Consider the following 107,004-nt stretch of genomic DNA (forward strand, 5'->3'; position numbering starts at 1 on the left):
CCGCCCCCGAAGTGCCCGACGTCAGCAGGATGGCCTGGCCCGGCCGGTGCCGGCGCCGGTGCCCCGCGCGGAGCACGACGTCCAGGTCGCCGGCCCGGCGGGAGCCCGCGGGGTCCGCGCTCGCTCCGGCCCGGGTGCCGAGGATCGCCGCGGCGCCCAGCCGGGCCGCGGTCTCGGCGATCCTCGGCCCTGGCGCCGACGGCGCCATGAGCAGCGGGACATAGTCCGCGAGCAGGCAGCCGAAGAAGGCGCGCAGCAGGCGGGCGCTGTTCGGCAGCGCGATCACGACGACGCCGCCCGGGGAGATCGGCAGCTCGGCCAGCTCGGCGGCCAGCGCGGTCAGCGGCCGCGGTGGCCCGCCGGCCACCGGGGGCCGGAGTGTCCGCAGCCGCCCGAGGAACTCTTCGAGCACGCCCGGGTCGATGGCGGCGCCGGAGGTCACGCCGAAGCCCCGGTTCCGGCGGCCGTGATCCAGTGGCAGGTCGCGCGGTGCGCCTCCGGCGCGTCGACGGTGTACGAAACGATCGCCACCCGGCAGGCGGCGGGCGGTTCGCTCATGAGCCAGTCCTCGGCGAGCACACCGGCCAGCTCGCGACCGGGCGCCTCGGGCATGGTGAGCAGGAGGCTCGGCCCGGTGTACCCGAACTCGACACAGCCGAGGCCGATCAGCGTGCCCGGCCCGGCGGCGACGAACCGGCGCGGCGAGCTGTGTCCCCGCGCGGCGTCCGCGGCCACGGCCAGCAGGGTCTGCCGGGTGGCGACCTCGCTGATCCCGATCACTCCGACCGTGCCGCCGGCGGCCGGCGCCGGCCGGGCGCGCTCCAGCGCGGACCGGACCAGCCACGCGGCGGGATCGGCGAACTTGCGCGGGCCGCGCCGCTCGACCTCGGCGAGGTCGGCCACGACCACGCTCACCGGATCGCCCGCGACGAGGCGGGACGTGCGGGGGCGGGAGTCCGGGGATCGCGTCGGCATGCGCCGTCTCCTCGTTGCAGCAGCAGGCAGGTGGTGAAGCCGCCGATGCCCAGGGTGAGGTTCAGCGCGAACTCGCCCGAGACGGCCATCGGCGCGCCGATCGGCAGGGGCAGCGGGAAGTCCGGCGGCGCGGACCGCAGGTGCGCGATCGGCGGGGCCGTGGCGTCCCGGAGGGCGAGCAGCGCGAGCACGGTCTCGATCACCCCGCTCGCGCCGAGCGTGTGCCCGAAGGCGCCCTTGGCGGCCAGCACGACCGGACCGGGTGCGCCGGCGCCGAAGACCCGGCGCACGATCTCCGCCTCGGCGTCGTCGTTGGCGGCCGTCGCGGTGCCGTGCAAGCTGATCACCGCGACGTCGGCCGGGTCGCAGCCGCCCGTGACGAGACTCCGCAGCACGGCCTGTGCCCCGCTGACCCCGGAGGTGTCGGGCTCGTTGAGCGACGTTCCGGCGTTGGCCGCGCCCCACCCGCGGAGGAACCCGCGCACCGGGGCCCCTCGCGCCCGCGCGGCGCTCAGCCGTTCCACGACGAGGACCGCGGCCCCTTCACCGGGCAGGGTGCCGTCCCGGCCGGTGTCGAAGGGCCGCAGCACCGTTGGGGACATCACGCCCATCGCCGAATGCCCCAGGAGCTTCGCGGGGGAAAGCAGGTCCACGCCGCCGGCCAGGCAACGGTCGGCCCGGCCGGCCCGGATCAGGGTGGCCGCGACGGCGAGCGCGTCCGACCCCGCCGAGCACGCCGTCGAAACGGCGACGGGTGTCGTCGCCACGGCCAGCCGTCGCCCCGTCTCTTCGGCCCAGGCGTGGAGCGAGCCTGCCGCCGGCGCGTCCGCGTGCGGGCCGAGGCTGGTCCCGAGCACCAGCCGGCAGCCGATCGCGTCGGCGAGCCCGGCGTCCGCCAGTGCCCGGCGGGCGGTGCCGGCGGCGACGGCGGCGTACTGCTCGTGGCTGCCGCCCGGCCGCGGTCCGGTGGCGAGCCGGGCGGCCGATTCGTTGCGCACCGGGACGGGCGACGGGAACGCCCGGAAGCCGTCGTCCCCGGCCAGCACCCGTTGCCAGACTTCCTCGATCCCGGAACCGAGCGCCGTGTCCCACGCCATCCCGGTGATGGCGATCGAGTCGTCGCGCGGTGGCGCCACCGGTCCGGCCATCGTCAGCGGCACAGTTCGAGGATCAGGTCGCGCACCGAACCGACGGAGTGGAACCGGACGGAGTTGAACTGCTCGTCGGGAATCTTCGTCGCGAATTGCCGCTCGCACTGCACCCGCAGTTCGGTGAAACCGAGCGAGTCGAGACCGAGATCGACGGCGAGCCCGTCGGACGCGCTGATGGAATCCACCGGCAGATCGAGATAGGCGTCCTCCACCAGTATTCGCTTGATCCTCGATTCGACCTCGTCTGCCGAAAGGGAAAACATGGCTCGACGGTACACGAGTCCGCTCGCCACGACCATCACGAAACCGTTGGCGGACAATCGATGCCTCTTCCAGTCCCCGATCGGGCAGGCCCGATCGGGCACCGGATGTTGACACCCCGACAGCTCCCTGGAACATTCCGTGGTCGATGCGAAACTGGGGAATCCTGTGAACGAAGCGGACGGCAGAATTCGATTGACCGTCGTCGGTGCCGGGGTAATGGGAATCGGCATCGCCACACTCGGTGTTTCCCGCGGGCTCGACGTCGTCCTCGTCGACGTCGACCCGGCGAAGGCCGAGTCCGCCCCGGGGAAGGTGGCCAGGGAGCTCCGGCTGGCCACGCTGACCGGCGCGCTCGACCGCGACGCCCCGCTGGGCGCGGTGCACGCGACCACCTCGTTCGACGGCGCCGTGCCCGCCGACGCCGTGATCGAGGCCGTCGTCGAGAACGCCGCCGTGAAGCTCCGGGTGCTCGGCGCCGTCTCCCGCGCCGTCGGCCCGCACGTGCCGGTCGTGACCAACACTTCGTCGATCCCGGTCGACGAACTGGCGGCCGGCGTCCCGCACCCGGAAACCGTGCTCGGCATCCACTTCATGAACCCCGCCTACCTCGTCCCCACCGTCGAGGTGGTCCCCGGTTCACGCACTTCGGACGCGATCGAAGCGAGCGCGTCGGCGCTGCTCGCGCGGCTCGGGCGCACCGGCGTCGTGGTCGGCGACGGTCCCGGGTTCGTCACCAGCCGGGTCTCGCACCGCATGATCAACGACGCCATCAAGATCGTCGAAGAGGGCCGGGCCTCGGCCGCGGACGTGGACCTGCTCATGCAGAACTGTCTCGGGCACCCGCTCGGTCCGTTGCGGACCGCGGACCTGATCGGCCTCGACAACCTCGCCGACTCGCTCGCCGTGCTCTTCGACCGGACCGGCGACGACAGCTTCCGGCCGGCCGGGCTGCTCCTGGCCAAGGTGGCGGCCGGCGACCACGGGCGGAAGTCCGGCCGGGGCTTCTACCCGTACTGACGGACGCCGCGCGAACCCGGGGAGGCACGAAGTGGCCGGACAGCTGTCCATCGACGCGGATCTCGCCGCCTACGTCCGGCGCGTGTCGCTCGACGAAGACGAGGTCCTGGCGGACCTGCGCCGGGAAACCGCGCGGTTCCCCGCGCTCGAAACGATGCTGGCCATGCCCGAGGAAGCGCAGTTCCTGGGCCTGCTCGCCGCGACCACCGGCGCCCGCTCGATCCTGGAGATCGGGACGTTCACCGGTTACACGACCCTCCGGCTCGCCCGCGCACTTCCCCCTGGCGGCCGCGTGGTGACGTGTGAGATCAGCGAAACCTGGGCCGGCATCGCGACCCGGTACTGGCAGCGCGCCGGGGTCGCCGAGCGCGTCGACCTCCGGCTCGGCGACGCGCTCGGGACGCTCGAAGACCTGGCCCGGCGGGACGGCCCGGAGAGCTTCGACTTCGTCTTCGTCGACGCCGACAAGGAAAATTCGGTGCCGTACTACGAACACGCGCTCACCCTGGTCCGCCCCGGCGGTCTCGTCGTCCTGGACAACACGCTCCTGTTCGGCCGGGTCGTCGATCCGGCCGCCACCGACCCCGCGACCCTGGCCGTCGCCGAGCTGAACGCGCGGCTGCGGGACGACCACCGCGTGGACATTTCCCTGCTCACCATCGCCGACGGCGTGACCATCGCGCGGAAACGTCCCGGCTGACCTCGCCGGCCCACCAGCCCGCACCGACCGGAAAGAGTTAGCCATGACAGACATCGCCGATGCCGGGAACGCCACCGCGCAGTCCGCCCGGGCGGAGCTGACAGGGTTCCTGGAGACGAGGACGCGGCAGTCCTGGGCCCCTGCGACCGACCTTTTCGCGTCCGGCGCCGTCACCTCCATCTTCGCCATGGAACTGGTCGTCCACATCGAACAGACCTACGGCATCACCATCGAGGGCGACGACCTGAGCATGCAGAACTTCCGCACCGTCGACACCATGGTCGCGCTGATCACCCGGATCACCGCCGCCACCCGCCGTGGCTGACCCGGCCGCGCTCCTGACGGAATCGGTCGGGCCGCACGCCGCCGCCTGGGACGTGGCCGGCGCACTCCCCCGGGAGCTGCTGCGCCGGCTGGGCCGCGAAGGCGTCCTCTGCGCGGCCGTCCCCGCCGAGTTCGGCGGCCTCGGCCTGTCCGGACTGGCCGACGGCAGGCTGACCGCCCACGCCGGCAGCCTGTGCGGCTCGCTTCGGAGCGTCATGACGTCCCAAGGCATGGCCGCCTGGACCATCCGGCGGTTGGGCGACCGCGAACAGCGCGCCGCCCTGCTCGGCCGGCTCAGCGGCGGAGACCTCGCGGCCGTCTGCTTCAGCGAGGCGGAGGCCGGCAGCGACCTTTCGGCCGTCGCGACCCGGATCACCGACGACGCGGACGGGATCGTCGTGACCGGCGAGAAGGTCTGGGTGACCGCGGCCGCTTATGCGGACCTGCTGCTCGTCGCCGGCACGTACGGAGCCGGCGCGGCGATCGCCGCGGTCCCGGCCACCGCTGCCGGCGTCACGGTCGAGAAGATCCCCGACCCGCTCGGCTGCCGCGCCGCCGGGCACTCGAACGTCCGGCTGGATTCCGTGCGGCTGCCCCGGTCCGCCCTGCTCGCCGGGTCCCGGCTGCCGGTGACCATGCTCGTCACCATCCCGCTGACCCACGGCAGGTTGTCGGTCGCCTGGGGCTGCGTCGGCATGCTGCGGGCCTGCCTGGCCGCCGTGGTCCGCCACGCCGGCGCCCGTCACCAGTTCGGGACGCCGCTCGCCGCGCACCAGCTCGTGGCCCGGCACGTCGCCGACCTCCACGTCGCCGTCCGCACCGCGACGCTCGCGTGCGAACGGGCCAGCGACAGCTGGGACCGGAACTCGCCGGAGCTGGTGACCGACGCGGTCCTCGCCAAGTACGTGGCGGCGGGCAACGCCGCCGCGGGCGCCACCCGGGCCGTGCAGGTCCTGGCCTCGGCCGGGGCACAGGACGGGCACGTCGTCGCCCGCGCCTACCGCGACGCGAAGCTGATGGAGCTCATCGAAGGCACGTCCGAGATCTGCCAGCTGGTCCTCGCCCGCCGAGCCATCGAGGAGAATTCGTGACCATCGGCATCGGCGCCATCGCGTGCCTGCTCCCCGGCGACCTGGTGGACGTGGCCGAGCTGCCGGAAACACGGCGCCTGGGTGCGCAGGAGGGGGAGTTCGTGGCGCACAGCGGGGTCCGGACCGTCGGGGTCTTCGACGGGAAGACGCCCGTCGACCTGGCCGCGCAGGCCTGCCGGGACCTGCTCGCCGAAGACCCGCGGATCCCGGACCAGCTGATCACGATCGGCTCCCGCGCGCCGGAGGTGCTGATCGGCTCGGACGCCTGCCACATCCAGTTCGAGAGCGGCCTGCGCGGCACGTTCCCGTTCACCCTCGACGGCCTCGGCTGCGCCGGCTCGGCCGCCGCGTGGTCGCTCGCGAAGGACCTGCTCGTCGCCGACCCGGCCCGCCGCAGCGTCATGATCACCTATGCGAGCCGGCCGACCGGCGTCGACCGGATCCGCTTCCCCGTCACGGTGATCGGCGACGGCGCCTTCGCCATGACCCTGGTCCGGGACGGGCGCCCGGTGCTGAAGGCCCACCGGATGGCGGCGGACCCCCGGTTCCACGGCCTGTTCCGGGTGGACTACAAGGACACGCCCGTGGCGCAGTGGCGAGAGGAGTGCCGCGACCTCGACCAGTACCGGTTCGACCTGGCGATGCAGAGCCGCACCCGGCTCGGCCGCCTCGTCGAGGAGGTCCTCGCCGAGGCCGGCGCCGCCAAGGGGGACGTCGCCACCACCCTCCTGCCCAACGTGACCGCAAGCGCGTACACGTTCTACGAACGGTCGCTCGGGCTGCGTGTCCACCCGGTGTGCGGCGAACACCTGGCCCGCTTCGGCCACCTCGGTGCGATGGACGTCGTCCTCAACCTCCACCGGGTGCGGGCCGGTGGCGGCCTCCGGCCCGGCGATCTCGTGCTCGTCCTGAGCAACAGCCCGGTGGCGGCGTGGACCGCCACCCTTTGGGAGTTCTAGCGGAGGTGATCCATGCACCAGCAAGAAGCTCTCGTCAAGTGCCTGATCTGGGACCTCGACAACACGCTGTGGCGGGGCACGCTCCTGGAGGACCCCGAGGTCCACCTCGCGGACGAGATCCGCCGCGTGGTCGTGGAGCTGGACCGGCGGGGCGTGCTGCAGTCCGTCGTGAGCCGCAACGACCACGAGCACGCCTGGCAGTGCCTGGAAGAGCTGGCCGTGGCCGAGTACTTCGTCCTGCCGCGCATCGGCTGGGGCCGCAAGTCCGACGCCGTGCGGGAGATCGTGGCCGAACTGGGTTTCGCCGAAAGCGCGGTCGCCTTCGTCGACGATCAGCCCTCCGAGCGCGCCGAGGTTTCCCGGTCCCTGCCCCGGATCCGCTGCTACCCGGCCGAGCGGGCCGCCTCGCTGACCGGGCTGCCCGAGTTCAGTCCGGCCACGGTCACCGCCGACGCGACCCGGCGGCGGGCGATGTACCAGGCGCGGGTCCGGCGCGAGGCGGACCGGGCCGCCTTCCGCGGCCCCGACGAGGAGTTCCTGAAAAGCCTCCGCATGGAACTCGTCGTCGCCCGGGCCGGCCCGGGCGACCTCGCCCGCGTCGAAGAGCTGACACGGCGGACCAGCCAGCTCAACGCCACCGGCATCCCCTACTCGCGGGAGACGCTCGACGCACTCGTCGCCGATCCGGCCCACGAAGTGCTCGTCGCCACCCTCGCCGACCGGTTCGGCCCGCACGGGGCCGTGGGCGTCATCCTCCTCGAACGGCTCCCCGCCGCCTGGCGGATCAAGCTGCTCGCGACCTCCTGCCGGGTCGTGGCCTGCGGTGTCGGGTCGGTCCTGCTCCGCCGGATCGTCGACGCGGCGGCGCGCGCGAACGTGCACCTGCTGGCCGACTTCCGGCGCACCGAACGGAACCGCATGATGGAGATCGCGTACCGCTTCGCCGGTCTCGAGCACGCGGAATGCGCCTGTGACGCCGCCGGAGCCGGATCGCCCGGCGAGGTGCAGCGGCTCCACCTGGTTCCCGCGCCGCAGCCACCCGAGACGACGATGCGGATCACCGCGGCCGGCTTCACGCCGAGGGCGAACGGCTGACCGGCCCCGCGGCCGCGTGCGGCCGATACGATCGGTCTTCACCGGCTGTCCGGCGTCTAGGGACACACCGTAACGGAGGGGGCGCGATGACCGCGGACGGCGGGGCCCGGCGAGGGTCCGAACCACTGTCCCCCGCCTTGCGGCGCATGATCGTGGTGGTCGTCGTCGGCTCATTCATGACGCTGCTGGACTCCACGGTCGTCAACGTGGCGCTGCGGCGGCTCTCGACGGACCTCGGCTCGCCGCTCACCACCGTCGAGTGGCTGGTGACGGCGTACCTGCTCGCCATGGCCGCTGTGCTGCCGGTGACCGGCTGGGCGGCGGCTCGCTTCGGCGCCCGGTCGGTGTACGTGAGCGCCATCGCGCTCTTCACGCTCACCTCGCTGGCGTGCGGGTTCGCCGGTTCCGCCGGGATGCTGATCGCGCTGCGCGCGGCACAGGGTCTGGCCGGCGGCCTGTCGATGCCCGTCGGGCAGATGATCCTGGCCCGGGAGGCCGGCCCGGAGCGGATGGGCCGGGTGATGAGCCTGACCTCGGCGTCGTCGATCCTGGCGCCCACGCTCGGGCCGACGATCGGCGGCCTGCTGCTCGCCCACGGCGGCTGGCCGTGGATCTTCTTCGTGAACGTCCCGATCGGCGTGCTCGCCGTGGTGCTCGCGCTCCGGCTGCTGCCCGCGGACGGCACCACCGAGGTGCCCACCCCGGATCTGCCCGGGCTCCTGGCGATCACCCTCGGCAGCGTGGCGCTGACGTACGGCCTGGCCAACCTCGGGGTCGCGGGCGGCGGCGGGCCGTGGGTCGTCGCTGTCGCGCTGCTGGCGGCCGTCGTGTTGTTCGGGGCGTTCGTCGTGCGCGCCCGCACCGCCGCGCACCCCGTCGCGGACCTCCGCCTGTTCCGGGACCTGCGCTACCGAACGGCGGCCACCAGCAACTTCTTCGTCGGGGTGTCGATCTTCGGCGCGGTCATCCTGATGCCGCTGTACTTCCAGATCGTGCGCCACGAGGACACCGTCACGACCGGCCTGCTGTTGCTGCCGCAGGGCGCCGGCGTCGCGGCCGCCCTGCTGCTCAGCGGCCGGCTGATCGAACGCATCGGCAGCGGCTCGACGCTGCTGGCCGCGGCCGGCCTGACCGTGGTGGCGACGATCCCGTTCGTGCTGCTGCGGGACGACACGCCGTACTGGTTCCTGCAGCTGGTGATGGTCCTGCGCGGGTTGGGCATCGGGGCGTGCTCGGTGCCCGCCATCGCGGCCTCCTACCGGGCGGTTCCGCCGTCGAAGATCGGGGACGCGACGGTCCAGCTGAACATGGGCCAGCGGTTCGGAGGTTCGGCGGGCACGGCGCTCTTCACGCTGGTGCTGCAGGCCGGGCTGACCGGCGCGATCGCCCCCGCCGGCCAGGCCGCCGCCTTCGCCACCACGTTCTGGTGGGTGCTCGGGGCAGCGGTGTGCACCGCGATCCCGGCCGCGATCCTCCGCGCGGCCGAGCGCCGGACCACCGCACCGGTGCCCTGATCGGTCCGGCGCCGGTCAGCCCCCGAGCTCCGGCACGATCCGCTCGGCGACGTGCGCGATGGTTTCCAACGCCACCTCGGCGGACGTGGCGACCGGCGCCATCCGGAGGTGCACGTCGGTCACACCCCAGTCGCGGTACCGGCGCAGGTGCGCCAGCACGTCGTCGGGGGTACCGACCAGCACCGGCGCCGCGTCGCCGACGGTGTTCTCCGGGGTGGGAGTGGCCGCAGGGTCGTAGACCACGGGGAGGTTCCACGCTCCCAGCGCGCCGTAGAAGTCGTACACCTCGCGGAAGTGGTGCGCGGCGCGCGCCCGGGCGGTGGCGCGGTCGGCGGCGATCAAGCACAACCGGTTCGCCGCGACGAGCGGCTCGCGGCCCGCCGGCAGCCGCTCGAGGTAGCGAGCGGTCTGGGTGCGCACCAGGTCGTCGGAGTAGCCGGTCGCCGCGTACCAGCCGTCGCCGGCGGTGGCGGCGCGGACCGTGGCTGCCTCGCTGAACCCGCCGACGAGGATCGGCGGCCCGCCGGGCTGCACCGGCCCCGGCCGGAGCCCGTCACCCACGGCGTCGCGCCACTCCCGGCGCACCCCGTCGAGGAGCGAGTCGAACGCGGCCCCGCCGGGCAGGTCCGGGCCACCGAGGTCGCCGCGCAGCGCGTCCTCGCCGAGCCCGATGCCCAGCGTCAGCCGCCCCTCGCTGATCTGGTCCACCATCGCCGCTTCCAGCGCGAGGCGGCGCGGGTGGTGGGCGCGGGCCAGCAGCACCCCGGTCCCCAGCCGGAGCGGGGTGACCCCGGCCAGGTGGGCCAGCGTCAGCAACGGCGCCGGGAGGTGGAACGGCCCGGGCCGGTGGTGGTAGCTCTCGCCGATCCAGACCGATTCGATCCCGGCTTCCCGCGCCCGAGCGAGCAGCGGCACACCGGTCCGCATGCGCTCGGCGAAGGGAAGGGTGGACCCGAAGTCGAGTGCGAAACCGAACCGCATCGACGTCCTTTCCGGAGGTGGTCGTGGTCAGAACTCGCAGGGCAGCCGCTTGACCCCGTTGACGAAGCCGGCGACGAGCCGGTCGGGTGGCCCGGCCGCGCGGATGCCCGGCAGCCGCCGCAGGAGCTCACCGAGCAGCACCGTGATCTCGTGCCGGGCCAGGTGCGCACCGAGGCAGTAGTGCGGCCCCCACCCGCCGAAGGTGACGCTCTGCCGGGTGTCGCGCGTGATGTCGAAGCGCTGCGGGTCGGCGAAAACCGCTTCGTCCCGGTTGGCCGACCAATAGAACAGCAGGAGCTTTTCGCCCGCCTCGAACCGCTGCCCGCCGAGCTCCACCCCGGGCCGGGCCACGGTCCGGCGCATCCAGTTGATCGGCGGCACGTAGCGCAGGATCTCCTCGACCGCGCCGCCGAGGCGGCCGTCGAGATCCGCGGTCAGCGATGCCTTCTGCGCGGGGTGGTCGGTGAGCAGCTGCAGGGCGTGCGCGAGCGCGTTGCGGGTGGTCTCGTTGCCGGCCATGACGAGCAGGATGAAGAAGGAGCCGATCTCGGACGCGGTGAGCCGCTCGCCGTCGACGTTCGCGGTGGACAGCGCCGTCACCACGTCGTCGGCCGGCTGCCGCTGCCGGAGTTCGCACAGCTCCAGCACGAGCTGCTGCAGTGTCCCGCAGGCCTGCAGCACCTCGGCCGCCCAACTCTGCGGGCCGTCGGGCGTGTACTCCGGGTCGGCGGCGCAGACGAAGAGGGTGGACAACCGGTTGACGGTCGCCCGCTCGCTCTCGGGGATGCCGATGAGGTCGCAGATGACGGTCAGCGGCAGCCGCGCGGCGACGTGCTCGACGAAGTCCGACGGGCCGCGCTCGGCGAGTTCGTCGACGATTCCCGCCGCGGTCGCCCGCACGCCGGAGACGAGCCGCTGAACGGCACGGTGGGTGAACGCGCGGTTGACGACGCGGCGCATCTTGGCGTGCCGCGGCCCGTCGAAGTTGATCAGGGAGTCGAAGTAGTGGGCGTAGCCGGGGACGGGGTTCTCGAGGGCGGTGGCGATCGGCGCGGAGGTGAAGTCGGCCGGGCGCCTGCTCACCTCGACGACGTCGGCGTGCCGCACCACGGCGTGGTAGCCGGGTCCCATCGGCACCACGTGCTGCACGGGCTCGGGGAAGAAGGCCAGGCCCGGCAACGCCCGCAACCGGGCGAACGCGGCGTCCCGCTCGGTCACGGGCGTCTGCCAGAAGCTCATGTCGGACAGGAGGATGTCGTCGATCGCGGTGCTTTCCCGGGGCAGCGCCACGGCTTGCCGCCTTTCGTCGGTGGGGATGGCTACGCCCTCAGCCGGGCACGTGCAGCACCAGCCGGGCGTCGCCCAGGTCGTCTTGCCACGCGTCGAGGACGCGCGTGGTCATCTGCTCGCCGCTGCGGGCGTGCCGGATCGTGACGATCCGATCGCCCGGGGCGTACACGGCGTGCTTGTCCCACCACGCCCGGAACGAGTCGCTCGCCGCGGCGAGGGCGCCGACCAGCGCGTCCAGCCGGGGGTGGCCGTACCAGCCCGCCGCCGCCCAGCGCAGCCGCGCGACCTGGGCGCGGGCCTCGGCTTCCCAGTCGACGATCCGTTCACGGGCCGCGTCGGCGGTGAACATCCACCAGAGCAGGTTCCGCTCGGCGTCGGGCATCCGGCCGAAGTCGCCGTACTGGTCGACGGCCGCGTCGTTCCACCCCAGTACGTCACCGAAGCGCGAAGTGGCGAGGGCGGGCAGTGGGTTCAGCGCCTTGGTCAGCTCCCACAGCCGGGCGCTGTCCTGTTCGGTGGCAGGCCGGTGCATCGGGTCCCGTTGCGCCAGCCGGCTCAGGTACACGCGCTCCCCGTCCGAGAGCCGGAGCACGTCCGCGATGCCGTCGAGGTTCTTCGCCGACGGTGAGACCGAACGCGCCTGCTCGAGGTAGGTGTACCAAGTCGGGCTCATCCCGGCGAGCACCGCGATCTCCTCGCGGCGCAGCCCGGGGGTCCGCCGCCGGGCGCCGCGGTGCAGCCCCAGCTCGGCCGGGTCGGTGCTCTCGCGGCGCTTGCGCAGGAAGTCGGCGAGTTCCCGCCGCCGGATCTTGTCGCTCTCCGGCGCGCACCCCACCGGCCGGTGGTTCTGGCTCGGGATCGGGAACGGCTGGACGCCGCCGGCGTCGTCCGGCGCCGGTGCCTCCTCCGCGTGCAGCCGGACATGGCTCGACACGGGACTGGTCACACGATCCCCTCCTGGGTGTGGCCGGCCCGGGGGCGCGGCCGGTCGGAAACGGCGGCCGCCGCGCCGAGCTCGGCGACCAGGCGGCCGGTCAGGTCGTCGGCCGTGGGGTGCTCGAACACGACGGTGCCGGGCAGGGCGAGGCCGGTGGCGGCGTTGAGCCGGTCGCGTAGTTCGAGCGAGGTGAGCGAGTCCAACCCGAGGTCGCGCAGCTCCACGCCGCTCAGCGGCTCCGGCGGCTCGTGGGCGAGCACCGCCGCGACGGTGGTGCGCACCAGCTCGAAGACCAGCTCGTACCGCTGCCGCGGCGGCTGTCCCGCGAGCTTGGCCGCGAAGTCCTCCGCCCGCACCGGAGCGCGTCCGGCCTTCGCGCGCAGGCCGGTGCGAGCCCGCAGGGTGGCGAGGTCGAGCCGGGCCGCGACGAGCGCCGGCGCTGCGGCGGTGAGCGCCTCGTCGAACAACGCCAGCGCGTCGGCGACCGGCATCGGCAGCACCCCGGCCCCGGCCAGGCGGGCTCGGCCGGCGACGCCCAGCTGCCCGGCCATGCCGTCCTCCGGTGCCCAGAGCCCCCACGCCAGCGATGTCGCCGGCAGACCGAGCCGGGCGCGGTGCGCCGCGAGCCCGTCCAGGAAGGCGTTGGCTGCGGCGTAGCCGGCCTGCCCGGCGCTGCCGAGCACCCCGGCCAGCGACGAGAACAGCACGAAGGCCGCCAAGTCGAGCTGCTCGGTCTGCCGGTGCAGCTGCCAGGCCGCACCGGCCTTCGGCCGCAGCACCGCCGCCAGCCGCGCGGGGGTCATCGTCACCAGCGGACCGTCGTCGAGCACCCCGGCCGCGTGCACCACGGCCCGCAGCGGACGCTCGCCGGGGAGGTCGCCGAGCACGCCGGCCAGCGCGGCCGCGTCGGCGGCGTCACACGCGACCAGGTTCGCCCGAGCGCCCAGCGCGGCCAGCTCCTCGAGCAACCGGGCCGCGCCGGGCGCCGCCCGCCCGCGCCGGTTGAGCAGCAGCAGGTGCCGGACTCCGTGCCCGGTGACGAGGTGCCGCGCCAGCAGCCCGCCCAGCACGCCGGTCGCGCCGGTGAGGAGAACCGTCCCGTCGGCCAGTGCGGCGCCGGCGCGCGCCGCGCCGCGGTGCACCACGAGCCGTGGCGTGGTGGCCTGCCCGGACCGGATCGCGAGCTCCGGCGCACCGGTGGCGAGCGCCGCGGGAACCGCGCGCCACGACGCCGCGGTGTCGTCGGTGTCCAGCAGCACGAACCGGCCGGGCAGTTCGGCCTGTGCCGCCCGCAGCAGGCCCCAGACGGCGGCCGCCGCGGGGTCGACGTCGTCCGCCGGCCGGGTGTCGACCGCGGCCGTCGTCGCCACGACGAGCCGGGCCGCGGCGAACCGCGGGTCGGCCTGCCACTCCCGGACGTCGGCGAGCACCCGTTCGCACCGCTGCCCGGCGCGGACCGCCGGGTCGGCCTCGCCGTCTTCTGCGGTCGCTTCGAGCAGCACCAGGTCCGGTGGCCTCGCCCCGGCGTCGAGCGCGGCGCGCAGCTCGCGCACGGTGGCGTGCCGCTCGACGTCCGGGCCGCCCTCGCCCACCACGACGAGCCGGGCCGCGGGCCGCTCGTCCCCCGTCACGAGCGGTGACCACGCCTGGCGGCGCAGCACGGGACGCCCGGCGCCGAGGTCGGCCACCGGCACCGCCCGGGTGTGTAGTTCCGCCACTTCCAGCACGGGCACCCCGCGCTCGTCCGTGACCGTCACCGACACCGAACCGGCACCGGTGCGGGTGAGGCGCGCCCGGACGGCCGCCGGGTGCCCGCCGCGGAACCGGACCCCGGCCCACGCGTGGGGCAGCCGGACCGATCCGGGTTCCGTCCCGCCGGACTCCAGCGCGAGGGGGTGCAGGACCGCGTCGAAGAGGGCCGGGTGCAGCCGCCAGCCTTCGACGTCGAGTGCGTCGGTGGCCGCCTCGACGTGCAGTTCCCCGTCCTGTCGCCGGGCCGCGCGCACGGCCCGGAAAGCCGGTCCGTAGCCGAGGCCCGACGCGGCCAGCCGCGGATAGGCGCCGTCGAGGTCGATCTCCTCCCCTGCACCGGGTGCCCGGGCGGGCAGGGCACCGGCCGGGGTCCCGTCGTCGGCGACGAGCGCTCCGGTCGCGTGCTCGGTCCAGGCGCCCGGCGGCGCGTCCGTGCACGGTCGTCCGTGCACGGTGACCGCGGCCGCGCCGGTGCCGTCGGCGGCCACGACCCGCACCTGGAGCTCGACCGCCCCCGTCTCGGGCACCGGCAGGGGCACCTGGACGACCAGATCGCGCACCACCGGCCGGCCGGCCAGCTCGCCCGCGTGCAGCGCGAGGTCGACGAACGCGGTGCCGGGCAGCAAGACCACGCCCGAGACGGTGTGGTCGGCGAGCCAGGGGTGGCGCCGGAGCGAGACCCGTCCGGTGAGCACGACACCGCCGTCGGCCAGCTCGACCGCCGCGTCCAGCAGCGGATGGCCCGCCGCGGCGGGTGCGGTCCCCGCCTCGGCGGGCTCCGGCGCAAGCCAGAACCGCTGGTGCCGGAAGGGATACGTGGGCAGCTCGGCGGCCCGGGCGCCGGCCGGGAACACCGCGGTGAAGTCCGGCCGCGGGCCCGCGGCGAACAGCCGCGCCAGCATCGTGACGGCCGACTGGCGCTCCGGTGCGTCCTTGTCGAGCACCGCGACGACCGCGGGTTCGGGCGTGGTCCCGGCGACCGTGGCGGTGACGTCCGGCAGCAGCACCGGGGTCGGGGAAAGCTCCAGGTACGCGGTCACCCCGCGGTCCCGCATGGTCCGGACGCAGTCGGCGAACCGCACGCCACGGCGCAGCTGCCCCGCCCAGTAACCGGCGGAGCGCAGCTGCTCGCCGGTCGCCTGCGCACCCGTGACGGTGGAGATCAGCGGAATGGTCGCGGGGTGCAGCGTCAGCCCGCCGACCACGGCGCGGAACTCCTCGGCGGCCCGGTCCATGTGCGGCGAGTGGAACGCGTGGCTGACCCGCAGCCGGGTGGTGCGCCGTCCGCGCGAGCGCCAGTGCGCCACCAGGTCGAGCACGGCTCCCGCGTCCCCGGACACGACGACCGACCCGGGCGCGTTCACCGCGGCGACGGACACGCCCTCGCCCACGTCGCCCAGTTCCGCCTCGTCCGCCTCCATCGCCGCCATCGCGCCGCCGGTGCGGGCGGCCTGCATCAGCCTCCCGCGGGCGGCGACCATGGTGCACGCGTCGGCGAGCGACAGCACCCCGGCGACGTGCGCGGCGGTCAGTTCGCCCAGCGAGTGGCCCGCCACGCAGCCTGGCACCAGTCCCCAGCTCTCCACCAGCCGGTACAGCGCGACCTCGACGGCGAACAGCGCGGGCTGGGTCCAGGCGGTCTCGTGCAACGCCGGGTCTTCGCTGCCGTCCAGGCCGATGACCGCCCGCAGGGGCCGGTCCAGGTGGCGATCCAGTTCGGCGCACACGGCGTCGAACGCGGCGGCGTACACCGGGAACGCCGCCGCCAGCTCGCGGCCCATCCGGCGGCGCTGGCTGCCTTGGCCGCCGAACAGCACGGCGAGCTCGCCGCCGCCCGCCGTGCCGGTGACGACGGCGGCGGACGAGCCCCCGTCGGCGAGCACCCGCAAGCCCTCCAGCAGCTCCGCCCGGGTCCGTCCGACGATCCCCCCGCGTGCGGGGAACGCGCTCCGCCGCGCGAGGGCCGCTCCGGTCGCGGTGATCGAGTGCTCCGGGTGGGCGAGCAGGAACTCATGCAGCTGCCCGGCGTACCGCTGCACGCCCGCCGCCGTGGGCGCCGACACCACCCACGGCACCACGGTGCCGTCGGGGACCTGGGGCGCCGTGGGCTCGCCGGGGCCCTGCTCCAGAACGACGTGCGCGTTGGTGCCGCTGATGCCGAACGAGGAAACGCCCACCCGCCGCAGCGCGCCGCGGTCCGGCCACGGCGTCGTCTCGCGCAGCAGGCGCACCGGCCCGCGGGTCCAGTCGACGTGCGGCGTCGGCCGGTCGACGTGCAGCGTGGGCGGCAGCACGCCGTGCCGCATCGCCTGCACCATCTTGATGATCCCCGCGACACCCGCGGCGGCCTGCGCGTGCCCGATGTTGGACTTCACCGAGCCGAGCCAGAGCGGCCGTTCGCGCCCCGGTCCATAGGTCGCCAGCAGTGCCTCGGCCTCGACGGGGTCACCGAGCGGGGTTCCGGTGCCGTGCGCCTCGACGGCGTCCACGTCCCCCGGGGCGAGCCCGGCGTCGGCCAGTGCCCGCCGCACCACCCGCTCCTGCGCGGGCCCGCTCGGCGCGGTGAGCCCGTTGCTCGTGCCGTCGGAGTTGACCGCCGACCCCCGCAGCACGGCCAGCACCCGGTGGCCGTTGCGCCGGGCATCGCCGAGCCGTTCGAGCAGGAGCAGCCCGGCGCCCTCGGAGAGCGCGGTGCCGTCGGCGGCCGCGGCGAACGGCTTGCAGCGGCCGTCGGCGGCGAGCCCGCGCCGGCGGCTGAACTCCAGCAGGGCGGCTTCGGTGGCCATCACCGTGACCCCGCCGGCCAGTGCGAGCCGGCATTCGCCGGCCCGCAGGGCCTGGGCGGCCAGGTGCACCGCCACGAGCGAAGACGAGCAGGCGGTGTCCACCGTGATCGCCGGGCCGGCGAAGCCGAGGTGGTAGGCCACCCGCCCGGACGCGACGCTGCCCGCGCTGCCGGTGACGAGGTAGCCCTCGGTTTCCGCGGTGGGCCGCGTCGCCCGGGTCCGGTAGTCGCCGTACATGACGCCGGTGAACACGCCGACCGGCTCGCCGCGCAACGAGTGCGGGTCGAGTGCCGCGTGCTCCAGCGTCGCCCACGCCGTTTCGAGGAGCAGCCGCTGCTGCGGATCGGTGGCGGTCGCTTCCCGGGGTGTCATGCCGAAGAACTCCGCGTCGAAGCCCGCCGCGTTGGCGAGGAACCCCGCCTCCCGGGTGTAGACCGTGCCCGCGCGGGCGGGGTCGGGATCGTAGAGCGCGTCGAGGTCCCAGCCCCGGTCGGTGGGGAACGGCCCGATCGCGTCCCCGCCTTCGGCGACCAGCCGCCACAGCTCGTCGGGGCCGTGCACGCCGCCCGGGAAGCTGCACCCCATGCCGACGATCGCGATCGGCTCGGCGGACGGCCCGCGGACCACCTCGGCGGGCCCGGCCGGTTCGCCGGACAGCTCGCTCAGCACGTGGCGGGCCAGCGCGTCCACGTCGGGGTGGTCGAACACGACGGAGGTGCGCAGGCGAAGCCCGGTGGCCGCGGCGAGCCGGTTGCGCAGTTCGACGGCGGTGAGCGACTCCATGCCCAGCCGGCTGAACGTGCGGTCCGCCGGCAACTTGCCGCGATAGCCGAGGACGGCGGCGGTGAGCCCGGCGACGAGTTCACGCACTTCGCGATCCTGCTCGGGAGGCGGCAGGCGGCGCAGCCGCTCCCCCGGCCGCGACGACGGCGCCGAGGCCGCAGTGCTTTCGCGCGGTGTCGCGGCCGGGTCGAGCCGGGCCGCGACAACCACCGGGTGCGCTCCGGCGAGCGCGGCGTCGAGCATCGCGAGCGCCTGCTCCGTGGCCATCGGCGCCAGACCCGAACGACGCAGCCGCTCGCGGTCGACGTCGGTGAGCGAGCCGGTCAACCCGCTCTCGACCGCCCAGAGCCCCCAGGCGAGCGACCGGACCGGGAGGCCGAGCGCCGCCCGGTGCCCGGCCAGCGCGTCGAGGAACGCGTTCGCCGCCGCGTAGCCGCCCTGCCCCGCGGTGCCGATCGTCCCGGCGACCGAAGAGAACAGCACGAACTCGGCCAGGTCGAGGTCGCGGGTCTGTTCGTGCAGGTGCCAAGCCCCCGCTGCTTTCGCGTGGAACACCGGCCCGAGCCGGGCCGGGGTGAGCGCTTCGACGGTGCCGTCGTCGAGCACCCCCGCCAGGTGGAACACGGCGGTCAGCGGGTGCTCGGCGGGTATCTCGCGCAGCAGGGCCGCCACCGCGTCCGCGTCACCGACGTCGCAGGCGGCCACGGTGACGTCGGCGCCCAGCTCCCGCAGGTGCGCGGCCAGCTCGGCGGCACCGCCGGTGTCCGGGCCCCGACGGCCGGCCAGCACGAGGTGCCGCACGCCGTGCCGGGTCACCAGGTGCCGCGCGACCACGGAGCCGAGCGTGCCGAGCCCACCCGTAACGAGCACGGTGCCGTCCCGGTCGAGGGGCCGGGCCGTGGTGAAACCCGCGGCCGGCACGGGCACCAGGCGTGGGGCGGTGAACCCGCCCGCGCGCAGGGCGAGCTGCGGTTCACCGGTGGCGAGCGCCTCGGCCAGCTGCCGGGCCGACGGCGGCGCGAGCGCGTCCAGCAGGACGATCCGGCCAGGGTGCTCGGTCTGCGCCGAGCGGACCAGCCCCCACGCGGCGGCGGCCGCCGGGTCCGCGGGACGGGGGTCACCGGCCGCGCCCGAGGTGAGCAGCACGAGCGGTGGCCCCACCGGTCCGGCGAGGTGCCGCTGGACGGCCGCGAGCGCGCGCGCCGTCACTTCGCGCGCCGACGAGGCCAAGTCTTCGCCACCGCCCAGGCGCACCGCCTCCGGGGTGACCGCGAGCGCATCCGCCGCCCCACCACGCGCCGACCTGGCCGAGCCGGCACCGCCCAGCCGCACCACCTCCGGCGTGACCGCGAGCGCCGGGGCGCCGGGCCGCACCGCCCGCCAGTCCACCTGCCACAGCCGGACCGCGGGCCGCAGCACGAGTGAACCGGCGCGCAGCAGCGGCGCGCCGGAGGCGTCGTCGACCGCGATCGACACGTGGCCCGGCTCGAGCGGCCGGATCCGGACCCGCGCCCGCGTCGCGCCGGTGGCCGACAACGACACCGAGGACCACTCGAACGGCAGCAGCGGCGTGGTGTCTTCGCCCACCAGCAGCGCCGGGTGCAGGGCCGCGTCCAGCAGCGCCGGGTGCACCCCGAAGCCACCCGGTTCGATCCCGTCCGGCAGCTCGACCTCGGCCAGCACGTCCGTGCCCGACCGCCACGCCGCTGTCAGGCCGCGGAACGCGGGCCCGTAGCCGTACCCCAGCCCAGCGAGCCGCTCGTAGCCGGCGGCGACGTCGATCGGGACCGCGCCGTCCGGTGGCCACTGGGCAGGCGGCCCCGGCACGTCCTCGACGACCGGGTCGGCACACAGCAGGCCGCCGGCGTGCCGGATCAGGTCCGCGCCGTCCACCCGGGAGTGCATCGAGAACGCGCGCGTCCCGTCCGCGCCCGGTTCGGCCACGACGACCTGCAGGTGCGTGACGCCGTTCTCGGGCAGCACCAGCGGAGCGTGCAAGGTCAGCTCGGCGAGCGCCGGGGTGCCGAGCTGCCGCCCGGCCCGTGCCGCGAGCTCCAGCACCGCCGTCCCGGGCAGCAGCGGTGTGCCCAGTACCGCGTGGTCGGCGAGCCACGAGTGGGTGCGCGAGGAAACCGAGCCGGTGAACAGCACCCCCCGGCCGTCGCCCAGCTCGGTCGACGCGGACAGGAGGGGGTGGTCCCCGGCCACCGGGCCCGGCGCGTCCGGGACGGCGTCCAGCCAGTAGCGCGCGTGCTGGAACGGGTAGGTGGGCAGGTCGACCGGGCGGCCGGGCCCGCCGCCGAGCGCCGCGGGCCAGTCCACGGCGAGGCCACGCACGTACCCCTCGGCCAGCGACGTCCGGAAGCGGTCCAGACCGCCCTGGTCCCGGCGGAGGGACCCCAGCACCACCGCGCTCCGGCCGGTCCCGTCGTCGGCCGTCTCCTCGATCGCCGAGGTCAGCACCGGGTGCGGGCTCGCCTCGACGAACCACGTGTGCCCCGCGGCGAGCAGCGCCCGGGTGGTCTCCTCGAACCGCACCGGCTGCCGGAGGTTGCGGAACCAGTACCCGGCGTCGAGGCCGGTGGTGTCCAGTGCCCCCGCGGTCACCGTCGAGTAGAACGGGATCGCCGCCGCACGCGGCGCGATCGGCGCGAGCAACTCCTGTACCCGCGCGCGGATCGGCTCGACCCGCGGCGAGTGCGATGCGTAGTCGACCGGCACCCGGCGCGCCCGGATCCCGGCGGCGGCGCACGCCTCGAGCAGCGCGCCGAGCGCCTCCGGCGCACCGGAGACCACAGTCGCCGACGGGCCGTTGAGCGCGGCCACGTCCAGCGCGTCGCCCCACGGCTCGAGCAACTCCGCCACGCGAGCCGCGGGCAGCGCCACCGACACCATCCCGCCCGTGCCGGTCAGCTCGGCGAGCGCCCGGCTGCGCAACGCGACCACCCGCGCGGCGTCCTCCACCGTCAGCGCGCCGGCGACGCAGGCGGCCGCGATCTCACCCTGCGAGTGGCCGGCCACCGCGTCGGGCACCACTCCGGCCGACCGCCACAGCTCGGCGATCGACACCAGCACCGCCCAGAGCACCGGCTGCACGACGTCGACCCGGTCGTGGCCGGGCGCGCCCCGCAGCATCTCCGGCAGCGACCAGCCCACGTGGGCGCTCAGCGCGGCCGAGCACTCGGCGAGCCGCTCGGCGAACACCGGCGAGGTGTCGAGCAGCTCCAGCGCCATGCCCGGCCACTGCGAGCCCTGGCCCGGGAAGACGAACACCGTCTTCCCGGACGGCGACGGCGTTCCGGTGACGAGGCCGGGCAGCGGCCGTCCGGCGGCGAGCGCGTCGAGCCCGGCCAGGAACCCGGCCCGGTCGGCGGCGAGCACCACGGCGCGATGCTCGAACGGCGTCCGCGCGGTCGCGAGGGCGTGCCCGACGTCCGCCGGGTCCGGCGCGTCCGGCCCGGCGACCCGCGCGCGCAGCCGGCCGGCGAGTTCGCGCAGCGGCCGTTCCTCTCGAGCCGAGAGCACCCACGCCGACGCGGTGCCGGACGCGGCCGGGCGGCCGGGCGGCCGCGGCGCCTGCTCGAGGATCACGTGCGCGTTGGTCCCGCTGATCCCGAAGGCGGACACGCCCGCGCGGCGGGGACGGCCGGCGTCCGGCCAGTCCACCGGCTCGGTGAGCAGTTCGGCCCGCCCCGCCGACCAGTCGACGTGCCCGGTCGGCTCGTCCACGTGGAGGCTTCGCGGCAGCCGGCCCGCACGCATCGCCTGCACCATCTTGATCACCCCGGCCACCCCGGCGGCGGCCTGCGTGTGCCCGATGTTCGACTTCACCGAGCCGATCCGGACCGGCGGGCCGTCCAGCCGGTCCTGCCCGTAGGTGGCGAGGATCGCCTGGGCCTCGATCGGGTCGCCGAGCGGTGTGCCGGTGCCGTGTGCCTCCACGACGTCCACGTCCGCCGCCCCCAGCCCGGCGTCGGCCAGCGCCTGCCGGATCACGCGTTGCTGGGACGGTCCGCTCGGTGCCGTGAGCCCGTTGCTCGCGCCGTCGGAGTTGACCGCGGACGAACGGACCGTGGCCAGCACGGGGTGCCCGTTGCGCAGCGCGTCGGTCAGCCGTTCGACCAGCAGCACGCCCACGCCCTCGCCCCAGCCGGTGCCGTCGGCCGCGGCGGCGAAGGGCTTGCACCGGCCGTCGGGGGCGAGCCCGCGCTGCCTGCTGAACGCGACGAAGAGCCCGGGGGTCGCCATCACGGTGACGCCGCCCGCGAGGGCCAGGTCGCAGTCCCCCGCGCGCAGCGCCTGGCACGCCAGGTGCAGCGCGACCAGCGACGACGAGCAGGCCGTGTCGACGGTGACGGCCGGCCCCTCGAGGCCGAGCGCGTAGGCCACCCGGCCGGACGCGACGCTGCTGGTGATCGCGGTCGCGAGGTAGCCCTCGTAGCCCGCCGGCGCCCGCTTCAACCGCTCGGCGTAGTCGTCGTACATCACGCCCGCGAAGACACCGGTGCGGCTGCCGCGCAGTGTCCGCGGGTCGATGCCCGCTCGCTCCAGCGTCTCCCAGCTGGTCTCCAGCAGGACGCGCTGCTGCGGGTCGGTCGCGAGGGCTTCGCGGGGGCTCATTCCGAAGAAGGCGGCGTCGAATCCGGCGGCGTCGTCGAGGAAACCGCCGTGCCGGGTGTAACTGTGCCCGGCGGCGTCGGCGTCGGGGTCGTAGAGCGCGTCGACGGCCCAGCCCCGGTCGGCCGGGAACTCGCCGATGGCGTCGCGCCCATCGTCGACCAGCCGCCACAGGTCCTCCGGGGAGCGGATCCCGCCCGGGTACCGGCAGCCCATGGCGACGACGGCGATCGGTTCGCCGCTGACGGTGCGGGCCCGCGGCGTGGCTTCCCGCGCGGAGCCGAGCACCTCGGCCCGGATGTGGGCGGCCAGGGCCGCCGGTGTCGGCCGGTCGAACAGCACGGTCACGGGCAGCTTGAGCCCGGTGGCCGCGTTGAGCCGGCCGCGCAGCTCGACGGACATGAGCGAATCGACGCCCACGGCGGTGAACGCCGTGCCCGGGGCGACGGCCTCGGCCGAGTCCAGGCCGAGGACCGCGGCCGCCTGCTCGCGCACCAGCGCCAACGCCAGCGCCTCCTGCTCGGCCGCGGGGGCCGCCGCGAGCCGCGCGGACCACGACGGCCCGGCCGCCCGGTCCGCCGTGACCGGACCGGGCACCAGCTCGCGGAACACCGGCGCCTGCCGTCCGGCGCGGGCCTGGGCACGCAACGCCGCCAGGTCCAGCCGGGCGGCCACCAGCGCCGCCTCGGACGCGCCGAGGGCGACGTCGAACAGCGCCAGCGCGGCTTCCTCGGGGAGCGCCGCGACGCCGGCGCGGCCCAGCCGCGCGAGGTCGGCGTCGGTGAGGTGCGCGGTCATCCCGCTCGGCCGTGCCCACAGCCCCCACGCCAGCGACGTGGCGGGCAGCCCGCCGGCCCGGCGGCGCTGGGCGAGGGCGTCCAGCGCCGCGTTCGCCGCGGTGTACCCCGCCTGGCCGGGGCTGCCGAGGGTGCCGGTGATGGAAGAAAACAGCACGAAAGCGGCCAGGTCGTGGTCAAGGGTCAGCTCGTGCAGGGCGACGGCGGCGTCCACTTTGGGCCCGAGCGCGGCATCGAGCCGGGCCGGGGTGAGCGCGGTGAGCACGCCGTCGTCGAGCGTCCCCGCGGCGTGCACGACCGCGCGCAGGGGACGGTCCGCCGGGATTCCGGCGACCACCGCGGCGAGTGCTTCGCGGTCGGTCACGTCACAAGCGGCGAAGGTGACGTCCGCACCCAAGGCGGTGAGCTCGGCCGCGCCCTCCGCGTGCTCGCCGCGTCTGCTGACGAGGAGCAGGTGCCGCACGCCGTGCTCGGCGACCAGGTGCCGGGCGAGCCGAAGGCCCAGCGTGCCGGTGCCGCCGGTGACGAGCACCGTGCCGCCGCCGATCGGCACCGGCGCCGCCACCGCGGTAGTGCGGACGAGCCGGGGCGCGTGGCCCGTCCCCGCGCGCACCGCGAACTCCGGCTCACCGGCGCGGAGCAGCGCGGGCAGTGCCTGCGAGGACTCCACTTCGCCGCCACGCTCCACGTCGGCCACCACGAACCGGCCCGGGTGCTCGGCGACGGCGGTGCGCAGCAACCCGTGCACCGCGGCGCCGGCGAGGCCGGGCACCGTGCCGCCCGCCGGCACCGCACCCGAGGTCACCACCAGCAAAGTCGTGCGTTCGAGCACCTCGTGCGCCAGCCAGTCCCGCAGCAGCGCGTGCGCGCGGTGCACGGCCTGGTGCACGGAACCGGCGTCGTCGCCGTCGAGGTCGGTCAAGTCCGCCACAACGACGTCCGGACCGGCGCCGCTCCGCCCGAGCGCGGTCACGAGCGCGGCGATGTCATCGTGCGCGTCGGCCGCGAGCCCGAACCGGCGGGCAGTGCCGAGCGCCGCCCACCGGCGGCCCGCCGACGGCGGCGCCGCCGGGATCGTGGTGGTCCAGGAGACCCGCAGCAGGGGGTCGGCAGCCCCGCGGACCACGTCCGGCGCGGCCCGCAGCGTCAGCGAGCCGACCGTCGCCACCGGCTCGCCCGCAGCGTCCGCGAGCACCACGGACACCGCGTCCGGGCCCGCGGGCCGCATCCGCACCCGCAGTTCGGTGGCCCCGGTCGCGTGGAGCCGGACGTCCCGCCAGGCGAACGGCAGCAGCCGGCGGCCCGGGTCGTGGAGCAGGCCGACCGCCGCGTGCAGGGCGCCGTCGAGCAGCGCCGGGTGCACGGCCGCCCGGTCGGCGTCCGGCCGCTCGGCGGCGGCCAGCGCGACCTCCGCGAAAACGGCGTCGCCCTGTCGCCAGGCGGCCTTCAGCCCCCGGAACGCCGGGCCGTAGTGGTACCCCTCGTCGGCGAGCCGCGCGTACAGCTCGTCGACGTCCACCGCCGCCGCGGCCGGAGGCGGCCACGCCCCGGTGAGTGCGACGCCGTCACCGCCGTCACCGAACGATCCCGACGCGTGCAACGTCCATGGCTCGTCTTCGACCCGGGCGTACACCCGCACCGTGCGCCGGTCTTCCGGCGGCCCGACCGCGACCTGAACCTGCACCGCACCCCGGGCGGGCAGCCTGAGCGGCGCGGCGATCACCAGCTCCGCCAGCCCCCGGCACCCCGCCCGCAGCCCGGCGGTCAGCGCGAGTTCGGCGAACGCGGCTCCCGGCAGCAGCACCGCGCCGCCCACCGCGTGCTCGGCGAGCCACGGCTGGGTGCGCGCGGAAACCGAGCCGGTGAACAGCACACCCCCGCCGTCGCCCAGCTCCGTCGACGCGCCCAGCAGGAGGTGCTCCGCGGCGGCGAGCCCCAACGCCGTGACGTCCTGGGTGGCCCGGCTCGTGATCCAGTACCGGCGTCGCTGGAAGGGGTAGGTGGGCAGGTCGGCGTGCCGGACGTCGAGACCGGCGAACGCGGCCCGCCAGTCGACGGTCACGCCCGCGGCGAACGCCTCCCCCAGCGACCCGAGCAGCCGCCGCGCGCCCCCGTCGTCGCGGCGCAGCGAACCGGCCACGGTGACGTCGTCGCCTGCCGTGGTCCGCAGGGCCGCGCTCAGCACCGGGTGCGGGCTCATCTCCAGAAAGGCGTCGTGGCCGTCGTCCACGAGCCCGCGCACCGCCTGCTCGAACCGGACCGTCCCGCGAAGGTTGCGGTACCAGTAGCCGGCGTCCAGCGCCTCGGCACCGAGCGGGCCACCCGTCACCGTGGAGTGGAAGGCGACGTCGGCCGGGCACGGGGTGAGCCCCGCGAGCAGCCGCTTCAGCTCGTCCTCGAGGTCCTCGACGTGCGGCGAGTGCGAGGCGTAGTCCACCGGCACCCGGTGCACCCGCACGTTCTCGGCTTCGCACCGGCGCTGCAGGTCGTCCAGCGCGTCGTGGTCGCCGGCCACGACCGTCGCGGCCGGGCCGTTGACCGCGGCGACCGACAACCGGCCCGGGCCCGCTCCGGCGAGCCGGTCCCGCACCCGGTCCGCCGGCAGCTCGACCGCCAGCATCCCGCCACGCCCGGCGATCGCCGTCAAGGCCTTGCTCCGCAACGCCACCACGGCGGCGGCATCGGAAAGCGACAGAGCGCCGGCCACGCAGGCGGCGGCGATCTCCCCCTGCGAATGACCGACGACGGCGGCGGGCGCCACCCCGAAGGACCGCCACACCTCGGCGAGCGACACCATCAGCGCCCACAGCGCGGGCTGCACCACGTCGACCCGCTCGAGCAGGCCGGCCTCGGCCGGTGCGCGCACCACGTCGGCGAGCGTCCAGTCCACGTGCGGCCTCAGCGCGTCCGCGCACGCCGCCATGGACCGGGCGAAAACCGGCGACGACTCGAGCAGCTCGGCGCCCATCCCGGCCCACTGCGCGCCCTGGCCGGGGAAGACGAACACGGGTCTGCGTGCCACCGCCGGGCCGGGCAGCTCCTCGCGCGCCACCCGCGCCAGGCCGCGCCGCAGCTCGCCGGTGGTCGCACCCACGACGACCGCGCGGTGCGCGAACACGGCTCGTCCGGTGGCGAGCGTGTGCCCGGCGTCGGCCGGGTCGAGGTCGCCGGCGTCGATCAGCGCCCGGGCCCGCGCACGCAGCGCGTCCGCCGAGCGTGCGGTCAGCACCCAGGGCACGGGCACCTCCGGCCGGGGGACCCGGTCACCCCGCGCCGGTGCCTGCTCGACGATCAGGTGGGCGTTGGTGCCGCTGATGCCGAACGACGAGACGCCCGCCCGTCGTGGCCGGCCTCCGTCCGGCCACGGCGCGGCCTCCGTGAGCAGCGACACCGCACCCGCGGACCAGTCGACCCGCGACGAGGGCGTGGTCGCGTGCAGCGTGCGCGGCAGCCGGCCGTGCCGCATCGCGAGCAGCACCTTGATCAGCCCGCCGACCCCGGCGGCCGCCTGGGTGTGCCCGATGTTGGACTTCAGCGACCCCAGTCTCAGCGGGCGGTGCGTCGGGCGGTCGCGCCCGTAGGTGGCGATCAGCGCCTGTGCCTCGATCGGGTCGCCGAGCGCGGTGCCCGTGCCGTGCGCCTCCACCGCGTCGACCTCGTCGCCGCGGAGCCCGGCGTCGGCGAGGGCCTGCCGGATCACCAGTTCCTGCGCGCGGCCGCTGGGCGCGGTGAGGCCGTTGCTCGCCCCGTCCTGGTTGATCGCCGAGCCGCGGACGACGCCGAGCACCGGGTGCCCGGCTCGGCGCGCGTCGGAAAGCCGTTCCAGCACGACCATCCCGGCGCCCTCGGCCCAGCCGGTGCCGTCGGCGTCCTCGGCGAACGCCTTGCACCGCCCGTCGGGGGCGAGGCCGTGCTGCCTGCTGAACTCCACGAACATGCCGGGACCGGCCATCACGCAGACGCCGCCGGCGAGCGCGAGCGCCGACTCCCCTTGCCGCAGCGACCGGCAGGCGAGGTGCAGGGCCACCAGCGACGACGAGCACGCCGTGTCGACCGTGACCGCCGGCCCGGCGAGGCCGAGGGCGTAGGCGATCCGGCCCGAAACGACGCTCGGCGTGCGTCCGGTGAGCAGGTAGCCCTCGGCCTCACCGGCGGTTTCGTCCGGCCGCGGCCCGTACTCCTGCGCGGTCGCGCCGACGAACACCCCGGTGGCGCTCGCGCGCAGCGTGCCGGGGTCGAGGTTCGCGTGCTCCAGCGCCTCCCAAGCCGTTTCGAGGAGGACGCGCTGCTGCGGGTCCATCGCGGCCGCCTCGCGCGCGCTGATGCCGAAGAACGCCGGGTCGAACAAGTCGGCGTCGTACAGGAACCCGCCGGACCGCGTGGCCGAGCCGCCGGGCCGCCTCGGATCGCGCAGCCGGTCGAGGTCCCAGCCGCGGTTGCCCGGGAACTCGCCGATCGCGTCGACCCCGCCGTCGACCAGCCGCCACAGGTCCTCGGGACCCCGGACCCCGCCCGGGTAGCGGCACGCCATGCCGACGACGGCGATCGGCTCACCGGCCGCCTCGGCGCGGGCCGCGGTGACTTCCGCGGCCGGGTCCGGGAGCCGGTGCGCGAGGTGCTCGGCCAGCTCGGCGGGGGTGGGGAAGTCGTAGAGCAGCGTGTCCGGCAGCCGGGTTCCGGTCGCCTCGCCGAGCAGGGCGGCCAGCTCCACCGCGGCGAGCGAAGCGAACCCCTGCTCGCGGAAGCCCCGGCCGGGATCGACGGCGTCCGGCCCGGCGTGCCCGAGCGCGGCCGCGGCGGTGGCGCGGACGAGCTCGAGGAGATCGGGGCCAGCACCGGCCGGGGCGGCGGCGGGGCGCGCCGGCGGGGCGGTGTCGGTGAGCCAGTGCCGGGTGCGGTCGAAGGCATAGGTGGGCAGGGGGACACGCCGCGGTCGCGCCGGAGCCAGCACGGCGGCCCAGTCGACGGGAACGCCCAGGACGTGGGCTTCGGCGAGCGCGGCGAGGACGGTGTACGGCTCGTCGCGCTCCGCCCGCAGAGCCGGGACCACGACGGTGCCGGGCGACGGTGAACCTGCCAGGCACGCGCGTGCCATCGGGCTGAGCGCCGCGTCCGGTCCCAGCTCGACGAAGACGCCGGCGCCCCGGTCACGAGCCCGGCGCACACCGTCGGCGAAGCGCACGGTGCCCCGCAGCTGGCGGGCCCAGTAGTCGGCGGAGCCCAGCTCGGCGGCGGTCAACTGCTCGCCGGTGAGGGTGGAGACGACGGGGATCGCCGGTTCGGCCGCGGTCAGCCCGCGCACGGCGGCGCGGAACTCGTCGAGCACGCCGTCCATGTGCGGCGAGTGGAAGGCGTGGCTCACGCGAAGCCCGCTGCTCCGGCGGCCTTGGGCACGCGCCCGCGCGACCAGCTCGGCCACCGCGTCCGCATCCCCGGACACGACCACCGCCGACGGTCCGTTGACCGCCGCCAGCGCGACGCGTTCTTCCTTGCCGCGCAACCATTCGGTCAGCTCGGCCGGTTCGGCTTCGACCGCGGCCATCGCCCCGGACGCGGGAGCGGTCTCCATCAGCGCGCCGCGCACCACGACCAGCTCGGCGGCGGCGGTCAGCGTGAGCCCACCGCCGACGTGGGCGGCGGCCAGCTCGCCGATGGAATGGCCGACGAGGTACCCCGGGATCAGGTTCCAGGCCGTGAACAGCCGGAACAGCGCCACTTCCAGTGCGAACAGCGCCGGCTGCGTGTACCGGGTGCGATCGAGCCGTTCGGCGGCCGGGGAGCCGGGCTCGGCGAACACCAGGTCCCGCACCCGGACGTCGAGGTGGGTGTCGAGCCGCGCGCAGACCTCGTCGAACGCGTCGGCGAACACCCGGTGGGCACGGTACAGCTGCCTGCCCATCCCGGGACGCTGGCTGCCTTGCCCGGCGAACAGGAACGCCACCCCCGGCGCCCGCGGTCCGGCCGTCCCGCGCACGACCCCCGCCGCGGGCGCGCCGCTCGCCAGCCCGCCCAGCCCGGCGAGCAGTTCGCCTTCGTCGCGGCCGAGCACCACGGCGCGCTGTTCGAACGCCGACCTGGTGCGGACGAGCGAGAACGCGGTGTCCACCGCGGACCGGGCGGGTTCGACGGCTCCGGTCACCGCCGCGCGCAGTCGCTCGGCCTGCCCGCACAGGGCCGGCCCGCTACGTGCCGACAGCACCCACGGGACCACGGCGGGCGCCGGCCCGCCGGACCGGGCCGTCTCGGGCGCCGGCCCGTCGGCCAGCACCACGTGGCAGTTCGTGCCGCCCATGCCGAACGAGCTGACGCCGGCCAGCAGCCGCCGCCGAGGGTGCGGCCACGGTCCGTCCTCGGTGTGCACCTGCAGCTTCAGCTCGGCCAGGGGGATGCCGGGGTTCGGCGTGGCGAAGTTCAGGCTCCTCGGCAGCCACCGGTGGCGGATACCGAGCACCGCCTTGAGCAGCCCGGTGGCCCCGGCCGCGCCCTCGAGGTGCCCGACATTGGTCTTCACCGAACCGACCAGCAGGCTTTCGGTGCGGCCCACGCCGTACACCGCACCCAGTGCGGCGGCTTCGGCCCGGTCGCCGCGCACGGTGCCGGTGCCGTGCAGCTCGACGTACTGCAGGTCGGCCGGGCGCACGCCGGCCCGCTCGCACGCGGCGCGCAGCACCAGTTCCTGGCCGTACGGGTCCGGTGCGGTCAGCCCGTCGGTGGCCCCGTCGCCGGTGACGGCGCTGCCCAGCACCACGCAGTACACGGGATCGCCGTCCGCGAGGGCGGCGGCCAGCGGCTTCAGGACGACAACGGCGCCCCCTTCTCCACGCACGTAGCCGTTGGCGCGCGCGTCGAAGGTGAAGCAGCGCCCGTCGGGCGACAACCCACCGAACTCGTCGGCGCCGAGCATGCTGTCGGGCGCCGCGATCACGTTCACGCCACCGGCGATCGCGAGATCGGACTCGCCGCTGCGCAGGCTCTCGCACGCCAGGTGCACCGCCACGAGCGACGACGACTGTCCACTGTCGACGGTGAAGCTCGGCCCGTGCGCGCCGAGCAGGTAGGACAGCCGGTTGGCGATGAGACCGCGGTTCCGCCCGGTGAGCGTGTGCCTGCCGACGCCGTCGATCCCGAGCCTCGCGCCCAACGTCGTGTAGTCGTCGCCGATCGCCCCGGCGAACACGCCGGTCCGGGTGCCGCGCAACGTGGCGGGCACGATCGCCGCGTCCTCGACGGCCTCCCACCCCAGCTCCAGCAGAAGCCGCTGCTGGGGGTCCATCGCCGCGGCCTCGCGCGGTGAGATACCGAAGAACGCGGCGTCGAAGGTGTCGATCCCGTCGAGGAACGCGCCGCGGCGGAGCGCGGGTGACAGGTGGCCGGCGAAGACAGCCGGGTCCCACCGGTCCTCGGGCACCTCCCCGACAGCGCTTACTCCCTCGCGCAGCAACCTCCAGAACGCGCGGGGATCCGGCGCCATCGGCAGCCGGCAAGCGACGCCGATGACCGCGATCGGCCCGGTTCTCTCTGATGCGCCCACAGCATGCTCGTCGCCCTTGCGCATGGTTTCGCTCCCTCCCTCCCCAGGGTGCCGGTCGCCACGCCGGCGCTCACCACATGAACTGACCGCCATCGACGATGAGCTTCTGACCGGTGATGTAGCGCCCGCCTTCGCCGATGAGGAACGCGAGCGCGGCGGCCATCTCCGCGGGCGTGCCGATGCGGTCGAGGGGAATGCCGGTGACCATGCTGGTCCGGTGTTCGGGCGCGGCCGCCGCCACCCGCGTCCGCATGTCCTCGGTGTCGATCATCCCGGGGATCAGGCAGTTGACCCGGATCGTGGGCGCGAGCTCCAGCGCGAGACATTTGGTCAGGTGCAGCAGACCGGCCTTGCTGGCGCAGTAGTTCACGCCGTGGAACCGCGGCCGGATGCCGGTGGTGGCGCCGATGTTGACCACCGACCCGCCGCCGGCCTCGAGCATCGCCGGCGCCAGCGCGCGAGTCAGGTAGAACGGCCCGGACAGGTTGGATCGGATCACCACGTCCCACTCCTCGTCGGTCATCGCGAGGAAGGGCTGGTCGATGTTGCGGCCGGCGTTGTTGACCAGCACCGACGGGGTGCCGTGCTCGGCCAGGACGGTGTCGGCGGCCCGGCGCACCTGATCCGGATTCGATACGTCGGCCCTGATCGCGACGTGGTGTTCGCCGAGTTGCCGCGTGGCGGCTTCGGCCGACTTCTCATCGTGGCGGTAAAGAGAGACGACGCGATATCCCGACTTCACCAACATCGCACTCAACTCGAAGCCGATTCCCTTGGTGCCACCAGTGACGACAGCCAGGTTCACGAATGGAGCAACGGACGAGTTTTCCGAGGCGCGAACATGCATCGGATGCGACACTACCCCCCCTGCCGGTCACACCAGTCCGGACACTTACTTCACTCATATTCGCTCGTGCGTTCGGTGCTGTCAAGGCGTAGACTCACCCAAGCGGGCCATCCGACATGGGCGAACCCGCCAGGGGCGGGACTGGGAATACTGCCGACCAGACCTGAAACAGGGCGCAGCGAAGGCATAATTCGCTACCATTCAACCGCTTCTTCTTCCCACGTTCTCCGAATTTTGCGACACCTCACGGCGAGTACCGCCGGAAACCGACACAACGAACTCGAGGAGCTCATGAGCGAGCCGCAACCAACCGCCGAGGACGTCGATTTCGAGGAAATGTACCAAGGAAAGTCGCCGCTCGGCACACGGATACCGTGGGACACCAAAGAACCCCAGCCGGGTGTCATCGCACTCGAAGAGAGCGGGCAGTTCGCCGGCGAGGTGGCAGACCTGGGGTGCGGCCCCGGCGACAACGCGATCTTCCTCGCGTCCCGCGGGCACCGCGTCACCGGACTCGACGGCGCGCCGTCGGCGATCGAGCAGGCCCGCACCCGGGCGTCGGCGAAGGGCGTCGAGGTCGACTTCGCGGTCGCGGACGCCACAAAGCTCGACGGGTACGAAGATCGCTTCGACACAGTTCTCGACAGCGCGCTCTACCACTGCTTCACCGAGGAAGTCCGCCACACCTACGTCGAAGCACTCACTCGGGCGACCAGGCCCGGAGCACGGCTGCACATGTTCTGCTTCACGGACGCAATACCGGCCGGCGTCCCCGTCCCTTTCTTGATCAGCGAACGCAACCTCCGCGAGACCGTCGGGCGGAGCTGGGAGATCACCCGGCTCGAGCAGACGCGTTATCGGACGGCGTTCACAGTGGACATGCTGCACGAGGCGTCGCGAGCGGTGCTGGACACCGACGTCGACCCGGCCACGATCGCCGCCCTGGACGTCGACGAGCGCGGCAACCTCGTCCTCCCGGTCTGGCAGCTCACCGCTCGCCGCCCCTGAGCAACCGGGGCTTCGGAAAGATGTCGGAAGACCGCCGGCACAGGTCGACCGTTTGGTGACACCACCCCTCGCCGCAAGGAGGACATGGCCGGCTGAATCGTGTACAAGTCTTCCAGGGTCGGATGTTCGCGTGACCAGCGGGGAACCCGGTTACACGTGGCAAGAAGCGCGCGAAACCATGCTGCTGCGCGTCGAACGCGCTGTCCGCCGTCATCCCCGGAACCGGCGCTGAGCAGTGGCTCGCACACCTTGACGTATGCCGGGCTGTGGCGGGAATCCGCGGCACTGGCCGCCCGCTTGTCGGCCGCCGGGGTGCGGGCCGGCCAGCCGGTCGGCCTGTATGGCTCGCGCAGCGGCGAAAGCGTCTTGACCATGATTGCGCTGCTTCGCATCGGCGCCGTCTGCGTTCCCTTGGACTGCTCGTACCCGGCCGGCCGGCCGGGGATGATGGCCGACGACGGCGCGGTCGGGCTGGTGGTGACTGATGGCACCTCCGCAATTCCCGGACAGCTTGCGCATCTCCCGGCGTTGAGCGCCCTCGATGTAGGCGGGTCACCGGCAGCGGTATTCGTAACGGCTCCCGGCAGGCCGGCGCGCCCGGACCTCGCGTACCTGGTCTACACCTCGGGCTCGACCGGCCGCCCGAAGGCCGTCGCCCTGCCGTACTGGTCTCTGGAGAACCTGGTGTCCTGGCAGATCACCGACAGCCGCACCGGCCTCGGAACGCGGACCGCGCATTTCGCGCCGCTCTCGGTCGATGTCTCGTACCAGGAACTGCTGTCGACCTCAGGCACGGGTGGGCACCTCGTCGTCGTCCCGGAGGCGGTGAAGTCCGATCCCGAACGGATGTGGCGGCTCATCGTCGAGTCGTCGATCGAGCGTCTGTTCATTCCGTTCGTCGCCTTGCAGATCCTGGCCCTGTTCTCGCCCCCGCCCGCGCAACTGGCCGGGGCGCGGCTGCGCGAGGTGATCGTCTGCGGGGAACCGCTGCAGTGCTCCCCGGACATCCGCGAGATGTTCGCCCGCCTGCCGGGCTGCGCGCTGGTCAACCAGTACGGCACCACGGAGACGCATGTCGTCACTGCGCACCACGTCGGTCCGTCGCCGGAAAAGTGGCCGGACCTGCCGCCCATCGGGCGGCCGATCGACTCGGTGCACGTGGACCTCCTCCACACCGGCACCACGGAAAGCGATCCCGCCTCGGACACTGGCGAGCTGCTGATCGGTGGGATGGCCGCGGGCGCCACGTAGTTCCGGCGCCCCGGATTGACCGCGGAAAGGTTCGTGCCGGACCCGGTGGTGCCCGGTGGCCGCAGCTATCGGACGGGTGACCTCGTGACACGTGACCCGGACGGGACGCTCCATTGTCTGGGCCGCAACGACGACCAGGTGAACATCCGGGGATACCGGGTGGAGCTCGGTGAAGTGGAAGTGGCACTCAGCCGGCTGCCGGGCGTACGTCAGGCGACCGTGGTGGCCGCGGCCCGCCAGTCGATGTCCCGGTTCCTGATCGCCTTCGTGGTCGGCACGGTCGACACCGACCAGCTCGCCGGCCTCCTGCGGCGGCAGCTGCCCGATTACCTGGTGCCGTCGATGATCAGGCGCGTCGACGCGTTCCCCACCACGGGTTACGGCAAAGTCGACCGTCAGCGGTTGCTGGATGCTGCGGGACTGTCGTCGCGGTGACCGTCCACGGTGGACACAACGCCGCTCCCCCGGTGCCGCTGCACCGCAACGGCAACTTCGTCCTTCTCTGGGTCGGACAGGCCGTCTCGCATCTGGGCGTGATGATCTCCCAGACCGCGTTGCCGCTGCTGGTCTTGGCCGTCACCGGCTCCGCGGCGCAGGCAGGCCTGATCGCCACGGTCCGCTTCGTCGTGGTCTTTTCTCTGCAGCTGTTCGCGGGGGTCCTGGTGAACCGCTGGAGCAACCGTGCCGTAATGCTGATCTGCGACGCCGGCCGGGCGGTCGCCCTCGGCACCGTCGCCCTCGCAATCGTCGCGGGCCATCTCACGTACGCGCATCTTGTGGCGGTCGCCGTCTGCGAGGCGGTGCTGGGCGTCTTCTTCGGCCCGGCGGAGACGCCTTCGGTCCGGCAGGTCGTGCCGGCCGCCCAGCTGAAGGAGGCCGTCGCCCGCAACCAGCTGCGCGGCCAGGTCGCCACGCTGATCGGCTTCCCGCTGGGTGGTTTCCTGTTCGCCTGGCACCACGTGGCCCCCTTCGCGGTCGACGCTGCCTCGTACGTGATTTCCTTCGCTGCCATCGCGTTGATCACGGTGGGGCTCGACCCGCTGACCCGCGATCTGCGGCCGCGTCAACAGGGTCTGATCCGGGAGGTCCGGCGAGGACTGGCCTGGGTGTGGCACGAGTCCTTCTTGCGTTCCTTCACGCTCTGGCTGGCCGCGGCGGGCGTATTGTTCAGCTCGGTGAACCTGGCGGCCACGGTGCTGGCGCTGTGGCGTGGGGCATCCGCCACCGAGCTGGGCTTCATGTACGCCATCATCGGCGCCGGAGGGCTGGCCGGGGCCCTGCTCATTCCACGGATCCAGCGCATCCTGTCGTCGCGGGCGATCGTGCGGGCCTTCGCCGTGACAGCCACCGTCGCTTTCGGGGCGATGCTGGTTTCGCCGTCGGCCTACCTGATCGGCGTCGCCAACGCGGCGGCGTTACTGCTGGCACCGTCGTTGAACGCGATCCTGTCCGGGCACGTCCTCACCCACGCCCCGGACGACATGCAGGGCCGGGTCACGAGCGCGACCCTCCAGATCGCCAACGCCGGAGCGTTCCTCGGCCCCGTCCTCACCGGTGTGCTGCTGGACTCGCTCGGTGCCCTGACCACGGTCGGCTGTTTCGCCATCGTCATGGCGATCCTGTCCGCGGTAGCGTTCCTTCCCGGTTTCGCCCGGGAGCCGGGCACCGGGTCGCCAGCTGCAGGTCCACAGCGTGGTAGAACCTGCCATTCCAGGTGACCGGCTCGCCGTCCAGGAGGCGCAGCAGCAACCCGACGTAGTCCTGAAGCCGGGCGTAGCGGTCCTCGTGCCGAAGGGTGTCGCCGACCGAACGCAGCTCGTTGAGTGCCGCACCGGTGATCAGGTTCAGCGCCACCCGCCTGCCGTGCAGTTGGGCGATCGACATGATCGACCGAGCCGCCGCATTGGAAGCCAGCCCCGCAAGCAGTTCTCGGCTCGAGCCCCGGCCGGGTGAAGATCACCTGCGTCGAATCGGTCGGCATGAGACCGGGCCGGATCCCGGTCACCTTCCCGTCCGGCGCCGCCGCCTCCGCGACGGCGGCCTGCTGCGCCAGCGGCACGACTCCGGGCGAGGGCGCACCGAGTTCCCGGCAGTTCGGTGCCGCAGCCGACCCTGTGCGATTCCGGGCCGTCCGGAACTTCCGGCGGCCACCCCAGCCACGAAAGTAGGCTCCTCCTGTGGGGAATGGAGAAGGAGCGGCTCGGCGGATGGTGATCGTCGCCTACGACGACGTGCAGATCCTCGACGTCGCCTGTCCGAGTGGGGCGCTGGAGATCGCGAACTCGCACGGGGCCGAGCCGCCGTACACCATCGAGCTCGCGACGGTGTCGGGGAAGGCCGCGCGCAGCTCATCCGGGATCGTGCTGGCCGGGGCGAGGCCGCTGGCCACCGTGACCGGGCGGATCGACACGACCCTGGTCGTCGGCGGAGCCGGAACTCCCGAAGCGGCCGTCGACGACCGGCTGCTGACGCAGGTGCGGCGGCTGGCCCGGCGCAGCCGCCGGATCGCCTCGGTGTGCACGGGCACGTTCGTGCTCGCCGCTGCCGGGCTGCTCGCCGAACGCCGGGTCACCACACACTGGGGGTACGCGCAGCTGCTGGCGGCCAAGTTCCCTGCGGTGACCGTGGACGCGGCGCCGCTGTACATCCGGGACGGCGACGTCTACACCTCGGCCGGGGTGACCAGCGCGCTCGACCTCACGCTGGCTCTGATCGAGGACGACCACGGCCCGTCCCTGGCCCGCGAGGTCGCCCGCGAGCTGGTGACCTATCTGCACCGCCCGGCCGACCAGGCGCAGATCAGCGTGTTTCTGTCCGCCCCGCCGCCCGCCAACCGGCTGGTGCGCGACCTGCTCGGTCACATCGTTTCGCACCTGGCCGAGGACCTCAGCCCGCCGTCGCTGGCGGCGCGGGCCGGGATCAGCACCAGGCACCTCGGCCGGCTGTTCGCCAGGCACGTGGGCCGGACCCCGGCCCACGTGGTGCGGGCCGTCCGGACCGAGGCCGCCGCGCACCTGGCGCGGGGCAGCGAGCTGCCGCTGGCCACGGTCGCCCGCCGCTGCGGATTCACCTCGCCGTCGACCCTGCGCCAGGCGTTCCTCGACCACTACGGCGTGAGCGGGGACACGATTCGCCGGATGCCGGACATGCCCCGCCCACCCGACCCGGGAGCCGCCCAGACTTCCGGGGCATGACGAGTGCACAGACCACCCGCAGGACGGTGCTGACCGGCATGGCGGCGACCGCGGCGCTGGGGCTCACGACCGGCACGGCAAGCGCCGGAACGCCGGGCCCGCGGATCGGGATCCTCCTCTACGACGGCTTCAGCCTCCTGGATCCGACCGGCCCCGCCGAGCTGCTGTCCCGGCTGCCGGGCGCGACCGTGACGATGATCGCCGAACACCGCGGCCCGGTCCGCACCGACACCCGGCAGGTCTCGGTGCTCGCCGAACGCTCGGTGGCCGAGGTCGGCCGGCTCGACGTGCTCCTCGTGCCCGGCGCAGGCAACCGCGGCACGGTCGCCGCGATGCAGAACCCGGTCCTGCTCGACTGGATCCGCCGCATCGACCGGCACACGACCTGGACGACCTCGGTCTGCACCGGCGCGCTGATCCTCGGCGCGGCCGGCCTGCTCCGCGACCGGGCGACCACGTACTGGGCGTCGGCGAACTACCTGGAGAGCACGTTCGGCGTGAAGTACGTACCCCGGCGGTACGTCCGGGTCGGCAAGGTCATCACCGCGGCCGGCGTGTCTGCCGGCATCGACCTGGCCCTCTACCTCGCCTTCCTGATCGCCGGCGAGGAAACCGCCCGGGGCATCCAGCTCGCCGTCGAATACGACCCGCACCCACCCTTCGACTCCGGCGACGCCGCGACCGCGAGCCCGCAACTCAAAGCCTTGGCCCTGCGGCTGCTGGCCGAATCGCAGGAATAGCCTCGAACAGTGATACTGGTCGCGGGGAAGTCGCCGGTGAGCTGCCACCCGACGTGTGGAGGTGCCCACCGCTGCGGATCCCAGCGCGGCCAGCGTTGCAGGCAACCCTCGAGTCGCGCCACGTACTGACGCAACACCGTTTCCCGGGCCCCTGTCCATCCGCCGAACTGGACCACTCCACCCACTCCGCAGTACACACCACCGCGACCGGAAAACCGAACGCCGTCAACGAGCCAAAGAATCGCTGACCCGAGATCCAAGGTCCCGTGGTACCGGCCGGTCCGCTACCGTTCACACGGTCTCTGCGTGTGCTTGAACAACCTCGCGAAAGGCCTTGACCCAGGCACGTACGCCAAATGGGCTCAGCTGCCACTCCGAGCCGGGCTGATTCGGGTCGGGTGCCCGCCGTTCCTCGCCGAGGTCCTCAGCGCGATGTCCGCGTTCGGCGTCAAAGAAATCCCCGGCACCCTCCCGCATGCCCAGCTCTACATAACACTGCGAGTCTTGATACCGCTGGTGTGCCCCGACTTGGACGTCTGCCCGGCTCGGACGGACGTGGTAAAACATATGCCTCACCCGCACTGGGCCAAGAACTGAAAGCGTTCGTCGCCGACCTCCGCCGAGCAGGAGGGACCTTCGCCGTAATCGACGTGTCGTTCGTTGTCCCGGGCGGTGAAGTACTCGGCTCTCACGGATGAGCAACCGGGTCGTGAGCCCCAGTGTTTGATCCCGCCGCACCGGCCGGGTCGTGCTCTACGAACGCACCCCGCGCGGCGCCGGCCTGGTGCACGGCGATTCGGTCCTGCCCTGATCGTCGCGCCGCGGCGGCCGGCTGACGACGATCGACTCATGCCGGAAGAATTGCCCGCAGCGGAATTGCTTCGCTCGGTGTCGATGCGGCGTGGCGGGCGATCGTGCGTCAATGCACCCCGCTCGTCCTCGCGACCTGCCGCCGCCTCGGCGTCGGGAACGCGGACGCCGACGACGTTTGCGGCTCAGTGTGGCTGTTCCGCGAGGTGGTGACGCCCGAGTTCGACGCCGGCCGAGACCGGCGGCTGCTCTCGCTGTTGTTCGGCGAGCCCGCCATGACCTACCGGGAAACCAGCGAGATCCTGGGCATTCCGCTCGGCTCGATCGGGCCGTCCAGGGCCCGGTGCCTGGTCAGAGCCCGGCGCATCCCGGCCCCCGCAGCCGACGCTTTCGATCCGGTCGAGGTCGCGTTCGAGCACGTGCGCGCCAAGCCGAGCCCGACGAGGGAACCGAGCGAGTCGGGGTGCCCGTCGCCCAGGATGCGCCGGCGGCGGGTGGTGGTGGCGGCCGTGCGGGGCCGCCGCGAGCAGACAGGCCGGGCAGCAGGCGCGCGCTGCCGGCCGGGGCGTACCCGGCCGGGTGACGCAGTACCGCTCCGGCCGGTGCACTGCCCGGCGGTGATCACGAGGGTGCCGGAAGAGACCCGGGTGAGCACGGCCCGGCGTCGGCGAGCGTGGTCAGGTGCTCGACGGCGGAACCGGTGCCGGAGCGGGAAATCCCCGGAACGGCCCACACCTTTCGGAGGGTTTTGCCCTGCGGACATCGGCCGAAAGCACTAAGAGCAGCAATTCCGGACTGGTCTCGGGCGCTGTTGCGGCGGCGGCGAATCCGCTGGTCAACGGGCAACGTTCTTGCCCGTTGGGTCGGCCGAAGTGGCCACTGCCGGAGGGGCGGTGCTACCTTCGGAGACGAATTTTCTCGTGCAAGACAGATCAGTTGAGGCTACTTCGGACGAGTTCGTCGTCCGCTCGGATACCACCACCCGAAACGGCGTCGGCGGGCGAGACTGCGCCTTGTCCCCCGCAAGAGCCACATCCAGGTGTCCACTCAGCGGTGATGTTCTCGCTTCGCCGGATCTCTAGCGTACGACGTAGCCGCGGCGCTTCCGGGACGCGGTTCGCACTCGAACTGCCGAATTCCCGCAGGGGAGCTCATGGGGGTCAGATGTGTCATCACCGCACGTCACCGTCCGGCGCCGGACACGCCGCAACCGCCGGACAGAACGAGGCGGCGGACCGGGGCCACCCGCTCGGGAACCGGTGTTCCCCTGCCTGTGTGGGGGTGGTGCAGCCGATGCGGGAACGCACGGCGCTGACCATGCGCGACGCGTTGGCCGATTTCCTCCGGCGGCGGCGCGACGCGTTGGCACCGCAGGCGGTCGGGCTGGGGGCCGGCCGGCGGCGCCGGACACCGGGTCTGCGCCGGGACGAGGTGGCGCGCCTGGCCAACATGTCGGCGACCTACTACGAGCGGCTGGAGCAGGGGCGCGGCCCACAGCCCTCGGCCGCCATCCTCGCCGGGCTCGCGCACGCACTGCGGCTGGACCGGGACGAACGTGCCTACCTGTACCGCCTGGCGGGCCACGCCGAGCCGGCCGCGGCGACCACGGACGGTGGCGCCGACACCAAGCTGCTGTCGGTCATGCGGGCGGTGGCGGCGACGTCGCCGGCGTTCGCCGCCGACGATCTGGGCACCGTCTTGGCCCAGAACGAGCCGCACGCCACGCTGTTCGGCCGCGCCGCGGGCCTGCCGGGCTGGGAGGGGAACCTGTTCTGGTGCTGGTTCGCCTCGCGCCGGTGGCGGCGCTACGTGCTGAACCCGGCCGACCAGCAGGAGTTCATCGGCCGTGCGTACGCCGCCTACCTGCGCATTATCGTGGCCAAACGCGGCTACGACGCGGCCGCGGTGGCGCTGGTCGGCGATCTCCGCGCCGCAAGTGCCGAGTTCGCGGCGCTGTGGGACGACCACCGAGTGTCCAAGCCCGCTTCCTCACCGGTGCTGATCATCTTGGACGAACGCGTCGGCCGCCTGGACTTCGACCACGCGCTGATGGTCAGTCCGCAGTCACGCCAGTGCCTGTACTCGCTCCACGCGGTCCGCGGCACCCCCACCCAGCAACGTATCACCGAACTCCTCGAGCTCACCAAGTGATAGCGCTATCCACGTATCGAGAGTACGTGGCTAAGCCCGTCTGCCGACCGTAGCGTTCGACAATGAATTCGGCGGAAAACCCGGATCGGGGGATCATTGTGACAGGAATCCGATGCGTGCGGCAAACGGAGCAATGTCTTGCACTGTCCGTTTTTGACAGGACCGGACATCGCTCACCGACCGCGAGCACCCCGCCCGATCCTTGAATTCCTCCCGTTCGCAATCGGCCATCGACTGGCGAGTGCTCGATTCAACGAACGAGGAGAGACGCTGCATGACTGCGCCGAGCCCAGCTCTCGACCGCCGGTCCTTGATAGTGGAAAAGCACGCTTCCGGCGCGAACGGCGACCTCTTGCGCTGTCAACCGTCGAGCAACTGGCTCGCCATCATCGCCCTGCTGCGGGGGGCCTGCCAGATCGAGGGCCAGGACCGGCGGGGCCGGCGGGGTGTCACGCTCCTGACCGGGGAGATCTGCCGGGTGGCGCCGAGCGCCCAGGTACGGCTCCGCCGGACGCCGCCGGATTACCCGCCGTTCGAAGTCGCGTACATCTGGCTGTCGGTCGAGGTGCTCCACGAGGTCGCGGACAAATGTTCCGAAACCCCTTTCCGGGATCCGTCCGAACTGCACACCCTGCAGGAATTCGATTCACACGTCGCCTCCATGGCACCCGTACTGCTGCATGACCAAGATGCCGCCGCCGGTGACTGCCGCGCGGATATCGCAGCCCATTACCTGGCCACCCACCTGCTCTACCCACGACGCATCGTTGCGGCACGGGAGGGAAACCTCACTTCGGAACAGCTGTCCGCGGTGACCGAATACATGCTCGAGCACCTCAGCTCCGGCGTAACCCTCGACCAGCTGGCCGAGCAGGCCGGGGTGAGCCGCTACCACTTCATCCGACAGTTCGCGGCCACCACCGGCAAAACACCGATGAAGTACCTGGCCGAATTGCGCATCGACGCCGCCCGTCACCGCCTGACGGTCGACAGCGAGCCGATCTCCCGGGTCGGCAGACGGTGCGGCTTCCCCAATCCGGACAACTTCGCCCGCACGTTCCGCAAGCACGTGGGCTGCACCCCGTCGCAGTACCGGATGCGGACGCGACCCGCGTGACCGCGCAACAAGGGTCGGGGAACGAGCAACATCCGACACTCCGGGACCGGTGACCGGCCGTACAGTATTCCCTGTTCCTCCAGGCAGTACGTTGCCGGGAAACACCCAGCCCGAAGTCAGGAAGAGTCGTTCACCACGCCGGACGTCATGAACGACTCTTTCCTGGCGTCCGGCGAGCGGTCGGCCCCGCGGGCGCGGGTGAAGGCGGATCCGGGAAAGGGAGGTCATGGCCAGAGCGGATTCCGGGTCGGCTTTGTGCGGTACTTGCGGCGGCATCATCGGCGTGCGGAGCGCCTCGTACTGTTCCAACGCCTGCCGGCAGCGTGCCTACCGGGACCGGCAGAAGACGAGCTGGACCGGAGAGTCGGCGATCGGCGGCATGTTGACGCAGCTCAGCAGCTTCCTGGGCCGCGCCGAGGAGCTGGTCGAGCTGAGAAGGCTGCTCCGCACGGCCCGCCTGCTGACCCTCACCGGCCCGCCCGGGGTCGGCAAGACGCGCCTGGCCGTCGAACTGGCCAAACAGGAGGAGCGCAGCCGCCGCTGCGAGGTCACGCTGGTCGACCTCGCCGCCGCGGAAGGCGACCTGTCGGCGGTGGGCGTCCCTGACGACGACCGCGAACGCCTGCTGGTCGTGGACAACTGCGAGCACCTGCTCGACACGTGCATCCCGGTGCTCGGCGCGTTGCTGCTGCGCCACCCGAAGCTGCGCATCCTCGCCACCAGCCGGGAGGTCCTGCGGGTGCCGGGCGAGGTGGTGCACGCGATGAGCGGCTTGCCGCTGCCGGCCACCGACCGGATCGCCGACCACCTCCGCGCGGACGCGGTGCGGCTGTTCGTGGACCGCGCCCGCGCGGTCGTTCCCGGGCTCCGGCTCACCGAGGACAACGCCCGCGTCATCGGCGCCATCTGCACCGAGCTGGACGGCTTGCCCCTGGCCATCGAGCTGGCGGCCCGCCTGGCGCAGACGTTCCCGCTGACCGAGGTCCGGGACAACCTCAACGCGCACCTGTGCGCGCTGACCAGCGGCTGGCGCACCGCCCACCCGCGGCACCAGAGCTGGCACCAGGCCGTGACCTGGAGCTACGAGCTGCTGACCCCGGCCCAGCGCAGCATGTTCCGCCGCATCTCGGTGCTGCCCGGCGGCGTGCTGGCCGAGGTCGCCGCCGCCGTGGCGACCGACGGTACGGAGACGACGTCCGTGGTGCTGGACCAGCTGATGGCGCTGGAGGCGAAGTCGCTCATCACGGCGCACCGCTCGGGACGGCTGCGGATGCCGGCGCCGATCCGGCACTACGCCCACGAGCGGCTGACCGAGGCGAGTGAGCAGAAACAGACCTACGACCGGCTCGCCGACTGGCTGACGAGGCTCGCCGAGCCGCTGGGCCGCGCCTCCGCCACGCCGCCGCCGGACGTGCTGCACCGGCTCGCCGCCGAGCGCCCGACCATCGAACACGTCCTGACCCGGCTGCACGACGACGACCGTCAGCTGCTGCTGGCCGGCACCGTGTTCCTCGTCGACATGCTGGAGCGCCGGCCGAGCCACCGCACCCGGGCGATGCTGCGGTCCGCGCTGGACAACACCCGCGTCGACTCGCCGTACCGGGAAATCGCTCTGCGTGGCGCCACCGTGCTGGCCGCGTGGTTCTGCGACCTGACGGAGATGCGCCGCCTCGCCGCGCAGTGGACGGCGTCGGACCTGCTCGGCCGCCTGCTGCTCGGCTTGGCCTCGACCCGGCGCGTGGTGCTGTCCCCCACGACCGGTGCCGTCGACGCGGACGCGGTGACCACGGCGGGCTGGCTCGGCGACGTCCCGTGGCACGAGCGGCCCTGGGAGGAACTGACGCTGGCGGCCGAGCTGGCCGACCGGCTGCTTCCCGTGCTTCGCGCCGGCGGCCCGTCCGCCCGGCTGCGCGGGACGATCCGCGCCGCTGCCGTCATCGCGCTGTCCGGCGGCGACCACGAACTCGCCGACCGGCACTGCACGGACATGTTGCGGTCCGACGGGGATCTCACCGACGAGGACTTCGCCCACGCGGTGACCTGTCTGGGGCTCAGCGCCGCGGGCATCGGCCGGCTGAGCCGGGCCGTCCAATTGCTGTCCTACGCGGAGGCGGCCGGCTCGCCGTTGCTGGATCGGCCGTGGTGGCGCGACCGGGTCGAGGCGGTGCGGATGGCGGCGGTCGGCGTGCTGCCGCGGGAGACGCTCGTCAGCGCCGCGGCGGCGGGGCGGGCACTCGACCGCGCACAGGCACTGGCCTTCGCGCTGGAGCACCGGCAGCAGCGCACCCCCGAGACGGCCCGCGACGACGTCCTGAGCCAGCGCGAGCGGGACGTGGTCGCGCTGCTGGCGGAGGGGTTCACCAACCGTCAGATCGCCGCCCGCATGCACCTGTCGGTCCGGACGGTCGAGACGCACGTGCGCAACATCCGCACCGAGCTCGGGTTGCGGTCCCGCGCGCACGTGGCGGCCTGGTCGGCCCAGCACGGTTCCGGCGACGCCTCGACGCCCGTGATGCGGCTGGCTCACTGAAGTTCTCTCGGTAATCCGGCCGGCCGGCGTGGGCAGGTGTGGGCAGGGCCGTGAATGGCCCGTTCACGGCGTTGAGCGGCGTTGAGCGGCCTCGAGCCGGCACCAGCGGGGCGAGGGCGCCGGCTGTGCCCCGGACCCGGGGCAGGTCCGGGGCACGGCCGGCGAGGGCGGTCACCCCCTCAACGACGGGGCGTGAGGGCCGGCCGGCGGGTGGCCGGCACGGCCAGGTGGGCGGCCAGCCCGGCGACCGTCGGGGCGTCGAAGAACGCGCGGAGGGAGCATTCCGCGCCCAGTTCCGCGCGGATCCGCCCGAGCAGGCGGGTGGCGAGCAACGATTGCCCGCCCAGGACGAAGAAGTTGTCGTCCAGGCCGACCTCGTCCCGGCCCAGCACCTCCGCGAAAAGGACGCACAGCCGCTCCTCGCGCTCGTTGCGCGCTCGGCGTGCGGCAGCACCCCTCGGCACCGCGGGCGCGGGCAGCGCCGCCTTGTCGAGCTTGCCGTTGCGGGTGAGCGGCAAGGCGTCCAGTGCCACCACCGCCGAGGGCACCATGTAGGCCGGCAGCCGCTCCCTCAGCGCCTCCAGCACCTCCCGCGGTGCGACGTCCCCCGGTACGACGTAGCCGACGAGGCGCGGCACACCGTCGTCCGTCCGCAGGTCCGCGGCCGCCTGGGCGACACCGGGCTGGTCGAGCAGCGCCGCCACGACCTCGGCCGGTTCGACCCGGTAGCCGCTGATCTTGACCTGGTCGTCGACGCGGCCCACGAACTCGAGTACGCCACCGGGCCGGAACCGCCCGACGTCGCCGGTGCGGTACATGCGGGTGCCGGGCGGCCCGGCCACGTCGGCCACGAACCGTTCGGCGGTCAGGCCCGGGCGGCCGAGGTAGCCGCGGGCGAGTCCCGGCCCGCCGAGGTAGATCTCGCCGGGCACCCCGGCGGGCACCGGCCGCAGTCCTCGGTCCAGCACGTACACCCGGGTGTTGTCCATCGGCTCGCCGACGGGCACGTTGGCCGGGACCGGCTCCCCGGTGGGCAGCGGGAACCAGGTCGAGATGACCGTGGCTTCGGTCGCGCCGTACGCGTTGGCCACCCGCATCTCCGGCGCCTCGTCGCGCAGCCTGCGCACCGCCGCCGGGCTGAGCACGTCGCCGCCCGACCACGCCAGCCCGAGCCGCGCCATCGGCTCGGTCGCTTCCTCCGCCAGGACGTTGAACAGGGCCGCCGCGAAGACCGCCGACGTCACCTGCCCGGCGACGGCCGTCATCGCGGCGCGGTCGAGCGGGCCGGGCGGCAGCACCACCCGGCCGCCCGACAGCAGCGGAAGCCACAGTTCGTAGGTGGACGGGTCGAATGCGTGCGGCGAGTGGTGCAGCACGGCCCGCCGGTCCTCGGGCCGCCACCGCCGGTCCGCCGTGAACGCGACGATGCTGCGGTGGCTGACGCCGACGCCCTTGGGCACCCCGGTGGACCCGGAGGTGTACATGACGTAGGCGAGCTGATCGGGGTGCACCTCCGGCCCGGGACGGGACGCGGGCCGGTCGATCGGGTCGTCGGCGTACACGACGGGCACGCCGGCGGCACCGAGCAGCGGGTGCGCGGCCGAGGCGCGGTCGGTGAGCAGGACCGCTGTCCCGGTGCTCTCGACGACCCAGCGCATGCGCGCGAGCGGGAACGCGTCCGGCAGCGGAACGTAGTAGGCGCCGGCCTTGACCACGGCGAGGATCCCCACCACCACGTCGGCCGACTTCCGCTGGAGCATGACGACCGGCTGCTCGGGCCGGACCCCCGCCGCGATCAGCACCTGCGCGAGGCGGCCGGCCCGCTCGTCCAGTTCGGCGTAGGTCAGCACGCCCCGCGGCCCGGTCACGGCGGGCGCGTGCGGAGTGCGGTCCACCTGCTGCTCGAACAGCTCGGCCAGCGACGCCGCCGGGAACCCGGCGGCCGTGTCGTTGCGGTCGGTCAGCACCCGCCGGCGTTCGGCGGCGTCGAGCACGTCCACGGCGTGCAGCGCCGTCTCCGGATGCCCGGCCAGCGCCGCCACGACGTTCGCCGTGGTGGTGTGCAGCGCGTCGAGCACCACGTCCGCCGGGATCGCGGGCACCGCCTGCACCACGAACGTGAACCCGGTGCCGTCGTCGTCGATGGAGACCACCAGCGGGTAGTTCGTGCGCTCCCGTTCGCCGAGGTCCTCCACCCCGGCCAGGTCGGCGCCACCGGCCGCGGTGTCGTGCCGGTGGTTGAGCACGGTCGTGAACAGCGGCACGGGGAACGGCACGCCGGACGCCCGCTGCGCGTCGGCCAGCGACGCGTGTTCGTGGACCACGAGCTCGGCGAGCTGGGCGTGCATGGTCCCGACGGCCTCCCGGACGCCGGCCCGGTAGGTCCGCGCCCGCACGGGCAGCGTGTTGATGAACAGCCCCGGCACCCGTTCGACGCCGGCGCCGGCCCGCATCCGCCCGAACAGGAGCGTGCCGAAGACGACGTCGTCGCGGCCGGTCAGCCCGGCGAGCACGCGAGCCCAGACGACGTGGAACACCGTGGCGGGGCTGGTGCCGGCGAGCCGCGCGACGGTGCGCAGCCGCACGGCGAGCTCCGGGTCCAGCGGGCTGTGCCGCTCGGCGACGTCGCCGCCGTCGTGGCGCACCTCCAGCACGCCGAAGGGAGCGGTGGGCTCGGTGACGTCGCCGAGCAGCCGGGCGAACCAGGCCCGGTGCTGCTCGGCCGGCACGCCGAGCAGCGCCTGGGCGACGTAGTTCCGGTAGGGCTCGGGCGGCCGCAGCTGCCCGCTCCGGCCGGCCAGCAGCTCCGCCAGCTCTTCGAGGAGGACCTCGCCCGTCGTGTGGTCCTGGGTGACGTGGTGCATGCGCCAGACGAGCAGCCAGTGGCCGGTGCCGGGCTCGGGAGCGACGACCACGTCCATCAGGGGCGCGCGGCGCAGGTCCATGACGGTGTCGCAGGCGGCCAGCAGCTCGCGGACGCCGTCGTCGCCGGCGGCGGCGACGGTCACCTCGGTGACCGGGAGCTCGGCGGTGCGGTGGACGACCTGGACGGGGTGCGGCAGGCCTTCCCAGGCCAGTGACGTGCGCAGGACCTCGTGCCGCTCCAGCAGTGTGCGGCAAGCGGCCAGGAACTCGTCGAGCCGCTTTCGCGACGCGACGCGGAACGGGTGGCGCAGCAGGTAGGGATCCCGGTCGCGGCCCTCGTGCAGCCGGTGGTGGAAGAACAACCCGTCCTGCAGCGGCCCGAGCCGGTAGACGTCGGCGATCGCCGCGGCACCGCCGGGCACGGCCGCCGTCACGAGCGCCAGCTGCTCCGCGGTGAGCCCGGCGAGGGGCACCATCGCGGGGGTGAGCGCGGTGGCGCCCGGTGGGATGACCGTGGGCGGTGCCACGACCGGGCCGGTGACCGTCGCCGCCGCCAGCTCGGCGGGGGTCGGCATGGTGAACAGGCTGCGCACGTCCGCGGGCACGCCTCGCACGCGCAGCAGCTCGGCCAGGCGCACCAGCAGGAGCGAATGCCCGCCCAGCGCGAAGAAGCTGTCGTCCGCGCCGACCCGGGGCACCCCGAGAACCTCCGCGAACGCCGCACACAGCAGTTCCTCACGCGGGTTCGCGGGCGCGCGCCCGGCGGCCACGGCGTAGTCGGGGCGGGGCAGCGCCGCCCGGTCGACCTTGCCGTTGACCGTCGCGGGGATCGCGTCGAGGACGACCACGGCCGCGGGGACCATGTGCTCGGGCAGTTCGGCGGCGGCGTGCGCGCGCAGCGTGGCGGCCAGGCCGGGCGGGGCGCTCGCCGCCGTGACCACGTAGGCCACCAGGCGGCGGTCGCCCGGCTCGTCCTCGCGGACGGTGACAACCGCCTGCGCGACCGCGCCGTGCGCGGCCAGGACCGCCTCGATCTCGCCCGGTTCGATCCGCTGGCCGCGCAGCTTGACCTGGTCGTCGACGCGGCCGGCGAACTCCAGCTGCCCGTCCTCGTTCCACTTCACCAGGTCGCCGGTGCGGTACATGCGTTCGCCGGGCGGGCCGGCCACCTCGGGCACGAACCGCTCGGCGGTCAGGCCCGGCCGGTGGAGGTAGCCGCGGGCCAGCTGGATGCCGGCGATGTAGAGCTCACCGGGCACGCCCACCGGGACGGGGCGCAACCGGTCGTCGAGCACGTGCAGGCGGGTGTGCCAGACCGGCCGGCCGATCGGCACCATCGCGCCGGGCGCGTCCGCGGCGTCGCGGACCAGGTGCTCGGTGGCGGCGTTGGTGGTCTCGGCGGGGCCGTACTGGTTCGACGTGGGCGCGCCGAGAACGGCGCGCACCTGCGCGGCCTGGGTGGTGGTGAGCGCCTCGCCGCCGCTGAACACGACGCGCAGGCTGTCGCAGCGCGCCGCCGCGGGCTCGCGCAGCAGAGGCCCGAGCATCGACGGCACCATTTCGACGACCGTCACCCGGTGCGCCGAGATCAGCTCCACGAGGTACGCGGGGTCGCGGTGCCCGCCCGGCTGGGCCACGACCATGGTCGCGCCGTGCAGCAGGGGCCAGATCAGCTCGATGACCGAGGCGTCGTAGCTGAACGGGGTCTTCAGCAACGTCCGGTCGGCCGGGCCGATCCGGTGCGCGTCCTGGATCCACGCGAGGTGGTTGACGATCGCGCGGTGCGGCACCGGCACGCCCTTGGGGGTGCCGGTCGAGCCGGAGGTGAAGACGATGTACGCCGTGTGCTCGGGGTGCAGCGCCACGTTCCCGACCGGCCGGGCGTCGTACCGCCGCAGCGCGGCGACCGTCGCCGGATCGTCGAGAACCAGGCTGGTCGAGCCCGCCGGCAGCCGGCCGGCCAGGTCCGAGGTGGTCAGCACGAGCGGGGCGCGGGTGGCGGCGAGGATCCGGTCCAGCCGGGCGGCCGGCAGCTCGGGATCCAGCGGTACGTACACCCCGCCGGCGTTCAGCACGCCCTGCAGCACGGCCGGGAGCTCCGGCGAGCGGTGCAGGAACAGGCCGACCGGCACCTCCGGGCCGACACCGAAGCCGGCGAGGTGCCGGGCGAGGCGGTTCGCACGCTCCGCCAGACCCGCGTAGGTCAGGCGCCGCTCCCCCTGCACCACGGCGGTCGAGTCCGGGTACCGCCGCGCCGCGCGGGCGAACAGCTGCGGCAGGGTCTCCCGCGAGACGGGCGGTGCGGCGGCGAGCGTGTCGTTCATGACGGTCGGCCTCTTTCCTCGGAATTCGGTACGGGTGCCGGCCGGCGGCGGAACAGGGCCACGGCGGTGACGAGCGCGCCGAGCACCATCAGCGCGATGACCTGCCGGAAGCTGAGCAGGGCGACCAGACCCGAACCGGCGCCGAGCGCGGCCGCCTGCGGGACGGTCAGGCAGAGGTTCACCGCCGCCTGGGTGCGGCCCATGAGGTGTTCGGGCGTCGCCGCCTGCGCGACCGTGGCCAGTCCGATCACCGCCAGTGGCCCCGCGGCGCCGGCGAGCACCAGCCCGGCGACGACCGCGGGGAAGACCGCCACCGCCTGCAGGGCGGTCCCGAGCGCGAACACCAGCGCCCCGGCCGCCACCAGCCGCTGCGGCCGGAACCGGGCGATCGCCACGCTGCCGCCCACCGCACCGGCCAGGCCCCCGAGCGCCAGCACGCTCTCCAATGCGCCGAGCAGGGTCGGCGGGCGGTGCAGGCCGTGCTCGATCAGCGCCAGCAGCATCGGCGAGGTCATGCCGATCACCGCCGTCATCGTGACCATCGCGACCAGCAGCGGCCGGATCTCGGCGGAGCCGCGCACGTGGTGGAGGCCGGCGGTGAGCTCCGCGGCCCACCCGGTGCGTTCCCGGCGCGCCGGACGCTCGCGGTCCGGCAGCGTGGCGAAGGCCAGTGCCGCGGTCAGCAGGCAGGCCATGGCCACCACGGCGACGCCGTGACCGCCGATCCACCCGTACACGGTGGCGCCGGCGACCGGGGAGAGCAACGTCGTCCCTGACCGGACGCTCTGGCTGAGCCCGGCGGCGGCGCCGAACTCCGCCTCCTCCACCAGCATCGAGCGCAGCAGCGCGCTCTGCGCCGGGCTCAGCACCGCGGAGGCGGCTCCGTAGGCGGCGGCCACGGCGTAGAGGATGCCCAGCTCGCCCGGGCCGTCGACGAGCAGCAACGCCGCCGATGCCAGCGCGACGGCCAGGTTCGTGCCGATCAGCAGCGGCCGGCGCCGCACCCGGTCGGCCAGCACCCCGCCGAGCGGCAGCAGCACCGTCGGCGCCATGTACGTGAACATGACCAGCGCCGCCACTGAGCTGCTGCCGGTCAGCACCTTCGCCCAGACGCCGAGGGCGATGAGGGCGACGCCGTCGCCGAACAGGGACAAGGTCTGCCCGGCCAGGAACAGCCGGATGCCGGGCCGGGTCAGCAGCACCCCGGCCCCCCGGCGGGTGGCGCCGGGCGCGGCCCGGGCCGCTCGGCGGCGGCTTCGATGACGGTCACGACGATCTCCAGCCTGGTTCTCGGGGTCGGCGGATCCGGCGGGCGGGGTGGGATCAGCGCTCCAGCACGTGGCCGTCGCCGGGGCGGTGGTCGCGGGAGCGGCGCAGGTCGCCGAGCACGAACGTGCGCTGCAGCCAGCGGTCCGCCCCGTCGTAGCGGGGACGGAAGGCCGAGCGCCCGTGCAGGGCGACGCGGTTGTCGACGACGGCGAGGTCGCCGGGCTCGAGGTGCAGCGTGCGCGGCACGGCGCCGAGGGCGCGGCTCAGCTCGGCCAAGGCCGCCTGACCGGCCGGGGTGACGGCGGTGGTGGCCGCGAAGTCGACCCGCACGTCCGGGTCCTCGGCGTCTCCGGTCAACACGGCGTGGCCGGGGGTGCCCGCGCTGTCGAAACCGAACGAGGGTGGGGCGGCGGTCCGGAAGACCGGGCGGGCGAGCAGCGCGCGGGTCGGGGCGGGCAGCAGGGCCAGTGCCTCGCGGACCGAGCTGGTGTGCAGGCCCGCGACGCGGTCGTGGTCGGCGCGCAGGCAGAGCAGCAGCACGTAGTCGGGCCGGTGGACGTGGAACGCGTTTTCGTTGTGCAGCATCAGCTCGGTCGAGCCGGCGTTGCCCTGGAACGCCTCCTGGCCGGGCACCGGCACGACGTCCTGGACGAGCGCGCCGCCCTTCTCCTGCCGGTAGGCCGCCGGGTCGCCGAGGCCGCAGGCCGCCAGCAGCAGCACGGCCGCGGCGCGGGTGGTGGTGCGCTGGACCGAGCCGCCGACCGCCGGGGTGGGCGGCAGCCCGGTGTCGAGGGGCAGCCCGTGCACGGCGAGCACACCGGAGACGCCGGAGTCGCGGCGGAACGCCCGGAGCCGGCGCCGGATGCCGGCAGGCAGCTCCTCCCAGGCGGGACGCGCCGCGGCGACCAGCGCGTCGTCGACGTGCGGGTGGGCCGCCACGAGCCGGTCGGCGACCGCCGCGACCACGGCTGCTTCGCCGGGGTCCACCGTGAGGACGTTGCGGCCGGGCGCGAGCCCGACGGTCGCTTCGGTCATGGGAAACTCCTTGTCCGGGGAAAGGGTCAGCGGAGCAGCGGTTCGAGAACGGCCGCGATCCGCGCGGCGTGCTCGGGTGCCAGCAGCTCTCCGTGCGCGCACGCGATTCCGTGCCGGTCCAGGTCACCGGTCAGGTAGGGCCGCCACCGCCCGGCTTCCGCCGCCGCGGCCGTGTGCTCGGCGGTGAAGAAGACCGCGTCGCCCTCGTAGCGAGGCGGCACGTGCGCGCCGGCGAGCCGGGCGTGGCGGACGAAGGTCGCGCACAGCTGCTCGATCAGGTCGGCGCCGAGCCCGGCGAGGGGACCGTCGGCGCTCGCCAGCGCGACGAAGCTGCCGACGTCGGCGGGCCCGGCGGTGCCCGCGGGCACCCGGTGGCCCAGCGAGGCCAGCAGCTGGGCCAGTGCCTCGGCGGCGGTGGGCTCGCCGCCGTCGCCCTCGGCCGGATAGCCGTCGAGCAGGGCCAGCAGCGTGACCTTGTCGCCCGTTTCCTGGAGCCGGGCGGCCATGGCGTGCGCGACGACCGCCCCGAAGGACCAGCCGAGCAGCTGGTACGGCCCGGACGGCTGCACCTCGCGCAGCCGCGCCACGTAGCCGGCGGCCATGTCGGCCACGGTCGCCGGTGACTCGGCCCCGGCCTGCAGGGCGTAGAGGGGCCGGCCGGGGTCGAGGTGCTCCAGCAGGCTGCTGTAGACCCAGCCGATGCCGGCGCCGGGGTGCACGCAGAACAACGGGGCCGGTCCCGCCACGCCCGCACGCAGGCGCAGCAGCCCCTCGGGGGCCCGCCGGCCGCCCTCGCCGAGGAGGGCGGCCAGCCGGCCCACGGTCGGCGCGGCGAACAGGTCGGAGATGCCCACGGTGAGCCCGTACCGCTCCCGGGCCCGGGCGACCACCCGGGCGGCCAGCAGCGAGTGGCCGCCGAGAGCGAAGAAGTCGTCGTCGACGCCCACCCGTACGACGCCCAAGGCCGTTTCGAACAGCTCGCAGAGCGCCGCCTCGGTGGCCGTGCGCGGCCCGCGGCCCGCGGTGGCCGGGGCGGCCGGTTCGGGCAGGGCCGCGCGGTCGATCTTGCCGTTCGAGGTGCGGGGCAACCGGTCCAGCACCACCACGGCGGCGGGCACGGCGTACTGCGGCAGCAGCTCGGCGAGCCGGGTCCGCAGCTCGTCCGGGGTCCAGCGGGCGTCCGGGGCCGGGACGGCGTAGGCCAGCAGCCGCTCACCGCGTACGGTCGCCGCCGCCTCGACCACCTGCGGCCGGGCCGCCAGCACCGCCTCGACCTCCCCCAGCTCGACGCGGAAACCGCGCACCTTGACCTGGTCGTCGTCGCGGGCCACGAAGTCGACGGTGCCGTCGGCGCGGCGGCGCACGAGGTCCCCGGTGCGGTACATGCGCTCGCCGGGCGGGCCGAACGGGTCCGCGACGAACCGCCCCGCCGTGCGGCCGGGCAACGCGAGGTAGCCGCGGGCGAGCAGGTCACCCGCGATGTACAGCTCGCCGGTGACACCGGGCGGGGTGGGGGCCAGGCTGTCGTCGAGGACGTACCAGCGGGTGCCCCACACGGGCCGGCCGATGGTGATGCCGCCGTCGGGCAGCTCGTCGCCGGGCTCGATGCGGAATTCGCCGCAGCCCACGGTGGTCTCGGTCGGGCCGTACTCGTTGATCACGGTGACGCCGGGGTGCCGGGCCCGCCACTCGCGCAGCGCCGAGCCGAGCAGCAGTTCACCGCCGAGGACGAGGTCCCGGGTGGGCGCGTACTCGGGCGGCAGCACGCCGAACAGCCCCAGGTGCGACGGGGTGGCCTTGACGAAGGTGGGTGGCCCGGCCACGGCGGCCGGTGCGCCCGTCGGCTCGGTCGGCTCGGTCAGCTCGGTCAGGTGCACTTCACCACCGGCGGTGAGCGTGCCCCAGAGGCCGGTCACGGTCAGGTCGAACACGACCGGGGAGTGCACGAGGGAGCGGCCGGCCATCCCGGGGTAGGCGTGCCGGGCCCACGCGAGGTAGCTCGCCAGCGAGCGGTGCTCGACCACCACGCCCTTCGGCTCGCCCGTCGAGCCCGAGGTGAAGATCACGTACGCGGCGGCGGCGGGCGGCAGGGGGATCCCGGGGTCGGTGGCGTCCTCCGCACCCGGTGTCGGATCGCCGGTGAGCACCAGCGCGGGGGCCGCGGTCTCCAGGAGGCGGGACTTCCGTCCGGCGGGCTGGGTGGGGTCGAGCGGCAGGTAGGCCGCGCCCGCCTTCAGCACCCCCAGCAGCGCCACGACCAGATCCGCACCGGGCGGCAGTTCGACGCCGACCAGGTCGCCCGGGACGACGCCGCGGCCGATCAGGTGGCGGGCCAGCCGGTTCGCCCGTGCGTCCAGCTCGCCGTACGTCAGGCGGGCGGCCCCGGCCACCACCGCCGTCCGCGACGGCGTTGCGGCGGCCCGGGCGGAGACGAGGGCCGGGACCAGCGCCGGTTCCGGTGCGGCCGGGCCGGCTCCGGCCGCGAGCAGGGCACTGCGCTCGGCGGGGCCGAGGACGTCGACCCGGTCCACCCGGGCGTCCGGGTCGGCCACGACGGCCGCCAGCACCCGGACGAGCCGGTCCGCGATCGCCTGCGCGGTCGCCGGGTCGAACAGGTCGGCCGCGTACTCGAGGACGCCGTCGACACCGGCCGGAGTGCCGTCCGGGGCGTGCTGCTCGGCGAAGCCGAACGAGAGGTCGAAGCGGGCCGTTCCGCCGCCGACGGCCTCTTCGGCCACGGTCACCCCCGGGAGGCGGAGCTCCCCCGCCGCCGTGTTCTGGAAGGTCAGCATCACCTGGACCAGCGGGTGGGTGGCGGACCGGGCCGGGTTGAGTTCCTCGACGAGCCGCTCGAAGGGCACGTCCTGGTGGTCGTAGGCGGCCAGGTCGGTCGCGCGGACCCGGGCCAGGAGCTCGCCGAACGAGGGGGCACCGGACAGGTCGGTGCGCAGGACGAGCGTGTTGACGAAGAAGCCGACCAGGTCGTCGAGGGCGGAGTCGGTGCGCCCGGCGATCGCCGTGCCGAGGGGGATGTCGGTCCCGGCGCCGAGCCGGGACAGCAGCACCGCCACCGCGGCCTGCAGCACCATGAACACGGTGGCCTGCCGCGCCCGGGCCAGCCGGGCGACGCCGGCGTGCAGCTCGGGGTCCAGCCGCAGGCCCACCTCCCCGCCGTCGTACGAGCGGGCCGGGGTGCGCGGCCGGTCCACGGGCAGTTCCAGGCATTCGGGCAAGCCGGCCAGCTGCCGCCGCCAGTAGCCGAGCTGCCCGGCGGCGGTGGTGTCCAGCAGTTCGCGTTGCCAGAGGGTGTAGTCGGCGTACTGAACGGGCAGCGGCGCCCACCCGGGAGCCGTTCCGGCGCGGCGAGCGGCGTAGGCGGTGCCGAGGTCGCGCAGCAGCGGTTCGAGGGACCAGCCGTCGCTGGCGATGTGGTGCAGGGTGAGCACGAGCCGCCCGTCGCCGGTCAGCCAGGCCCGGATCGGGAGGTCGCGGGTCAGGTCGAACGCCGCTTCGGGCGCGGGTGGCAGTGCGCTGAGGCCGGGCCGGGCCTGCGCGCTGTCCAGCACCAGCTGCCGCGGGGTGCCCTCGACAGCGGGGAAGATCGTGCGCAGGGCCTCGTGCCGGGCGATCACGTCGCCGAAGGCCGCTTCCAGGGCGTCCCGGTCGACGTCGCCGGTGAGGCGGAAGGCCAGCGAGCTGTTGTAGGTGGCGCCCGGGCCCTCGAGCTGGGCCAGGAACCAGAGCCGCTGCTGGGCGTACGACAGCGGCAGCGGCTCCGGGCGCTCCCGCACGGTCATCGCCGGGCGGGCCGGGGTGTGCTCGCCGGGCAGGGCGGCCAGCGAAGCCACGTCGGGGTGCTCGAACAGCGTCCGGATCGGAATCTCGACGCCCAGCTCGGCCCGGATCCGGCCGACCAGGCGGGTGGCCAGCAGGGAATGGCCGCCGAGGGCGAAGAAGCCGTCGTCCACGCCGACCCGGGGCACGTCGAGGACCTCGGCGAACAGTGCGCAGAGCAGCTCTTCGCGGGGCGTGCGCGGGGCCCGGCCGCCGGGCCGCGGCGCCGCCGCGGGCTCGGGCAGGGCCCCCCGGTCGACCTTGCCGTTCGCGGTGACCGGGAGCCGGTCGAGCACGACGACGGCGGCCGGGACCAGGTGTTCGGGCAGCCGTTCCGCGGTGTAGGCACGCAGGTCTTCGGCCGCGGCGTCGCCGACGACGTAGGCGACCAGGCGTTTGTCGGTCGTGCCGCGCACCACGACCGCGACCTGGCGGACGGCGGGGTGGGCGGCCAGCGCGGCCTCGATCTCGCCCGGCTCGACCCGGAAACCGCGGATCTTCACCTGCCCGTCGTCGCGGCCGGCGAACTCGAGCACCCCGCCGGGCCCCCAGCGGCCCAGGTCACCCGTGCGGTACATCCGCTCTCCCGGCGCGCCGTGGGGGTCGGCGACGAACCGGCAGGCGGTCAGTCCCGGCCGGCCGAGGTAGCCCCGCGTCACCCCCGGCCCGGCCAGGTAGAGCTCGCCGGTCACGCCCTCGGGCACCGGCTGCAGGCAGTCGTCGAGCACGAGCACCCGGGCGTTGTCGAGCGGACGGCCCAGCGGCACGGTCGCGCCGACCTCGGCCGGATCGGACATCCGGTGCCAGGTCTTGATCGCGGTGACCTCGGTCGGGGCGTACACCGCGACGACTTCGGTGCCGGGGCAGGCGCGGAGCAGCGTCCGGACGGCGGCGGCCGAGACGATGTCGCCGCCGGTCCAGACCTCGCGGACCGTGCGGAACGTCTCCGCGTGCTCGCCGGCGAGGATTTGGAACAGCCCCGAGGGCGCCTGCACGAGCGTCGTCCGGCGCTCGGTGACCGTGCGGGTGAGCACGGCGGGGTCGAGCGGGCCGGCCGGGGCGAGCACGATGCGGCCGCCGGTGACAAGCGGCGCCCAGATCTCCGTGGTCGACGCGTCGAACGCGATCGGCGAGTGCAGCAGGACGGCCTCGTGGGCACCGGAGCGGAACCCGCCGTTGGCGAGCAGGTCGGCCAGGTTGCGGTGGGTGGTGCCGACCCCCTTCGGCGTGCCGGTCGAGCCCGAGGTGTAGACGAGGTAGGCCAGCTGGTCCGGGTGCACGGCCGGCAGCGGGAGCCGGCTCCCGCCGGGGGGCTCCTCGCCGGGGACGAGCACCGGGCAGCGGGCCTCGACGGCGATCGGGTGGTCGCGGTGCTCGTCGTCCACCAGCAGCACGGTGGCGCCGGCGTCACCGAGGATCGTGCGCAGGCGCGGGAGCGGGTAGCGGTCGTCGAGCGGCACGTAGGTGCCGCCCGCCCGCGCCGCCGCGACGATCGCCACGACGAGGTCCATGCCGCGCCCGGCCAGGATCGCGACGCGTTCTTCCGGCCGGAGCCCGCGCGCGACGAGGTGCCGGGCCAGCCGGTCCGCCCGCGCCGACAGCGCGCGGTACGTGAGGCTCGCACCGCCCTCGGCCACCGCGACGGCGTCCGGCGTCGCGGTGGCCTGCAGCGCGAAGAGCTCAGGCAGGGTTTGCCGGGGCAGCGGGGTGCCCGCGGCACCGCGGCCCAGCCGCAGCAGCCGGGCCCGCTCCCCCGCGCCGAGCAGGTCGATCGAGCTCAAGCGCAGGTCCGGCCGGACGGCGACCGCCCGCAGCAACGCGGTGAGCCGCGCCGCGATGGCCTCGGCGCTGCGGTGCTCGAAGAGATCGGCGGCGTAGACCAGCTCGCCGTGCAGACCGGCCGGGCGGCCGCCGGGGCCGTGCCGCTCGTCGACGACGACGTTGAGGTCGAACTGGGCGTGGTGGCCCTCGACCGGTTCGAAGCGGGCGGCCAGGCCCGGGACGTCCAGGGTCGGCTCGGCCCGGTTGTCGTGCGTGACGACGGTTTGGAACAGCGGGTGGCGCCCGGGCACGCGAGCCGGGTTGAGCCGCTCGACCAGCGTCTCGAACGGCACGTCCCGGTGGTCGTACGCGGCGAGCGCGGTCGTGCGGACCCGGTCGAGCAGCTCGGCGAAGGTCGGGTTGCCGCCGGTGCGCGTGCGGAGCACGAGGGTGTTGACGAAGAAGCCGACGAGGTCGTGCAGTTCCTCGTCGTCCCGGCCGGCCACCGGGGTGCCGAGCGGGATGTCGTGGCCGGCGCCGAGCCGCGTCCACAGGGCCGCGACCGCCGCCTGCAGCACCATGAACATGCTGGCCCGGTGCTCCGCGGCGAGCGCGGCGAGCGCGGTGTGGACGCCGGCGTCCAGCGTGAACGGCACGTGCCCGCCCCGGTGGGTGGGGGTCGCGGGGCGGGGCCGGTCGTAGGGCAGCGGCAGTTCGTCCGGCAGGTCGCGCAGTACTTCGCTCCAGACCTGCACGGACGCGTCGTCGAGGCGCTGACGCAGGGCGTAGTCGGCGTACTGGACGCGCAACGGCGCCCAGCCGGGTGCCTCTCCGGCGCGCCGGGCGACGTAGGCGGTGCCGAGGTCGCGCAGCAGCGGCGCGAGGGAGCCGCCGTCGCTGGCGATGTGGTGCAGGAGCAGCAGCAGGACGTGCTCGCCCTCGCTGCGGAAGAGCCACGCGCGGAGCGGGATCTCGGCGGCGAGGTCGAAGACGGTCGCCGAGGCGCCGGCCAGCGCCGCGGCGAGCTCCTCGCGCGTCGCGCAGTCGACGGCCGGCAGGTCCGGGAGGAAGGCGGGCAGGATGCGCTGCTCGGGCCGGCCATCGGTCGCGGGGAAGACCGTCCGCAGGCTCTCGTGCCGGGCCAGGACGTCGCCGATCGCGCGGCGCAGGGCCCCGGCGTCCAGCTCGCCGGTCAGGCGCAGGGCGACCGGGGTGTTGTAGAGCGAGCTGGCGCCTTCCAGCTGCTCGACGAACCAGAGGCGCTGCTGGGCGTACGACAGCGGCAGCCGGCCGGGACGCACGGCGGCGCTCAGCGGGGTGCGGCCGGGGCCGGCGGCCCGCAGGCGGTGTGCGGCCCCGGCGACCGTGGGCGCCTCGAAGAGCGCGCGGATCGGCAGGTCGAGGCCGAGCTCGGCGGCGATGCGGCCGGTCAGGCGGGTGGCCAGGAGCGAGTGGCCGCCGAGGTCGAAGAAGCTGTCGTCGACGCCGACGCGGTCGAGCCCCAGCACGGCGGCGAAGATTTCGCCGAGCCGCGCTTCCAGCTCGGTCGGCGGGCGGTCCGGCGCGCCGCTCCCGGCCGAGAAGTCGGGCGCGGGCAGGGCGGCCCGGTCGAGCTTGCCGTTGACGGTGAGCGGCAGGGCGTCCAGCGGCACCACGGCGGCCGGCACCATGTACTCGGGCAGCTGCCGGGCGACGTGCGCGCGCAGCGCTGCGGGCAGGCCGTCCGGGGCGTCCGCCGCGGGCACGACGTACGCCACCAGCCGCGGGCCGCCGGGCTCGTCGGTGCGGGCCACGACGGCCACCCGGGCCACGGCGGGGTGGGCGCCCAGCACGGTCTCGATCTCGCCCGGCTCGATCCGGAAGCCGCGGATCTTGATCTGCTGGTCGGCCCGGCGGACGAACTCGAGCATGCCGTCCGCCGCCCAGCGGCAGACGTCGCCCGAGCGGTACATGCGCTCACCGGGTGCGCCGAACGGGTCCGGCACGAACCGCTCGGCGGTCAGGTCGGGGCGGTTGAGGTAGCCGCGGGCCAGCTGCACGCCCGCGATGTACGCCTCCCCCGGGATCCCCGGCGGCACCGGCTGCAGGCGGTCGTCGAGCAGGTGGACGCGGGAGTTGCGGATGGGGCGGCCGATGGGGGCGATCGCGGCGCCGTCCGGGACCGTCGCCGGCCCGTAGGCCGGCTGCGAGGTCATGACGATCGTGGTCTCGCTGGGGCCGTACTCGTTGACCAGGGGCCAGCCCAGCTCGCGGGCGACCCGGGCGGCCACGCGGCCGGAGAGCGCCTCGCCCCCGCTGCGGACCAGGCGCAGGCCCGTGATCGCCTCGGCGAGGGGCTCCTGCGCGAACGCGGCGAGCGCCGAAGGGACGAAGTGGAGCACGTTCACGCCGTGCCGCCGGACCTGCGCGGCGAGGTAGGGCAGGTCACGCTGGGCGCCCGGGCGGGGCACCACGATCGCCGCGCCGGCCAGCAGCGGCCAGATCAGCTCGTTGATCGAGATGTCGAAGCCGTACGCGGTCTTCTGCAGCACCCGGTCGGCGGAACCGAGCCGGAAGCGCTCCTGGGCCCAGGCGAAGTGGTTGACGAGCCCCTCGTGGGAGAGGACGACGCCCTTGGGCATCCCCGTCGAACCCGACGTGAAGATGACGTACGCGGGGTGCGCGGGACGGAGCCGCGGAGCCGGTACCGGGTCGGGCAGCTGACCGGCGATCCGCGTGGCCGTACCGGGGTCGTCGAGCGCGATCCGGCGTACCGGGAACTCGGTGTCGTGCTGCTCACCGGAGGTCACGAGCAGGGCGGGACGGCTCACCCGCAGGACGTTCTCCGCCCGCGCGGGGGGCAGGTCCGGGTCGAGCGGCACCAGCGCCGCCCCCGCCTTGAGCACCGCCCAGATCGCGACGACCTGCTCCGGTGAACGTTCCATCGCCACCGCGACCGGGGTCTCCGGGCCCGCACCCGCCGCCGCCAGGTACCGGGCCAGGCGGTTCGCCCGCGCGTCGAACTCGGCGTAGGTCCACCGCACATCGTCGCTCAGCAGGGCCGTGGCCTGCGGATCCCCGGCCACGCGGGACGCGAGCAGTTCCGGCAGGGTCGCGCTCTCGACCGGCGCGGCGGTGTCGTTCCAGGTCGACCGGACCCGGCGGTGTTCGTCGGCGCTGAGCAGGTCGAGGGCGCCGATGGGCCGGTGCGGGTCGTCCGCGACGGCCTCGAGCAGCCGGACCAGCCGGGTGAGCAGGCTCCGCGCGGTGTCCTCGTCGAACAGGTCGGCGGCGTAGTCGACGGTGATGCCGCCGTCCTCGGCGAAGTCGAAGACGAGGTCGAACCGGGCGACGGGGAGGTCGAAATCCTCCTCGCGGCAGTCCAGGTCCCCGAGGCGGCCGGGCACCGGGGTCTGGCTGCCGGACGTGACCAGCGTCTGGAAGAGCGGGTGGCGGCCGGGCACCCTGGCGGGGCCCAGCTGCTCGACGACCGCCTCGAACGGCGCGTCCTGGTGGTCGAAGGCGGCCAGGTCCGTCGCGCGGACGCGGGCGAGCAGCTCGGCGAAGGTGGGGTTGCCGCCGGTGCCGGTGCGCAGCACGAGTGTGTTCACGAAGAAGCCGATCAGCGGGGTCAGCGCCTCGTCGGCCCGGCCGGCCACCGGGGTGCCCAGCGCGATGTCCTCCCCCGCGCCCAGCCGGGTGAACAGCGCGGCGACCGCCGCCTGCCGCAGCATGAACGGGCTGACCCGTTCGGCCGTGGCCAGCGCCGCCAGGCGTTCGTGTGCGTGCTGCCCGACGCTCGCGGACACCCGGCCGCCCCGCAGCGACGGGTGGGCCGGGCGGGGCCGGTCGTACGGCAGCGGCAGTTCCTCGGGCAGCCCGTCGAGAGCGGATCGCCAGTAGCCGAGCTGAGTGGCGAGCACGCTGCCCGGCTCGTCGGCGGCACCGAGCAGCTCACGCTGCCAGAGGGCGTAATCGGCGTATTGGACCGGCAGCGGCTCCCGGACCGGCTCCCGCCCGGCGGCCCGCTGCGTGTACGCGTGTCCGAGATCCTCGAACAACGGCCCCAGCGAGGCGCCGTCGCAGGCGATGTGGTGCAGGACCAGGAGCAGGACGTGTTCCTCGCCGACCCGGAACAGCCAAGCGCGCAACGGGATCTCGGTGACGATGTCGAACCCGTGCCCGGCCGCGGCCGCCAGTGCCGCCCGCAGCTCGGCCTCCCCGGCGCACTCCCGGACGACCAGCTCGGGCCGGACCTGACCGGCCGGCAGGATCCGCTGCTCGGGCTGCCCGTCGACGGCGGGGTAGACGGTCCGCAGGCTCTCGTGCCGTCCGGCCAGGTCGCCGAGCGCGGCCCGCAGCGCCGCCGCGTCGATCCGGCCGGACAGCCGCACCGCGATCGGCGTGTTGTACAGCGCGGTCGCCGGCTCGAACTGCTCGAGGAACCAGAGCCGTTGCTGCGCGTGGGACAGGGGAATCATGCCGGGCCTCCGGTCTCGATGGCGGTCGCCGCGACGAGCCGGCCCGTCGCCCGGTCCCGCATGACCAGGTCGGCGATCTCGCGCCCCGGGTCCCGTTCGTCGCGCCACAGCCGCAGGGTCACGGCGAACACCGTCCCCGGGTCCGCGTTGCCGAAATAGCCGATCCGCTGGTCGATCACCCGGCGCCGCAGGAACAGCTCGTCCGTGCGCCCGAGGGAGCGCCACGCGGCCAGCAGTGCCGTGTCGAACACCGAGAAGTACGACGCGAAGTACATGAGCCCGGCGCCGTTGAGGTCCCGCACCACGTCGAGCGCGTGCTCGCTGGTGCGCGCCCGCCCGACCTCGGCGAAGCCCTCCGGGCCGTCCGGGTGGAACCCGCCCGCGGCCCGTGCTCGGCCCACTTCGGCGCGCGGCGAGTACTCGGTGGGCAGCACCGGCAGGTGCTCGTAGGCGAAGTCCGGCGGCGCCAGGCGGGTCAGCCCTTCGTTGCTGCCGGCCGTGCGACGGGCGACCCAGCGGTTGAAGTTCTCGACGTACATGCAGTCGGGGTGCGGGCGCTCGTGGAACTCGTCCGCCGCCAAGGGCTCGCCGGGGGCGAACAGGCCCGCGGGCGCCAGCCGGTGCAGGGTGATGACCGACTGGCTGCCGAGCTGGAAGACCCGGGACGTCACCGTCAGCTCGTCGCCGAACGTCAGCCCGTGCGGGTGCACGACGGCTCCGCCGCGCACCCGGTAGTAGTAGAAGGACAGGTACGCGGGATCGCCGGCGGCCGTCCGGGCAGCGTGGACGTTCACGCCGCACGACTGCGCCACCGCTTCCCAGGTCCAGTCGCCGATGCGGCCGAAGATCAGGGAACCCCCGCTGCACATGCCCGGCGCCACCACGACGTCGCGGCCGAGCGTTCCGCCCGGGACGACGGTGGTCGCGGTCATGCCGGCACCCCTTCCCGGGATCGCGCCGCGCCGCGCCACGCGGCCGCTGCGGCGAGGAAGTCGTCGTTGTCCTCCGAGGTGCCGACGGTCACGCGGACGCCTTGGCCCGCGAAGCACCGCACCGCGACCCGGCGGCCGGCGCACCAGCCGGCGAAGCGCTCGGCGGCCTCGCCCAGCCGCAGCCACAGGAAGTTCGCCTCGCTCGGCGGCACGTCCCAGCCCGCGCGCAGCAGCACAGCGCGTACCCGGGCGCGCTCGGCGACGGTGGCGTCGGTGACCGCGCGCATCCGGGCCGGCTCGCGCAGCGCCGCCACCGCGGCGGCCTGCGCCACCGAGCCGACCGAATACGCCGGCACGCCCTTGCGCAGCTGCTCGGCGACCCGCGCGTCGGCCACGAGGTAGCCCACCCGCAGCCCCGCCAGCCCGTACGCCTTGGAGAACGTCCGCAGCACCACGACGTTGGGCCGGTCGCTCGCCAGGCGCGGGAAGGCGGCGAGGTCGCGAACGTATTCGGCGTAGGCCTGGTCGATCGCGACCAGGCAGGTGGGCGGCACCCGGTCCAGGAACGCCGCCAGCTCGGCCGCCGGCACCGCCGTCCCCGTCGGGTTGTTGGGGTCGCAGACCACCACGAGCCCGGTCCGCGCGGTGACCCGTTCCGCCATGGCCGGCAGGTCGTGGACGTGCCCGGTCAGCGGCACCTGGACCGGACGCACGCCGGCCAGCTCGGCCAGGGGCCGGTACAGCTCGAAGGAGGGCCGCGCCAGCACCGCCTCCGCCCCCGGCTCGGCAACGGCCTGGAAGAGCAGCTGCAGCAACGCCACCGATCCGGCACCGGCCACGAACCGCTCCGGTCCGATCCGGTGCGTCCGGGCCAGCTCGGCCACCAGCTCCGTGCACCCCGGGTCGGGATAGCGGTGCACCGCCGCCGCGGCCCGGGCGGCCGCGTCCACCGCCGGGCGCGGCGGCGCCTCCGGCGATTCGTTCGCCGACAGCAGCCGGGGCGGCGGCACCTCGTGGACGCCCTCCGTGGGCCGGTAGCCGGGCAGGTCGTACAGGGCGCGGCGCAGGTGCGGCAGCGGCTTCGGGTTCACGACGCCGCCTTGCGCTCGGCCACCAGCCGCGCGACGTCCCCGACCGTCACCGTGTCCAGCAGCTCCCAGTCGTGGACCACGATGCCGAGCCGCGCGTCGAGCAGCTCGGCCAGCTCCACCACCGCGAGGGAGTCCAGGCCGACCTCCTCGCGGGTCGCGGCCGGGCGGATGTCGTCGGCCCGGACTCGCATGGAGCGGACCAGGATGTCCTTGACCACCTCGTACACGTCCCCACCCCCTCTCAACTGGTCGTGCGCCGGCCCGCCAGGGCCAGCGCCACGTCGACGATGAGGTCCTCCTGACCGGCGACCGCTTGCCGGCGGCCCAGTTCGAAGAAGACGTCGCGGGGGTCGACGCCCTCGCGCCGCGCGACGTCGAGGACCCGGCCCTTGAAGCCGGAGAACACCCCGGCCAGCCCGCTGACCACGCCGACCGAGTCGATCGTGGGCGGTGCGGGCATGAGCACCCGGCCGGCGACATCCGCCGCGTCCAGCAGGCCGTACAGGTCGATGCCGGTCGGGTGGCCGAGCCGCTCCAGCACCGGGACCAGGACTTCGAGCTGCGCGTTGCCGGCCCCCGCACCGAAACCGCGGGCACAGGCGTCGATGATGGCCGCCCCGGCCCGCACCGCGGCGACCGAGTTGGCGATCGCCATGCCCAGGTTGTTGTGGCCGTGGAACAGGACCGGCACCCCGGTCGCCTCGCGGATGGCGGTGATCCGCTCGGTCACGTCCTCCGGCAGGTAGTGCCCGGCCGAGTCCATGATCCCGACCGCCAGCGCGCCGGAGGAGACCAGCTTCGCCGCCTCGCCCGCCAGCCGGGCCGGGGTCGCCATGTGGCTCATCATCAGCACGCCCTGCGCTTCGACACCCTGCTCGCGCAGCCAGCCCAGGTGCCGCTCCGCGAGGTCGGCCTCGGTGCAGTGGGTGCCGATCCGCACGATGTCCGCGCCCCGGGTCACCGCCATCCGCAGGTCCGCGGTCGTGCCCCAGCCCGGCAGCATGAAGGCGGCCATCCGGCTGTTCGGCAGCGCCGCCCGGACGGTCTCCAGCATCTCCTCGTCGGAGAGCTTCGCCCGGCCCGCCTGCAGCGAGGAGGCCCCGAGGCCGTTGCCGTGCCCGACTTCCACGACGGGGACGCCGGCGGCGTCGGCCGCTCGCGCGTACGCCCGCAGCTGCTCCGCGTCGAGCTGGTGGCCGACCGCGTGGTGGCCGTCGCGCAGCGTCGGGTCGTGGATGACGACGGTCATGCCTGCCCCGCATAGAGTTCGGCCACGCGCACGGCGGCGGAGTTGATGATCTCGAGGTTCCCGGCGTACGCCGGGATGCGGCCGCCGGTCGCGCTCACTTCGACGGCGACGAACGCGCGGCCGGCGCCGGCCACGCACGCGGCCACGCGGTAGCCGGGCACGTAGGTCCGCATCCGCTGCTCGGTGGCGAGGACGGCTTCGGAAACGCACGCCTCGTCCAGGTCCGCGCCGAGCAGCGTCACCGCCACCCGGAACGTCGCGGGCGGGCGGGCCGGGCTGATGTTGAGCAGCGCCTTGACCTGCTTCACCCCGGTGAACCGGGTGACCGCCTCCTGCGTAGTGGCGACGTACTCGTCCAGGTTCAGCCGGGTCGCGCGGCCCACCCCGGGGCCGGCCGCCGTGGTCACGACCTCGATGTACTCGGCGTCGTCCGCCCGGGTGATCGCGTGCAGCAGCGGCAGCACGGCCTGGCCGCCGCAGCTGATCATGCTCAGGTCCGGGTGCGCCAGCGCGTCGGCGTCGTTCACCCCCGGCACCACCATGTGCCCGGCGTTGCTCGGCGTCAGGTCGACCAGCAGCGTGCCCGTGCCCCGCAGCAGCTCGGCGTGCTCCGCGTGCGCGGTGGCGTCCGTCGCGTCGAACACGATCCGCGGCGGACGGCCGCGCTCCAGCAGCGCCCGGATCCCGCCGCCGGTCGTGGCGATGCCCGAGTCCGCCACCTTGCGCAGCCCGGCCGCGCCGGGGTCGCGGGCCACGACCAGCGCGCAGTCGAGCAGCGGCGAGCGGTGCACCAGGTCGGCCAGGCCCGCACCGATCAGGCCGGCGCCGAGCACCGCCGCGGGCATCGGAGCGGTCACGGCTTCCCCGCCCCGGCCGCGACGTCCAGGCGAACCGTGCCGAGCCGGTCGAACTCCGCGACGAAGCGGTCGCCGGGCGCGAGCGGCACGGCCGCGTGCAGCGCCCCCGTCATGACCAGCTGGCCGGCGTCCAGGGTGACGCCGTGCTCTCCGAGGGTGTTCGCCAGCCAGGCGACGACGGCCACGGGATCACCCAGCGCCGCCGCACCCGCGCCCGTCGCGACCAGCTCGCCGTTGCGGGAGAACGCCATGCCCAGCAGCCGGTAGTCGTCGTCCGGCCCGGAGGGCACCGGGTCCGCCAGCACGACCGCACCGTTGGAGGCCAGGTCCGCGACGGTGTCGGCGAGCCGGATCCGCCAGTCCGCGATGCGCGAGTCGACGATCTCCAGACCGGCGATGACCTCGCCGAGCGCCGCGCGGACCTGCTCGGCCGTGACCCCGGGGCCGCGCAGCGGGGCGGCCAGCCGGAACACGATCTCCGCCTCGACCCGGGGCGCGATGAAGTCGCCCAGGTCGACCCGCGCGCCGTCGGGGTGGATCGTCGACGCCAGCACCGGTCCGTAGTCCGGTGTGCCGACCCCGAGCACGGCCTGCATCGGCTTCGAGGTCAGGCCGGCCTTGTAGCCCACCGTCCGGTCGCCGTCGGCGAGCAGCAGGGCGAGCAGTTCCTGCTGGATCTCGTAGCCGTCCCGCAGGCCCAGTTCCGGGTCCTCGTCGGTGAAGGGCGCGATGGCGGTGCGGGTCGCCCTGGCGGTGTAAAGCGCCTTCGCCCGGGTTCGCGCGACGGTCTCCGCGGTCATCGGGACGCGACCATCATGCGGCTGCCCGGCATGCCCAGCGGTGTCGAGGTCACTTTCGCGAAACCCGCCCGGCGGAACAGAGCGCGCCATTGCTCCCCCGACGGCAGCTCGACGTTCATCGAGCTCGCGTGCAGGTAGGTGAAGAGAGCGCTGAACGCCCGCTCCGCGCCGCTGGCGTAGGGCACCGCGTCGGTGACGATCACGGTGCCGCCGGGGGCGAGGGACTCCCGGCAGGCCCGCAGCACCCCCTCGGCCACCTCCGGCCGGGCCAAGGTGTCGTGGAGGACGAACCCGGCGTGCACGACGTCGGCGTCCCGCACCGGCGAGGCGTCCTCGACGAGCGACTCGATCGGCCGGTGCACGACGTCGAGCCGGTCACCCACCCCGGCTCGCCCGGCCGCCGCGGTGGCCTCCGCGCAGGCGCCGGCGCTCAGGTCCAGCGCGACACCGGTGCTGTTCGGCAGTTCGGTCAGCAACCGCACCAGCAGCGCGCCCGCGCCGGCACCCAGGTCGACGATCCGCTGCGGCTTGCGGCTGAGGATCTCCTCCACCACCCCGGGGTAGAAGCCGTACGTCCCGATCCAGCGCGACGACACCGCCACCTTGCGCCCGTCGCGGCTGTGGCCGGCCGCGGTCGCGGGGTCGCGCAGGATCTCCGCGGCGTGGTCCAGGTAGGGCCGGTTGGCCGTCAGCGACCACGAGACGTAGCCGGCCCGGTAGCGGCGGCCCGCCATGTCCGCGCCCGGCACGAACTCCCGGGGGTGCGAGCCCGGCTCCAGCAGCCCCGCGGCCAGCAGCGCGCCGGTGAAGGCCACGGCTCCCCGGCCGTCCACCCGGCCGTGCTCGGTCACTTCGTCCAAAGTGAACGGACGGCCGCCGTCCAGCAGCCCGGAGAGACCGAGCGCCTCCGCCATCTCGAAAAACGCCGCGTACGCAGCCAAGTCGGCCGCTGATTCCCGGTCGTCGATCAGGTTCATGCCCTACTCCCGCGTCCACGCGTCTTCCGGTCTTCGCCATCATGGGTGGCCGCAATCCCCGCGCACGACCGTAATTCCCGCCGTTACGGCGCCGCAGGCGGATTCGGTGCGCGCCCGGCCTCGGAACGTCCCGGCACCACCGTGGTGATCTGCGCTTTTCGCGGCTGCCTTAAAAAGGTGGCTCCGGCGGCCGATGTCGGTGAGGCTGGGCCGACCGCCCGGCGATGTCCGGTCGCGGGCCCCCGGTGTGTCGGCAGGATCGTCTGCTCCTCGCCGATTGAAGGAGCACACCGGGCGGAACTGATTCCGATGGAGGTAGTCGTGCCCAGACAGGTGGTAATCGTCGGAGGCGGAACATCCGGGTGGATGACGGCCTCGTACCTCAAGGCGGCGTTCGGGGACCGGATTTCCGTGACCGTCGTCGAATCCGCCCGGATCTCCACCATCGGTGTCGGTGAGGCCACGTTCAGCACGATCCGGCACTTCTTCGACTACCTCGGGCTCGACGAGCGGGAATGGATGCCCGAGTGCAACGCCAGTTACAAGCTCGGCATCAGGTTCGAGAACTGGCGCGCGCCGGGGCACGCCTTCTACCACCCGTTCGAACGGGTGCGGGTGGTCGACGGGTTCGGCCTGACCGACTGGTGGCTGCAGCTGCGCCCCGGCGACCGGTTCGACCAGGACAGCTTCCTGATGGCCGCGCTGTGCGACGCCGAGCGGTCTCCGCGGTACCTGGACGGCACGTTGTTCGAGCAGGACTTCGTGGAGCGGGACGGGCAACGCGGGTATCGCACCACGCTGACCGAGCAGCACACCCAGTTCCCCTACGCCTACCACTTCGACGCCGCGCTGCTGGCCCGGTACCTCACCGGGTACGCCACCCGGCGGGGTGTGCGGCACGTCCTCGACGACGTGGTGGACGTGGCACTGGACGAGCGCGGGTGGATCGACCACGTGGTGACCCGGGGCTCCGGTGCCCTCCACGGCGACCTGTTCATCGACTGCAGCGGCTTCACCGGCCTGCTGCTCAACCGGGCACTCGGCACGCCGTTCCAGTCCTATCAGGACACTCTGCCCAACGACAGCGCGGTGGCGCTGCGCGTGCCCGTGGACGTGGCACGCCGGGGCATGCGCCCCTGCACGACCGCCACCGCGATGGACACCGGCTGGATCTGGACGATCCCGCTGTACGAGCGCATCGGCACCGGGTACGTCTACGCGTCCGACTACTGCTCCCCCGACGAAGCCGAGCGCACCCTGCGCGAGTTCGTCGGGCCGGCGGCCGACGATCTGGAGGCCAACCACCTGCGGATGCGGGTCGGCCGCAGCCGGGAGTCCTGGGTGCGCAACTGTGTCGCGATCGGACTGTCCAGTGGCTTCGTGGAGCCCCTGGAATCGACCGGGATCTTCTTCATCCAGCACGGTGTCGAGCAACTGGTCAAGCACTTCCCCGGCGACGACTGGGACCCGCGGCTGCGCGACTCCTACAACCGGCGGATCGCCGGCTGCATGGACGGGGTCCGCGAATTCCTCTGCCTGCACTACCGCGGCGCGGCCCGGAGCGACAACGCCTACTGGCGGGACACCAAGACCAGGCCGATCCCGGATTCCCTCGCCGGGCGGCTGGAGCAGTGGACGACCAAGCTGCCCGACAGCGAAACGATCTGGCCGCAGTACCACGGTTTCGAGCCCTACTCCTACGTCTGCATGCTGCTGGGTCTCGGCGGGCTGCCGGTGCGCCCGCCCGCCGCGCTCGGGCTGTTCGACGAAACGGGGGCGATCAAGGAGTTCGAGCTGGTCCGCGCCCAGGTGAAGGACCTGGTCGAGCGGCTGCCCAGCCAGCGCGACTACCTCGCGTCGATGCGGTGACCGCCGTGGAGCCGGACGTCGACCGGGACACCTTCCGCACGCTGATGGCGGGCTTCCCCGCCGGGGTCGCCGTGGTCACCGTCCCGGACGGCGACGGGCGGCCGCGGGGCATGACGTGCTCGTCGCTGTGCAGCGTGTCGCTCGAACCACCGACCCTGCTGGTCTGCCTGCGCCTGGGCAGCCCGACGCTGGCCGCGGTCCGCGAGCGGGGCCGGTTCGCGGTCAACCTGCTGCACCACCGGGCGCGCGCCACCGCGGAGCTGTTCGCCTCCGGCGCCGCCGACCGGTTCGACCGGGTGCCGTGGCGGGCCGGAGACGGCCGGGCCGGGCCGCACCTGAGCGGCGACGCGCACTCCGTCGCCGACTGCGTGGTCACCGGCACCGAACGGATCGGCGACCACGAGGTGGTGTTCGGCCGGGTACGGCGGATCGACCGGTTCGCCGGCCCGGCGCCCCTGCTCTACGGACTGCGCGGATACGCCGGCTGGCCGGATCGATCCGCTACCGGAGAGGCGCCCGGCACGGGCCGGGCGCCGGAAAGGTCTGTCATGACAACCGAAATCCCGGCGCCCGGCTCTCGGCGGGCGGCCGCCGCCATCTTCAACGCGGCGGTCGCCGCGCCGGCCATCGCGACCGCCTGGGAGCTGGGTGCGCTCGACGAGCTCAAGGAGTTCGGCCGGCTCGAGATCCCGGCCTTCGCGGCGCGGCACGACCTGCACCCGGGCTCCACCCGCGGCATGTTCGTGGCGCTCGCCGGCGTCGAGGTGGTCCGGCGGGACGGCGACACCGTCGTCGCCGGCCCGGTTTTCGACGAGGTCTACCAGGCCAAGCCGTTGTTCCACTGGCTGGCGGTGGGCTCGGCGCCGCTGTTCGCCCGGATGCCCTTCGTGCTGCGCAACGCCAACCGGGTCGGGGACTACTACACGCGGGACGCCCGGGCGATCAGCTTCGCGTCCCGGCAGGCCAACACCACGTTCTTCGATCCGGTGTTCTGGTCGGTGGTCGAGGGGCTGGGCTTCCCGGTCACGTCGGTGGCCGACCTGGGATCGGGCAGTGGCGAGCGGCTGCTCCAGCTGGCCAAGCGCTACCCGGCGGCCAGGGGGATCGGCGTCGAAATCGCCGCCGCCGCGCTGGAGCTGTCGACCGGCGAGGCCGCGCAGGCCGGCCTGGCCGATCGGGTCCGGTTCGTCGAGGCCGATGCGCGGCACCTGACGCCGCGCCCGGAGTTCGCCGACGTCGAGCTGCTCACCTGTTTCATGATGGGCCACGACTTCTGGCCGCGGGAGCAGTGCGTCGCCGCCCTGCGCCGGCTGCGCGAGGCGTTTCCCGCCGCCCGCAAACTGGTGCTCGGGGACAACGTGCGCACCGTCGGCGTGCCCGACGACGACATCCCGGTGTTCACGCTGGCGTTCGAACTCGGCCACGCCATGATGGGCGCCTTCCTGCCGACCGAGCAGGAGTGGCTGGACGCCTTCGACGAGGGCGGCTGGCAGTGCTCCGCCGTCCACCACGTCGAAGGACTGGCGGGCGCGGTCGTGTTCGAGCTGTCGTGAAGGACGAGGAGGGGGTCATGACCAGGTTCGTCCGGCCCGAGGTCGGCCGGTTGCCGGGGTATCCGGCGCCGCCGGCGCGCCCCGCGGTCCAGCTGGCCGGCAACGAGCTGCCGTGGCCGCCGCTGCCCGAGGCGGCGGCGGCCGCGGCCGCCGCGGCCGCCGCGGCACACCGCTACCCGGCGATGCGCCCCGGGGAGCTGATCACCCGGCTGGCCCGCCTGACCGGCCTGCCGGCCGGGCAGGTCGCCGTGGGCCCCGGCTCCGGCGCGCTCCTGCAGCACCTCATGCAGGTGGTGTTCGGCGGCAGCGGCAGTGTGGTGTTCGGCTGGCCTTCGTTCGAGGCGTATCCCGTCCTGGCCACCGTGGCCGGAGCGCGGCCGGTGCCGGTGCCGCTGACCGCCGGCCACGGGCACGACCTCGACGCGATCGCGGCGGCTGTCGGCGACGACACCCGGATGGTGCTGCTGTGCAACCCGAACAACCCCACCGGCGCGGTGCTGCACCGGGAGGCTCTGCTGGATTTCCTGCGGCGGCTGCCTCCGCACGTGCTCGTGGTGCTGGACGAGGCGTACCGGGAGTTCGTCAGCGACCCGGACAGTCCCGACGGGATCGACCTCGTCCGCGAACTCGGGGAAGGCGGCAGCCTGGTCGGCCTGCGCACGTTCTCGAAGGCGCACGGCCTGGCCGGGCTGCGGGTCGGCTACTGCGCGGGCCCGCCCGCGGTGATCGCCGCGCTCGACCGGGCCCAGCTGCCGTTCACCGTCACCGCGTCGGCCGAAGCGGCGGCGCTGGCCAGCTTGGCCGGTCGTGACCAGGTGGCCGCCCGCTGCCGCGACGTCCGCGTCGAGCGCGGCCGGGTGCGCGAAACCCTGCGGGCGCACGGGTTCGGCGTACCCGAGTCGCACGGCAATTTCCTGTGGCTGCCACTGGGCGGCCGGGCGGGCGCGTTCGCCGCGCACTGCCTGGCCCACGGGGTGCTCGTGCGCCCGTTCCCCGGGGAAGGAGTCCGGATCACCGTCGGCAGCCGCGCCGACAACGACGTCTTCCTCACCGCCGCCCGGTCCTTTTCCCCCACCGGGAAGTGACCTCGACGCCAGCACCCGGTCCCCAGGTCCGCGGCCCGTGGCCCGGTCGTGGGGAGAGGCGCCGGCGTCCCCCTCACGACGTCCGGCACCGCACGTCGAGGGCGGTCCCGTCGAGCAGGGCTTTGCCCAGCCGGGTGACGTCGTGCTGCACGGTGTTGCGGTTCCGCCGGGTGGTGATCAGGCCGGCTTCGCGCAGGATCGAGGTGTGCTGGCTGATGCCGGCCGAGGACATGCGCAGCCGCTCGGCCAGCTCGCCCGTGGACCGGCTGTCGGTGAGTTCCTGCAGCACGGCGGCCCGGGTGCGGCCGACCAGGGCCGCCAAGGCCCGGTGCCCGATCTCCGGCGCGTTCCACATCTCCTTCGCGTCGGTGTGGCTCGGCGGGGCGGCGGAGAACACCAGGACCGGGGTTTCGCCGTCCTGGCCGTCCATGAGCAGCGCGGCCCGGCCCTCGTGCAGGAACAGTGACGGAACGAGCACCAGCCCCCGGCCGTCGAGGTGGATTTCGCCGGTGCGCTCGCCGGGAATCTCCAGTACCGGCGGTCGCCACCGCACCAAGGGGTGCAGCGTGTCGAGCAGGCGTTCCACCCCGCCGGTCATCGCGAGGCGGCTCCGGGCGTCGCGTTCGCTTTCCAGGTGGCCGTGGACCCGCGGCCAGAACGGCGATATCGCGACCGAGCAGAAGGACCGGACCGCCGCCACCACCTCGTCACGGCCGGCGTCGGCCCCGTCGACCGGAGCGCGGCCGGGCAGCGTCGTTTCGTGCACCAGCCACAGCAGATCGGGCACCGGGCGGACGGACCGCCCGAGCGCGCGGACCGGGCTCCGGTGGGCGAACCGGCGCCGCCACACCGCGAAAATACCCGTTCGCGCTTTCGCGAACGAGTCCATCGCGAAAACGGCTTCCCCGGTGATGCCGACCGTGGTCGCCATTCTGATCCGCCCGAGGTCCGCCATGGTGAAATGGATCGTCTGCACCCGCTCCCCCAGGAGAAGAAAGAAAAACCGGGTCATGGCCGCCGCCGGCGGCACCGGGACGTCAGCCTTGCTCTTGCTGTTGTTCCATGGCGAGAACGAGGCTGCGGGGCCGCATGTCGGTCCAGGTGCGCTCGATGTGGGCCAGGCAGGCGTCGCGGCGATCCGGGCCGAAGTCGGTCGTCCAGCCGGCGGGTACCGGGCTGAAAGTGGGCCACAGCGAATACTGGCCCTCGTCGTTCACCAACGCCACGAACTCGCCGTCGGGGTCGTCGAAGGGATTCATGTCATCGCTCCTTTTCTTCCGGGCACAACGCCGACGCTAATGGGTGCGGTCCGCGCCGCCATCGGCGTTCACCACAGTTACGGTCTCCGGCGCGGGTCCGGAACCGGCGACCGGCCGCGCGGGCGCCCGGGCACCGCCGAGATCGAGCCGCCGGAGCAACGGGCCGGTCATCGCCGTGGTCACCAGCGTCATCACCACGAACACGACGAACAGGTCCGGGCCGATGATGCCGAGCGCCAGTCCCGCGGAGACCACCACCAGCTCGGTCAGGCCCCGGCAGTTGACCATGACGCCCAGCCCGGCCGACTCCCGCCACGTCAACCCGGTCAGCCGGCCGACGAGCGTGGTCGTGCCCAGCTTGCCCGTGACGGCCACCACGATCACGAGCCCGCACACCAGCACGTCCTGGAGGTTCCGCAGGAACCCGACGTGCATGCCGAACCCGATCACGGCGAAGAAGAGCGGGAGCACCGCGGTCACCCCGCGCCCGACCGTGCGGCCGAGGTCGCGCACCACGCGGTTTTCGCGCGGCATGATCACGCCGGCCAGCAACGCCCCGAAGATGGCGTGGACGCCGATCCAGTCGGTGACGGCGGCGGCGGAAAGCGCCCAGAGCACCAGCACCACGGTCAGGGCGCGCCGCCGGCCGGCGTGGTCCTCCGCGATCGCCGAGAGGCGGCGCAGCGCCGGGCGGACGACGGTGAGCGTTCCCGCGGTGAACAGGACGAGCCACCCCACGGTCGGCGCGACCGCGGCCGCCGAGTCACCACGGGCCAGCGCGACGACCACGACCAGCAGGCACCACGAGAGGACGTCGCCCACCCCGGCGGTGGCCAGGCCGAGCGTGCCGATCCGGGTCCGGATCAGGTCGAGCCCGGCGAGGATCCGGACCAGCACGGGGAACGCGGTGATGCTCATCGAGGTGCCCACGAAGAGGAGGAAGGGGATGAGCCCGGTCCCCGCCGGCCGGTACGCCGCGGCCAGGCCGGCGGCGAGCAGCAGCCCGCCGGCGAGCGGGACGGCCACCATGGCCGTCCCGAGTGCGGCCACCCGGCGCCCCGCCCCGCGCAGCAGGTCCAGCGGGAGGTCGGCGCCGAGGAGGAAGACGAAGCAGCTGATCGCCAGCTGCGCGACCAGGCCGAGGTGGGGCACCAGGGCCGTCGGGAACAGGGCGTGCTGGACTTCCGGCGCCACCTGGCCCAGCAAGGTCGGGCCCAGCGCGATGCCCGCGGCCATCTCGCCGACGACCGGTGGCTGGCGGCACTGTGTCGCGACCCAGCCGCCCAGCCGTCCCACCGCGATGATCAGGACGACCGCGAGGAGGAACCGCAGGACGAGCGGCCGGCCGCCGTCGCCCAGGTCCGCCAGCCGTCCGAACGTCGGAACGGCGTGGAGCAGGCCCACGGACACGGCCGCCAGGACGACGAGGACGGCCCCGGCGTCGCGTGCGTGTCCGACGCGCTTTTCCGGTGCTGTCATGGTTTCCGCTCTCCGGAGACGAAGTCGTGGGGCAGGGCCGGGCCCTCTCTCCGGCCGAACTGGGCGGCCTGGATCTCGTACAGTCCGCGGAACCGCCCTCCGGGCCGCTCCAGCAGCTCCTCCGGTGAACCGGATTCGACGAGCCGGCCGCGGTGGAGCACGTACACCAGGTCCGCGTGCCGGACGGACGCCATCCGGTGGGTGATGAGGACGACGGTCTGCCCGCCTTCGGCCAGTCCGCGGATCCGGTCGAACACCCGCTGCTCTTCACGGGCGTCGAGCGCGGCGGTGGGTTCGTCGACGATCAGGACCGGTGCGTCGCGGTAGTGGGCCCGGGCGACCCCCACGCGCTGCCACTGGCCGCCACTGAGCTGGTGGCCGCCCTCGTACCCCCGGGCCAGCAACGTGGCCCAGCCGCGCGGCAGGTCCTCGATCACCGCGGTGGCGCCCGCTTGGTCGGCGGCGGCGCTCAGCCGGCCGTCGTCGTCGGGAGCGCGGGAGTCACCGATGGTGACGTTGACCCGCGCGGTGAAGGGCCAGCGCTTGAAGTCCTGCGCGACCATGGCGATCCGGCCGAACACCTGCTGGCGGTCGGCCCGGCAGGTGGGGACGTCGTCCCACCCGACCCGGCCGCTGTCCGGGAGGTAGAGCCCGGCGAGCAGCTTGACCAGCGTGGACTTGCCCGAGCCGTTTTCCCCGACGAGCGCGGTGATCCGCCCCCTCGGGATGGTGAGCGAGACGTCGTCGATCGCCGGTGGTGCGGCCCGGTCGGTGCCGGGGTAGCGGAAGGTGACCCGGTCGAACGTGATCCGGCGGGGGTGTTCCGGCACGGCCAGGCCACCGCCCGGGATGGCCTGCTCGGCCGCCCGGACCCGCAGCCGCTCGAGGTCGGCGACGAACAGGCTCTCGTCGTACAGGCTGGTGACCGCCTGGACCAGGCCGCCGAGGCGGCCCGTGCCGGTGCGGATGGCGAGCACCGCGGTTCCCGCGACGGACACGGCCACGGTGCCGCCCCAGGCCAAGAGGCCCAGAGTGAGGTAGGTGGCGGCGGTGGCGAGCCCGGTCCAGGCGGCGACCCACAGGCCGGTGCGGGCGTCCAGCCCAGCCAGCCGGGTCTGTTCGGCCTCGGAGGCGGCGGACATGGTGCGGAAGTGCCGGAGCAGGAACGGGCCCACCTGGTGGACCCGGATCTCCGGGGCGGCTTCGACGGCGGTGAGTTCCGTACTGAGCACCCGGCCCGCGCGCAGGTGCTGCACCCAGGTGCGGAAACTCTCGTAACGGCGGCGCGCGGTCACGACGGTCCCCCACAGGTGCGGGACGATCATCAGGGTGAGCAACGGCAGCAGCACCGGATGCAGCACGGTGAGCACGCTCCCGGCGGCCGCCAGGGAGAGCAACGCGGTGATCACGCGCGTGCAGTGCTCGACCATCCGGCGGGCGGCCGTCGCCCCGAACTGGGCGGTGTCGAGCAGCCGGCGGAACCGGTCGTCCTCGAGCGCGGCCAGTTCCACGCGCGAGGCACAGGCCAGGTACTGCTCGGTGGCGGCTCGTTCGACCTTCGGCTGCAGCCGCCCCGAACCGTAGGTGGAGACGGCGGTGAGCACCGCGCCCAGCACCGCGGTGACCGCCACCAGCACGAGCGACGGCACGGCCCGGTGCAGCCAGCCGGCCGGGTCGCCACCGGCCAGCACGGCGGCCAGCGCGGCGTTGACGGCGACCAGCCCGACGGCCTGCGCGACACCACGTCCGACTTCGGCGCCGGCGACCAGCCACACCGCCGGAGCGTCGGTTTCGCGGGCGAGCCGGACGGTGGTGCGGACGAGTGGCGGCAGCGCCCGGACCACCGGCCACAGGCCGAGCCGGGTCAGGGCGCCGTCCTGGGTGCTCGTGTCGTTGACGTAGAGGAGGCGACCGCCGAAGAGCAGCTGTTCCGAGGAGGATGTGCCGGACGCCGGGCGGGTCTTCACGGGGCCGTCACGAGTTCCGCACCATGATGTCGACGAAGGCCTGCATGAGGCGCAGTTCCGGGACCCATTCCTGGACGAACAGCCACTGGCCGTTCGCGTTGACCTCCAGGAAGATGTGCTCGTCCTCGGGCGTCACGATGAAGTCGAAAGCCCCGAAGCGCAGCCCGAAATCGTTCACCATGGCGAGACAGGCCTTCGCCACGGAGCCGGGGAGCTCACCGATGGTGGCGTGGGGCAGCGAGTCCTGCCGGCGCCAGTCGTGCCGGGTGAGGTCGTTCTTCTGCGATTCGATCTTGCAGGTGAAGATCTGGTCCTCGAAGAGCGTGACGCGCAGTTCGTGCTTCTTCTCGACGAGTTCCTGGAACATGCAGGCGCAGTGCCGCACGCTGTCGACGTGCGCCATGTCCTCGTCGGTGAACGGCCGGACCAGTGGCATGCCGGGCACGAAGGTTTCGGAGGTGTACTCCTCCTCCACTTCGCCCGGAAGCAGGAACGGTCCCGTCATGGACTTGAAGACCATCTTCCCGGAGCACTCGTCGTAGAACTTGCGCACGTCTTCGGGATCGTTGGTGATGATGGTCTTCGGCGAAGTGAGGCCGAGGGCCGCCCCCTTGGTCATCTGGATCATCTTGTTGGCGGCTTTGCGGATGTTGTGCGGATCGCTCATCCAGTAGACGTCCGGATCGTTGAGCAGCAGATCCCACAACCCGCGCATGGCGTACTCGCTCTCCCGCTTGGCGTAGGGCATTTGCACCCGGGAGAGCTCCTTCGAGGGGCGGGCCACATAGGGCTTCCGCCACCAGACGGCCTTGATGTCGCCGAGGTCGATCACCCCGTCCCGAGTGTGCAGCCGGTTGGACCACCTCCCCTGCCGGAAAACCGCGTCGATCTGCGCGGTCAGCGGCACGTCCTCGGGGTAGAAGAAGACCGGCTCCCGGCCGTTCCGGCGCAGGATCTCGGCCGCGGCGTACGCGGTCGTGTCCCACCTGGATGTGACAATCAGAATCGTGGCGTTGCCCATGCCGTCACCCTCGTCTCGTCGATCTGGAATGCTTCACTGCCGCGTCGGCGAGCCGGGGCGGGCCGCCGCTTTCCGCCCGGACCCGCCCCGGTTCGTCCGGATCCGATGGTCACGGACCCCAAGGAATCAGCGAACGGGCCGGGCCACCTCCGCCGGTTCCCCGGACGAGTACGTCACTCGTCGTCCCACCGCCACTCGGTGTCGCTGTCGGCGTCGGGAATCGTGTTGGTGTTCGACGGACCCGTGTCGGTTTCGGTGTTCGTCTGGGTGGACATGCCGGCCGCCACGAAGGGTTCGCCCGGCTCCGGGTCCACGAGGTAGTCGACCAGCCGGTCGAGCTGCTGACGGGCTTCCTCGTCGGCCAGGACGTCGAGGGTGCCGCGGATCGGTTCCACTTCGGTCAGCAGGTGGCCGGCCATGACTTGCGGTGTGAACTGCATTCAAGCCTCTTCCTGTACGTCGGATTTCGGCGATCTGATTCGTTCTGTGCTCGCTCGGCGTTAGGCAGTCCCCCTTCGTCGGGTGCTTCAGCCGCCGGCGACGGCGGCCAGGACCATCACCGTGGTGCCGGGCGCAACGGCGGAATCCGCCGAGCCCAGGTCGCGTACGTCGGCATCGCCGACGTAGACGCGGACGAAAGGCAGGGGCTGCAGGCTGTCGTCGACGATGCGCCCGGTGAGGCGGGGGTACTCGTCCTGCATTTTCTCCAGCACCTGACGCACTGTGCCCGCCGGCACGGAAAAGCGCCGGACACCTCCGGTGAACTGCGCCAACGACGATGAGAGGGAAATACTTACGTCACCCATGGGACCACCTCGGACGGGATGCGGAGCTGATGTGGCCGGAAACCCCTGGCGCGATTCAGGGGGCCGCCGGAGAGGGCATGGCTCTCGGAATGCTGTTGCCACCCTTACCGGGATAGTCGAGGCCGGGGCAGACCACCCTGACCACCGATAAGCTGTCGGGCCGGGTCGACATGTCGGCCACGACCGGTGCCATCCCGGTGAGCTTCTCGACCCGCTCGGCGACCTCCCGCAGTTCCGCGTCGAGGTCGTCGTGGGCGGCGCCGTACCCTTCGACCACGTCGGCGAGGGGCTCCCCCGCGGCCGCGGACAACAGGGGATCGTCGGCGTGAGGCGGCCGGTAGCCGGACGGCAGGTTGTCGCGGGTGGTGCAGATCCTCGTGAGCCGGGTCTGGACCGCTTCGGTGATCGCCCGGCTCATGGCCACGGTGACGTCCATGTGGGCGCCGGAGCCCGCCGCGACGAGCGGGTAGAGCGGGGACCAGACGAACGCCACGAACACGGGAACCGCCAGGTCGTTCCGGACCATGGCCACCTCGCACCGGACGCCCGCGGCGGCCAGCCGGTCGAGCAGCGACCCGAGGTGTTCGTCGTCCACTGTGGACAGGTCGACCTGCACGCGGGAGTCCGTGCCGGAGTCGTCCAGGCCGGCCAGTGCGTGGCGTTCGATCACCTCGTAGATCCCGTGGAGACACGCCTCCGCCGCGGAGTTCCCCGACGCCAGCCCGGTGGACGTGGTCTTGAACACGCGGGGTTCCCAGAGGCTGCCGCCGACGAACGACAGGCTCAGCAACTGGACCGGAAGCGGCACGGGGTCACCGCCGACCACCGTGCGCGCCCGGGTCCACTCGAGCCGCACGTGGTCGAGGGGCTGCTTCAGCGGCCGGACGTTGAGCGCCCGGATCGGGTAGGGCAGTTCGAGGTCGCGAGCGGTCGCTTCGAACCGGGACGGGTCGAAGTGCTCCGCGTGCCACATCTCGATCGACTCCATCGCCGCGGATATCCGGGCCAGGAGCGGCGTGGCCCCTTTGCCCTGTGAGGTGCCGTACGTCTCCGACAGGGGGCGGACGGCGATCATCACGGGGATGCCGATGTGGTCCAGGTGCGTCACGTCCGCGACCCGGGTGATGCCGAAGGTCCCCAGCTGCGGTTCGATCCGCGACCACGTCGCTTCGGCCGAGAGAGCACGATGCGTTCCGTTCAGCACGACCTTCTTCGTCATGCCGGAACCACGCGGGTGTATTTCCCGTCCTTGATGGCGCCGACGACGAAGGGCTGAAGGAGGTCGACCGCCGTCCTGACGTTGGGAATCCCCCGGCGGCGGCACTCGCGGACCAGCTTTCCGGGCGGCACCTCCCAGAGGTGGCACAGCAGGACCTTGCCGGCTTCGCCGGAGAGCACCTCGGGGTCGTCTCCCACCGCGGAGCCGGTCGCCCGGCCGGTGAATTCCCGCACCTGCCGGAGGTAGCGGGCGACGGTCTCGACGTCCCCCGGTTCCTCCGTGCTCAGCAGGAGCTCCACCTCGCGCGGATCGCTCAGGTCCGGTACCGGGCAGACGAAGTCGAACAGCCAGTCTTCCTTGTGCGTCACCGGCTGCGGGAACCGAGCCACCCCGATCTGCCGGGACAGGGAATCCTCCAGGTCGCCCACGGCCTCGCCGGCCGGTGCGCGCCGGTAGGTCTCGTCCAGATAGCGTTCCCAGGCGCGCGGGTAGCCGGAGCTGAAGATCTGCTGGTACGCCAGGCGCCGGCCCAGCGGCGGATCCCCGGTCCGTTCGGCGAAGGCGTTGCTCCACACCCGCAGGAAAACCGTCTTCCAATCGGCTCCGCCGGCTCCCGTCACCTGCCCGACGGCACCGTCGGCGACGAGGTGGCGTGCCGCCTCCACCGCGGCGAGGCAGTCCCTGCGCTTCTGGTCGAAGACGTGCGGATCGCCGGCCGTCTGTTCCTCGTACCAGTCCGCCAGCTCGGGCCGGCCGGCCCGGCGCAGGATGTGCGCGACGCGCGCCTCCGTGCGCAACGGGTAGTACTCCGAGCGGAGCGCGGCGATGACTTCGCCGACGTCTTCGCTGCGCAGCACTTCCGCAGCGCACGCGGCCTGCGCTGCCGCGTAGAGGTTCACCAGGGGAACACTCAGGCTGGTGTAGGGAGCCGAGTCTTCGTGCGCCACCGCGACCGCGTCATCGCCGTCGAACACACCGGCGCGGTAGAGCTCGTAGACGGTTCCGCAGCCCCGCATCCCGAAGGCGCTCAGTTCCCGGGCCCGGAGAGCACCTATGCTCGCCGCGCCGACGACGTTCACCCCGCGGTCGAGCGCGTGGAGGTATTCCTTGTGCCGCAACCCCAGCCGGTGGTGGTAGTAACCGTCAACGACGACGGCCGCGTCCCCGGAAACCAGGTCGGCGGAGAAGAAGTCCCCGTGGGACGCGGGCGGATGGACCACCACGTCCGGGAACCGCCGGCGCAGCTCACCGGCCGAGCACGTCGGACCGACGTAGACGTGCACTGTCCCCGTTGCCATCGGCCATCCCCTTCCGTGAGCGCTTCCCTGAAAGGACTCTAGGTGAGTGGGAAAGGAACGCCCTGATCAGGATTGCGCGATCAGCGGCAGATGTTGCGAGCAACTCCCCCGGACGCACATCGGGTCCTCCCGGACCGGGCCGTGGCCCGGTCCCACCTGGACGTCCGATGTGGACCGGCGGATCGGGTGCGGTCGTTCACCGTGCGGGCAGCCCACTTCCCCGCACGCCCGTGCCGAGCGGATCGCGGGCAGGTTCGCGGGGTCGGAGCCGCGGGTCCGGGAGCGGGAGTATGTGTCCGGGCTGGTCGCGGGCTTGGAGCGGAAGAACGGCTGGACGCTGGCCGAACAGGCCGGCGAGGTGCCCCCGGAGGGGATGCAGCGGCTGCTGCGCCGGGCGGACCGGGACATCGACGACGTCCGCGACTATGTCGTATCTGCCCGAGCACCTGCGGTTGTGGCTGGAGGCCCACGATGCCGGGCACGTGCCGGCCACCAAGGTCAACGACACCCCGGTCACCACCGGCCGGCGGCCGCGAAGCCCGGGCCCGACGAGCTGATCAAGGGCCTGCCAGCCCGGTCGTGGCGGGCATGGTATGCCCACATCACCCTGTCGCTGCTCGGGTCCCGGTTGCGCGGGGAGGCCCGCGCCCGGATGACGCGGCCCCCTTGCCTGGCGGCTCTGTCGTTGTCTTACCGGCGGTGAATCAGCGTGGCCGGGCGAGCCGTCCCAGCGTCACCTGTGGTCGGCCATTCGGCGGGACAGTGGGTGCCGGGGGCCGGCGTGTGGAGGGTGAGCAGGTAGGTGTCGACCGCCGCACGCACGCAGGAACTGAGCCGGTAAGTGCCGTGTCCGGTGCCGTCGTAGGCAAGAAGGGTGGACGTCGGCAGTTGAGCGGCGACGGACCGCGCCCACTGGTACGGGGTGGCCACGTCATGGATGCTGTTGGTCATCAGGATCGGAGGTGCCTGAGTGACATGGAGCCGGTGTTGGGGGTTGTTCACCCGACCGCTCCAGCCCAGACATCCGGTGAGCTGGGTGTAGAACGGGCTGAGACGGGTGTGCGGGGCGACGACCTCTGACCGTTTCCGGTACGCCGACAGGGCGGCAAAGCTGTCGACCTCGTTCCATTTCCAGTCACCGCACCAGATCGGCAGTTCACTGCGGGCTCCCGGATCCTGCGACTGGGCGCGAAGCGACCCGGGAGTGCCGTCGGCGAGCGACTTGAGCCAGTCCGCCAGCTCGGGCCACCCAGCCGGGTCGTACATGAAGGGGTACAGGACCTCCTCACGGAGCTGGGCGACCGACAGGGCGTAGCTGCTCCCGGGACGGGTCAGCTTCCCCGCAGTCGCCTTGGCGTGGAGATCGTCCCAGAGGGCCGGCACGTCGCGGTTGTGCAGCGAGCAGGCAGGGGTGCGCCCGCACCAGGCCGCGAAGTCGGTGAAGGAGTCCTCGAACGCCTGGTTCTGGGGGACGAGGAAACCCATGGTGCCCACGCTGTGGTCCAGATTGGAATCCAAGGCCAACGCGCGCAGGTGCGCACCGAACAGTTCGGCGTACTGCTGGCCGATCTGGGTGCCGTAGGACTTGCCGTAGTAGCTGATCTTGTCCTCGCCCAGTGCCTGCCGCAGCGCGTCCACGTCCCGTACCACACTGGTCGTGTCAGCGTGATCGGCCAAGGGTCCGCTGTACTGCACGCAACTGCGGCCCAAGCGGTCGTTGTGATCGAGCATGCCGCGGTAGTCCGGCTCGGTTTCCGGATAGAAATCGACCCAGTCGTTCAGCACGGCATCGTCGCAGGTGAGCTGGGCACTGCGTGCCACGCCACGCGGATCGAACCCGACGACGTCGAAGTTGTCCGCGAGGGACTGCGACATGACGTGGTTTTCGATGATGTCGGTCGCGAAGTCGACCCCGGAACCACCCGGCCCACCGGGGTTGACGATGAGCACGCCCTTGCGCTGCCGGGGTTTGGCGGCTTTCGCCCGAACGACGGAGATCGGTGTCGTCGCCCCGGCGGGTACGCTCCAGTCGATCGGCATCGGCACGGTCGCGCAGTCCAGCGCCGGGTGCGCGTCGCATGCCTGCCAGTGAATGGACGAAGCCGGACGGGCCACCCCCGGAGGCGTGGCCCCAGGTGTCACCGCTACAGCTGGATTGGCCACGGCGACGAGGGCCATCACTGCTCCCACCGTCACCGTCATGCCGTTCAGTCGCCCCATGTTGATCCCCCTTCTGCCATTGCATTGCCATTCATCGGGATGACGCCTGATCGTCTTGGATGGTTGCGCGACTGCCCGTTCCAGGCATTCCCGCGCACGCCGGCCTTTTTGGCCGGTCGGCGCGGCTTTGGTGGAACCGGCGCCCGCCCAGGAGCGAGTGCCGGGTCCACTCTGGTCGGCCTTGTGGGCCGGTCAGTTTCCCGCTGGAACGGTCCCCGCCTGGTCGGTGATGGCGGTGTGGACCGAACTGTAGGAGGTCACGGTGTCGGCCTTGATGCCTTCGATCCCCACGTCGCCTCCTGGCGTGAACTCGGTCGTCCGTTCCCCGATGAACTCGCCGGTGTCGCAATCGACGATGATGTCGTAGCGATAGGTACCGTCCGGGGGTGTGACACCCAGGGCGACGCCCTTGCGGCCGTCGAGGTTCGCCACCTGCGCGGTGATCTTCAGCCCGGGAATCCTGGCCACCGCGCGGTACACCGCTTCCTTGAGATCGGCGGGTACGACACCGGTCTTCAGCAGAGTGGCCGCGACCGCCAGCACACCTCCGCCGCGGGGCTTGTTCGCCAGAAAGGGATCCTTGAGCATGAGGTCGTAGAGCTGTTGCGGGTCGCGGGGCAAGTCGGCCAACTGCTGTTCGGTGGGTGCGCTCCATTCGCCGGCGCCCCGGCCGGCGAAGATCAACGCTTTCTCGGGGAACTGGCCGCCCCGCGCGCGCCACTCACCGGACTGACGGATTTCGTTTACGTTCTGCCCCTCGGTGGTGGTGGCGGTTTGCTCGTTGCCCACCAGCCACTGCTTGTTCCCCGTCTGCCCGATCTTGAGCAGCCATTCACTGTCGAAGTCGCTCGGCTGCCAGGTCTGCCTCAGCTCTTCGGCGAGGAAAGCGAACTGGCGCTCCTTGCTGGCGACCAGGTACCAGCCGCGGGTCTCGGTATACCGGAATTTCCCTGCGGGAATGGGCGCCTCGCCCGTGACATGGATCATGTCGGCCGCTTTGTCCAGCGCCTGCTGCACCGACGCGAATTTCACCGCCGGCACCGACGACGTCGACTGGGCCGAGGGCGCACCGTGGTCTCCGCCGGTGATCGCCACGGTGGCGCCGACGGCAACGACCACTGCCGCGGCGGCCGCACTGAGCCACCAGCGCCGTCCGGCGGGGAGCCCTGGCTTTCGTGTCAGCTCGGTCACCGGGTTGGTGTCAGCCACCAGGGTGTCCCTTCCTTCGAGCGAGCGCACCGCGTTCAACAGCGTGTTTCGTGCCTCGCCCAGGGGCTGCCGGCTGGCGAGTTCGTCGGGGCGCATCAAGATCAGCCCTTCGTCCAGCTCTTCGTCGGTCCACAAGCGGTGGACGTTGTCCTCAGTCATCGGTCTGTACTCCTTCCTCATCGCGCGCGGAGCTGGATGCCGCGGAAGCCCTCAGCAAGCGCCGGGTCCGGTGCAGGCGGGAGCGCACAGTGCCGGCGGGAACACCGAGCGTCTCGCCGATCTCGGTCGGCGTCAGTTCCGCCCAGCTGGTCAGCAGCAGCACGTCCAGATCGTTCGGCGAGAGTTCCGCCAACGCCCTGGCCAGGTGCTGCACCCGGGCCTGCGCGTCGATCCGTTCGGCCACCCGATCGGCATGCCCGTGCACAACCCGCCTGCTGAGCTCGTGCGCGGCCAGGTGCAACTGCTTGCGCTGGGCAGCGACCTCGTTGCGGACCTCCGTACGCAGTAGGTTCGTCGCGATACCGAACAGCCAGGACCGGGCGCTTCCTCGCTCGGCGTCGTAGCGGTCGCGCTGCTGCAACGCGATCAGGAACGTCTCGCTGAGCAGGTCACCGGCAATGTCGACACCGATCCTCCCGACCAGATAGCGGTGCAGGACCGCGGCATGCTCGTCGAACAGACGCCCGAAAGTCTCCTCGAGATCACCGCGACGCAGGTCAGGCCGATCACCACCGCTTGCCGGAGTTGATTGCCGCGTCATAGTCACGACAAGTATTGGGCTTGCGCGGCGGTAGCGTTGCACGCGAACGGATCTCCGAAGTGGGTCACCCACGTATCCGCCTTCTGGTGCTCGCCGGCCTCGTCCACCGCGCCGATCACGATCACCGACGGGTGGGCCGCCGGATAGGTCACCGGGTCGCCCCTCTTCGCGCTGTTGGCGGCCGAGGCGACGAGCACGACATCATGGCTCGCGGCGTAGTCGACCGCATCGGCGAGCCGCTGGTTCTGCTCGACGGTACCGGCCGAAATGTTGATCACCCGCGCGCCGCCGTCGACGGCGGCCCTGATCCCGAGCGCCATCCCCTCCGGCGTCAGCGCGCCGTCCTTCTTCGGGTCGTCCGTTTCATCGGTGGTGGCGTGCTGGGTGCGGCGCCATCGGCGTCACTCGGCCCGCGGCGTCCGCGTGCCGCCCTGGCCACGTCAGGTAGTCGATCTTCCAGGTGCGTGAAGGGTCCGGCGGACGGCGGCGCGGAGCCAATTGTGGGCTCCGTCGGCGGACTGGCGAGGATGCCAGGCCATGCCGATGGTCAGTGGTGGCAGAGGCAGGGGGATGTCGAGGAGGTGCAGGCCGAGGGCGGTGGCGTCGGCGGTCAGGGGTGAGGCGGGCGCGTCGGAGAGTGCCGCGGGGACCAGGCAGACGAGGTCGCTGCGGGCGGCAAGGGCCATCGCGGCCAGATGGCTGGGCAGGACCACGGCGACCCGCCGGCGAAGGTCGTGCTCGGCCAGGGCGGTGTCGAGGGGACCGGTGAACCGGCCGCGGCGGCTGACCGCGACGTGGTCGGCGGCAGCGAGCCGGGCGGGGGTCAGGGGTTGCTCGGTCAGGGGGTGACCGGGTCGGACGGCCGCCACCATCCGCAGGGTGAGCAGGTTTTCGACCTGGGTTTCGGGATCGACGTGGTCGATAGCGCCGATCTCCAGGTCGATCCGGCCGTCCCGGAGGGCCGAACCGGCCTCGAACTCCTCGGTCCGGAACCGCAAGGAGACCCCCGGCGCCTCTCGCCGGGTCAGTTGCAGCAGGCCGGCGGCCAGCGCCGCCCCGACCAGGTCGGCGGCCTGGAGGGTGAAGGTGCTGTGCAGGGTGGCGGGATCGACGACGGCGCCGGATGTGAGCAGTGCCGCCAGGCTGCGCACCACGGCAGCGGCCTCGTCGCGCAGGGCGTGGGCGCGTGGTGTGGGGACCATGGTCTGCCCGGCCCGGACCAGGAGGGGGTCTTGGAGGATGCGGCGCAGGCGGGCGAGGGTGCGGCTCATGGCTGCCGGGGAGGTGTGCAGGCGGGCGGCGGCGCGCGTGACGCTCTGCTCGGTCAGCAGGGCGTCGAGTGCGACGGCGAGGTTGGCATCGATGACCGGGTCAGTGCTGCTCACCAGCGTAATTCCATTTCAGACAATGAATGCTTGCCGAAGTTCCCATTGTGGCATGGGTGTGCTTCTCAGCAGCATCGGAAGCGTACCGACCGGCACGACCTGCGAGGTTTTCATGATCGTCATCACTGCTCCCACCGGAAACATCGGCCGTCACCTGCTGTCCCTGCTGCTGGATGCCGCCTCCACCCACGGCGAGGAGCTGCGGGTGATCGCCCGCGACCCGGCCCGGCTTCCGGACGCGGTGCGCGGACGCGTCGAGGTGATCACCGGCTCGCACGGCGACGCCGAGGTCGTCGACCGGGCCTTCGAGGGCGCGGACGCTGCCTTCTGGCTCGTGCCCCCGGACTCCTCCCTGAGCCCGGTGGACGCCTGGAGCGAGTTCACTCGCCCCGCCGCCGAGGCCCTCGCCGCCCACGGCGTCGGGCACGTCGTCGGCGTCTCCGCGCTCGGCCGCGGCACGCCGGTCGCCGACCGGGCCGGGCTCGTCACCGCGTCCCTCGCCATGGACGACCTCATCGCGAAAACCGGCGTCGCCTACCGGGCTCTTGCCAACCCGTCCTTCTTCGAGAACCTCCTGGAGGAGGCCGGCTCGATCCGCGAGAAGGGCGTGTTCACCGACGTCGTCGACGCCGATCGCAAGGCCCCCCTGGTTGCCGTCGCCGACATCGCCGCCGTCGCCGCCCGCCTGTTGCTGGACCGCTCCTGGACCGGCGTCGGCGACGTCCCGGTTCTCGGACCCCGGGACCTGTCCCCCGGCGACCTGGCTCGCATCATGACCGAGCAGCTGGGCCGCCCCGTCCGCTACGAGCGCCAGCCGGTCGAGGAGCTGCGCGCCACTCTCGTCGGCTACGGCCTCAACGAAACGTTCGTCCAAGGCATCATCGACATGAAGCAGGCCAAGGACAACGGCCTCGACGCCGGCGTCACCCGTACCGCGGACACCGCCTCTCCCACGACCTTCGAGCAGTGGTGCGCCGACACCCTCAAGCCCGTCGTCCTGTCCTGACCGCACCGTCCGACGCATCACCGGCACCCGTCGTCGTGCCGCACACATCAAGACCACCTGCCACCGGGGAAGGACCCGCCATGCCCACCGAAGAAGCCCAAGCAACGGTGACCGCTTTCATGCTCATCAAGACCACCCCTGAATGGCTTGCCATGACCGTCCAGGAACGGGCGGACGCCTTCACCACCCAGGTCGTCCCCGCGATCAAGGCCAAAACCACCGGCGTCCGGTCACGCTTCTACGACACCGAGTTCTACTCCACACGCGTCACCGACATCTGGGTCTGGGAAGCAGACGATCACCACGCCTACCAGCTCCTCATCGACGCGCTGCGCGAGACTCCCTTCTGGGACCGCTACTTCGAGATCGTCGACCTGCTCGTCGGTACCGAGAACGGCTACGCCCGCACCTACGGTCTCGACCCCCTGGCGACCATCGTCACCTGATACGCCGGCCCGCCTCCGCGTGACCGGGCCAGTGTACGGTCCTCTGCCGCGAGTGCTTCCACCTCCTGCCCTGCCCTGCCGGGCGGCGCGGCGCGCCGTTGTGGATCGTGCTGAGCGGGTCTGACCACGTGGTCAATCCGACTGACCTCGACCTGCCCGGCAACTGGGGGCCGATGGGGAGCCGGCGACGAACTCGGCACACTCAACCTCGTCGACGACGACGTGCGCGCGAAGGCCGCCGCGGAGGTGCGTGCGCGGCCCCAGGCCCGGATCTGGTCGGCCAGCCGCTCGGCCAGCTCGGCACCGGCGCGGCCGTGATCGATGGCGCCCAGCTCCGACTGCCGTTCGCCATCATCGTCGAAACGGCGGAAGGTGAAGCAGGCCGGCGAGTCGCCCTCAACCAGCGCGGGACTGCGGGACGGGATGGCGGGCGTGGCCAGCCCGGAGTCGACGGCGGCCCGGTCGACGGCGACGCGGCAAGGACCCGGCTCAGCGCCGGTGCTGCCGACGGTCACACCGGACCACACTGACGTCTTCGGCCGGGTGAGCACGCCGCTCAACGCGTCGAGCGTGATCGCCGCTGCCGACTTGTTCGATCGGGGGAACGTGGGTTGGGGCAAACGCCACCGAAGCGGCGGAGGGGCGCTGCGGCTGTCCCGTGGCAGCCCGCGATCGACTTGCCCGCGCGGTCGCCGGAGCAGGCGGTCTCGCTATTGCCGTCGGGGGGCCGCGTTCTCGCAGTCGTCCACCGAGATGATGCCTGCCTCGACTGGCGCGGATTTTCCGTACTGTGCTCCCGTGATGACGAAGACCAGGCCACGCTTTCGAGGGCTGCGGAGACCGTCGAGGGGAATGGTGAACCGGCTGTACCCGGCCGGCATGGGCGAGGACATTCGCGTCCACTTCCCGGCGTTGCCGAGGTCGCGGTTGACGAAGAAGTCCTGATTGTCGTTGTCCGTGACGATGAGCGTTCCGTTCGGCCCGCCCGAGTCCGTCCACGACACCACGGGCGCTCCGTTCGGCGCATCGCCATTCTGGTCGAGGAGCGGGGTGTCCCCGGAGAACCGGAACGACTCCGGGTCCTTCGCGATCCGGTAGTGCACGTGGTAGGTGTAATTGTTTTGATCGGGGTTGTCAGGGTCGTCGGGCGCCCCGAATTCGTAGGTCATGATCCACAGGCCCCTGTTCAGCCTGGCCACGGTGGTCATGCCCGGTCGTTCGGGGTACGTCGTTCCGGTCGCATCGTCTACCACGGGACCCCACGTGCGCAGGTCCGTGCTGGTCTGGTGGGCGAGCTTCTGACCGAAGTGCGGGTCCCGTTGGTCGGAGTAGTAGCAGATCAGCCTGTTGTTGTGCAGCAGCAGGAACGGCTCCCACACCGGCGTCGCGCCGTTCGTCGTGTCGGGCGGTCCGCCCCGGGCGACCGTGCTCAGGAACCGCCAGGTGAGGCCGCCATCCGTGCTGGCATGAAGCTGGATGTTGGTGCTGGTGAAGCTGTCCAGCCAGTTGCAGGCGAAGAGCAGTGCGCCCTGGGGCAAGCCCGCGAACGCCCGGGGCAGTTCGTACAGGAACGGATGAAGGGAGAATCCGGTGGCCTCATCGGCGTTGGGCACACTGCCCTGCTTCTCCCAGGTGCGGCCATCGTCGTCGCTCCGGTAGAGCGGAAAACCCGGACCGCTTCCCCCTTGAAACGTCGCGAGCAGCGTCCGCGACATCCCGGCAGGCCGCCCGGCGGTAAGACGCACGGCCCGGGCGTAGGACGCCCGTCCTCCGGGGTTCGCCACGACAACGGGCCCGAACGGAGTTTCTCCATGCGGCTTGCCCGTGTCGGCGAACGCCGGCCCAGCCAGTCCCAACGTCGCCCCAGCAGCAACACCTGCGCCGGCGCCGAGGAAAGTCCGACGAGAGAACTGCGAACGGCCGGCGGTCGGCTCATCTGCGTGTGATGCGTGGCGATCCGGCACGATTGCCTCCTCAGTGACGCCCCCGCCCACCATGCACGCCCGTGTGCATGGCTTCGTTTTGGGGAGAAGATGCGGGTTCGGCAGCGCCTCGGTGGACCACTTCGTCTAGACAGCGAACTAAACTCGCCGGCCTGGCCACTGTCAAGGACAGGGAACCGTATCTACGGCGCGTATGGCCGAATTCAGGATATGTAATTTACTTGAGACGAACGAGCCGGGCTTCGTTCCTGCGCGGCCGCCAAGCGTCCGGCGGCACAACCTGAGCCTGGTGCTGCGATACCTCGGCAACCGAGGGCCGCCCAAGTCACGGCGGCGACCGGGCTCACCGAAGCGACGGTGTCGAGCCTCGTAACCCCACAGGCGCACTACCGGACACAGTTCGTCCGCCGCATGCGTCGGGTGGCAGTCAGCCAAAACGACTCCCGCCACCCGTCGGCGCGGTGATCACTCTGGCAAGCTGCCGGTCGGCGCCTGCGCCACGACGGGTCATCGGTTTCCTGAAGCTCGGACCACGTCGGTGTCCCCAACGAGGAACGAGGGACGCTCGGCACCTGGGTCCAGCGGATGACCGCGTCGTGGGCGGGTGACCGAGCGATGTCTTCGGCCGGATCGTCGCCGCCCCGGCCTGAACTCCGCTCAGGTGTACCAGGTCGGCGTGGGGTATTCGCCGAGCAGGGCGTACACGCCCACCTCGCGGCGCTTGTACGGCAGCGGGTCGTGCAGCGAGTGGGTCCGCAGGTTGCGCCAGAACCGGTCGAGGCCGTACTTCGACGCGCTCGCCCGCGCCCCGGTCAGCTCGAAGATCTTCGTGCCGATTTCCAGGCCGGTGTCCACCGTGCGCTGCTTGGCCGCGGCGATCAGCACCGCCACCTCGCCGCGCGCTTCGGGTGTCAACTCCTCCCGCGGGGCGTGCAGCACGCGGGAGATCGCCGCACCGGCCTTGTCCACCAGGGCCTCGACCGCCCACAGCTTGGCCTGCAGGTCGCCGTAGCCGTCGAGGATGTACCACTCCTCCGAGGCCGCCTGCTTGTCGTCGCCGCCGTAGGGCCAAGCCCGGGTCCGGTCCTGCGTGTAGGCGAGCGCCGTCTTCAGCGCGCCCTGGGCGATGCCGAGGTAGAAGTTCGCGAAGACGAGCTGGATCGCCGGGACGTTGAGGGTGTTATACACCAGCGGCTGGAACTTGCGGTCGACGTAGCCGGCGGCCGACTCCCACGGCACCCGGACGTTCTCGATCGTCACGCTGCCGGATTCGGTGAGCCGCTGGCCGATGTTGTCCCAGTCGTCGTGGAAGGTGATGCCCTCCTGCTTCGACGGGACGATCGCGAAGATGTGGTCCTCGGTTCCTTCGCGGACGCCTTCGAGCACGGTCAGGTCCGAGACCTTGCCGCCGGTGGAGAACGACTTGTGCCCGTTGTAGACGATGAAGTCGCCGTCCTCGGTGATCGTCAGGTCGGAATCGCGCGGGTTCACCGCGCCGCCGAAGAACAAGTTGTCCTTCGTGTACAGCTCTTCGACCGCGGTCACCTGGGCGTCCGTGGCCACCAGGCGCGCGGCCCAGGCCCACAGGTAGTGGTAGCCCAGCAGCTGCCCGATCGAGCCGTCGGCCTCGGCGATCTCGCGGATCACCCGGTACGCGGTTTCCCAGGTCTGTCCGCCGCCACCGTGCTCGGCCGGGCCGAGGAGGGTCACCAGGCCGGCGTCCTTCAGCAACCGGACTTCCTGGTACGGAGTTTCGCCGCGATGGTCGCGTCCGACGGCGTCGACGGCGAGTTTGGCGGCGACCTCGCGGGCGCGTTCGATCCAGTCGGTCATGCTCGGCTCCTCACGGGTTCGGGTGTTGCGGCGCTGTGGTCGAGGTCTTTTTCCAGCTCCCGGATGATCGGGAGCACGTGCTTGCCGAAGTACTCCACGTCCTCCTGGAAGTGCAGGAAGCCGAGCAGCAGCAGGCTCGCGCCGCGGCGCTTGTATTCGATGGCGCGTTCGGCGATCTGTTCCGGGGTGCCGATGAGCCGGGTGCGGAAGCCGTCGTTGTACTGGACGAGGTCGGCGAACGCCGAATCCGCCCACATGCCCTTCTTGTCCGCGGTGGAGTTGCCGGCCTGCTGCACGGCGGAACGGAAGCCCTCGACGGCTTCCACATTGGCTTTGGCGACGATCTCGCGCAACACGTCCCGCGCTTCGGACTCGCTTTCGCGGGCGATCACGAACCCGTTCAGGCCGAATCGCACGGCGCGGTTGTTTTCGGCGGCGTAGCCGCGGACCTCGGCCACCTGCTCGCTGAAGCCATCGTAGTCCTTCCCGTTACTGAAGTACCAGTCCGACACGCGGCCGGCCAGCTTGCGCGCGGCGGTGGAGTTCCCGCCCTGGAAGACTTCCGGATGCGGACGGCCCTCTCCCGCGATCGGCTTGGGTTTGATGTCGAAATCGTGGATGCGGTAGAAGTCGCCGGAGAACTCGGCGTGGTCGTTGGTCCACAGTTCCTTGAGTACCCGGATGAACTCTTCGGACCGGCGGTAGCGCTCGTCGTGCTCCAGCCACGGTTCACCGAGTCCGGTGAACTCGTCCTTGAACCAGCCGCTGACGACGTTCACCGCGGCCCGGCCGCCGGAGAGGACGTCCGCGCTGGCGATGAACTTGGCCAGCACCCCGGGCTGCCACAACCCGGGGTGCACGGCCGCGATGACTTTCAGCCGCTGCGTCGCCAGCAGGAGGGCGAGGCTGAAGCCGGTCGATTCGTGTTGGTAGGCGGCACCGTAGCTGGCGGTGTAGCGCACCTGCGTGAGCGCGTATTCGAAACCGTTGTTCTCCGCGATGACCGCGAGATCCCGGTTGTATTCGTACCCCCAGTCGGTGCGCTGCTCGATGTCACTGGTGACGAGCCCGCCGCTGACGTTCGGCACCCAATAGGCGAATTTCAGAGGTTCGTGGAGCTGGGTCATGATCGGCAGAGTGGGGTACCGCGCCGCGCACAGCAACGGCATCCAGAGAATGAGAACCCGGATTCCCAAGCACTGAACGAACCGGCGCTGCACTGTTACGACGGCGCGGCGAGGCCTACCGTCCTGTAGTCATGGGCTCCGATTCGAGCAAAGCCGCCCCATGGGTTACCTTTTCGCGGCACTCAGCACCGAACGCCCCGGAATCGCCGCCAGCAGCTCCTTCGTGTACTCCGACTCCGGTTGCTCCAGCACGTGGGCAGCCGGGCCCAGCTCCACCAGCTCCCCCGCGCGCATGACCCCGACGTGGTCCGCGAGCTGCCGGACCACCGCCAAGTCGTGCGAGATGAACAGGTACGACAGACCCAACGAGGACTGCAGTTCGTCCAGCAGCCGCAGGATCTGGGCCTGTACCGAGACGTCCAGCGCCGACACCGGTTCGTCGCACACCACCAGATCCGGCTTCAGCGCCAGGGCCCGCGCGATCGCCACTCGCTGCCGCTGGCCGCCCGACAGCTCCGCCGGCTTCCGGCGCGCCACCGACGACGGCAGTGCCACCTGCTCCAGCAGCTCCGAAACGCGGGCCCGGCGGTCCGGCACCCCGAACGCCCGCAACGGTTCCGCGACCACGTCCTCGATGGAGAACCTCGGGTTCAGTGACGCATACGGGTTCTGGTACACGATCTGCATCCGCCGCCGCAACCGCCGGAGTTCGTCGCCACCGAGCGCGGTGATGTCCTGGCCGTCGAACCGCACCGAACCCGCCGACGGCCGCTCCAGCCGCAGGACCATCCGCGCGGTCGTCGACTTGCCCGAGCCGGATTCACCGACCAGCGCCAGGGTCTGCCCGCGCGGGATGTCGAACGAGACGCCGTCGACCGCGCGAATGCCGCCGTCGAACGTCTTCGCGAGGTCGCGCACCGAAACCAGCGGCTCCGCGGGCGGTGCGGCCGGACGCAGGGCGCTCGACATGCTCGGCGCTGCCGCAAGCAGTTGCTGCGTGTACGGGTGGGTCGGAGCGCTGACGACCGACGTACCTTCCTCCACGACCGAACCTTGCGAGAGCACCACGATCCGCGACGCCCGGTCGGCCGCGACGCCGAGGTCGTGCGTGATCAGGAGGATCGCCGTGCCGGACTCGGCGGCCAGCGACGTGAGGTGGTCGAGGATGCGTCGCTGGACGGTGACGTCGAGGGCGCTGGTCGGCTCGTCGGCGATGATCAGCTTCGGTCGCCCGGCCAGCGCGGCCGCGATGAGCACGCGCTGGCGCAGGCCGCCCGACAGCTGGTGCGGGTACTGCCGTGCCCGCAGCTCCGGCTGCGGAACGCCCGCGCGTTCCAGCAGCTCGGTCGCCTGCACCGACGCCGAGCGCCGGTCCGCGAGGCCGTGGATCTTCAGCACCTCCGCGACCTGGTCGCCGATCCGGTGCACCGGGTTCAGCGACACCGCCGGGTCCTGCGGCACCAGCGCGATCTCGCGCCCGCGCACTCCCCGCCACTGCTTGTCCGAGAGCGCGAGCAGGTCGCGGCCGTCAAAGGTGATCGAACCGCCGTCGACCCGGCCGCCGCGGGGTAGCAGACCGATCGCCGCGTGCGCGGTCGTCGACTTGCCCGAGCCCGATTCGCCGACGACCGCGACCACTTCACCGGCACCGACGTCCAGACTGACGTCACGGACGGCAGGGACCGTCTTGTACGACACGGCCAGCTGGGAAATCCGCAGCAAGGTCATCGGTCTCCTCCGTCCAGTGCCCGGGCCAGCCGGTTCGCGGACAGCACCACCGCCGCGACCGTCAGCCCCGGGAACGTCGTCATCCACCAGGCCGTGGCCAGGAAGCTGCGCCCGCCGGCGACGAGCGCACCCCACTCCGGTGTCGGCGGCGTCGCGCCGAAGCCGAGGAAGCTCAGCGCCGACACCTCGAGCACCGCCGTGCCGAGCGTGAGGGTCGCCAGCGCGAGCACCGGTCCCGCCGCGTTGGGCAGGACGTGCCGCAGCAACACACCCGACCAGCGAACGCCGGAGGCTCGCGCGGCTTCGACGAACACGCCGTTACGCACGCGAAGCACCTCCGCACGCATGACCCGTGCGAAGGACGCGAGGTTGGCGATGCCGACGGCGATCGCGACGTTGGTCGTGCCGAAGCCCAGCGCCGTGACCAGGGCCAACGAGAGCAGGATCGGCGGGATGGCCAGGAAGACGTCGACGACCCGCATGATCGCGGTGTCGGCCCACCCGCCGCGGAACCCGGCCAGCAGGCCCAGCGCGGAGCCCGCGACCAAAGCGACGAGCACGGCGATCGCGGTAGCGCGCAGCGAGAGCGCCGCGCCGTGGATAACCCGCGCGTAGACGTCCCGGCCGGTCTCGTCAGTGCCGAAGAGGTGCTTCAGCGACGGGCCCTGCAGCCGTTCCTTCGGGACGCCGGTGATCGGATCGTACCCGGTCAGCAGCGCCGGGACGAAGGCCGCCAGCAGCACGAACCCCAGCACCGCGATGGCGAACACGAGACCCGGGCGGCGCACCACGCGAGCCGGGGTGGCGAGGTCAACCATGGGCCACCTCCGGCGTCCGGGCGATGCGCGGATCGAGCAGCGGGTAGAGCAGGTCGACGACCAGGTTGAGCACCACGAACACCAGCGCGGCCAGCACGATCACCGCCTGCACCACCGGGACGTCCTGCGCGGTGACGGCGGCCGCGGTGATCCGGCCGACGCCGTCACGCGAAAACACCGTCTCCGTGATCACCGAACCCGCCACGAGGTTGCCCGCCACCACCCCGGCGATGGTCAGCGTCGGCACGGCCGCGTTGCGCAGCAGGTGTCCGGAATGGACACGCCAGCGGCTCGCACCCTTGGCCGCCGCGATCTCCGCGTACGGCTGCTCCTGCTGCGTGGCCAGACTCTTCGCCAGCACTTGCCCGATGATCGCGCCGGTCGGCAGGGCCAGCGTGAGGGCGGGCAGGATCAGCGCGGAGAAGCCCTGCGTGCCGAGCGCGGGCAGCAGCCGCAGGCGGAACGAGAAGAACTGGATGAGCAGCAGCCCGACCCAGAACGGCGGCAGCGAGATGGCCAGCGACGGCAGGGACAGCAGCGCCTGCCGCAGCCAGCGGAACTTCGTGAACGTGCCGAGAAACGCCGACCCGCCGCCGAACAAGACCGCGAAGACCAGGGCCAGCCCGGTCACCGCCAGCGTCGGCGGCAGCGCCGTGACGACCATGTGCGTCGCATCATCGCCGGTGGCGACGCTGCGGCCGAAGTCACCGTGCAGCGCCGAGACCAGGCGCTTCAGGTACTGGACCGGCAGCGGCGAGTCGAGGCCGTACTCCGCGCGGGCGGCCGCGAGCTGCTCAGGCGTCGCCGACGACCCCGCCTCCCCGCTGGCGAGCTTCGCCGACACGGCGTCGCCCGGCAGCAGGTACAGGATCAGGAACGACAGCGTGAACGCCGCCCACAGTACGAACACCGCCTGCCCGACGCGACGGAGGAGATACCGCCTCACGACAGCCACGCGTCGAACAGCTGCAGCCGCGACGACGCCTCGAAGTCGACGTTGTGCGCCTTCGCGCTTACCGCGACGACCTGCGTCAGCTCGAACACCGGGACCGCGTAGGCGTGGTCGATGATGAGCTTCTGCACCTCGTCGGCGGACGGCTTCCGCTTGGCCGTATCCACAGTGGACGACTGCGCATCCAGGGCGACATCCACGGGGTTGCCCGGCGTCAGCTTGCTGCGGTTGCCGGCCTTGGTGGAGAACTGGCCGCGCAGGATGTCCGGGTCCGCGCGCGTGACGTTGTACCAGAGGAAGTCGTAGTTCCCGCTCAGCTGGATCTGTGTGGTCTCGGCCGTGGTGTGCTGCTCGATTCGCAGGTCGAAGCCGATCTTGCGGAGCTGCTGCTGGATCAGCTCCAGCACGCTGCGGTTCTGGTTGAACACCGGGGAGAACACGACCGACGCGCTCAGCTTCTGCCCGTCCCTGACGCGGATCCCGTCCGGGCCGGGCACCCAGCCTTCGCCGTCCAGCAGCCCGGCCGCGCCCTTCTGGTCGTACGCAAGCTGCTGCGACAGGTCGCTGTGCAGTGGCGTCGCCGAGCCGAGGATGCTGGTGGCGGCCTTGTAGCTCGGCGTCAGCACCGTGTTGACGACTTCGGTGCGGTCGACGCCCTTGAGCACGGCCTGGCGCACCTTCTCGTCGGTGAGCACGCCCCGGGTGGTGTTGGCGTGCAGGTTGAACACGACGCCGGGGTTGGGCCGGATGTTCTCGCTGAAGCCGTTGCCGGTGAACTGCGGCTCGTCGACCGGCTGGATGTCCGTCGCCGCGTCGAGCTGGCCGGAGGAAAGGCTGCCAGTGCGGACGCCAGGCTCCGGCACGATCTTGTAGTCGATCTTGTCGAGGTAGGCCTCACCCTGGTGCTTGAACAGCGACGAGCCCCAGGCGTACCCCTTGCGCTTGGCCAGGACGATTTCCTGGTTCTGCTTCAGGCTTTCGAAGACGAACGGCCCGGAGCCGGTCAGGCCGGTGCCCTGGCAGCGCTGTTCCGGGGTCTGCCTGAATGCGGCGGGCGCGAGGAGACCGAGCGACATCGTCGAGCTGGCCTGCAGGAACTGCGCGCTCGGCGCGGAAAACTCGAGGCGCACGGTCTGCGGGTCGACGACGGTCGACGCCTTGTATGCGGCGAGGTAGCCGTAGCCGAGCTGGGCCTTCGTGCCGAGGGCCTTGATGCCGTCGAAACTCGTCTTCACGGCGGCCGCGTCGACCGGGCTGCCGTCGGAGAAGGTCGCGCCGGAGCGCAGGTGGAACGTGAAGGCCGTCGAATCCGGGCTGATCTCCCACTTTTCGGCCAGCCACGGCTTGATCTCGCCGGTCTTCGGGTCCTGGTCGGTGAGCGAGTCGACGAGCTGGCGGCCGACGTTGATCGACGCGTTCGTGGCGGCCTGCTGTGGGTCGATGCAGTCGGGCGCGGACGAGATGCCCAGCCGCAGCGTGCCGCCGGGCTTCGGCGGGCCGGCGTCGGCGGCCTGTTCGGTGCCCGCGGCGGAGCAGGCGGTCAGCAGCACGGGCAAGGCGAGCACGGCCGCGGCGTTGCGGGCGAAGGAAAGTGGGGACACCGGACGGCCTCCAGCAGGGAACGGTTGCGTCTTCGAGTGCGACGCTAGCCAAGCGCTTGAGGCCGTCCCACTGTGCGAACCGGAGTCTCATTCCCTGGCACCGCGACGACGCGCCCTTGACACACACAAGTGAAACGGTCACGCGACCTGCGGCTCGACCGCGGCCTGTCGCGACCGATCGCGCTCGGCCCGGCGGACCACCGCCGGAACGGCCAGGCCGGTCGCGGCGAAAATGCCCCCGATCACGAACCAGCCCGGTGTGCCCCAAGTGATGCACAGGGCGTTCAGCACCGCGGGCCCCAGCGTCACACCGAGCCCCAGTCCCATCCCGAAGAGGCCCTGGTACTGGCCGACCGCGTGCGGGGGCGCCAGCGTGAACGACAGCTCGAAGCCGCCCGCCGCCTGCCAGAGTTCGCCGATCGTGGGCACGACCACCGCGGCCAGCAGGAAACCGAGAGCCAGCCACGTCGGGGCGTGTTGACCACCATCACGCCGGAGATCGTCCAGTTCGGCGCCGTGGTCCGGGCGACCAGCCACAGCGGGACCGCCGCGGTCAGCACCCGGTACTGGGTCGCCAGCACGCCGTCGAGCAGGGTCAGTACTCCTGGACCAGCGGGCTGCGCGCCGCCGGTCCCGCCGTCTGGGCCGCGGCGAAGGTGAGGCCCACGTGATCCGCAACGCCGGCGGCGTGGTCACCGAGGACGAGATCCGCTCGCTCGACGTCGCCACCGGAAAGCTGAACGAAGTGGTGTGACCCGCGATTTATTCCGGCGTTCCACGTGCGTCCCAGCAGTTGACCAGTCCCGCCTGAAGCGCGGGATCCGGCGCACACTGCGCATGGGCCGAGGAGAAGGGAACGCCGGGATGACTTCAGGAACGGGACCACGGATCGCGGTCGCGCTGGACGGAGCCGGGTGGCATCCTGCCGCGTGGCGGGAACCCGGCGCGCGGCCACGCGAGCTGCTCACCGCCGGCTACTGGGCTGACCTGGTCCGGGAGGCGGAGGCGGCGAAGCTGGACTTCGTCACCATCGAAGACTCGCTGGCCCTGCAGACGGTGCACCCCCTCGACCGGCCGGGCGAGCGGACCGGCATCGTCCAGGGCCGCCTCGACGCCGTGCTGATCGCCGCCCGCGTCGCCCCGCTGACCTCGCACATCGGGCTCGTGCCCACCGCGGTGGTCACCCACACCGAGCCGTTCCACCTGTCCAAAGCCATCGCCACACTCGACTACGTCAGCACCGGCCGCGCCGGCGTCCGCGTGCAGGTCGCCGGCCGCGCCGACGACAACCGGCACTTCGGGCGCCGCGAATTCGGCGAGTTCCGCCTCGAAGACGCCGCCGAGCCGGACAAACCCGGCCCCCTGGCCGACCTGTTCGACGAGGCCGCGGACTACGTCGAGGTGCTGCGCCGGCTCTGGGACTCCTGGGAGGACGACGCCGAGATCCGCGACGTCGTTACCGGCCGGTTCGTCGACCGCGAGAAGCTGCACTACATTGACTTCACCGGCCGCTGGTTCTCGGTCAAGGGCCCGTCGATCACCCCACGGCCGCCGCAGGGCCAGCCCCTGGTCACGGCGCTGGCTCACGCCGCCATCCCCTACCGGCTCGCCGCCCGCTCCGCCGACGTCGTCTACGTGACACCGTTCGACCGCGGACAGGCGAGCACGATCGTCGCCGCGGTGCGCGACGAGCAGGACCGCGCCGGACGCGGCGGCGAGACCCTGCACGTCTTCGGGGACGTCGTCGTGTTCCTCGGTGAGACCGAGCAGGCGGCCGCGGACCGCAAGGCCCGGCTCGACGATCGGTTCGGCGCGGCGTACGACTCGGACGCGTACGTCTTCACCGGCACCCCGGCCGGGCTGGCCGACCTGCTGCTCGACTGGCAGCGCGCCGGGCTCTCCGGCTTCCGGCTGCGGCCGGGCGCGGTACCGCACGACCTGACCGCCATCACCCGCGGCCTGGTCCCCGAACTGCGGGCCCGCGGTGCCTTCCGCACCGAATACGAGGCGAGCACCCTACGGGGCCTGCTCGGTCTTTCCCGGCCCGCCAACCGCTACGCCACCGCCTGAGGAGGCCCGAGATGTCCCGCAAGCAGATCCACCTCGCGGCGCACTTCCCCGGCGTCAACAACACAACCGTGTGGAGCGACCCCGAAGCCGGCAGCCACATCGAATTCAGCTCCTTCGTCAAGCTCGCGCAGACCGCCGAGCGCGCGAAGTTCGACTTCTTCTTCCTCGCCGAAGGCCTGCGGCTGCGCGAGCAGAACGGGCAGATCTACGACCTCGACGTCGTCGGCCGCCCGGACACCTTCACCGTGCTCTCCGCGCTGGCCGCGGTCACCGAGCGGCTCGGCCTCGCCGGGACGATCAACTCGACGTTCAACGAACCCTTCGAGGTGGCCCGGCAGTTCGCCTCGCTCGACCACCTCTCCGCCGCGCGCGCCGCGTGGAACGTCGTTACATCGTGGGACGCCTTCACCGGCGAAAACTTCCGCCGCGGCGGGTACCTCCCCCAGGACCAGCGCTACGAGCGCGCCGAGACGTTCCTGCGCACCGCCTGGGAGCTGTTCGACTCCTGGCGCGGCGACGAGATCGCCGCCGACGCCGAGACCGGCGTGTTCCTGCGCAACCCCGAGGCGGGCACGTTCGCCCACCACGACGGCCACTTCGCCATCGAGGGCCGGTTCCCGGTCCCGCGCAGCCCACAGGGCCGCCCGGTGATCATCCAAGCCGGCGACTCCGACGAGGGTCGCGAGTTCGCCGCGGCCACCGCCGACGCGATCTTCAGCCGCTACGGCACCCTCGAAGCGGGACAGAAGTTCTACTCCGACGTGAAGGGCCGGCTGGCGAAATACGGCCGGACGCCGGAGCAGCTGGTGATCCTGCCCGCGGCCACGTTCGTCCTCGGCGACACCGACGCCGACGCCCACGAACGCGCCCACCTCGTCCGGCGGCAGCAGGTCAGCGCGCAGACCGCGATCAAGTTCCTCGAACAGGTCTGGAACACCGACCTGTCCGGCCACGACCCCGACGGCCCGCTGCCCACGACCGACCCGGTGGTCGACGGGTCCACGATCGCGCCGGGTCGCGCCAGCGTCCGCATGTACCGCGACCCCCTGGCCACCGCCCGCGAATGGCGGCAACTCGCCGAGGCCAAGAACCTCTCCACCCGCGACCTGATCATCGAAGTCACCGGACGGCAGACGTTCATCGGCTCACCCGCGACCATCGCCGCCGCGATCGACGACCTCGTCCAGGCCGACGCGAGCGACGGCTTCATCCTCGTCCCGCACGTCACCCCCGGCGGCCTCGACGAGTTCGCCGACACCGTCGTCCCGCTGCTGCAGGAACGCGGCTCCTTCCGCACCGACTACACCGGCACGACCCTGCGCGACCACCTCGGCCTGGACACCTGAACCGTCAGCGGCCGCCCGCCGCATCCGCGGCGGTGCGCCCGTGCACGGCCGGGCGCCCGCCGTAGGGGTCGTCGTCCGTCCACAGTGTCGTGGGCGCGGCCTTCCGCACCACGGGCACGACCTCCGAGGCGAACCGTTCCAGCATGTCCAGCTGCTGCTCGTGCGGGATCATCGTCGGCAGGCTGAACGACTGCAGGTCGTGCCCGTAGGCTTCGTGCCACCACAGGATCTTTTCGGCGATCTGCTGTGGACTGCCGACCAGGACCGGCCCGCGCTCGATGGCGTCGTCGACCGTCGGGAACTCCATCGGGTTTCCCGGCGTGTGGTTGCCCGGCTGGTTGAAGAACTCGACGATCTTCTCGTAGGTCGGGCCGAAGGCCCCACGCGCTTCCTGCGTGGTGTCCGCCAGGTACAGGAATCCGGCACCCGCACCGACGAACGCGAACCGCGGGTCGTGGCCGTGCTCGGCGTAGTGCTTGCGGTAATGCTCGATCAGCACGGTGTACCGGTCCCGCGGCTGGAGGGCGTTGGCCGAGAACAGCGGATCACCCCACTTCGCCGCCAGCTCCGCCGACGTCACCGTGGTCGCCGAACCGTGCCACACCCGCGGCGCGCCGGCGAACGGCCGCGGCAAACTGGTCACCCCGGCCAGCGGGCCGCGGAACCGCCCCGACCAGGTGACGTCCTCCTCGCGCCAGAGCTGCCGCAGCAGCTCGTACTTCTCGGCGAGCGCGTCCCACTGGTCACCGTTCTCGATGCCGAACATCGGCAGCTGGCGCAACTCGTTGCCCTTGCCGATCACCAGCTCCAGCCGCCCGCGGGACAACTGGTCGACCGTCGCGTAGTCCTCCGCCACCCGCAGCGGATCGTGGATCGACAGCACCGAGACCCCGGTCTGGATCCGCACCCGGCTCGTCGTCGCCGCGATCGCGCCCAGCAGCACGGTGACGCCGCTGCTCAAGAAGTGCCCCGCGTGCCGTTCGCCGAGCGCGACGGCGTCGAACCCGAACTCTTCCGCATAACGCGCGGAGGTGAGCGCCTGGGCGAAGCGCTCGTCGGTCCGGACCCGGCGACCGGTCACCGGATTCGTGAGGTGGGGCAGGATGTCCAGGACCTGGAATCTCATCACGCGGCTCCTTCGTGCAACACCGTCATCGTGCCGCCGGCGATCCGTGTGCCGTCAAGTCGTTCCACCCGCCGGGCAGCCTTCCACGCCACGGCAGTCACGGCCCACAATCGCACTCATGACGACCCAGCCCGGACAACGCGCGGACTCCGAGGTGTTCGACGTGGCCATCCGGATCGACCTCACCGGCCAAGCCGCCGACGCCGCTCTCATCGCCACCCGGCTGACCACTGCGCTCGACGGACTGGCGAACGTCGACGTCATCACCGCCCGCCCTCGGCGCGCCGCCCACCTCACCCTGGTCTCGGACCCCCTCCTGCGCATCGAAACCGAGTCCCGGCGCGCGGTCCTGCTGGGCAGTCCGCTCACGCTGACCCGGCTGGAATTCGACCTGCTGCGGTTCCTGCGTGCGCACCCGGACCGGGTCTTCACCCGCGCCGCGCTGAAATCCGCACTCTGGCCGCGGCAGCACGGCGGTGACCGGACGGTCGACGTCCACGTCCGCAAGCTCCGGGCCAAGCTCGAGCCACACCTGGACCCGATCACCACCGTCCGCGGTGTGGGCTACCGCTTCGAGAGCTCAGCACCGGTGGCCCTGCTCTGAGCCGCTGCCGAACAGGAGAATCATCGTGGCTGACGCCCCCTTGTCGGTGCTCGACCTCGTCCCGGTCAGTTCCGGGTCCGACGTCGCCCACGCCGTGCGCAACACCGTCGACCTCGCCCGGCGGACCGAAGAATTCGGCTACCACCGCTACTGGTTCGCCGAACACCACCTCAACCCGGGCGTCGCCGGTGCTTCCCCACCGGTGCTCATCGCCCTCGTGGCCGGAGCCACCGAACGCATCCGGCTCGGCTCCGCCGGCGTCCAGCTCGCCCACCGCACACCCCTGGCCGTCGTCGAAGAGTTCGGCCTCCTCGACGCGCTCCACCCCGGGCGGCTCGACCTGGGGCTCGGCCGCAGCGGTAAGCAGCTGGTCCGCGAATACGCCACGGCGGCGCCACGGCCGGCGCCCGCTCAGGCCGCCAACGGCCTGCTCATCCCGGCGAAACCCGACTTCGGCAGTCTGGCCCGGTCGTCCCGGCTCGGCCTGGCCTTCGGACTGCTGCAGCAACCCGGCGCCGAATCCCCCGGCTACGCCGAGCAGGTCGACGACATTCTCGCCCTCCTGCGCGGCACCTACCGCTCCGCCGAGGGACTGGAAGCCCACGCCGTCCCCGGCGAAGGCGCGCGGCCGCAGGTCTGGATCCTCGGCAGCAGCGGCGGCCAGAGCGCGTCCGTAGCCGGCCACAACTCGCTGCGCTTCGCGGCCAACTACCACGTCAGCCCGTCCAGCGTGCTCGAAGCCGTCGACGCCTACCGGCAGGCGTTCCGGCCGTCGGACGAACTCCCCCGCCCCCACATCGCGGTATCGGCGGACGTGGTCGTCGCCGAAGACGACGCCGCGGCCCGCGAACTGGCGTCGGGCTACGCGCTCTGGGTCCGCAGCATCCGCCGCGCCGAGGGCGCGATCCGGTTCCCGACACCGGAAGAAGCGGCCGCCCACGAGTGGAGCGACGAGGACCGCGCGATCGTCGCCGACCGCGTCGACACCCAGTTCGTCGGCTCGGCCGCCACGGTCGCCGCCCGGCTCCGGCAGTTGCAGGAGGCGACCGGCGCGGACGAGCTCGTCGTCACGACCATCACCCACGCCCACGCCGACCGGGTGCGGTCCTACGAACTGCTCGCCGAACACTGGAACCGCTGAGCTCAGCTCCGCAGCAACGGCAGCAGCTGATCGCCCTGCCGCTTGATCTCCGGCAGATAAGGGGTGTCGGACAGGATGAAGTGGCTGATCCCGAGCGCTCGGTACTTGCGCAGGGACTTCGCGACGTCCTCGGCCGATCCGACAAGCCAGGTCGTGCCCGCACCGGCGGCGCCGAACCGGCCAGGAGCGGTGTAGAGGTTGTCGTCGAGCACGTCGCCTCGCGTGGCCAGGTCGAGCAGCCGTCGCTGGCCGGTGGCCGCGGACCACGTGACGTCTCGCGGACGATCGTCCCCCGTGCCATCCGGTCCACCTTGGCCTCGGCTTCCGCCCAGGCCTGTTCCGTGGTGTCGCGGACGAACGTGGTGACGCGCAGCCCGTACTCCAGCGGCGGGTGCTCGCGCCCCAGTTTCGCACTCAGGTCTTCGAGTCGTTCGATCCGCTCGGCGACGCCGTCCAGAGGTTCGCCCCAGAACAGCTGGACGTCCGCTTCGGTGGCGCCGACTTCCTCGGCGGCCGCGGAAGCGCCGCCGAAGTAGAGCCGCGGGTGCGGGCGGCCGGGACGGGTGACCGGCCGTTGCGCGAGGGTGGAGCCGGTGACGCCGAAGTACTCGCCCTCGTATGTGACGTTCTCCTCGGCCCACAGCCGCCGCACGAGCTGGAGGAACTCCTTGGTCCGGGCGTAGCGCCGGGTTTGGTCGCCTTCGTCGTCACCGTAGGCGGACAGGTCGTCCTTGCCCGACACCACGTTGACCAGCAGCCGCCCGCCGGAGAGGTGGTCCAGGGTGGCGGCCGCGGCCGCGAACTGCGCGGGCCGCGAGTACCCCGGCCGGACCGCGACGAGCGGCTGGAACGCGCTCGTGCGCGCGGCCAGTGCGGTGGCGACGGTGAAGGTGTCGGGCCGACCCCACCCGGTGCCGAGCAGCGCGCCCGCCCAGCCGTGCCGTTCGAGCGCGTGGGCGTGCGCCGTAAGCGTGTCCAGGCTGTTGTGGTCCGCGACGACGTCGTCGCCGCGGTGACCGGGCTCGGCCTGGTTCGGGATGTACCAGAGGAATTCGATACCTCCGACGGTAATCACCGGGCGGCGAAGGCCGCCACGCGTCTGACGACTCAAGATCCCCGGCGATGCTGACCCGGTAGCGCCGGACTTCGCCGACGCTGTCGAGGACTCCGCCTTGCCGTTCGATCGTCTTGGCCGACGCGGTGTTGTCCGCAGCGCAGACCAGCACCACGTGGTCCATGCCGCGCCGTGCCGCCTCCGCCAGCATCTCCCCCAGCGCCCACGTCCCCAAGCCGCGTCCCCGCGCGGCCGGCCGGATGCCGTAGCCGATGTGCCCGGCGCGCTGGACGAGCTCACCGCTTCCGTGCCGCAAGGCGATGGCCCCGAGCACCGTGCCGTCCTCGACGATCCACCGGTACGTGCAGCTCACGTCAGTGGCGAGACGGGCGATCCACGCGGAGAACCCGGCCGGGGTCCGAACGTCGTCGGTGGCCAACAAGCCGAAACCGTCTTCATGCAGGCCCGGTCCCCACTCCGCGTGCGCATCGACCCAGGCCGGGTACAGGCGCTCGGTGGGAACGATCAGGCGGGGCTCGGCGTCAGTCACCGAAGGCCGCCCGGTGGGCCGTAGCGCAAGTGGAAGGGAGCTCGTCCGGGATGACGACGCTGCCGGTGATCGTCGTCGGAGGTTCGAGCGGGATCGCCCGCACCCGCGTGGAGCGGAGCTCGGCCACCTGATCGGCGGGTAGCACGGTCCAGCTGCGCGGATCGGAGCCGACCTCGACGATCGTGTCCCCGACCGTGCCCGCACGGCGGCCCGGCCGCAGTGGGGCCTCCCGCAACGCGGCGACCACGGACGGGTCGTGATCCTGGGCAGCGCGGAACGGACCGTCGGCCAGTTCGGCCACGCCGACGGCCGCGCGACCGGCGGCGGGGTGCCGCACGGACACGACCGCGAACAGGGACTCCGTCCACGTCGGCAGCACCCGCAGCCCGGGCGCCGCCCGCACGCCCCGCGCGAGGGCCAGGTCGAGCTCGCCCTGCCGCAGGGCGTTCAGGCGCGCGGGCAGCGGCAGATCGACGAGCACCACGTCGAACCCCGGAGCCTGCTCGCGCAACGCGTCGATCCCCCGTTCCAGCCGGGCAGTGAACTGGCCCGTGCCGGTACCGATGCGCATCACCCCCGCCCGCGGGGTCGCCGCGCCCCGGACCCGGTCGGCGGCCGCCAGCGCCTCCCGGGCCGCGTCGAGCACCCGGTACCCGGCCTCCGTGAGCCGGACCCGCCGCGGCGACCGGTCGAACAGCCGCACCCCCAGCTCACGCTCCAGCCGCGCGATCTGCCGGCTGACCGCGGGCTGGGCGATGTGCAGCCGCTCGGCGGCCCGGCCGAAGTGCAGCTCGTCGGCGACAACTACGACTTTTCTAGTGCGCTTTAAACAAGCTGCTCACCTGCGGAAACACTGGGTTAGC

73 protein-coding genes and 3 pseudogenes (1 of these 76 running past the window's edge) are annotated in these 107,004 nt (G+C 72.9%); 27 read left to right on the plus strand and 49 right to left on the minus strand.

Annotated features, from left to right (window positions below):
* The 4 genes in view from C2L58_RS31575 to C2L58_RS31585 are tightly spaced (each overlapping or abutting the next) and all read right to left on the minus strand, a layout consistent with a single transcriptional unit that may run on beyond the window.
* On the minus strand, nucleotides 1–442 hold the start of the coding sequence (locus C2L58_RS31575; RefSeq protein ID WP_158264195.1) for a class I adenylate-forming enzyme family protein. The gene continues 950 nt to the left of window position 1, outside the view; 442 of the gene's 1,392 nt are visible here — the first part of the coding sequence; it begins with the start codon at nucleotides 440–442; its stop codon lies beyond the left edge, outside the window.
* Entirely contained in the window at nucleotides 439–975 is a 537-nt protein-coding gene (locus tag C2L58_RS49435; protein ID WP_158264196.1) for a hypothetical protein, read from the minus strand. Before C2L58_RS49435 ends, C2L58_RS31575 begins: the two co-directional genes overlap by 4 nt.
* Nucleotides 912–2,135, minus strand: coding sequence for a beta-ketoacyl synthase N-terminal-like domain-containing protein (locus C2L58_RS31580; RefSeq protein ID WP_103341321.1), 1,224 nt, complete (start codon nucleotides 2,133–2,135; stop codon nucleotides 912–914). The genes C2L58_RS49435 and C2L58_RS31580 overlap by 64 nt, the downstream gene beginning before the upstream one ends.
* The gene (locus tag C2L58_RS31585; protein ID WP_199191538.1) at nucleotides 2,126–2,491 is read right to left on the minus strand and encodes an acyl carrier protein; all 366 of its coding nucleotides are present in this window, start codon (nucleotides 2,489–2,491) and stop codon (nucleotides 2,126–2,128) included. The genes C2L58_RS31580 and C2L58_RS31585 overlap by 10 nt, the downstream gene beginning before the upstream one ends.
* A gap of 64 nt (nucleotides 2,492–2,555) precedes the next feature.
* Here C2L58_RS31585 and C2L58_RS31590 point away from each other — a divergent pair, with 64 nt between their 5' ends.
* The 7 genes from C2L58_RS31590 to C2L58_RS31620 all read left to right on the plus strand — a co-directional run bounded on the left by C2L58_RS31590 (nucleotide 2,556) and on the right by C2L58_RS31620 (nucleotide 9,090).
* Nucleotides 2,556–3,407: a 3-hydroxyacyl-CoA dehydrogenase family protein gene (locus C2L58_RS31590; RefSeq protein ID WP_103341322.1), complete on the plus strand. Its 852-nt coding sequence runs from the start codon at nucleotides 2,556–2,558 to the stop codon at nucleotides 3,405–3,407.
* 31 nt (nucleotides 3,408–3,438) lie between these two features.
* On the plus strand, nucleotides 3,439–4,107 hold the full coding sequence (locus tag C2L58_RS31595) for an O-methyltransferase (RefSeq protein WP_103341323.1): 669 nt from the start codon (nucleotides 3,439–3,441) through the stop codon (nucleotides 4,105–4,107).
* Nucleotides 4,108–4,150: 43 nt separating this feature from the next.
* A complete protein-coding gene (locus C2L58_RS31600) occupies nucleotides 4,151–4,432 on the plus strand; it encodes an acyl carrier protein (RefSeq protein ID WP_103341324.1) in 282 nt (93 codons plus the stop codon).
* Nucleotides 4,425–5,522, plus strand: a complete 1,098-nt coding sequence (locus C2L58_RS31605; RefSeq protein WP_103341325.1) for an acyl-CoA dehydrogenase family protein — start codon at nucleotides 4,425–4,427, stop codon at nucleotides 5,520–5,522. The genes C2L58_RS31600 and C2L58_RS31605 overlap by 8 nt, the downstream gene beginning before the upstream one ends.
* The gene (locus C2L58_RS31610) at nucleotides 5,519–6,481 is read left to right on the plus strand and encodes a 3-oxoacyl-[acyl-carrier-protein] synthase III C-terminal domain-containing protein (RefSeq protein WP_103341326.1); all 963 of its coding nucleotides are present in this window, start codon (nucleotides 5,519–5,521) and stop codon (nucleotides 6,479–6,481) included. Before C2L58_RS31605 ends, C2L58_RS31610 begins: the two co-directional genes overlap by 4 nt.
* A 12-nt stretch (nucleotides 6,482–6,493) precedes the next feature.
* The gene (locus C2L58_RS31615) at nucleotides 6,494–7,576 is read left to right on the plus strand and encodes an HAD-IIIC family phosphatase (RefSeq protein ID WP_103341327.1); all 1,083 of its coding nucleotides are present in this window, start codon (nucleotides 6,494–6,496) and stop codon (nucleotides 7,574–7,576) included.
* An 86-nt stretch (nucleotides 7,577–7,662) separates the two neighbouring features.
* Nucleotides 7,663–9,090 (plus strand): MDR family MFS transporter, encoded by a 1,428-nt coding sequence (locus C2L58_RS31620; RefSeq protein WP_103341328.1) that lies wholly within the window; start codon nucleotides 7,663–7,665, stop codon nucleotides 9,088–9,090.
* 15 nt (nucleotides 9,091–9,105) lie between these two features.
* Here the strand turns inward: C2L58_RS31620 and C2L58_RS31625 are convergent, their stop codons facing one another.
* From C2L58_RS31625 to C2L58_RS31645, 5 genes are read right to left on the minus strand one after another with little or no spacing between them, the layout of a single operon-like run.
* Nucleotides 9,106–10,071 (minus strand): LLM class flavin-dependent oxidoreductase, encoded by a 966-nt coding sequence (locus tag C2L58_RS31625; protein ID WP_103341329.1) that lies wholly within the window; start codon nucleotides 10,069–10,071, stop codon nucleotides 9,106–9,108.
* Nucleotides 10,072–10,098: 27 nt separating this feature from the next.
* On the minus strand, nucleotides 10,099–11,361 hold the full coding sequence (locus C2L58_RS31630; RefSeq protein WP_233226048.1) for a cytochrome P450: 1,263 nt from the start codon (nucleotides 11,359–11,361) through the stop codon (nucleotides 10,099–10,101).
* Between the two features lie 37 nt (nucleotides 11,362–11,398).
* Nucleotides 11,399–12,307, minus strand: a complete 909-nt coding sequence (locus C2L58_RS31635) for a helix-turn-helix transcriptional regulator (RefSeq protein ID WP_103341330.1) — start codon at nucleotides 12,305–12,307, stop codon at nucleotides 11,399–11,401.
* Nucleotides 12,304–30,588 (minus strand): type I polyketide synthase, encoded by an 18,285-nt coding sequence (locus tag C2L58_RS31640; RefSeq protein ID WP_158264197.1) that lies wholly within the window; start codon nucleotides 30,586–30,588, stop codon nucleotides 12,304–12,306. The genes C2L58_RS31635 and C2L58_RS31640 overlap by 4 nt, the downstream gene beginning before the upstream one ends.
* Nucleotides 30,589–30,634: 46 nt before the next feature.
* Nucleotides 30,635–31,411: an SDR family NAD(P)-dependent oxidoreductase gene (locus C2L58_RS31645; protein WP_103341332.1), complete on the minus strand. Its 777-nt coding sequence runs from the start codon at nucleotides 31,409–31,411 to the stop codon at nucleotides 30,635–30,637.
* A gap of 291 nt (nucleotides 31,412–31,702) precedes the next feature.
* Here C2L58_RS31645 and C2L58_RS31650 point away from each other — a divergent pair, with 291 nt between their 5' ends.
* The 4 genes from C2L58_RS31650 to C2L58_RS31665 all read left to right on the plus strand — a co-directional run bounded on the left by C2L58_RS31650 (nucleotide 31,703) and on the right by C2L58_RS31665 (nucleotide 35,388).
* A complete protein-coding gene (locus C2L58_RS31650; protein ID WP_103341333.1) occupies nucleotides 31,703–32,419 on the plus strand; it encodes a class I SAM-dependent methyltransferase in 717 nt (238 codons plus the stop codon).
* A 156-nt stretch (nucleotides 32,420–32,575) separates the two neighbouring features.
* Nucleotides 32,576–33,670: an AMP-binding protein gene (locus C2L58_RS31655; protein ID WP_369904264.1), complete on the plus strand. Its 1,095-nt coding sequence runs from the start codon at nucleotides 32,576–32,578 to the stop codon at nucleotides 33,668–33,670.
* A gap of 84 nt (nucleotides 33,671–33,754) precedes the next feature.
* Nucleotides 33,755–34,105 (plus strand): AMP-binding enzyme, encoded by a 351-nt coding sequence (locus C2L58_RS50870; RefSeq protein WP_369904265.1) that lies wholly within the window; start codon nucleotides 33,755–33,757, stop codon nucleotides 34,103–34,105.
* On the plus strand, nucleotides 34,102–35,388 hold the full coding sequence (locus C2L58_RS31665; RefSeq protein ID WP_103341336.1) for an MFS transporter: 1,287 nt from the start codon (nucleotides 34,102–34,104) through the stop codon (nucleotides 35,386–35,388). The genes C2L58_RS50870 and C2L58_RS31665 overlap by 4 nt, the downstream gene beginning before the upstream one ends.
* Here C2L58_RS31665 and C2L58_RS51565 read toward each other — a convergent pair.
* On the minus strand, nucleotides 35,279–35,554 hold the full coding sequence (locus C2L58_RS51565; protein WP_103341337.1) for an LLM class flavin-dependent oxidoreductase: 276 nt from the start codon (nucleotides 35,552–35,554) through the stop codon (nucleotides 35,279–35,281). The genes C2L58_RS31665 and C2L58_RS51565 overlap by 110 nt on opposite strands.
* A 323-nt stretch (nucleotides 35,555–35,877) precedes the next feature.
* On the opposite strand from C2L58_RS51565, the gene C2L58_RS31680 reads away from it, so the two are divergent.
* The 5 genes from C2L58_RS31680 (at nucleotide 35,878) to C2L58_RS31705 (ending at nucleotide 44,212) form a co-directional block, all read left to right on the plus strand.
* Nucleotides 35,878–36,864, plus strand: coding sequence for a GlxA family transcriptional regulator (locus C2L58_RS31680; protein WP_103341338.1), 987 nt, complete (start codon nucleotides 35,878–35,880; stop codon nucleotides 36,862–36,864).
* Nucleotides 36,861–37,604, plus strand: a complete 744-nt coding sequence (locus C2L58_RS31685) for a DJ-1/PfpI family protein (RefSeq protein ID WP_103341339.1) — start codon at nucleotides 36,861–36,863, stop codon at nucleotides 37,602–37,604. The genes C2L58_RS31680 and C2L58_RS31685 overlap by 4 nt, the downstream gene beginning before the upstream one ends.
* 2,103 nt (nucleotides 37,605–39,707) lie before the next feature.
* On the plus strand, nucleotides 39,708–40,565 hold the full coding sequence (locus C2L58_RS31695) for a helix-turn-helix transcriptional regulator (RefSeq protein ID WP_158264200.1): 858 nt from the start codon (nucleotides 39,708–39,710) through the stop codon (nucleotides 40,563–40,565).
* A gap of 274 nt (nucleotides 40,566–40,839) precedes the next feature.
* On the plus strand, nucleotides 40,840–41,682 hold the full coding sequence (locus C2L58_RS31700; RefSeq protein ID WP_103341341.1) for a helix-turn-helix domain-containing protein: 843 nt from the start codon (nucleotides 40,840–40,842) through the stop codon (nucleotides 41,680–41,682).
* 379 nt (nucleotides 41,683–42,061) lie between these two features.
* Complete coding sequence (locus tag C2L58_RS31705; RefSeq protein WP_146073719.1) at nucleotides 42,062–44,212, plus strand: ATP-binding protein; 2,151 nt, start codon at nucleotides 42,062–42,064, stop codon at nucleotides 44,210–44,212.
* Between the two features lie 179 nt (nucleotides 44,213–44,391).
* Here C2L58_RS31705 and C2L58_RS31710 read toward each other — a convergent pair whose 3' ends face one another.
* From C2L58_RS31710 to C2L58_RS31760, 11 genes are all read right to left on the minus strand, one after another.
* Nucleotides 44,392–49,401, minus strand: a complete 5,010-nt coding sequence (locus tag C2L58_RS31710) for a non-ribosomal peptide synthetase (RefSeq protein ID WP_103341343.1) — start codon at nucleotides 49,399–49,401, stop codon at nucleotides 44,392–44,394.
* Entirely contained in the window at nucleotides 49,398–50,603 is a 1,206-nt protein-coding gene (locus C2L58_RS31715; RefSeq protein ID WP_103341344.1) for an MFS transporter, read from the minus strand. The genes C2L58_RS31710 and C2L58_RS31715 overlap by 4 nt, the downstream gene beginning before the upstream one ends.
* 121 nt (nucleotides 50,604–50,724) lie before the next feature.
* On the minus strand, nucleotides 50,725–51,705 hold the full coding sequence (locus C2L58_RS31720; protein WP_103341345.1) for a TauD/TfdA family dioxygenase: 981 nt from the start codon (nucleotides 51,703–51,705) through the stop codon (nucleotides 50,725–50,727).
* A 26-nt stretch (nucleotides 51,706–51,731) separates the two neighbouring features.
* Nucleotides 51,732–61,760 (minus strand): non-ribosomal peptide synthetase, encoded by a 10,029-nt coding sequence (locus C2L58_RS31725; RefSeq protein ID WP_103341346.1) that lies wholly within the window; start codon nucleotides 61,758–61,760, stop codon nucleotides 51,732–51,734.
* Nucleotides 61,757–62,692 (minus strand): LnmK family bifunctional acyltransferase/decarboxylase, encoded by a 936-nt coding sequence (locus C2L58_RS31730; protein WP_103341388.1) that lies wholly within the window; start codon nucleotides 62,690–62,692, stop codon nucleotides 61,757–61,759. The genes C2L58_RS31725 and C2L58_RS31730 overlap by 4 nt, the downstream gene beginning before the upstream one ends.
* Nucleotides 62,689–63,783, minus strand: coding sequence for a histidinol-phosphate transaminase (locus C2L58_RS31735; protein ID WP_103341347.1), 1,095 nt, complete (start codon nucleotides 63,781–63,783; stop codon nucleotides 62,689–62,691). Before C2L58_RS31735 ends, C2L58_RS31730 begins: the two co-directional genes overlap by 4 nt.
* On the minus strand, nucleotides 63,780–64,010 hold the full coding sequence (locus C2L58_RS31740) for an acyl carrier protein (protein WP_103341348.1): 231 nt from the start codon (nucleotides 64,008–64,010) through the stop codon (nucleotides 63,780–63,782). Before C2L58_RS31740 ends, C2L58_RS31735 begins: the two co-directional genes overlap by 4 nt.
* A 14-nt stretch (nucleotides 64,011–64,024) precedes the next feature.
* The gene (gene dmpG, locus C2L58_RS31745) at nucleotides 64,025–65,032 is read right to left on the minus strand and encodes a 4-hydroxy-2-oxovalerate aldolase (protein WP_103341349.1); all 1,008 of its coding nucleotides are present in this window, start codon (nucleotides 65,030–65,032) and stop codon (nucleotides 64,025–64,027) included.
* Entirely contained in the window at nucleotides 65,029–65,889 is an 861-nt protein-coding gene (locus C2L58_RS31750; protein WP_199191539.1) for an acetylating acetaldehyde dehydrogenase, read from the minus strand. Before C2L58_RS31750 ends, dmpG begins: the two co-directional genes overlap by 4 nt.
* Entirely contained in the window at nucleotides 65,886–66,689 is an 804-nt protein-coding gene (locus C2L58_RS31755; RefSeq protein WP_103341350.1) for a 2-keto-4-pentenoate hydratase, read from the minus strand. Before C2L58_RS31755 ends, C2L58_RS31750 begins: the two co-directional genes overlap by 4 nt.
* A complete protein-coding gene (locus C2L58_RS31760) occupies nucleotides 66,686–67,666 on the minus strand; it encodes a class I SAM-dependent methyltransferase (RefSeq protein WP_103341351.1) in 981 nt (326 codons plus the stop codon). Before C2L58_RS31760 ends, C2L58_RS31755 begins: the two co-directional genes overlap by 4 nt.
* 309 nt (nucleotides 67,667–67,975) lie before the next feature.
* Here C2L58_RS31760 and C2L58_RS31765 point away from each other — a divergent pair, with 309 nt between their 5' ends.
* The 3 genes from C2L58_RS31765 to C2L58_RS31780 are packed head-to-tail and all read left to right on the plus strand — an operon-like array spanning nucleotide 67,976 to nucleotide 72,173.
* Nucleotides 67,976–69,535, plus strand: coding sequence for a tryptophan halogenase family protein (locus C2L58_RS31765; protein WP_103341352.1), 1,560 nt, complete (start codon nucleotides 67,976–67,978; stop codon nucleotides 69,533–69,535).
* The gene (locus C2L58_RS50875; protein ID WP_233226050.1) at nucleotides 69,532–71,088 is read left to right on the plus strand and encodes a flavin reductase; all 1,557 of its coding nucleotides are present in this window, start codon (nucleotides 69,532–69,534) and stop codon (nucleotides 71,086–71,088) included. The genes C2L58_RS31765 and C2L58_RS50875 overlap by 4 nt, the downstream gene beginning before the upstream one ends.
* A gap of 17 nt (nucleotides 71,089–71,105) precedes the next feature.
* Complete coding sequence (locus C2L58_RS31780; RefSeq protein ID WP_103341391.1) at nucleotides 71,106–72,173, plus strand: histidinol-phosphate transaminase; 1,068 nt, start codon at nucleotides 71,106–71,108, stop codon at nucleotides 72,171–72,173.
* A 73-nt stretch (nucleotides 72,174–72,246) separates the two neighbouring features.
* On the opposite strand, the gene C2L58_RS31785 is transcribed toward C2L58_RS31780, so the two are convergent.
* From C2L58_RS31785 to C2L58_RS31825, 9 genes are all read right to left on the minus strand, one after another.
* Nucleotides 72,247–73,149, minus strand: a complete 903-nt coding sequence (locus C2L58_RS31785) for an ArsR/SmtB family transcription factor (RefSeq protein WP_158264201.1) — start codon at nucleotides 73,147–73,149, stop codon at nucleotides 72,247–72,249.
* 61 nt (nucleotides 73,150–73,210) lie between these two features.
* Nucleotides 73,211–73,432 (minus strand): MbtH family protein, encoded by a 222-nt coding sequence (locus tag C2L58_RS31790; protein ID WP_103341354.1) that lies wholly within the window; start codon nucleotides 73,430–73,432, stop codon nucleotides 73,211–73,213.
* Between the two features lie 36 nt (nucleotides 73,433–73,468).
* Nucleotides 73,469–74,911, minus strand: coding sequence for a cation:proton antiporter (locus C2L58_RS31795; protein WP_103341355.1), 1,443 nt, complete (start codon nucleotides 74,909–74,911; stop codon nucleotides 73,469–73,471).
* Complete coding sequence (locus C2L58_RS31800; protein ID WP_103341356.1) at nucleotides 74,908–76,878, minus strand: ABC transporter ATP-binding protein; 1,971 nt, start codon at nucleotides 76,876–76,878, stop codon at nucleotides 74,908–74,910. The genes C2L58_RS31795 and C2L58_RS31800 overlap by 4 nt, the downstream gene beginning before the upstream one ends.
* Nucleotides 76,879–76,885: 7 nt before the next feature.
* Complete coding sequence (locus tag C2L58_RS31805) at nucleotides 76,886–77,899, minus strand: MvdC/MvdD family ATP grasp protein (protein ID WP_103341357.1); 1,014 nt, start codon at nucleotides 77,897–77,899, stop codon at nucleotides 76,886–76,888.
* 173 nt (nucleotides 77,900–78,072) lie between these two features.
* On the minus strand, nucleotides 78,073–78,339 hold the full coding sequence (locus C2L58_RS31810; protein WP_103341358.1) for a hypothetical protein: 267 nt from the start codon (nucleotides 78,337–78,339) through the stop codon (nucleotides 78,073–78,075).
* Between the two features lie 87 nt (nucleotides 78,340–78,426).
* The gene (locus tag C2L58_RS31815; RefSeq protein ID WP_103341359.1) at nucleotides 78,427–78,705 is read right to left on the minus strand and encodes a MoaD/ThiS family protein; all 279 of its coding nucleotides are present in this window, start codon (nucleotides 78,703–78,705) and stop codon (nucleotides 78,427–78,429) included.
* Nucleotides 78,706–78,760: 55 nt separating this feature from the next.
* Nucleotides 78,761–79,924: a YcaO-like family protein gene (locus C2L58_RS31820; RefSeq protein WP_103341360.1), complete on the minus strand. Its 1,164-nt coding sequence runs from the start codon at nucleotides 79,922–79,924 to the stop codon at nucleotides 78,761–78,763.
* Nucleotides 79,921–81,222: a TfuA-like protein gene (locus tag C2L58_RS31825; protein ID WP_103341361.1), complete on the minus strand. Its 1,302-nt coding sequence runs from the start codon at nucleotides 81,220–81,222 to the stop codon at nucleotides 79,921–79,923. Before C2L58_RS31825 ends, C2L58_RS31820 begins: the two co-directional genes overlap by 4 nt.
* 181 nt (nucleotides 81,223–81,403) lie before the next feature.
* Between C2L58_RS31825 and C2L58_RS31830 the strand changes: the two are divergent.
* A pseudogene (locus C2L58_RS31830) lies at nucleotides 81,404–81,655 on the plus strand (hypothetical protein); the annotation flags it as partial.
* Nucleotides 81,648–81,779 (plus strand): hypothetical protein, encoded by a 132-nt coding sequence (locus C2L58_RS51325; RefSeq protein ID WP_255410608.1) that lies wholly within the window; start codon nucleotides 81,648–81,650, stop codon nucleotides 81,777–81,779. The pseudogene C2L58_RS31830 and the gene C2L58_RS51325, both read left to right, overlap by 8 nt.
* A gap of 133 nt (nucleotides 81,780–81,912) precedes the next feature.
* Here the strand turns inward: C2L58_RS51325 and C2L58_RS31835 are convergent, their stop codons facing one another.
* From C2L58_RS31835 to C2L58_RS31855, 5 genes are all read right to left on the minus strand, one after another.
* Nucleotides 81,913–83,442, minus strand: a complete 1,530-nt coding sequence (locus tag C2L58_RS31835; RefSeq protein ID WP_103341362.1) for an alpha/beta hydrolase — start codon at nucleotides 83,440–83,442, stop codon at nucleotides 81,913–81,915.
* Between the two features lie 192 nt (nucleotides 83,443–83,634).
* Entirely contained in the window at nucleotides 83,635–84,810 is a 1,176-nt protein-coding gene (locus C2L58_RS31840; RefSeq protein WP_103341363.1) for a CU044_5270 family protein, read from the minus strand.
* Nucleotides 84,803–85,411, minus strand: coding sequence for an RNA polymerase sigma factor (locus C2L58_RS31845; RefSeq protein ID WP_103341364.1), 609 nt, complete (start codon nucleotides 85,409–85,411; stop codon nucleotides 84,803–84,805). Before C2L58_RS31845 ends, C2L58_RS31840 begins: the two co-directional genes overlap by 8 nt.
* Nucleotides 85,412–85,413: 2 nt before the next feature.
* Nucleotides 85,414–85,746, minus strand: coding sequence for a S8 family serine peptidase (locus C2L58_RS31850; protein WP_304532965.1), 333 nt, complete (start codon nucleotides 85,744–85,746; stop codon nucleotides 85,414–85,416).
* Nucleotides 85,747–85,851: 105 nt separating this feature from the next.
* Nucleotides 85,852–86,796, minus strand: a complete 945-nt coding sequence (locus C2L58_RS31855; RefSeq protein ID WP_103341366.1) for a LysR family transcriptional regulator — start codon at nucleotides 86,794–86,796, stop codon at nucleotides 85,852–85,854.
* Between the two features lie 112 nt (nucleotides 86,797–86,908).
* On the opposite strand from C2L58_RS31855, the gene C2L58_RS31860 reads away from it, so the two are divergent.
* Together C2L58_RS31860 and C2L58_RS31865 are read left to right on the plus strand one after the other, a co-directional pair.
* Nucleotides 86,909–87,802, plus strand: a complete 894-nt coding sequence (locus tag C2L58_RS31860; RefSeq protein ID WP_103341392.1) for an NAD(P)H-binding protein — start codon at nucleotides 86,909–86,911, stop codon at nucleotides 87,800–87,802.
* Between the two features lie 80 nt (nucleotides 87,803–87,882).
* A complete protein-coding gene (locus C2L58_RS31865; protein ID WP_103341367.1) occupies nucleotides 87,883–88,248 on the plus strand; it encodes a darcynin family protein in 366 nt (121 codons plus the stop codon).
* On the opposite strand, the gene C2L58_RS49440 is transcribed toward C2L58_RS31865, so the two are convergent.
* The 9 genes from C2L58_RS49440 to C2L58_RS31910 all read right to left on the minus strand — a co-directional run bounded on the left by C2L58_RS49440 (nucleotide 88,212) and on the right by C2L58_RS31910 (nucleotide 98,787).
* A complete protein-coding gene (locus C2L58_RS49440) occupies nucleotides 88,212–88,808 on the minus strand; it encodes a hypothetical protein (RefSeq protein ID WP_158264202.1) in 597 nt (198 codons plus the stop codon). The two genes, C2L58_RS31865 and C2L58_RS49440, sit on opposite strands and share 37 nt — an antisense overlap.
* A gap of 150 nt (nucleotides 88,809–88,958) precedes the next feature.
* Nucleotides 88,959–90,212: a sialidase family protein gene (locus C2L58_RS31875; RefSeq protein ID WP_233226051.1), complete on the minus strand. Its 1,254-nt coding sequence runs from the start codon at nucleotides 90,210–90,212 to the stop codon at nucleotides 88,959–88,961.
* A 636-nt stretch (nucleotides 90,213–90,848) separates the two neighbouring features.
* Complete coding sequence (locus tag C2L58_RS31880) at nucleotides 90,849–92,024, minus strand: acyl-CoA dehydrogenase family protein (protein ID WP_103341369.1); 1,176 nt, start codon at nucleotides 92,022–92,024, stop codon at nucleotides 90,849–90,851.
* Nucleotides 92,021–93,151, minus strand: coding sequence for a dimethylsulfone monooxygenase SfnG (sfnG, locus tag C2L58_RS31885; RefSeq protein ID WP_103341393.1), 1,131 nt, complete (start codon nucleotides 93,149–93,151; stop codon nucleotides 92,021–92,023). The genes C2L58_RS31880 and sfnG overlap by 4 nt, the downstream gene beginning before the upstream one ends.
* Before the next feature lie 165 nt (nucleotides 93,152–93,316).
* The gene (locus C2L58_RS31890) at nucleotides 93,317–94,879 is read right to left on the minus strand and encodes a dipeptide ABC transporter ATP-binding protein (protein WP_103341370.1); all 1,563 of its coding nucleotides are present in this window, start codon (nucleotides 94,877–94,879) and stop codon (nucleotides 93,317–93,319) included.
* Nucleotides 94,876–95,697: an ABC transporter permease gene (locus tag C2L58_RS31895; protein ID WP_103341371.1), complete on the minus strand. Its 822-nt coding sequence runs from the start codon at nucleotides 95,695–95,697 to the stop codon at nucleotides 94,876–94,878. Before C2L58_RS31895 ends, C2L58_RS31890 begins: the two co-directional genes overlap by 4 nt.
* Nucleotides 95,690–96,643 (minus strand): ABC transporter permease, encoded by a 954-nt coding sequence (locus C2L58_RS31900; RefSeq protein WP_103341372.1) that lies wholly within the window; start codon nucleotides 96,641–96,643, stop codon nucleotides 95,690–95,692. Before C2L58_RS31900 ends, C2L58_RS31895 begins: the two co-directional genes overlap by 8 nt.
* Entirely contained in the window at nucleotides 96,640–98,250 is a 1,611-nt protein-coding gene (locus tag C2L58_RS31905; RefSeq protein WP_103341373.1) for an ABC transporter substrate-binding protein, read from the minus strand. Before C2L58_RS31905 ends, C2L58_RS31900 begins: the two co-directional genes overlap by 4 nt.
* A 138-nt stretch (nucleotides 98,251–98,388) precedes the next feature.
* Entirely contained in the window at nucleotides 98,389–98,787 is a 399-nt protein-coding gene (locus C2L58_RS31910; RefSeq protein WP_199191541.1) for a hypothetical protein, read from the minus strand.
* A gap of 327 nt (nucleotides 98,788–99,114) precedes the next feature.
* Between C2L58_RS31910 and C2L58_RS31920 the strand changes: the two genes are divergently transcribed.
* Nucleotides 99,115–100,320, plus strand: coding sequence for an LLM class flavin-dependent oxidoreductase (locus C2L58_RS31920; protein WP_103341374.1), 1,206 nt, complete (start codon nucleotides 99,115–99,117; stop codon nucleotides 100,318–100,320).
* 11 nt (nucleotides 100,321–100,331) lie between these two features.
* Complete coding sequence (locus C2L58_RS31925; protein WP_103341375.1) at nucleotides 100,332–101,666, plus strand: NtaA/DmoA family FMN-dependent monooxygenase; 1,335 nt, start codon at nucleotides 100,332–100,334, stop codon at nucleotides 101,664–101,666.
* Between the two features lie 4 nt (nucleotides 101,667–101,670).
* On the opposite strand, the gene C2L58_RS31930 is transcribed toward C2L58_RS31925, so the two are convergent.
* On the minus strand, nucleotides 101,671–102,792 hold the full coding sequence (locus C2L58_RS31930; RefSeq protein ID WP_103341376.1) for an LLM class flavin-dependent oxidoreductase: 1,122 nt from the start codon (nucleotides 102,790–102,792) through the stop codon (nucleotides 101,671–101,673).
* Between the two features lie 118 nt (nucleotides 102,793–102,910).
* On the opposite strand from C2L58_RS31930, the gene C2L58_RS31935 reads away from it, so the two are divergent.
* Both C2L58_RS31935 and C2L58_RS31940 read left to right on the plus strand, forming a co-directional pair.
* On the plus strand, nucleotides 102,911–103,396 hold the full coding sequence (locus tag C2L58_RS31935) for a winged helix-turn-helix domain-containing protein (protein WP_103341377.1): 486 nt from the start codon (nucleotides 102,911–102,913) through the stop codon (nucleotides 103,394–103,396).
* Between the two features lie 25 nt (nucleotides 103,397–103,421).
* Nucleotides 103,422–104,537: an LLM class flavin-dependent oxidoreductase gene (locus C2L58_RS31940; RefSeq protein WP_103341378.1), complete on the plus strand. Its 1,116-nt coding sequence runs from the start codon at nucleotides 103,422–103,424 to the stop codon at nucleotides 104,535–104,537.
* Here C2L58_RS31940 and C2L58_RS31945 read toward each other — a convergent pair.
* From C2L58_RS31945 to C2L58_RS51335, 4 genes and pseudogenes are all read right to left on the minus strand, one after another.
* The gene (locus tag C2L58_RS31945) at nucleotides 104,473–105,612 is read right to left on the minus strand and encodes an LLM class flavin-dependent oxidoreductase (RefSeq protein ID WP_199191542.1); all 1,140 of its coding nucleotides are present in this window, start codon (nucleotides 105,610–105,612) and stop codon (nucleotides 104,473–104,475) included. The two genes, C2L58_RS31940 and C2L58_RS31945, sit on opposite strands and share 65 nt — an antisense overlap.
* Before the next feature lie 106 nt (nucleotides 105,613–105,718).
* A pseudogene (locus tag C2L58_RS51330) lies at nucleotides 105,719–106,141 on the minus strand (GNAT family N-acetyltransferase); the annotation flags it as partial.
* Complete coding sequence (locus C2L58_RS31955; protein WP_255410606.1) at nucleotides 106,134–106,712, minus strand: LysR family transcriptional regulator substrate-binding protein; 579 nt, start codon at nucleotides 106,710–106,712, stop codon at nucleotides 106,134–106,136. The gene C2L58_RS31955 and the pseudogene C2L58_RS51330, both read right to left, overlap by 8 nt.
* A 93-nt stretch (nucleotides 106,713–106,805) precedes the next feature.
* Nucleotides 106,806–106,943 (minus strand): annotated as a pseudogene (locus C2L58_RS51335) (helix-turn-helix domain-containing protein); the annotation flags it as partial.
* Between the last annotated feature and the right edge of the window lie 61 nt (nucleotides 106,944–107,004).

The organism is Amycolatopsis sp. CA-126428 (assembly GCF_002904335.1).
Taxonomy (GTDB): domain Bacteria; phylum Actinomycetota; class Actinomycetes; order Mycobacteriales; family Pseudonocardiaceae; genus Amycolatopsis.

Bases quoted from the DNA above. Each gene is read 5' to 3' on its own strand.
- C2L58_RS49435 (WP_158264196.1), bottom strand. From the start codon at position 975: ATGCCGACGCGATCCCCGGACTCCCGCCCCCGCACGTCCCGCCTCGTC.
- C2L58_RS31600 (WP_103341324.1), top strand. From the start codon at position 4,151: ATGACAGACATCGCCGATGCCGGGAACGCCACCGCGCAGTCCGCCCGG.
- C2L58_RS31615 (WP_103341327.1), top strand. From the start codon at position 6,494: ATGCACCAGCAAGAAGCTCTCGTCAAGTGCCTGATCTGGGACCTCGAC.
- C2L58_RS31620 (WP_103341328.1), top strand. From the start codon at position 7,663: ATGACCGCGGACGGCGGGGCCCGGCGAGGGTCCGAACCACTGTCCCCC.
- C2L58_RS31625 (WP_103341329.1), bottom strand. From the start codon at position 10,071: ATGCGGTTCGGTTTCGCACTCGACTTCGGGTCCACCCTTCCCTTCGCC.
- C2L58_RS31640 (WP_158264197.1), bottom strand. From the start codon at position 30,588: ATGCGCAAGGGCGACGAGCATGCTGTGGGCGCATCAGAGAGAACCGGG.
- C2L58_RS31645 (WP_103341332.1), bottom strand. From the start codon at position 31,411: ATGCATGTTCGCGCCTCGGAAAACTCGTCCGTTGCTCCATTCGTGAAC.
- C2L58_RS31650 (WP_103341333.1), top strand. From the start codon at position 31,703: ATGAGCGAGCCGCAACCAACCGCCGAGGACGTCGATTTCGAGGAAATG.
- C2L58_RS51565 (WP_103341337.1), bottom strand. From the start codon at position 35,554: ATGTCGATCGCCCAACTGCACGGCAGGCGGGTGGCGCTGAACCTGATC.
- C2L58_RS31680 (WP_103341338.1), top strand. From the start codon at position 35,878: ATGGTGATCGTCGCCTACGACGACGTGCAGATCCTCGACGTCGCCTGT.
- C2L58_RS31685 (WP_103341339.1), top strand. From the start codon at position 36,861: ATGACGAGTGCACAGACCACCCGCAGGACGGTGCTGACCGGCATGGCG.
- C2L58_RS31695 (WP_158264200.1), top strand. From the start codon at position 39,708: ATGCGGGAACGCACGGCGCTGACCATGCGCGACGCGTTGGCCGATTTC.
- C2L58_RS31700 (WP_103341341.1), top strand. From the start codon at position 40,840: ATGACTGCGCCGAGCCCAGCTCTCGACCGCCGGTCCTTGATAGTGGAA.
- C2L58_RS31705 (WP_146073719.1), top strand. From the start codon at position 42,062: ATGTTGACGCAGCTCAGCAGCTTCCTGGGCCGCGCCGAGGAGCTGGTC.
- C2L58_RS31710 (WP_103341343.1), bottom strand. From the start codon at position 49,401: ATGAACGACACGCTCGCCGCCGCACCGCCCGTCTCGCGGGAGACCCTG.
- C2L58_RS31720 (WP_103341345.1), bottom strand. From the start codon at position 51,705: ATGACCGAAGCGACCGTCGGGCTCGCGCCCGGCCGCAACGTCCTCACG.
- C2L58_RS31725 (WP_103341346.1), bottom strand. From the start codon at position 61,760: ATGATTCCCCTGTCCCACGCGCAGCAACGGCTCTGGTTCCTCGAGCAG.
- C2L58_RS31730 (WP_103341388.1), bottom strand. From the start codon at position 62,692: ATGACCGCGACCACCGTCGTCCCGGGCGGAACGCTCGGCCGCGACGTC.
- dmpG (WP_103341349.1), bottom strand. From the start codon at position 65,032: ATGACCGTCGTCATCCACGACCCGACGCTGCGCGACGGCCACCACGCG.
- C2L58_RS31755 (WP_103341350.1), bottom strand. From the start codon at position 66,689: ATGACCGCGGAGACCGTCGCGCGAACCCGGGCGAAGGCGCTTTACACC.
- C2L58_RS31760 (WP_103341351.1), bottom strand. From the start codon at position 67,666: ATGAACCTGATCGACGACCGGGAATCAGCGGCCGACTTGGCTGCGTAC.
- C2L58_RS31765 (WP_103341352.1), top strand. From the start codon at position 67,976: ATGGAGGTAGTCGTGCCCAGACAGGTGGTAATCGTCGGAGGCGGAACA.
- C2L58_RS31780 (WP_103341391.1), top strand. From the start codon at position 71,106: ATGACCAGGTTCGTCCGGCCCGAGGTCGGCCGGTTGCCGGGGTATCCG.
- C2L58_RS31790 (WP_103341354.1), bottom strand. From the start codon at position 73,432: ATGAATCCCTTCGACGACCCCGACGGCGAGTTCGTGGCGTTGGTGAAC.
- C2L58_RS31795 (WP_103341355.1), bottom strand. From the start codon at position 74,911: ATGACAGCACCGGAAAAGCGCGTCGGACACGCACGCGACGCCGGGGCC.
- C2L58_RS31805 (WP_103341357.1), bottom strand. From the start codon at position 77,899: ATGGGCAACGCCACGATTCTGATTGTCACATCCAGGTGGGACACGACC.
- C2L58_RS31810 (WP_103341358.1), bottom strand. From the start codon at position 78,339: ATGCAGTTCACACCGCAAGTCATGGCCGGCCACCTGCTGACCGAAGTG.
- C2L58_RS31815 (WP_103341359.1), bottom strand. From the start codon at position 78,705: ATGGGTGACGTAAGTATTTCCCTCTCATCGTCGTTGGCGCAGTTCACC.
- C2L58_RS31820 (WP_103341360.1), bottom strand. From the start codon at position 79,924: ATGACGAAGAAGGTCGTGCTGAACGGAACGCATCGTGCTCTCTCGGCC.
- C2L58_RS31825 (WP_103341361.1), bottom strand. From the start codon at position 81,222: ATGGCAACGGGGACAGTGCACGTCTACGTCGGTCCGACGTGCTCGGCC.
- C2L58_RS51325 (WP_255410608.1), top strand. From the start codon at position 81,648: ATGTCGTATCTGCCCGAGCACCTGCGGTTGTGGCTGGAGGCCCACGAT.
- C2L58_RS31835 (WP_103341362.1), bottom strand. From the start codon at position 83,442: ATGGGGCGACTGAACGGCATGACGGTGACGGTGGGAGCAGTGATGGCC.
- C2L58_RS31840 (WP_103341363.1), bottom strand. From the start codon at position 84,810: ATGACTGAGGACAACGTCCACCGCTTGTGGACCGACGAAGAGCTGGAC.
- C2L58_RS31845 (WP_103341364.1), bottom strand. From the start codon at position 85,411: ATGACGCGGCAATCAACTCCGGCAAGCGGTGGTGATCGGCCTGACCTG.
- C2L58_RS31860 (WP_103341392.1), top strand. From the start codon at position 86,909: ATGATCGTCATCACTGCTCCCACCGGAAACATCGGCCGTCACCTGCTG.
- C2L58_RS31865 (WP_103341367.1), top strand. From the start codon at position 87,883: ATGCCCACCGAAGAAGCCCAAGCAACGGTGACCGCTTTCATGCTCATC.
- C2L58_RS31880 (WP_103341369.1), bottom strand. From the start codon at position 92,024: ATGACCGACTGGATCGAACGCGCCCGCGAGGTCGCCGCCAAACTCGCC.
- sfnG (WP_103341393.1), bottom strand. From the start codon at position 93,151: ATGACCCAGCTCCACGAACCTCTGAAATTCGCCTATTGGGTGCCGAAC.
- C2L58_RS31890 (WP_103341370.1), bottom strand. From the start codon at position 94,879: ATGACCTTGCTGCGGATTTCCCAGCTGGCCGTGTCGTACAAGACGGTC.
- C2L58_RS31895 (WP_103341371.1), bottom strand. From the start codon at position 95,697: ATGGTTGACCTCGCCACCCCGGCTCGCGTGGTGCGCCGCCCGGGTCTC.
- C2L58_RS31920 (WP_103341374.1), top strand. From the start codon at position 99,115: ATGACTTCAGGAACGGGACCACGGATCGCGGTCGCGCTGGACGGAGCC.
- C2L58_RS31925 (WP_103341375.1), top strand. From the start codon at position 100,332: ATGTCCCGCAAGCAGATCCACCTCGCGGCGCACTTCCCCGGCGTCAAC.
- C2L58_RS31930 (WP_103341376.1), bottom strand. From the start codon at position 102,792: ATGAGATTCCAGGTCCTGGACATCCTGCCCCACCTCACGAATCCGGTG.
- C2L58_RS31935 (WP_103341377.1), top strand. From the start codon at position 102,911: ATGACGACCCAGCCCGGACAACGCGCGGACTCCGAGGTGTTCGACGTG.
- C2L58_RS31955 (WP_255410606.1), bottom strand. From the start codon at position 106,712: ATGCGCATCGGTACCGGCACGGGCCAGTTCACTGCCCGGCTGGAACGG.